Origin of the sequence: Variovorax sp. PCZ-1 (assembly GCF_018413605.1) — a bacterium.
Classification (GTDB): Bacteria; Pseudomonadota; Gammaproteobacteria; order Burkholderiales; family Burkholderiaceae_C; genus JANMDU01.
On record NZ_JAHCDN010000002.1, the window covers coordinates 568942 to 676460 of the forward strand.

A 107519-nucleotide genomic window follows, 5' to 3' on the forward strand; every position below is an offset into this window, starting at 1 on the left:
GTCCATCTTCATCACGAATCTGGCCTTCGCAGACAATCTGGCTTTGATCAACAGCTCCAAGATGGCGGTGTTGTTTGCATCTGCCACAGCCGGTGTGGCCGGTGTGCTTTGGCTGCTGGCAATTCGCCCTGCCAAGCCACAGTAGATCTCACTGCGAGCTCTGTGCAGCGAGACTCACCGAATGAGCCGGGCTGCTTGGCTTTGAAGCTGAGCGCTAGGCTTGCAGCGCAGCCCACATTTCCTTATCGCGAGCCGCCGTCCAAATGCGTGGATTTTTGATGCCACTGGCTTCGTCGTATGCGCGGCTCACATCGAAAGGCAGGCAATGCTCGTAGATGAAGACATGGCCGAAGATGGGGTCCATGCTTTTGCGGGTGTGCGCCATCGAGCCTTTGAGATCGAGCTTTTGCGCAACGGCTTCTTGGCCGCATTTGTAGAGGGTCTCTACCCAGCGCTTGGTGTAATCCAGCGCTTTGTTGACATCAGCTTTGCCTTTCATGGCTTCACCTCGACCGGGCACGATGTAGCTGGCTTCTAGTTTGCGCAGTGCTTCCAGCGTGGCAGGCCATTCTTCGAGCTGCGCATCGCCGGTGTAGACGCCGGCTTCGTATTCGACCAAATCGCCGCTGAAGAGCACGCCTTCACTCTCCACCCAAGCAATCGTGTCGCCTTTGGTATGCCCCATGCCGGGATGCCAGATTTCCACCACCACGCCGCCGAGGTTGATCGACAAACTGCCTTTGCGACCTGGTTTGCCATTGCCAATCACCATGCTCGGCCAAGTGAGGCCAGGAATGCTGTCTGCACCTTGGAAGAGGCGAGGGAAGCGCTCGATTTCGCTTTGCATGTCTTGCGCGCCGCGCTCGCGGATGAGCTCCAGCGTGCCACGGCTGGCGATGATCTCGGTTGCGCCCTCGGCCACATACGCGCTCGCGCCAAGCACGCGCACAGCGTGGTAGTGCGTGAGCAGCACGTATTTGATGGGTTTGCTGGAGACGGTGCGGATCTTCTTGATCAGGTCTTTCGCCATGGCGGGCGTGGCTGTGGCGTCGCTGACCATGATGTAGTCATCACCAATGATCACGCCAGAATTTGGGTCGCCTTCTGCGGTGTAGGCCCAGCAGTGTTTGCTGAGTTGTTCGAAGGTGATCTTTTTAGCGGAGAGGTCAGACTGGCTGGCGAAGGCTTTGGACATGGAATTTCCTGTGCTTGAAGGAGCTGAATTGGATGGATTTTAGTTTACCTAATCGTAATTCATTTCGTTTAGGTGAATTTCTGGGATGAATCCAGAGGGCTCTTGCTGATTAGCACAACCAGCTGAAGAAGCGTGCCAATGCACAGAGCAAACTCAAAGTTCAAATTGCTATAAATTAGATAGCATTTCGCGCAGTATCTACGCCGGCAAAACAGCGATTTGGTCTAAAAATTAATCGCGGAAATTGTTGAACGACAGCGGAATCTCCGCCATGTCTTTCTTGATCATGGCCATCGCGGCTTGCAGGTCATCACGCTTCGCGCCTGTCACGCGCACGGATTCGCCTTGGATACTGGCTTGCACTTTGATCTTGCTGTCTTTGATCAATCGCTGGATTTTTTTCGCATCTTCTGAAGCAATGCCTTCGCGCACTTTGATGACTTGCTTGACCTTATCGCCACCGATTTTTTGCACATCGCCCACGTCGAGAAAGCGCACATCGACGCTGCGTTTGGTGAGCTTGGCGCGCAGGATGTCGTCGATTTGTACGAGCTGGAAATCTGCATCGCCAGTGAGCGTGATTTCCTTGTCTTTGAGCTCAATCGCTGCGCCCGTGCCCTTGAAATCAAAGCGCGTGCCGATCTCTTTGGCGGCGTTTTCGACCGCGTTTTTCACTTCGACGAGGTTGGGTTCGCAAACGGTGTCAAAACTAGGCATAACTCTCTCGCAAATGTTGTGTTTTCAGGTGCGACAATTGTGGCATGTTTGTTGAGAAAAATGTCCCGCTCCAGCCCTATAACAGCTTTGGCATCGTTGCCAAGGCGCAGCAGTTGGTGCGTATTTCTAGTACGGAAGCGCTGCAAGCGGCTTGCAAGGAAGGCAACTTTGCCGCCGAGCCGCCCTTTGTCTTGGGCGGCGGCTGCAATATCGTGCTCACGGGCGATGTGAAGCCGCTGGTGCTCAAGATGGAAATCATGGGTAAGCGGCTGGTGGAAGAGACGGCGAGGCATTTCGTTGTGGAGGCAGGTGCGGGAGAGAATTGGCATGAGTTTGTGGCCTGGAGCGTGGCGCAGGGCTGGCCGGGGCTGGAGAATCTGGCGCTGATTCCGGGGAGCGTGGGCGCAGCGCCAGTGCAAAACATTGGGGCTTACGGCGTGGAGCTGCAAGATCGCTTTCACAGCTTGGATGCGGTGAATTTGCATACGGGCGAGCTTTTCACGTTGGAAGCTTCTCAGTGCGCGTTTGGTTATCGTGATTCGGTGTTTAAGCACGCCACGCAGACGGGTCTGCTTGGCAAAGCCGTGATCACCGCTGTGCGCTTTGCTCTGCCCAAGGCTTGGCGGCCTGAAGTGTCGTATGCGGATTTAAGCCGCAAATATGCTGATTTTTTAAGCCAAATTGGCACTTCGCCTGCGCAGAATCTGCGCGAAGTGCTATTAAAACAAGAGCAATTATCGCGCCGTTCTTGGGCTGAAATGCTCCCAGAGCTCATCCCCAGCGCTAGCCAAATCCTCGACTGGGTGGTACAAATCCGTCGCGCCAAACTGCCTGATCCTGCCGTGATCGGCAATGCTGGCAGTTTCTTCAAAAACCCGTTTGTCACCCCCGAGCAGCGGGCAGACATCATCGCCAGAGAGCCCAAAGTCGTGAGCTACAACATGCCTGATGGCAGCATCAAACTTGCTGCAGGCTGGCTCATAGACGCCTGCGGCTGGAAGGGCAAGGGCGTGGGCAATGCAGGCGTGTACGAGAAGCAGGCGCTGGTCTTGGTGAACAAAGGCACAGGCACAGCCACGCCAGCCACCGGCGGCGAAGTAATGACGCTGGCCAAAGCCATCCAAACCAGTGTGTATGAGCGCTTCGGCATCTTGCTGGAGCCGGAGCCGGTGGTCGTTTGATTTGCCAATTGGCTTATCCGTTTGGATTTGTCAGTTTTGTCAGAATTAACCCAAGAAGTGATACAGTCTCGGAAAAATAGCTAAAGAATTTTTCAGGGAGTGTTTATGTTAAATGTATCAAATGTGCTGAAAAAAGCACTAATCCTAGTGCCTGCCTTCGTGTTGGCGGCATGTGGCGGAGGAGGAGGGGGAGGAGGAGCCACTGACTCTCAGCTTGAAACCAGGCTTACGGGGCAAGTCATCAGCGAATCATCTGCACCCATCAGCGGTGTTTCTTTGCAAGCAGGCGGCCAAACGGTTGTAACCGGAGCAGACGGGAAATTCTCGATCACGATGCCCAACGCCGACACCGAGACTGTGGTGCTGGCCAAGAAAAGCGAATTCGCCACCAATGCCAAGCAGGTGTTCATCGTGTCGGGCAAAACCTCCGATCTGACGCTAAAAATGTTTGCGCACCAAGTCAATACCTCCTTCGCTGTAGGTTCAGGCATTGACACTGCTGTGAGCGGTGCTCGCGTGCAGATCCCTGCTAACGCGATCAAAACCTCCTCAGGCGCAGCCTACACGGGCACAGTCACGATTCGCTCTAGCTATTTCAGCCCAGAGTCACTCGCTGGCGAGCAGGCTTTTCAGCAGCCTTATGCGGGTATCACTGCACCAGGCGGCACCCAAGTTGGTTTGATCAGTGTTGGTGTGATTGAAGTCAAGCTCACCGATGCCAACGGCAATCTGCTGCAGCTTGATGCCAGCAAGCCAGCGACTTTGACTTACCCTGCCACTTCTGTGGCTGGTGGCACAGATACCGTGCCGCTGTGGTACTACGACGAAAGCGCGAAAATTTGGGTACGCGAAGGCCAAGTCAGCAAGCAAGCTAACGGTACTTATCAAGGCACTGTGACTCATTTCACCGTTTGGAATGCAGACATTCAAGTGACCAATCCAGCCACTATCAAAGGCTGCTTCCGAGATACCCAGGGCAATGCAGTCCGAAATGGTTATGCCCGAGTCCGCGGCGCTGGATGGGCTGTTGGGGGCTCAACTGGGGCAGACGGTAACTTCGAAGTGCGTAATGCGCCCCCTGGCCGGGCACTGGAGGTTTTTGGCGTGTACCCGCAAACACCGGCAGTTGCCATAGCGCCTTTGACGGCTGGCGAAGTACGCCAGCTCGCTTGCGTCGTGGTCACGGCACCCACGGGCACATTATCAGTCACGCCATCAACGAGCACGTTTACGACAACGTTCACATCGACAACGAATCCCACAACCTCGACAACAGCGAGCTTTGCGGGTACGTACACAGGAAACTACTCTGGTGCAGAGCAAGGCACATTCAGCGTTGTCATCAGCGCTTCGGGCAGTGTGACAGGGCAAGCCTTCTCTCAGACTTTCCAGCAAACTTTCCCAGTGACTGGCAGCGTAGGCAGCAACGGCCAAGTCTTACTCACTGCAAGCGGGCAAGCGGGTTCGTCCAATTTCAGTGGCAGCATCTCCGCGAACGGAGTCGTCTCTGGAAATTGGAATTACGTGGGCACAAACACAGGGGGTACTTTCAGTGGCCAACGGCAGATGTCCGCTGGAAATACCACATTACTGTCACAGTATGTAGGAACATGGCGCACCACTTGCGAGGCGTTGAGTCAAGGCTCAACTGATGAGTTGTTCACCATAGCTACGCCTTCGAGCACAGGATCAGAATTAAGGGACACCATACGCTACTACAGCTCCACAAATTGCACTGGAAACCCTGTAGCCACGATTGCAGGGAGTGCAGTCATTGCCTCAAATGGGACCAAAGTAGTTGCTGCGCAAACAGTTGTCAAAGTTGACATTACGTTTGCTGCAGGTGCACCTGCCTTTACTGGTTCTGCATCACTTAACACTGCACAATCTAGTATTGACATCACAATTAATGGTGTGCTGGTCGAGTCTTTGTCGGTTTCGCAAAATGCAGAAACTCAGAAAGATATTTATTCGCAACCTGGTACTGGAAGCACTTTTATTGTGGGTGCAAGAGGTGGACCGGCTACTCTGGACGCAGAGCTCTATCCAATATCGCTTGATACTGCGAGTATCGCTACCAGACAATAACATTTGACTGTGGCTGCAAGGTTTCAGCGCTAGCAATTGGCAAGCCCATGCTTGGCGAGCGCTGGTTTTGTTGATAAAGACTTTGTTGCGGTTCTTTTGATAGAAATGTATGAGGCTGCAGTGGTGGTCGGATCAAAAAGCTAGCGGAGAGAATCAAGAGTGAACTAAGAGTCTTGCGAGCACCAATCTGGGCTAAAATCGTAGGCTTTGCTGAAATTCGGGTTATCCCGCGGTTTCACCCACGTTTTCCTCAAAAACTTTGACTCACTGAAAGAACATCATGGCTATCGAACGCACTCTCTCCATCATCAAGCCCGACGCAGTTGCCAAGAACGTGATCGGCCAGATCTACGCTCGTTTTGAAGCCGCTGGCCTCAAAGTGATCGCAGCCAAGATGGTGCACCTGTCTCGCGGTGAAGCCGAGCAGTTTTATGGCGTGCACAAAGCTCGCCCATTCTTCAACGACCTCGTGAACTTCATGATCTCCGGCCCCGTGATGATCCAAGCTCTCGAAGGCGAAGGCGCAATTTTGAAAAACCGTGACCTGATGGGCGCAACTGACCCAAAGAAAGCCGCTCCTGGCACGATCCGCGCTGACTTCGCTGACAGCATCGACGCCAACGCTGTGCACGGCTCTGATGCGCCTGAGACGGCAGCGGTGGAAATCGCTTTCTTCTTCCCCAGCATGAATGTTTACTCACGCTAAGCCTTCAGGCTTCATAAACTGCGTCACTATTAATTCAATAGCACTCTGCGCAGTTTCCTAGCCAGCAAAACACTGAAAAGACCTCAAAAATGACGGTCAACCTGCTTGATTACGATCTTGACGGGTTGACCGTTTTCTGCGAAGGCTTGGGCGAAAAAGCTTTTCGCGCGAAGCAGCTTTACCGCTGGATTCATCAAAAAGGCGCGAGTGATTTTGCGCAGATGAGTGATTTGGCGAAATCCTTGCGCGAGAAGCTCACCGGCATTGCGCATGTCTCGCCTCTGAAAGTGCTCACGGAGCAAAAATCTTCTGACGGCACGATCAAATGGCTCTTCGATGTGGGCAACGGCGATGCGGTGGAGGCTGTGTTTATCCCCGAAGATGATCGCAACACGCTTTGCATCTCTTCGCAAGCGGGTTGCGCTGTAGGCTGCCGCTTTTGCTCCACGGGGCATCAAGGTTTTTCCCGTAATCTCACCACTGGCGAAATCATCGCCCAGCTTTGGTTTGCCGAGCACACGATTCGAAAAGTGAAGGGCACTGAAGATCGCGTGATTTCCAACGTCGTGATGATGGGCATGGGCGAGCCGCTGCAAAACTACGCCGCACTCGTGCCCGCGCTGCGCACGATGCTCTCGGATCATGGTTATGGCCTTTCGCGTCGCCGCGTCACGGTATCTACTTCCGGCGTTGTGCCCATGATCGACAAGCTCGCGCAAGATTGCCCCGTGGCTTTGGCGGTGTCGCTTCATGCGCCCACGGATGTGCTGCGCGATGATCTCGTGCCTCTAAATCGCAAATATCCTTTGAAGGAATTGCTGGAAGCCTGCGAACGCTATCTGCAAGCCGCGCCACGCGATTTCATCACCATGGAATATTGCATGCTCCAAGGCGTGAATGATTCTCCAGAGCAGGCCAAGCAGCTCGCACAGTTGGTGAAAAACGTCAAATTACCGGTCAAATTCAATCTGATTCCCTTCAATCCCTTCCCGCAGAGCGGTTTGCTGTGTTCCGCTCCGAAAGTTGTAGCAGAATTTGCGAAAATCCTGCAAGATGCGGGGATTGTCACCACCGTGCGCAAAACGCGCGGCGATGATATCGACGCCGCTTGCGGCCAGCTCGCAGGGGATGTGCAAGACCGCACAGCGGCCTCAGAGCGCATGGCCAAGCGGCGTGTGGTGATGATGCAAAAGCAAAGCGCTTGAGGCCTTAGGCCAAAAGCGGGAGACAAATGGAGTACAGATTGATGAACACGAGTCCGATGTCATGGCGATTCATAGGCTTGTTGGCTCTGCTGGCCAGCGGCTTGCTGGCAGGCTGCGCCAACACGGGCGAGGGCGCCAGAAGCGGTGGCAATCCGGTCGACAACGTTGTGACCAGCTCCGATGAGCCCGAAGGCCGCAAGCGCGCCCGCACGCGGCTTGAGCTGGCGGCAGGCTATTTCAGTGAAGGCAAAACCACAGTGGCTCTGGATGAGATCAAGCTGTCTTTGCAAGCCGATCCGAATTACGGCGAAGCCTTCAATATGCGTGGCTTGATCTATCAGCGCTTGGGTGATAACCGCCAGGCCGAAGACAGCTACCGCCGCGCCTTGCAGCTCAATCCGCGCGATGCCGACACCATGCACAACTACGCATGGATGATGTGCCAAATGCGTCGTTACGACGAATCGATTGCGATGTTCACCCAGGCCAATGCCGTGCCTTTGTATGGCGGCCAATCCAAAACCTACATGACACGCGGCATCTGCGAGCTGTCTTCAGGTAAACCAGATTTGGCTGAGCGCAGTTTTGCGCGCTCCTATGAGCTCGATGCGACGAATCCAATTTCTGGCTACAACTTGGCCAATCTGCTTTTCCTGCGCAATGAGTTGCAGCGCGCTCAGTTTTATGCGCGTCGCCTCAACAACAGCGATTTATCCAATGCCGAAACGCTTTGGTTGGGTATCAAGATTGAGCGCAAAATGAACAATACGGATGTGGTGCAACAGCTGTCTACTCAGCTGCGTCGCCGCTATCCGCAGTCAAAAGAATTATCGTCGTTGGACCGAGGGGCATTTGATGAGTGAAGAGGAGTTGCCGATCCGTTTTGCGGATACGGCGCAGGCAGCTTTGGATGCCAATAAAACCGCGGGGCAATTGCTGCGCGAGGCGCGTGAAGCGCATGGTTTGCATGTGGCAGCGCTAGCGGTCTCGCTCAAAGTGCCTGTGAAAAAACTCGAGGCGCTGGAAGCAGATCGCTTGGAAGAATTGCCCGATGCGGTGTTTGTGCGCGCTCTGGCCTCCAGTGTGTGCCGTGCGCTCAAGATCAATCCTACGCCGGTGCTAGAGAAGTTGCCACAGCTCAACACCAAAGTGCTGGATCAAACGGGTAGCGGTGTGAATGTAGCCTTTCGTACCCGTGCTGATGGACCAGCGCCTTCGATGCTGGCCAATCTGAATAAGCCGGTGATGTTTGGCGTGTTAGCCATTTTGCTGGCAGCCATCGTGATCATGCTGTTGCCAGATTTCACATCTCGCACCGCAACGAAGGCCAATGCGAGCGCTTCTTCAGCCCAGACCAATGGCTCAGGTGTGTCGATGGGCAACACTGTGAATGTGCCCTCAGTACCCGTCGGTACGACCAGTGATGCCACCACCAATATCATCAGCCCAAGTGCAGAGGTGGCGACACCAACGCTTAGCGCGACGCCTGCGCTCTCCACCCCCAGTGTGAGCAGCCCGACCTTGACCCTCACTGCCCCTACAGCCAGTGCTGTGCCCGTGCCATCTGATAGTGTGGTGGTCTTCACGGCCACTGGTGAGAGCTGGGTTGAGGTGAAAGATTCTGGAGGCAAGATCATCTTGCAGCGAACTTTGCAAAACGGCGAGAAAGCTGGGGCCGGGCCATCTTTAGGCAAGCTACCTTACTCTGTGATCGTGGGGCGCGCCAATCTCACGCAAGTCACTGTGCGCGACAAGGCTTTTGACCTTGCGCCTGTCTCCAGCAAAGATGCTGTGGCACGATTCCAAGTGAAATAAATTCTGGGTGGTTTGATGACTGAGCCTTGCCTGATTCCTGAAGCAGTTCCTGCCCCCCGCCGCAGCTTGCAAGCGCGCATCGTGTGGGGCAAGCGCGTCGTCACCGTCGGCGGCGATGCGCCTGTGCGCGTGCAGAGCATGACGAACACCGACACCGAAGACGCGATTGCCACGGCGATTCAGGTGAAGGAATTGGCCTTGGCAGGCAGCGAAGTCGTGCGCATCACGGTCAACACGCCTGAAGCCGCGAAGCAAGTGCCCTACATCCGCGAGCAGCTCGATCGCATGGGCATTGATGTCCCCTTGGTTGGTGATTTTCATTACAACGGCCATCGCTTGCTGACTGACGAGCCAGCCTGCGCAGAAGCCTTGAGCAAATACCGCATCAACCCCGGCAACGTGGGCAAAGGCGATAAAAAAGACCGCCAATTCGGCCAAATGATCGAAGCCGCATTGAAGTGGAACAAGCCCGTTCGCATCGGCGTGAACTGGGGCAGCCTCGATCAAGATTTGCTCGCCAATTTGATGGACATCAACAGCCAGCGCCCCACGCCGTGGGATGCGAAGCAGGTGATGTATGAAGCGCTGATCACATCGGCCACCGAATCTGCCGATCTCGCCGTGAAAATGGGCATGGCTGCGAACCAAGTGCTGCTCAGCTGCAAAGTCTCGGGTGTGCAAGATTTGATCTCGGTCTACCGCGAGCTTGCCAAACGCTGCAATTACCCGCTGCACCTTGGTTTGACGGAAGCTGGCATGGGCACCAAAGGCACAGTCGCCTCCGCAGTCGCCATGGGCATCTTGCTGCAAGAAGGCATTGGCGACACCATCCGCGTCAGCCTCACGCCGCAACCGGGCGAGAGCCGCACGCAAGAAGTCGTTATCGCGTCTGAAATTTTGCAATCGCTGGGCCTCAGAAGATTCGTCCCCAGCGTCACCGCCTGCCCAGGTTGCGGCCGCACCACCAGCACCACCTTCCAAGAGCTCGCTAAGCAGATCGATGATTATTTGCGCATGCAAATGCCGATTTGGAAAACCAAATACCCCGGCGTGGAACATCTCAAAGTAGCGGTCATGGGCTGCATCGTCAATGGCCCTGGCGAGAGCAAACACGCCGACATCGGCATCAGCCTGCCCGGCACCGGCGAGTCACCCGCTGCACCTGTTTTCATCGACGGCCAAAAAGCTTTGACCTTGCGCGGCGATAACATCGTGCAAGAGTTTCATAAGCTGGTCGATGACTATATTGAGAAGCGATTTGGACGCGTTGCCGAAACGGTCTAGAATTTAAGCCAAATCGGCTGATCGCCGGCATAGAACCTGCGCGAAGCGCTATCAAAATATGAGTGAAAAACTGGTTGCCATCAAAGGCATGAACGATATTCTCCCGCCGGATTCGGCGCGTTGGGAATGGTTGGAAGACAAGGTGCGCAGCCTGATGGCGCGTTATGCCTATCGCAATATCCGCACGCCGATTGTGGAGCCGACGCCGCTGTTTGTGCGGGGCTTAGGCGAGGTGACGGATATTGTTGAGAAGGAGATGTATTCCTTCGAAGACAAACTGAATGGCGACAAGCTCACCTTGCGGCCTGAAAACACTGCGGGCGTGGTGCGCGCGGTGGCTGAGCATTCGATGCTGTATGAGGGCGGCAAGCGCCTGTATTACATGGGACCGATGTTTCGCCACGAGCGGCCTCAGCGTGGGCGTTATCGGCAGTTTCACCAGATTGGCGCGGAGGCTTTGGGCTTTTCGGGCGCGGAGGTGGATGCGGAGCTGATTTTGCTGGCGGATCAGTTGTGGAAAGAATTGGGCATCAAGGATGTGCGGCTGGAGCTCAATAGCCTCGGTCAGCCTGAAGAGCGAAAAGCGCATCGGGCGGCTTTGATCGCTTATCTGGAGCAGCATACGGACGTGATGGACGAAGAGGCCAAGCGCCGCTTGCACAGCAATCCGCTGCGGATTTTGGACACGAAAAATCCTGCGATGCAGGCGATGGTGAATGCAGCGCCGAATCTGATGGATTACTTGGGCGAAGCATCTTTAGCGCATTTCCGCCAAGTTAAAGCTATTTTGACGGCAAATAACGTCAATTTCACGATCAATTCGCGTTTGGTGCGTGGGATGGATTATTACAACCTCACGGTTTTTGAGTTCGCCTCGGCTGGGCCAGGAGGTTTGGCGATCTGTGGCGGTGGGCGCTACGACTATTTGATCGAGATGATTGGCGGTAAGGCGGCGCCTGCTGTGGGTTGGGGAATCGGTATGGAGCGGGTGCTGGCGCTCTTGGAAGAGCAGGGTGTGACTGTGCCTCAGCCTGTGCCGGATGCGTATGCCGTGATTCCTGATGCGGCGGCGTTGCCAGTGGCTTATTCATGCATACAAGCCTTGCGTGCGAGCGGCGCGAGTGTGCAAATGCATGCGCCAGCGAACTCGGCTGAGGGCATGGGCAGTTTCAAGAGCCAATTCAAGAAGGCCGATGGCTCGGGCGCGAAGTTTGCCCTGATCTTTGGCGGCGATGAGCTGGCTGCGGGCAAAGTGGCTGTGAAGCCGCTGCGCGAGGGCGGTGGTGAGCAGCAATTGATTGCTCTGTCAGATATCGGAGCACTTGTTACGGCTCTTCGCTGATGGGCGCTCCTGCGGCCGTTCTACCCAAGAAGAAACCTCAAAAAAGCATCAAAATCAGCCAATAGCCGGCATAAAACCTGCGCAGACAGCTATAAAAAATATAGCGTCAGTAAAGCCCAGAAGACATGCCGCGACCCTCTACAATCTAGGGTTGGTTAAAACTGTACTTAGCAATGAAACATCTCGATCTCGAAGAACAAGAGCAGCTTGACAGGCTCAAGGCATTTTGGAAGCAATTTGGCAACGTCATCAGTGGCGTGCTGATCCTTGTGTTTGGTTCGATTGCGGCTTACAACGGCTACCAGTGGTGGCAGCGCGATAAAGCCGCGCAGGCTTCCGCCATGTATGACGAAGTCGAGCGCTCGGTGCAAGGCGGTGATCCAGCCAAGATCAGCCGTGCGTTCACCGACATGAAAGAACGTTTCGCGGGTACCACTTATGCCGCTCAGGCCGGTTTGCTCACCGCGAAAGCGCTGTATGACAAAGGCCAAGCAACTGAAGCCAAAGCGCCACTCGAGTGGGTCGCGACCAGTGCAGCCGATGAAAGCTACCGCGCGATTGCCAAGCTTCGCCTCTCTTCCCTTTTGTTTGAAAGCAAAGCCTACGACGATGCACTCAAGCAGCTCGATGGTTTGCCCAAAGAATTTGAAGCACTTGCCGCTGACCGGCGTGGCGATATCTTGTTGGCGCAAGGCAAGCGCGATGAAGCCAAAGCAGCTTTTGAAAAGGCGCACAAAGCGATGGACGAGCGCAGCGAATACCGTCGCTTGATCGAAGTCAAACTCAATGCACTGGGCGTTGATGTCAGCACGAAAACTGCTGCCAACACACCTGCCACACCAGATGCTGCGCCGGTGGCCACGCCCGTTGCTGCGCCTGCTTCTGCTGCATCTAAGTAAAGCTCTCGCTCGCCCGCTCAACGAAAGCTCAAAAATGTCATTGTCCATCTCAATTTTGAAGCCTTTTAAGCCGTTCGCCGGCATAGAATCTGCGCGTAGTGCTATACTATTAGTAGCGTCTGCCGTGCTGCTTTCAGCCTGTTCAGGTGGTAGCAAACGCCCTGAACCAGCGCCTTTGGCGGCGAATGTGCCCTTGATCGGTGTGAAGCAAGCTTGGGCAAACCGCATTGGTGAAGTGCCCGCTGGTGCTTCGCCCTTTGTTGCTGGCAATACCATCGTTGTCGCCTCAGCAGATGGCACGGTGGCTGCGATTGATGCAAGCAATGGGCGTGATATCTGGCGTGCTAGTGCGGGTGCAGCTGCGGTCACCGGTGCAGGGACAGATGGCAAGCTGGCGGCCGTTGTGACGCGAGACAATGAAGTGGTGGCTCTAGAAGCAGGCAAGCAGCTGTGGAAAGCCAAGCTGCCAGCGCAGGCCTTCACAGCGCCTTTTGTTGCCGGCGCGCGCGTTTTTGTGCTCTTGGCTGACCGCTCTGTGCATGCCTTTGATGGCGCAAGCGGTAAAAAACTCTGGGCTAATCAGCGCAGCAACACCGAGCCTCTGGTGCTGTCCAAAGCTGGCACGATACTCGCCGTGGGCGATACCTTGGTCGTTGGCCAAGGCGGGCGATTGGTCGGCATCAATCCTGGGAATGGAAGTGTCCGCTGGGAAGCGCCGATTGCTTCGCCGCGTGGCACCAACGATATTGAGCGTTTGGTGGATCTCGTGGGGTCGACCTCTCGCATCGGTGACGTCGTCTGCGCGCGCGCTTATCAAGCTGCGGTTGGCTGTGTGAATGCCTCGCGCGGCACACTCCTGTGGAATAAGCCTGCCAATGGCGCAGAGGGCATTCACGGCGATAGCAGCTTGGTCGTGGGCTCAGAAGCCGACGGTAAGCTGATCGCGTGGCGCAGAGCTGATGGCCAGCAAGCATGGCAAACCGAGCGCTTGGCGTTTCGTACTTTGAGCGCTCCCTTGATGGTTGGCCGCTCCGTGGTGGTGGGTGATAACAATGGCAATCTTCACATGCTCTCGCGTGAAGACGGCTCGCCGCTGAACCGCCTCACCACGGATGGCAGTGCCATCATCGGCAACCCCGTTTTGGCGGGTGATTCTCTCGTCGCTGTCACCAAATCTGGCGGAGTCTTTGGCTTCCGTCCGGAATAAGAACTTTTTAAGGCGCGCCTATGAAACCCGTGGTGGCCTTGGTTGGCAGACCCAACGTCGGTAAATCGACCCTCTTCAATCGCTTCACCAAGAGCCGTGATGCCATCGTGGCTGATTACGCGGGCTTAACGCGTGATCGGCATTACGGCAATGCAAAATTAGGCAAACGCGAATACATCGTGATCGACACCGGCGGCTTTGAGCCGACCGCTGAGACCGGCATCATCAAAGAGATGGCCAAGCAAACCCGCCAAGCTGTGGCGGAGTGCGATGTGGTGATTTTTGTGGTGGATGCGCGCGCGGGCGTTTCCGCGCAAGACCACGATATTGCGAAGTATTTGCGCAAATTAGGTAAGCCCACCATCCTCGCAGCCAACAAAGCCGAGGGTATGACGGAAGGCGTGCAGCTTGCCGAATTCTTCGAGCTGGGCCTGGGCGAAGTGCGCGCTGTCTCTGCGGCGCATGGCCAAAACGTACGCTCGCTGATTGAAGAAGCGCTGGATAAGCTCAATCTTCCTGAAGAGGAAGAAGTTGAAGAAACCGATCCCGATGTGGTGAAGCTTGCCGTTGCAGGTCGACCCAACGTTGGCAAATCGACGCTGATCAATACCTGGCTGGGCGAAGAGCGCTTGGTCGCTTTCGATATGCCCGGTACCACGCGCGATGCGATTTCTGTGCCTTTTGAAAAAGGTGGGCAGAAGTTTGAGCTGATCGATACAGCAGGTCTTCGCCGCAAAGGCAAAGTGTTTGAAGCGATTGAAAAATTCTCAGTCGTCAAAACCTTGCAAGCGATTGAAAGCGCGCATGTGGTCTTGCTGTTGATTGATGCCAAAGAAGGTATCAGCGATCAAGATGCACACATCGCTGGCTATTGCGTGGAAGCGGGCAGGGCGCTCGTTCTCGCGGTCAACAAATGGGATGCGATTGACAGCTATGAGCGTGAGCTGCTCACCCGCTCCATTGAAACCCGCCTCGCATTTTTGAAATTTGCTGAGATTCATATGATCTCGGCTATCAAGCGCCAAGGCCTCGCGCCAGTGTGGAAATCGATTGCGCATGCTTTCCAATCGAGCTTTCGCAAAATGCCTACGCCGCAGCTCACGCGGATCTTGTTGCAAGCCATCGAAGAGCAGGCGCCGCGCCGAGATGGTCATCGTCGCCCCAAGCCACGCTATGCGCATCAAGGCGGACAAAACCCTCCTATTGTCGTGGTGCATGGCAATATGCTGGAGCACATCACCGATGCATGGCGTCGCTACTTGGAAGGCCGTATTCGCAAAGCCTTTGATCTCGTGGGCACCCCACTTCGCATTGAATTCCGTTCGCAAGACAATCCGTTTGATGAGAAGAAGTAAGTCTATTTCCGTATAGACACTATTCTTAAAAATGAATGTCAAGAAAAATTTAGGTTTTTAACCTGTGGTGACATTGAACTTTTGCTTTTAGGCCACACTCTGTGTTATCGTCACAGTTCCAATAACAACTGGAACACGGAGAATATCGTGAGCAATAACAAAGGCCAACTCTTGCAAGACCCGTTCTTGAACCAACTTCGTCGCGAGCATGTGCCCGTGTCGATTTATCTGGTCAACGGCATCAAACTGCAAGGCCAAATCGAATCTTTTGACCAATACGTCGTGTTGCTTCGCAACACAGTGACGCAGATGGTCTACAAACATGCCATTTCTACGATCGTGCCAGGTCGTGCAGTGCATTTCAGCACGGGTGAAGATGGCGAGTCAGCGCCCGCTGCGCCTGCGCAATAAAACTCCCCAGCTTGGGATTTCAGAGCGAAAGTATTGAGCCCCCAACAAGCAGCAATAAAGTGCTGCTTGTTGGCGTGGACTTTCACGCTCCGCATTTCGATGTGGAGTTGGAAGAGCTTGGGCTTCTTGCTGAGACAGCAGGCTTAAACCCTGTTGCACGCCTGACCTGCAAGCGTCAGGCGCCCGATGCTGCTTTGTTTGTAGGCACGGGCAAGGCTGATGAAATCAAAGAGTTAGCCGAGCAGCATGGCGCGAGCGAAGTCTTGTTTGACCAAGCCATCAGCCCAGCGCAGCAGCGGAATCTGGAGCGCCGTATTGGCATGCCAGTCAATGACCGCACGCTCTTGATTTTGGAAATCTTCGCCCAGCGTGCTCGCTCGCATGAAGGCAAGCTGCAAGTGGAACTGGCCAAACTGCAATACCAATCCACCCGCCTCGTGCGCCGCTGGAGCCACCTCGAGCGCCAACGCGGTGGTATCGGCGGCCGTGGTGGCCCTGGCGAGACGCAGATGGAGCTGGATAAGCGCATGATCAACGATGCCATCAAGCGCACCAAAGCGCGGTTGGAGACGGTGAAAAAGCAGCGCAATACGCAGCGCAGACAGAGAGCGAATGCGCAGCATTTTGGCATCGCCTTGGTGGGCTACACCAATGCTGGTAAATCCACGCTGTTTAACAAACTCACTAAAGCGCGTGTTTATGCCGCTGATCAACTCTTCGCCACGCTTGATCCCACCACGCGCAGCGTGTATCTCGGAGATGCTCAGCAATCGGTGAGCCTGTCAGACACGGTAGGCTTCATCCGCGATTTACCACATGGCTTGATTGATGCTTTTGAGGCCACTTTGCAGGAAGCAGCCAATGCTCAACTGTTGATGCATGTGATCGATAGCGCAAACCCGAACTTCATCGAGCAAATCAAGGAAGTGCAGCATGTGCTGGGCGAAATTGATGCCCTAGAGATTCCGCAGCTGTTGGTTTTCAACAAGCTGGATGCCCTCGCGCCCGAGCAGCGCCCGCAAAAACTACATGACCATTACGAAGTGGATGGCCAAAGCATTGAGCGTGTCTTTGTTAGCGCTCAAAGTGGCGAAGGCATGGAAATTTTGCGGTCAATTTTGGCGCAACGTACCGCTGCCGCTTGACAGTCTATGATTACACCCCATATGTTGCCCATGCCTACCCTCTCTCTACGAGCCATCTCGCTCAATCTAGCCCGCATGTTTTCCCGTATGTTCAATTTGAACGACGGGAAATGGGGGCGTTCGGACTCCCCTTCACCAGCGCCTACCGATGGCAATGAGTCACCACCACCTAGCGCGCCAGCGCCTGCACCAGCACCGTCTCCGGCGCCTGGTCAAGGCGGTGGCTCAGGTGGTGGAAACAGTGGCGGCCCCAATCAAGGCCCGCCTGATTTAGACGAACTCTGGCGCGATTTCAATCGAAAGCTCGGCGGCCTCTTCGGTGGTAACAAACAAGCCCCTCGCGGCGGCGAGCCCAATTGGAACCGCCACAACAACAATGGTGGCGGAAACAACAACGGCAACGGCGGGGGTGGTAACTACCAGCCGGACATGAAATCCGCCGGCATCGGCGCTGGCTTGATCGGCATCATTGCCTTGCTGATCTGGTTGGGCACAGGCTTCTTCATCGTGCAAGAGGGGCAGCAAGCCGTGATCACGCGCTTCGGCGCTTTGAATCGCACGGTGGACGCAGGCTTTAATTGGCGCGCACCTTATCCGTTTGAGCGGCATGAAACCGTGTCGTTCACCCAAGTGCGTTCCGTGGAAGTTGGGCGAAACAGTGTTGGTGCGGCTACTGGCATCAAAGAATCTTCTATGCTCACCAAAGATGAAAACATCGTTGATGTGCGCTTCACGATTCAATACAACCTGAAAAGCTCTTCGCAATTCCTCTTCGAAAACCGTGGTCCTGATGATGCTGTGATCAAGGCGGCTGAGTCTGCTGTGCGTGAAGTGGTGGGCCGCTTTAACTTGGATGACATCCTAGGCCGTAACAGTGAAGTGCTGCAACAAGACGTGCTGCGCTCCGTTCAGCAGCAGATGGATCGCCTGCAAACGGGTATCAGCGTGCAAAACGTGAATATTCAAAACGTGCAAGCGCCAGAGCAAGTGCAGGCTGCATTTGATGATGCCCTCAAAGCTGGTCAAGACCGTGATCGTCTGAAAAACGAAGGCCAAGCCTATGCTAACAACGTGATCCCCAGCGCGCGCGGTACAGCTTCGCGCCTGAAGGAAGAATCAGAAGGTTACAAAGCGCGTGTGATCGCGCAGGCCGATGGTGATGCACAGCGTTTCCGCGCCGTGTACAACGAATACGCCAAAGCGCCGCAAGTCACGCGTGATCGCATGTATCTGGATACCATGCAGCAGATCTACAGCAACACCACCAAGATTTTGGTGGATTCTCGCCAAGGCAACAACTTGCTTTATTTGCCTTTGGACAAAATCATGCAAATGAGTAATTCTTCTAGCGAGATTACTGTGCTACCCGGCGCGAATGCTGCGCCAGCTGCTCCTAATACTGTAGCACCTAATCCATCCTCCGCCACACCCGCAGCGCCAGCAAACGCGCGCACCGGCCGCGAGCGCGACAGCCGCTGATCAGGGAGAAAATAATCATGAACAAAATTGGATTTGTAATCTCTGGCTTCTTGGTGGTGCTGGCTATTTTGGCCTCCACGCTATTTGTTGTCGATCAGCGCCAGTTTGGCGTGCTCTACTCATTTGGTCAGATCAAAGAAGTGATCACCGAGCCTGGCCTGCGCTGGAAGCTGCCTCAGCCTTTTCAAAATGTGGTCTTCCTTGATCGCCGTATCTTGACTTTGGATAGCCCCGAAACTGGTGCTCTGCAAACGGCTGAGAAGAAGAATCTGGTGGTCGATTGGCTGCTGAAATGGCGTATTTCTGACCCACGCCAGTTCATCCGCACCTTTTCCACTGCTACCAGCCTCACAGCTGCAGAAAACCGTCTGACATCAGTGGTTCAGGACGCGCTCAAAAACGAGATCAACTCTCGCACCGTACGCGATATCCTGTCCACAGAGCGCGACAAGGTGATGTCGGGTGTGCAAAAACGCTTGATTGAGGATGCTAAAAATTTCGGCATTGAGATCGTGGATGTACGTATCAAGCGTGTGGACTTCCCAGGATCAGTGACAGAATCCGTCTTCCAACGTATGCAATCTGAGCGCCGCCAAGTGGCCAACGAACTGCGCTCGACCGGCGCTGCTGAAGCCGAAAAAATTCGTGCTGATGCAGATCGCCAGCGCGAAGTGATCGTGGCTGAAGCCTACCGTGATGCGCAAAAGATCAAAGGTGAAGGCGATGCCAAAGCAGCAGCGCTCTACAGTGATGCTTTCGGCCGTGATGCGCAATTTGCGCAGTTCTATCGCAGCTTGGAAGCCTACAAAGCCAGTTTTGCGAAGAAGAGTGATGTGATGGTGCTCGATCCATCCAATGATTTCTTCCGCACGATGCGCAATGGTGGATCTGGTGGGCAGGGCGGTAGCGCTGCGCCTGCGAAGAAATAAATCAGCCCTGATGCAGAGCCGGGCATGGACAGTTTTTTCACCGCCCTGGCTCTGGTCTTAATCATCGAAGGCTTGTTACCTTTCCTCTCACCCAAAGGCTGGCGTGGTGTTTTTGAGAAGGTGCTTCAGCTCTCAGATGGGCAGATCCGCTTTTATGGTCTTGCCAGCATGGCGGTGGGTTTGGTGTTGTTACTGATACTAGGCTGAAATCGGGTGGTTTTGCGAATCCCTGCAGCCGGTGTAACATTGACGGTCTAATAACTCAGTAGTATCCCGTGAACGCAGCTACCAGCACTTTGCCCGCTAACCAAGTTTCTTTCATAGATCAATTCGATTCGCATGGCGCATGGCGAAGAGAGTTTGCTGCTCGTTTGAAGCAATTGGCCGACTGGCTGGGTAATTATGAGCTGATGGATGCTTCGATTGCAGAGCGCATGCAGCAGCTGGAAGCGCAGATGCGCTCCGATAAAGTGATGGTGGCCTTCGTGGCTGAATTCTCGCGCGGCAAATCTGAGCTGATCAATGCCATCTTCTTTGCCACTTATGGCCGCCGCATCATGCCCGCCAGTGCTGGCCGCACAACCATGTGCCCCACCGAGCTGGGCTGGGACGGCGATGTACCGCCATGTCTGCGCTTATTGCCTATTGAGACGCGTCTGCAATCGCAATCGCTGATGGAGTGGCGGCATGCGCCTGAGAAATGGACGCGTATCGATCTGGATGTGAACGATCCTGATCAGTTGGCAACAGCCTTTGAAAAAGTTTCTGAGGTCGTCAAGGTCAGTAAAGATGAAGCGAAAGCACTGGGCTTTTGGCATGATGAAACACCCGACGACAACCCACGCCAAGATACCCAGGGCAATGTGGAAGTACCGCGCTGGCGCCATGCGCTGATCAATATCGCGCATCCTCTGCTCAAGCAAGGCTTGGTGATTCTTGATACTCCTGGCTTGAATGCGATTGGTGCAGAGCCCGAGCTGACTGTGAGCTTGATTCCGCAAGCGCATGCCGTGGTGTTTATCTTGGCCGCTGACACGGGCGTCACCAAATCTGATCTCTCCATCTGGAAAGAGCATCTGATCACGGAAGACACGGATTACTCTTCTCGCCTCGTTGTGCTCAACAAGATTGATACGCTTTGGGATGCGCTTTCCACGCCTGAGCAAATCCGTGCTGCAGTAGATCGCCAACGGCGCACCTCTGCCGATATTCTTGGTCTGCCAGAGAATCAGGTGATCCCCGTGTCCGCGCAAAAAGGCTTGGTGGCCAAGGTGATGGCCGATGATGCGTTGTTGCGCGCCAGCCAATTGCCACAGCTTGAAGTGGCCTTGTCTGAAGGCATGATGGGGCAGCGTAAGAAAATTTTGCAATCAGCGGTAGCGAGCAGCATTGGCGAGCTGCGCACAGAAATTTCGCGTGTCATTAGCATCCGTCGTCGCGATTTGCATGAACAGATGATGGAGTTGCGCGGCCTGCGTGGCAAGAATGCCAATGTGATCAAACATATGCGCAGCCGCATTGAGACGGAACAGGCTGAATTCGATGCCAGCGGGCAGCGTATTCATGCTGTGCGCTCAGTGCATTTGAAATTGCTGCGCGAAGTATTTACCGCTTTGGGTACATCCACGTTGCGCGCTGAGTTACGCCAACTCAACGATGCCTTGCGTCAGCCCGGTATCAAATTGGGTGCGCGCAAGGCCTATGCGCAAACCTTCGACCGCCTGCGTGATATTTTTGTTCATACCAAGCAGCTCAACGGTGAAATCCACAATATGCTGGCCACCAGTTTCCGCCAGCTCAATGCGGAGTTCGGTTTTTCCTTGCAAACACCGCGCGAGCCAGAACTCGCTCGGTATCAAAACGATTTGGAAGCCGTGGAGCGCAGCCATGCGCAGTATCTTGGTTTAGGCAATGCTTTTCGCTTGGCTCAGCCAGAATTTGCAGACCGCCTCGTACGCGCTTTGGCGACGCGCCTGCGCGTGATTTTTGAGTCTGCTCTAGGTGAGGTTGAGCTGTGGAATAAGTCTGCTGCCTCGCAACTTGATGCGCAATTGCGCGAGCGCCGCAAGAACTTTGCTAAGCGCTTGGAGGCGATTGAGCGGATCCAAAATGCTGCTGTCACCTTGGATGAGAGAATCATTGAGCTGGATTCGCAAGATGCCCAATCCGTGCAGCTGGATACCAAGCTGGTCAAAATCACTGATCTTCTGATGGAAGCACCAGACTTACCGGGAGACGGTAACGAGGACGCGATTTCACAGTTTCCCGATACGGCGGTGGCTGCTCTGTGATGGCTCGGGCCAGCGCAGACAAGACTTTTTCTGCACAACTTCTGGCTTGGCACAAAGTGCATGGCCGCACCGGCCTGCCTTGGCAAAATACACGTGATCCCTATCGCGTGTGGCTCAGCGAAATCATGCTGCAGCAAACACAGGTGATCACCGTCATAGACTATTACGCGCGCTTTCTACAGCGCTTTCCTACGGTCGCTGACTTGGCTGCGGCTCCATTAGATGATGTGCTCGCATTGTGGGCAGGCCTTGGATACTACTCTCGCGCTCGCAATTTACACGCCTGCGCACAAGCAGTGGTGAGCCAGCACGCAGGCGAATTTCCACGCAGTGCCCAGTTGCTTCAAACTCTGCCTGGTATTGGGCCTTCAACTGCGGCAGCAATCGCATCTTTTTGCTTTGCGCAACGCGTGGCCATTCTGGATGGCAATGTGAAACGGGTGCTGACGCGGTTGCTGGGCTTTGACAAAGATTTGGCCATTGCAAAGCACGAGCGCGAGCTGCTGGATATTGCTAACGATATGCTTCCCGAGCGAGATCTGGCCAATAAAATGCCACGCTACACCCAAGCCATCATGGATTTAGGTGCCACAGTGTGCACGCCGCGCCAGCCTGCCTGTGCTTCTTGCCCGATGAGCCAGGAATGTGTGGCATCAGTGCAGGGCAAAACCCAATATTTCCCAGTCAAAACCAAAAAACTCAAGCGCAGCAGTCAATCACTGTGGCTGCTTTGGGCGCAGCGTAAAGATGGCTCAGTGTTGCTGCAAAAACGCCCCACACCTGGCGTGTGGGCTGGCCTGCATTGCCTGCCTTTGTTTGATAGTTTGGAGACGCTGGAAGCGAGTCTATCGGCGAATCAGCGGCTTGAACTCAAGGCATTGCCTGCTTTTGTGCACGTACTCACCCATAAGGATTTGCATTTGCATGTGATGATTTTAGAGAAGGCTTCTTTGCTGCCAGAGTTGGGGCAGTGGGTGGCTGATTGGCGCGCTGTGGGATTACCCGCGCCAGTGAAAAAGCTATTGTCAGAATCGTTTGCTCAAGAAAATGGCTAGGCGTCGATTCAGTCGTGATAATTTTTAAACAAAAACACACTTAGCCGGCGTGTTGTCTGCGCAGAGTGCTATGAATTTAAGAGTATTTCAGAAATCTCTGCGTCTGTAAATCCAGCCAAACGGCGCGCCTCTTCGTTGATCGGCGCTCGTACGCGTGGGGCCGCATGCTGCTCGCATAGCTTACGAAAGTGAGCCACGGGCTCCAGCCCATCGCGCTCACACAACCAACGATACCAGTGGTTGCCAATCGCCACATGGCCGACCTCATCGCGCAAAATGAGGTCCAAAATTTCGATCAACTTCAGGGCGTCTGGTGTGCCCACTTTACGAAGCTTGGCTTGCATTGGTGGTGTGGCATCGAGCCCGCGCGCTTCCAGCGTGCGCGGCACGAGTGCCATACGAGCCACGATATCACCTTGCGTGCGCTCCACCATATCCCACAGGCCAGTATGCGCAGGGAAATCACCATAGTCATACCCCATGCTTCTGAGTTGAGCGCGCAGCAAGGCGAAATGATGCGCCTCTTCAGCAGCAACGCGTAGCCAGTCCACGTAATACTGCGCTGGCATGCTGGGAAAGCGCCACACGGCATCGAGGGCGAGATTGATGGCGTTGAATTCGATATGGCAGACGGAATGAGCGAGGCCCGCTAAACCGCGCGGCGTGTGAATGGAGCGCTGGGGCACATCCAGATGCTGCATCAAGACAGGTTTTTCTGGCTGACCAGGAAGCTCTCCATCAGGTTCAAGCGCTTCACTGAAATCTTCATTTGCTATCAAAAACGAAGCACTCTGCGCAGATAATTCGCCGGCGAGATGCACTTTTTGATCTAGGTGGCGACATTGCAATACACGTAGAGCATCTGCTCTCAAAGTATTGACCTTGAGCTTGGGATCGGTCATGTACTGATGCGAAACCAGCGAACTATCAATCAGGGCGGCTACCCGGAACGCTTGCGCTGGACCGTGGATCGGACAAATGCACAATCGCTTTCTTGGGATCGCGCGCCAAGCCATTCATTGCCTTGACCAAAGGCGCCAGCACATCGTTCACATCCAAACTGTCACTTAACTCTGGGATGGAGTCGTTGAATTGCAGCAGCGAAGCGACGACCTTCAAGCGAAGAGGTTTGTTGCTGCGGCTGTCGGCAGGCTCGGTTAAGCCTCGTGCAATGATTTTTTGTGCAAGATCGGTAGCGTTCGATAGGTTCATCGGGCTTTCGATCAAGGCCGCGAATTGCGTGTTATCAACGCGGCAAACGGTATCCATATCACTGAGTGCACCGACAATGCGTGAAGCGGCCACCACGAGCGCGCGATCACCCATGGTGCGTCCCTCTCTACTGACTATCTCGGCGTGGTTGGACAGTTCAATCAACAGCAGTGTGCGTGTTTGGCCGGGGCGGCGGCTGCGTCGCAGCGCATCCATCATTCGAAGAGCGAGCACGGGCGGCATGGCTAAGCCGGTCAAGGGATCGGTTTGATCGATGGCACGCATGCGGGCGCGGTTTTCGTTGAATTCTTTGGCACGCATGTGCAATATGTAGAGCAGCAGGGGAATCTCAATGGCTGAGCCAATCAATACTGCGTATTGGCTCAACCAGTTATCTGCAATCATGCCGGCACTTCTCAAGGCTGGGAAGGGATAACCGAGGTGCACAGGCAAAAAGCCCAAGAAAAGCCAACCACCATAGCGCTCACCGCGCCGCCAAGTCCACAGGCACAGCGTGATGCTCAGTATCACGGAAAGCAAGCCAAACAAATTCAGGATCAGCAAGGTGCTTGGGTTGGTGGAAGCCGTGTAAATCACCGTGAACAGCAAACCAAAACCTACCCAGGCCAAGACAGCTCTGTCGACCCACTTGCTATATCGCGCCAATACACAAGCTTCGCGAACGAACCAGATACCGATGGAAGTCAGCAGCAGCATGAAAATCGCTGGTGCAGCGTTGTTCCAGGCCGCATTGTGGGGCCAAAAATACAAGCCGCCGATGCCAGTGAAAGCCATCTGGAACAAGAGCATGAACGCGACGTAAGCGCTGTAGGCCACAAAAGCGCGGTCTCGATACAAGCCAGCATGCACCAAACCCAAAAACAAAACCAAAAGGCCAAAACCGAGATAGCCACCCAACAAGAGAAAGCTCCAGCGGCGCTGCGTATCCAAGCCATCCTGCGTGAGCAACAGAAGTCGGGGTGCGATGGCAGCAGGCTGGTTTTGTAAGCGAAGCCATACGGTGGCATCCGTTTGAAGATCAACCAAGAATACGGGTGTCTGCTCGGGAGAATCCCAGTTGGCTACAGGGATGTAATCGCCCGCGAGCTGCTCTTTCCACTGGCCAGACGCCGTGCGTTGATAAAGGCTTGCGCGGTTAAAAAATGCTGCAGAACTCAGCTGCAGATACCAACGCTTTTTGGTATCTGCTGCAGCCAGATCAATGCGCATCCAAAGCGCTGATTCAGCCGTTAAAGCAAAGCTGTGGCTCTGGCCAATGGGCTTCATGAGCTCAGGGTTGGCAGCAACCTGCTCAACAGTAGCGCGCCCGCTGTCATCGATCCAGATCTGTGCTTGCCGTGTCACTTCGCGCGAGTCCAGCGATGTGGATTTCGCTTGCGCATGGCTTAGCTGGACGACACCCAAGCACATCATGCATGCTAGGACGCTTAAAAGAGCGCGCAGCAAGCCAGCGAAATGGGTCGATGTGGTGTGTTGAAAACGATTCATGTTTTGTTCCGGGCCATACCGTGCGTCCAGCGAAGTTCCAGGGATTGAAGCCATGCGTGTGCCTTGGGGTCGTGCCTCCACAGAGCAACACTGGCATGTAAGTGCTCAAGCACCTCGCTGGGCAAGGCCAAGGGGCGTGTTTGACTCATAAGCAGCGTCGTCAAGAGATGGTATCCCATGATACGCGTGATCATTCGACTGAGGGAGAACTTGGCTGAGAACAGCCGCCCGAACGCATCGATACAAGTCACTAAGACACGCAAGGCGACAAACACAGTGCGGGTCAACCACGAAGCTTGCTCGGCCAAGCCGATCTCAGCTGCTGTTTGCATGCCGACCAGCCATTGCGTCATGGGCACTGGCAAATGGCGAATGACAGGGATGACGATGCTTTTGGCCATGGCTTGCATCAAAGCCTGCCCCAGCGCTGGGCGCACATCGGGATGAGGTGGCTTCATTCGTGCATAGGCTTGCATCTGCGCGAACGAGCTAGCGGCGGCATCCATGTCATGCGCCATGCGCTCAGATTGGATTCCCAGCACATGCCCCATCACATTCCAGGTATGCAAGTAAGCCTGCTCATCTTCTCGCTTGAGCGCTTGCCCTATCGTGCGCATACCCTGGAGAAACACATAACTGAACGTGAGCAAGGTGTAGGCCAGCTCGGTCTGGTTGCAGGGCAGGCCCTGGCGCTTGCTATTCCAGCCGTGGCGCATCAAGGCATCGTGCATGCTGCGCACGGGTGTGTTGATGTTGGCAGCGGGTGCTGCATGACTCACAGTCTGCGGATTGCCGCGCAAGATCAGATGCCGAATCGTGGCGTGAATCAATCGTACCTTGAGGATTTGCGCCAAGCCATTGCCATCATGTCCCATCAAGCCGCCGCGCATCATCACCGGAAAAATCATCGCGGCAGTGTGGCGGATGCGATGCTCGGTGTGTGCTTCGAGCTGGCCGGCGATATGCAAGACATCGGCCAAATTGGGCAGCACATAACATTCCGGCAAGCTCGCACAAAACAGCAGCGTGCAAGACAAAGGGCCTTCTTCCATGAAGATCGCCTCGGCGCGTTCGATTTTGGCGCGGTCAGCCCAATCAGGCAGTTTGCTGCCCATGCGCAGATAGGCTTGTAGTGTTTGCGCGATATGCGGATCGGTGTCAGCAGGTGGCTTCCAATTCGTCAAGCTGGCATTCTTGCCCCAGGTCATCATCAGGCGATTGACCAGGCCAATGCGAGCCAGTGCCTCTGCATCCAAGCATTCTGCGCCTGCCGGCCACGGGCCGATGATGGCTGCGATGGTGTCATCTGCCAAAGGATCTGCGACAAATGCGCCGCTGTCTGGCGCTGATGGCTTAGCACGCGTCATCGTGATGCTCCATCACGCCATTGCCACCATGCATAAGCTGCAGTAAGAACAGGAATACCCATCGCAAAGAAAGCGATGGCGCGCGTCTCGATCGGGTGCCCCAGCATCATTTGGAAGAGCATGCTCCCTGCATAAATTGCAATGGGGACGAAAGATGCGATCTGGATACGACGAGATGGTGCAGGTGCAGTCTCGCTGCGCATCAGCCATTGCACGAGCAGCACGATCACAAACGCAATCAGCATCCAGCCCGCAAAGCCTTGGAGCGTTTCACCAAACCAACCGCCATCCGTTTTCTGCATGATCCAAGCTTTGAGCACGAAGACGAAATAGGGATCGGCGCCCAAATCAAAAGCCGTGACCAGCATGGCGGCAAGCAGGGCAGCGATCAGGCGCCCAGGCCAAGTGTTGAAGGTGGCCATAGGATCTCTCCAAAGCATAAGCTTGGCCAGCGTTAAACCTACAAAGCAAAGCGCAAACCACATCAAGGGAATGACCAGCGGCACATCGCCCAAGCGGGGGCCGAGCACATCGGTATAGACGTAGCGGCCAAAAAACCAGCCTCGTGAGGAGCCCATCTGCTCGGCAAACCATCCCACAAGCAAACCGACCGCTGCAAAAATACGCGTGCTTCGCAAACCGAACAACTGCGAGCAAGCCCACCAAGCGATCAGGAACTGCGCAATGGAGGCGCCCACCAAAGCCAAACTCAAGCTTGAATAATTCAGAGCAGTGAACCCCAACAGCAGCGTCAGAGGCAGACCTAGCATGGAATAAGTAACCCAAGGACCCAACGACTTCATGATGTTTTACTGTCTCTTTGTGATTTTCGTCACAAGGCAATTGCCAAAAAAGTGGCAATGTAACCAAACGAACGAAATATCGAATTCTATGAGGGAAATATGACTACACCAAGCGAAGTCACCGGGTTTGCAGCGAAGCAAAAATGACTCTTTCCCGAAGTTATAATTAAAGTTATAACTATGACTGGAGTATGGGCATGCAAACCCTAAAAATCACCCAAATCGGTAACTCGCTGGGGGTGATCCTGCCCAAAGAAATCTTGGCGCGGCTCAAGCTAGAGAAGGGCGACCAGATTTTTATGACGGAAGCGCCGGATGGGTATCGTCTTGTGAATACCGATCCTAGCTTTTCCATTCAGATGAAGACGGCGCAAGAGATCATGCGCAAGCGCCGCAATGTGCTGCGCGAGTTGGCCGAATAAGGCGACGACGTGACTGACTGGATTGGTTTGGGTCTAGAGGTGATGCTCGCGCTGCATGATGCGCAATTGGCAGAGCATGGTGGCATCAGCGGTGTGCGAGATATGAGCTTGCTTGACTCAGCTATGGCTGAGCCGCTCAACATGGCAGCTTCTGGTGAGCCGAGCGTGGCCAAGCTGGCCGCTTCATATGCATATGGCATTGCGCGCAATCATCCGTTTTTAGAAGGCAACATACGCACAGCTTGTGTGGCAGCGGAATTGTTCCTCGTACTCAATAGTTTTCGCTTCACGGCGGATAATGTGCAATATGCACTCATCATGCGTGATGTCGCCTCTAAGCAGATCAGCGAAGACGCTTTCGCCGCTTGGATTGAGGCCAACATTGCGCCCAAGGATGAGCACTGATTTTTGAAAGACAACAAATATGGCAATTTACGAACTCGATGGCACAGCGCCCAAACTCGGCAAAGATGTGTGGATCGCAGATTCCGCAGATGTTCTTGGAGCGGTGGAGCTGGCCGATAACGCCAATGTGTGGTTTGGCGCAGTGATTCGCGGCGATACGGCGCATATCAAAATCGGCAAAAACACCAATGTGCAAGATGGCAGTGTGTTGCATGCGGATGAAGGCGTGCCGCTGGAGATTGGAGATGACGTGACGGTTGGCCATCAGGTGATGTTGCATGGCTGCACCATTGGCGATGGCTCGCTGATTGGTATTCAAGCCGTGGTGTTGAATAAAGCAAAAATCGGCAAAGGCTGCATCGTGGGCGCAGGCTCGCTGGTGACGGAAGGCAAAGAGTTTCCAGATTATTCGATGATCATGGGCTCGCCTGCGAAAGTGGTGCGGCAGTTGGATGAAGCCACGGTAGCCAAGCTGGCTTTGAGCGCCAAACATTACGTGATGAATGCTCAGCGCTTTGCCAAAGGACTCAAAAAATTGGCTTGAAGAAGCTGTGCTAAGCCCCAGCTGTAGAAGTTATGTCTGAACTCCACAAATTTATTTTCGATGGTCTGCCCGTGCGTGGCGCCTTGGTGCGCTTGACCGATTCTTGGCAAGAAGTTTTAAAGCGCCGCGCGGCCAACACGCAAACGGGTGCATACGCTACGCCCGTGCGCGAGCTGCTGGGCGAGATGCTAGCTGCTGGCGCGTTGATGCAAAGCAATATCAAGTTCAATGGCGCACTCGTGCTGCAAATCATGGGCGATGGCCCGGTGAAGGTGGCCGTGGCAGAAGTGCAGAGTGATTTGACTTTGCGCGCTACGGCGAGCGTGCAAGGTGAGGTGGGCGAGGGCGCAAGCTTGTCAGAGATGACGAATGTGCTCGGCCAAGGCCGCTGCGCGATCACGCTTGATCCGAAAGACAAGCAACCTGGCCAGCAGCCCTATCAAGGCGTGGTCCCCCTGTATGGCGACAAACGCGAGAAGCTGGAAAAACTGAGCGAAGTGTTGGAGCACTACATGCTGCAATCCGAGCAGCTCGACACCCGCCTCATTCTCGCTGCAGACGACAAAATCGCCGCTGGATTGCTGATTCAGCGCATGCCTTTGGAGGGCGCTGGTAACCTGGGTAAATCCAACGAAGACGATATTGGCCTGGACGAAGCCTTCAACCGCATCGCCATCTTCGCGCAAAGCTTGAAGCGCGAAGAGCTACTGGGCTTGGATGCAGACACCATCTTGCATCGTCTCTTCTGGGAAGAAAAGCTTTTGCGTTTCGAGCCACTTGCTCCGAAGTTCGCTTGCTCATGCTCCCGAGAAAAAGTCTCGAACATGCTGCGCGGCCTTGGTGTGGCTGAAGTGGAAAGCATCTTGACTGAACGCGAAAACATCGAGGTCGGCTGCGATTTCTGTGGTGCGCAATACCGCTTTGATGCGGTGGATGCGGCGCAGATTTTTACGCAGCCGCAGGATCATCCTCCGGGTACATCTAGTGTGCAGTGAGAGATCACTGGCGTGCTTTGTGCTGTATAAAAATCAAAATGACACACCCTATGACCATACAAGCAATCCCTAGCATAGGCTTGTAAGTAGCAAAAGCCAAACTGCCACAAATAAAGCCTGAGCCGCTGTACAAGGAGGTAGATGCTTTGTACTTTGAATGCACTGAAACTACCATAGCAAAGCAAGCGAGCATAAGTCCGAAAATCAATGAACGCTGGATTGCAATCTCGTCATTCATCGACCAAAAATTTATTGGATACACCTCCGTTATTCGCAACTGTGATGGCTTACGTACCAATCCAAGTTTATCCAGCGTATTGACCAGCCATGCTGACCATGAACCACGTATCGACTCAAAGTAAGTAGCAGCCAAGGTGATAACCAAAGCGCAAATGCCCGTCATGAAAGAAATCAGATCTTGCCTAGGATTTACCATAGTAATTATTGGTGCAATATCTAATGCATCAGCTTCAATGAACTAAACAACCGATGCTCGCAATCTGGATCGGAGCATTTCTCGCAGTTCCATTGCCATTTTTTGGAGTTTTTTTGGCTGTTTGCCGGCATAGAATCTGCGCAAAGTGCTATTGAATTTATAGTGTTTGGCAGCTTGCCAAGACGTGAGATGGCGTTTAAAGCGTTGGTTGTGCGTTGGCTGCCACTGCCATAGACCACTTCATAGGCGATGCCTGCGCTTTGCAGCATGCTGCGAATCAAAGCATCGACGGGGCCGCGCACGTGGGGGCCATCGCGTTGGATGCCGTCTGCTTCCCAGGGCATGTCCAGGCCGGTGAGAAGTGTGAGTTCGAAGCTGCGTTGGTAGGTGAGGGCGGCTTCGTGCAGTGAGGTGTCTGCGAAGATGAATTCGCTGTAGACGGCGGTCATGAGGGGGGTGGTGTCGGCGATGACCCAATCAGCTTGTGCGGCGGCGACCTCGATGCGCGATTGCTGGGTGTGGGCAATGTGGGCTTGTTCGTGCGGTAGCGGTGTGCGGCCTTCGCGCTCGCACCATTCGCGCAGGTATTCGCCCACGGCGATGGCGCGTTGCCCGCTAATGCTCAGGTGCGCGGCGAGCTCGCTAGCGAGTTGGCTCTTGCCTGTGCTTTCTGCGCCCAACAATGCAATTATCATGACGCGATCTTTATGCAGAGGCTTTCATGACCTGCAGCCATGCGCGCCAGCCCACTGCGGCCATGAGGGCGAAGAGGGCATAGAGGCCTACGGTGAGCCACAGGCCTTTGTAGGCGAAGAGGCCGATGCTGATGAGATTGACGACGATCCACAGCGGCCAGTTGGCGGTGTATTTTTTGCCGAGGAGATAGGTGGCCACCAAGCTGAGCACGGTGGGCACGGCATCCCACCAAGGCACATCGGAATTCGTGAATTTTGATAAAAATAGGGCGATAGCCGGCATGAATACTGCGCAAAATGCTATTAATTTAATAGTTATTGAATGGGGCAATGATTGAGGCCTCAAGGCCAGCCCGGTGTCGCTCACCCCGCGCAGCCATTGCCACCAGCCCCAGAGCGCGGTGATGGCGAAGAAGATTTGCAACGCGGCTTCTGCATAGAGCTTGGCATCGCCAAAAACGAAGACATACAAAACAGAGCTTAAGAATGCGAGCGGCCAAGCCCAATGGATTTGGCGGATGTTGCAAATCACCATGGCTACCCCGAGCACAGCACCGATCAGCTCAGCCCAACTAGCGGGTAGGCCATAGATAGAGAATGCTGCTGCGTTTAAAAAATCAACCATGCCCAGATTAGAACCGAGAAAAATACTCTCGCCGGATCCAATCGAGTTTGTCTTGCGCTGCATCGTGGCGCGCGATTTCTTGGCGCTTGATTTGCGCATACCAAGTGAGGACTTGTTCGCCGAAGCCTTCGCTCAGGGCGGTATCGGTTTGTAGTGCAGTGAGTGCGTCTTTCAAGCTGGCTGGCAAGGCGGTAGCTTGGTCATCCTCGGCGCGAGGTGGTTGCAATTTGCGTGCAACGCCATCGAGCCCAGCGTGGATTTGGGAAGCGAGGTAGAGGTAGGGGTTGGCAAGCGGTGAGCCGATGCGGTTTTCAATGCGGGTGGCCGAGCTTGCAGAATGTGAATCTGCGTTGATCACGCGAAGCATGGCGCTTCGGCTGTCGATGCCCCAATTGGCTCGTGTGGGGGCGAGGGCGTTGGGGCGGAAGCGTTCGTAGGCATCCAGCGTGGGGTTGGCGAGGGCGCAGATGCCTTGTGCGTGCGCGAGCAGGCCAGCGAGCCAGTGTTGGCCTACTTCAGAGAGTGTTTCGCCAGACGCAGTGAACGTATTACGGCCAGTTTCCAAATCAACGAGAGATTGATGCAAATGCCAGCCGCTGCTCATGATGCCCGGGAAAGGCGGGCGGCACATGAAGCTGGCGTGGTAGCCGGCGCGCTGCAAAGCTTGAGTGGCGGCACTACGAAAGAGCACCATGCTGTCTGCTGCGGCGAGCGCGTCTTGCACTTCGAATACGGCTTCCACTTGGGATGGACCGAATTCCACTTCGAGCGAGGTGAGCGGTAAGCCGAGGGCAGCGCAAGTCTTGCGCACGATCTGCAAGGGCTCGTCGGCGCGGTCTAGCCAACGCTCGGAAAGCAAGCGATAGCCGGGGTGAATCATGCTGACCGCTGGTGGCAAGCCCGGCCAAGCTGCGAGCTCGGGATCGGTCTGCGGGCGAGCGTTTTCAATTTTGTAGATGTGAAATTCGATCTCTAGGCCGCATCGCATGCCGTAGCTTTTTTCCTCAAGCAGTGACAAGGCCTTTTGCAAGATACTGCGCGAATCTACTGTGAGGGGATGTCCATCGCTGCCGATCATCTGGGCTTGCAGCCAACCAGTTTTCTCAGCCCATGGCAACTGGCGAAAGCTCTCAGGGATGGGCTTCACCATGAAGTTACTTGCTTGCGCGAATTCAGCCAACATGGGCAGATGCGCCAAGCCATCGGGCTCAAACACTTTGAAGGCGGTGCGATCACTCGTGTCTTTGAGCGCTTGTGTGCCGACCATGCCTATGCCGTCTTTCAAAGCGCTGGGTAAAGCTCGCGGCAAGATGCTTTTGGCTCGCAACTCGCCATGCGTGTCGCACCATGCGATACGCACTTGTTCGATGCCTGATTCAGAAACGAGGCGCTGGATTTGGTCGGCGTTCATTGCTTGATCCAACTGGCCTTTCTGCGCTTTTCTGCAACGCGTTCTTTCCACCAGTCTTCCCAAGAAGCAGTAGGCGCAAAACCATCAACTGTGCTGGGTGGCTCTTTCAAAGAGAGTGCAGCGGGCAGAGGCGGTGGCGCTTGCCCGGCTGCTGCTGCATCCTGCGCGCGCTGCAGCCAGCGACGATAGAGCACGATGATTTTGTCGCTTGTGGCCAGATGCTCGCGCGTGCGATCCTGCAAACCGCCCATGCTCTCCACAGCCCACTGATCATGCACATTGATATCTTCCTCGCCCATGCCGAGGAAGGTGCGCGTAGCCTGCTCCTCGGGCGAGAAGCCCCAAGCGTTGTGTGCCCCGGCTTTGGGGATGTAGTGCGGCAGGGTGGTGTAGGGCAGGCGCTGCGCGCGCATGGCGGCTTGATCAATCGGAGCATCAAAGCTGGTGAACACGCTAAACCAATAGGTGTGTCCATCGTCCACGGGCAAATGCCATTGCGTGATCGTGAGTGTCTCGGAGAGCGGGATCACGAAGATATGCGGAAAGATCGCTTGCGTCATGCGCACATGCGTCGTCTGCTCGCTCAATGCGCGCAGTGCGGTGATGCGAATGCCTTGAAGCGTGTCGCTTTGCACAGCTTGCGCAGCGAGCTTCGGCCGATGCAGCTCGCGCATCACCCGCGTCATCGGCCAGCGCTCGCCCGCCACATCGCCCGCAGCAGCGCTTCGAAACTGCTTACCGCCTGCATTGCTGCCCGTCTCTTGCAAATCAGCATCTTGCAAGAAGCGATGTAGGAAAGACGGGTGCGCTGGATCCATGCCCACCTCGAAGCACTGCAGCCAATTCGCATGCCAGAGGCCTTTGAAAGCGAAGCTGTGGGAGGCAGGCGCTGCAAAGCAATCGAGATCCGGCATGGGTTCAGGTTCTGCATCTCCGAACCACGCCCACACCACACCAGCCTTCTCCTGCACAGGGTAATTGCGCTGCTTGATGTGTTGGCACATCGTTGAGCCCTCAGGCTCGGCGGGCGTGTCGATACACTGGCCAGCTAGTTTCCCGCTGGTCTGAAACGCCCAGCCGTGGAAGGGGCAGCGAATCGCAGTGTGTACTGATCTCTCTTCTGATTTTTCAAGCAAAACTGGCACTTTGCCGGCATAGATACTGCGCAGAGTGCTATTATTTTGAGAGTAAATGCTTTCGTAGCGGGCAAAAGCTAAATTCGCTCCACGATGCGGGCAATCCCGATCCATGAGTGCCCAAGTGCCATCATGGTTTTTCACCAAGACGAAATCCTTCCCGAGTGCACGCACTGCCTTGATCAAACGCGGATGCTCTCTGCTGCCCATATCCGGTGCAAGCATTGGATCAAACTCTTCCACCAAAGCAATAGGCTGCCAAAAGCGCCGCTGTAGCTGTCCGCCTGGCGTGCCGGGGCCAACTTGGGTGAGGCGAAGATTCTGTTCGTGATTCATGGTTGCAATATTAGCAAGTGTGCAGATGAATGCTTGTTCGCGTTATCCTTGAGGTAGGCTTTAATTCCAACGCATCATGAAACTCTACAACTACTTCCGCTCCTCCGCTTCCTTTCGTGTGCGCATCGCGCTTGAGCTCAAAGGCTTGCCTTATGACTACATCAGTGTGCATCTGGCCAAAGGTGCTCATAAGCAGCCAGAATTCGCAGCGATTGCTGCTGCGGGTTTTGTACCTTTGTTGGAATTGGATGATGGCACGCGGCTCGATCAATCCCTAGCGATGATGGAATATCTGGACGAGTTGCGCCCCAGCCCTGCGCTCTTGCCCGCAGATGCACTGGGCCGCGCCCGTGTGCGAGCGCTGGCGCAAAGCATCGCCTGCGAGATTCATCCCCTGAACAATTTGCGCGTGCTGAAATATTTAGTGAAAGACATGGGGCAGAGCGACGAAGCGAAAAACGCTTGGTATGTACATTGGTGCAGAGTGGGGCTGGAGTCTTTTGAAAAGCAATTGAGCCAACTGCCGGCGAGCCAGTATTGCTATGGCGATACACCCACACTCGCAGATTGCTGCCTCGTGCCTCAAATCTTCAATGCACAGCGATTCAATACGCCCTTAAATGGCCTGCCGCGCACGATGGCCGCTTTTGACAATTGCATGAAGCTGCCAGCTTTCCAAAAAGCCTCGCCGGACAATTGTCCGGATTTTGAGGCTTGAGAACTCAAGCCGAGGCCATCAATTTCTTCACGTTGTCCATCGCCGCCATACCATTCGCGCGCAGATCCATGAGGATGGCGATTTTGTCGTGTTCGTCTTCTTCGATGCTGGCGGTCATCTTGCTGAAGCCGTCCAAGCGGCTGTCGGTCATCCACTGGCGAAGCTTTTTGTTTTGACTCCAGCTGACTTGGTTGACCATGTTGGCAATGCTGGCCGTCACGTAGCCTGAGAGATCGCGCGGGAAGGGGACGACGGCGCAGATCTTGTTTTTGAGGGCGTCATCGTCATAGTGCACTTCCACATAGGCGCAGACTGCGGCGCTGAAAGTGACCAGAGGGGCGCGCAGGAGCTGGGGCACGATGCGGCCGGGCTGAAACATCGGTTCGCTCGGACGCGGCTCCACGCCGGAGGCAGTGCAGTTGATGTAGAGCGTATTCGCGGGCATGGATTCGCGGCCTTCGGCTAGCACGAGGGCATCGCGCTCTATTACTTGCACGCGGCCTTTGCGGATGAATTGCTTGATTTGCCGCAAGAGCTGCACTTCGCCTTCCGACATGGTGGCGTAGTGAAACATGCGCGGCGTGTGCGTTGGATCGATGCGCAGCATTTGGCCAGAAGCTTCTAGGCGCTCAAAGAGATCGTCAATGCTCGTGGCCTCCGCAATCGCTTTCATTTGCTTGGCCACACCGCCAATCGAGTGCTCAAAAAACTCAATACCGGGCTGCGTGGTGATGCGATTGATGAGCCATGAATCACGCGGCATCACCCAATGAATACTCTCAGGAGATGCGCCACAGGTGAGCAACCAGACAGCGGCGTCCATCGCTGTTTTGCCTGCGCCCAAGATGCAAAAGTTCTTCGGGCGATCAACGCTCTGCCAAATTTGCGTGAGCTGCGTGGGTGTGACGAGGCGCACGCCATCGGCTACTTTGAATTTCGGCGGTGTGGTGGCGGGTACTTGAGGTGTGAAATACGTGGCATCGACCAGTTTTTTACGCACGGTGATTTGCGATTCCTGCCCTGAGAGGATGGATTGCACGCTGGCTTGCGCCTCTTGGATGCCCGAATAATTGCTCATCGGCAAATAGCGCACGCGGCCACTGGGCAGCAAGCTTTGGTGCATCACTTTATGAAAATAGCCAGTGACTTCCGCGCCACTGGCCAGCTCATACAAGCCAGCGTTATGCCCGACGGTGTCTTTGCGCCGCGAACCCAGTTCCAGTGAATTCACGCCGTAAAACGCCGAAGGCTGATGCAATGCCACGAAGGGATAAGCATCGTTCCAATGGCCGCCGGGCTGGGCATGTTTGTCCACAATGGTGATGTGCGCGTCGCTCTCTTTGAGCAGCGTGTCTGCAAACGAGAGGCCGGTGGCGCCTGCGCCGATGATGAGGTAATCTGTTTCGAAGCTGGCCATGGCGTTTCCTTGTGTTGATGATTCATGCTAGCAGACTCCATTCAGCTGCCTACAATGCGTTGTAACGATGACGACTACATCCACTCTTCAACCCAACTGGCCTGTGCCCGCCCATGTGCGCAGCGCTTGTAGCTTGCGCACGGGCGGTGTTTCGCTGCCTCCCTATGATTCTTTGAACCTAGGTGATCATGTGGGAGATGAGGCCAGCGCTGTGGCTCTCAACCGAGAGATTTATGCGAACACGCTGCAGGCCAAGCCAGTGTATTTGAAGCAGGTGCATGGCTTTGATGTGGTGAGGCTGGATGCTCATACGCCCGATGGTACGGTCGCGGATGCTTGCTTCACGACTGAGAAAAACGTGGCCTGCACGATCATGGTGGCAGATTGTTTGCCAGTGCTGTTTCGTAATCGTGAGGGCACGGTGGTGGGCGCGGCACATGCGGGCTGGCGCGGTTTGTGTGGCGAAGGCGGGCAGGGTGTTTTGGAGCAAGTTTTTAAGCATTTTGAGGCTCTAGCCGGCAAGGATACTGCGCAAAGTGCTACTAAATTTGTAGCAAACGATTGGCTGGTGTGGTTAGGCCCATGCATTGGACCTACAGCATTTGAAGTGGGCGCGGAGGTGCGTGAAGCTTTTGTTGCAGCTGATGCACAAGCTCAGACCTCTTTCAAATCGCATGGAGAAAAGTATCTGGCAGACTTGCCAGCGCTGGCTCGTCAGCGATTGACCCGTATGGGTATCACACAAATCTATGGCAACGACGGTAGCCTCACCTGGTGCACCGTCAGCAATTCGTCAAACTTCTTTTCGCACCGCCGAGACCGCGTCAGCGGGCGCTTCGCTGCCAGCGTCTGGTTGACCTGAAGCGGCTACTTGGGCGCGCAGTTGCTCAAGCTCTGCTTTCTCCTTCGCCCGAATCGCGCGCCTGCGCATCGGCGTGCCCATGAGGTACATCAAGATCACGCAGGGCAATACGCCGTAGAGAAAGAAAGTGACTATTGAGCCGAGCACCGTGCCATTGGGCGCGGTGGCTTCGGCCACACTCATCATGACGACGACATACATCCAAGCGATGGCGACTAAATACATATATTAGGTTTCTTGAGATTGACGAAGTTGCAGGCTTGAATATGCGCCGTTCTGCGGTTAGAGTGCATAAATGTCAGGCCGATAAATCAAAAAATGTTGCACTGCAGCAAAAATTTTGAGATACTCGGGTTTTCCCGAATAATTAAAGCAATCTGGAGACGAGTATGAATTTTGAGGCATTTGCGCCTTTTCAGTTGGATGCGCTCGCTTTACAGCAGCTGCAGCAAGGCTATTTGAAGGAAGTGCAAGCGTTGTGGGCAGGGGGCATGCAAGCGCAGCCAGTCAGTGACAGACGTTTCTCCAGCGAAGCTTGGGGTGCTAATCCGATTGCCAGCTTCACCACCGCGATGTATTTGCTCAATGCCCGCACGATGATGCAAATGGTGGATTGCGTGCAAGCCGATGAAAAAACCAAAGCCCGCCTGCGCTTTGCCACCGAGCAGCAAATCGCTGCCGCCTCGCCATCGAATTTTCTCGCGCTCAATCCTGATGCTTTGAAAAAAGCGCAAGAGACGCAAGGCCAGAGTATTGCGCAGGGCATGCAAAACATGCTCTCCGACATGCGACAAGGCCATATGTCGATGACGGATGAGAGCCAATTCGAAGTCGGCCGCAATGTGGGCACGACGGAGGGCGCTGTCGTTTTTGAGAATGAGCTGTTTCAACTCATTGAATACAAGCCGCTCACAAGCCAAGTGCATGAGAAACCTTTTCTCGTGATCCCGCCTTGCATCAACAAGTTTTATATTTTGGATTTGCAGCCTGCGAATTCCATGGTGCGTCATCTCGTGCAGGAGGGGCACCGCACCTTTGTGATCAGTTGGCGCAATCCGGATGAGAGTTTGCAGGACAAGACGTGGGATGATTACATCGAGCATGCCGCGATTTGCGCGATTGAGAAAGTGGCAGCACTCACGAAGCAAAAGCAAATCAACGCCTTGGGCTTTTGCGTTGGCGGCACGATTTTGGGCACGGCGCTCGCGGTGCTCGCGGCTCGTAAACAAAAGCCAGTGGCGAGCGCTACCTTCCTCACCACTTTCTTGGATTTCTCCGACACTGGCATCCTTGATATCTTCATCGACGAAGCCAGCGTGAAAATGCGCGAGCAGCAGTATGCAGCGGGCGGCTTGCTCAAAGGCCAAGAGCTGGCTTCGACCTTCAGCTTCCTTCGGCCCAATGATCTCGTGTGGAATTACGTGGTGGGCAATTATCTGAAAGGCGAAACACCACCGCCTTTTGATCTTCTGTATTGGAATTCCGATGCGACGAATTTGCCAGGCCCGTTTTACGCTTGGTATCTGCGAAATACGTATCTTGAAAACAATCTGCGCAAACCTGGCAAGCTCACGGTCTGCGGGCAAAAGCTGGATTTGAGCAAGATCGATATTCCCGCATACATCTACGGCTCGCGAGAAGACCATATCGTGCCGATTGGCGTGAACGGCGGCGGCGCGTATGCCAGCACGCAAATCCTAACTGGCAAAAAGCGCTTCGTGATGGGCGCAAGCGGCCACATTGCTGGCGTGATCAACGCGCCTGCTGCGAAGAAAAGATCACACTGGATCGGCAAAGAAAATCATTTCCCTGCTACACAAGCCGAATGGCTCAAGTCAGCGAAAGAACACCCCGGCAGCTGGTGGACCGATTGGTTCACATGGCTGAAACCTCAATCTGGCAAGCTTATTGCTGCACCTAAAACATATTCAGCCAAGGCCATCGAGCCTGCGCCGGGTAGGTACGTTAAGGCCAAGGCTTGATTGGCGAGGAAAAAAGATGAACGCAAAAGACGCAAAAAATACGCAAAAGGCGCAGAAAAGAAATGTGAAGAACTCGGTTTCTTCTTTTGCGCATTCTGCGTAACTTTTGCGCCTGTTGCGTTCTAACGCTTAGTTAACCGAAATCTATATTCAAAGGAAACAAACATGCAAGACATCGTCATCGTCTCCGCCGCACGCACCGCTGTCGGCAAATTCGGCGGCTCGCTCGCTAAGGTCAGCGCTCCAGAGCTGGGCGCCATCGCTATCAAAGAAGCCATTGCACGTGCGAAATTAACGCCTGAGCAAATTGGCGAAATCATCATGGGCCAAGTGCTCACCGCAGGCAGCGGGCAGAATCCTGCACGCCAAGCCATGATGAAGGCTGGCGTAGCGAAAGAAACGCCAGCGCTCACGATCAACGCCGTTTGCGGCTCAGGCCTCAAAGCCGTGATGCTTGCCGCACAAGCTGTGGCTTGGGGCGATAGCGAAATCGTCGTGGCGGGTGGTCAAGAAAACATGAGCGCTTCGCCTCACGTCGTGATGGGCTCGCGCGATGGTCAGCGCATGGGTGATTGGAAGATGATTGATTCCATGATCGTCGATGGCCTCTGGGATGTGTACAACCAATACCACATGGGCATCACGGCAGAGAACGTAGCAAAAGCCCACGGCATCACGCGTGACATGCAAGACGCGCTCGCTCTCGGCTCACAAACCAAGGCCGCTGCAGCGCAAGCAGCTGGCAAGTTTGCTGCCGAAATCGTCGATGTGGTGATTCCGCAGAAGAAGGGCGACGCAATCGTTTTCAATTCGGACGAATTCATCAACAAGAAAACCAATTTAGAAGCGCTCGCTGGCCTGCGCCCCGCGTTTGACAAAGCAGGCTCCGTCACAGCAGGAAATGCATCGGGTTTGAATGATGGCGCTGCAGCTGTCGTGGTGATGAGTGCTGCCAAAGCAGCAGCGCTTGGCCTCACGCCACTCGCACGCATTGTGAGCTTCGGCACCAGCGGCCTGGACCCTGCCACGATGGGCATGGGCCCTGTGCCTGCATCGCAGAAAGCTTTGCAGCGCGCAGGCTGGAAAGCGCAAGACGTGGATCTATTCGAACTCAACGAAGCCTTCGCCGCACAAGCCTGCGCTGTGAATAAAGCGCTTGATATCGATCCCGCCAAAGTCAACGTCAATGGCGGCGCCATTGCGATTGGTCACCCTATTGGCGCATCTGGCTGCCGCATCTTGGTCACGCTCTTGCACGAAATGCAGCGCAGCAATGCCAAGAAAGGCCTGGCCGCGCTGTGCATTGGCGGCGGCATGGGGGTTTCCCTGTGCGTTGAGCGTTGATCTTCCATTAGAGTGGACATCAAGGTTTTTAAGCATTATTGGCACTTTGCCGGCTACAAGTCTGCGCAGAGTGCTATTAAATTTATAGTGTCTGATTTCAAAGAGGAAACATCATGAGTCAAAAAGTAGCCTACGTCACGGGTGGTATGGGTGGCATCGGCACCTCGATTTGCCAAGCTCTGCACAAGCGTGGCTTCAAAGTCATCGCGGGTTGCGGCCCCACGCGCGACTTCAACAAATGGATTGCGGAGCAGGCTGCTCTTGGCTATACCTTCTACACCTCCGTGGGCAATGTGGCCGATTGGGAGTCCACCGTTGCTGCTTTCACCAAGGCCAAGGCCGAGCATGGCCCGATTGATGTGTTGGTGAATAACGCCGGTATCACGCGCGATCGCATGTTCCTCAAAATGACGCGCGATGATTGGGATGCTGTGATCGATACCAATCTCAACTCCATGTTCAACGTGACCAAGCAAGTCGTGCCCGATATGGTGGAAAAAGGCTGGGGTCGCATCATTCAGATCAGCTCGGTCAATGGCGAAAAAGGCCAAGCTGGCCAAACGAATTACTCGGCTGCCAAAGCGGGTATGCATGGCTTCACCATGGCGCTGGCGCAAGAGATGGCAGCCAAGGGCGTGACGGTGAACACCGTGAGCCCAGGCTACATTGGTACCGATATGGTCAAAGCCATCCGAGCCGATGTGCTGGAAAAAATCGTGGCGACGATTCCCGTGAAACGCCTTGGTACGCCAGAAGAAATTGGCGGTATTGTGGGCTGGCTCGCTGGCGATGAATCAGGCTTTACCACGGGTGCAGATTTTTCTTGCAACGGTGGTTTGCATATGGGTTGATTGCATCAATTGCAATCGCAAGCTCAAAGGCGGCCTTCGGGCCGTTTTTTTTTGAAGTAAAGTCAAGCTCTACTAATTTAACGAGACCTTGTTGAATCTAGGGTGGTTTACTTAAGAAAGAGGAGAAGTGCATGGCTGCAGTGATGTTTTATGAGAAGCCTGTTTTGCTGAATCGGGAGTCTCACAAGGCTAAGAAAATTGCTTCCAGTGGTAGCTTTGCGTTTGCAAGCAAAGCCAATTCTCTTTATATGGCGGGCGTGGAGTTTGTTGAGGCTTGCAAAGAATATCCGATTGTTTTTACTCAAGTGGGCAAAGGCAAGATCGTGCCCGTGGCTATGCTCGGTTTGCGCGAAGCGGAGAATCTCTTTGTGGACATGGATGGCCAATGGAAAGCGGGCTATGTGCCCGCTTTCGTGCGTCGCTACCCATTCGTGCTGGCAGAGCTGGAGGGCCAACAAATGGGGGTGTGCATCGATGAAGGTTACAGCGGTCTGAATGAAAAAGATGGTGAAGCGCTGTTTGACAGCAAGGGCAACAACACCCCTTTTCTTCAAAACGCATTGGATTTTCTGAATCGCTACCAAGTGGAGCATATGCGCACAGATCGCTTTTGCCAGCGCCTCAAGGAGATGGGCTTGCTGATGGAGATGAATGCCAAGGCAGATCTGTTTGATGGCACCAGCTTTACTGTCAATGGCCTGATGGTGGTGGATGAGCGAAAGCTGCTACAGCTGACCGATGCACAAGCATTGGAGGTGTTCCGCTCGGGAGAGTTGTCTTGGATTTATGCGCACCTGGTCTCACTGTCGAATTTGAACCGTTTGGTCGATAAGCTGGCGGATTCCAAGCGCACGACGGCTGCAGCGGCCATACCCGACGCGCCATTACCCACACAGCTATCCACCCCCGTTTGATCGGAGCGCCAGATGTCTGCCCTTCCTCCTGTAGCTACCAGCGTAGCCGTGCAAACTGGCACGCAGATCGGCGCGAATGCCGACAATCAAGCGATTGCCGATGCCTACGACAGTGTGCCCTACCAATCCAAGCCATTTGCGCAAAGTGCGCCTGAGCAACTGGCAGTGATGGCTACGCTGTTTGGTCTTACTCCCCCTGATTTTCGCAATGCGCGTGTGCTGGAGCTAGGTTGCTCTGCCGGCGGCAATTTGATTCCTTTGGCAGCGAAGTATCCCGGTGTGAAGGCCGTGGGTCTGGATATTTCCAAAGTGGAAATTGAGCATGGTCAAGAAGTGATCAAAAAGGCGGGCATCAACAATTGCGAGTTGAAAGCGCTGGATATCGTGAAGGCGCAAGCGGAAATCAAAGGGCAGTTTGATTACATCATTTGCCATGGTGTGTTCAGTTGGGTGCCCGAGCCTGTGCGCCATGCGATTCTTGATGTGATCCGGGATCATCTTTCGCCAACTGGCGTGGCGTATGTGAGCTACAACGTGTATCCCGGTTGGAAGACGCGAGAAGTGATCCGCGAGATGATGATGTTTCATGCCAATGGCCGCGCCACGCCCGCTGAAAAACTTCAACAAGCCAAAGCGATCTTGGAGTACACCAAAAACCTGAGTGCAGAGCAGTCCACCTATGGGAAGTTGCTGCGTGATGAGGCCGCACAAGTAGGACGTGCGGAAGACTATTACCTCTATCACGAGTATTTGGAGATTGAAAATAACCCCATGTATTTCCGTGATTTCATCAGTCTTGCAGGCGCACGCAAGCTGGCGTATCTCGGCGAAGCGGGGCTCTCGGATATGGCACCGCAGCGCTTAGGCAAGGAGGTGCATGACACGCTGGGCATGCTCTCTGGCGGCAACATCTTGGCCACCGAGCAATACATGGATTTCTTCACCAACCGTACGTTCCGCCAAACGCTGCTCGTGCATGAAGCGCAAACAGCCAAGATCAATCGTGGTTTGAGTCCGCAATCGATGCGCGCATTTGCAGTCAGCACCACACTGTTTCCAGATCCTGAATTCAAGCCAATGGCAGGGCAATTGCCCTTGGCGCAATACAAAGACAATTTTGGCCGCAGCTTGGGCGTTAACAGCGCTTTATCGCTTGCGCTGATCAAAGTCTTGGTGGAAGCCAAACCAGGCTCGATGGCCTTTGGCAAGATGGTCCAAAAGCTCAAGGCCACAGTTGCTGGCTTGGCGGCCAACTCAGATGAGGCCATCAACGATGCAATAGGCATGGAGCTGATGAATTTGTTGGTGCAAAACGTCATCAAACTCTCTCTGGAAGAGACCGTGACGCCTGCCATCAGTGCGCAGCCCAAGGCCTATAGGCTTGCGCTCGCACAAGCGGAGTTGGGACAGAACTGGGCCACCAATTTGCTGCATCAACCCGTCAGCATTTCGCCTGCGCATCGCAGCGTGCTGGCATTGCTGGATGGCACACGCGATCAGGCCGCTTTGCAAGCTGAGCTACTCGCCCAGCTCAAAGATGGCCGTTTAACCGCCAATCGCGGGCAAGAGCGCATCACAGCAGAGCCAGAATTGGCGCAACTCTCTCGCCAATTCTGCGCCCAAGCACTGCATGATTTGCAGCAAATGATGGTGCTTGTTGCTTGATTTGAGCGCAACAAAAGAAAAAGCCTGATTGCTAACCACTGAGGTTGTCAATCAGGCTTTCATTTTTGGTGCCGGAGAGATGAATCGAACACCCGACCTTCTCATTACGAATGAGCTGCTCTACCGACTGAGCTACACCGGCTTTTCAATCAAAAAAACGTGTCGTTTTCTGACAAGCCTCAGATTATAGCGCGCTTGATCACGGCCAAGGCATCCATGGAATCAACGGGATTCGGCCTGTCGCGATCTAAGCTGTCGAAAAAATGAATGGAGGCAATATTTGTTTGCAGCCAAGCCAATTCTTCGTTCTTGAGCACGGTTTGAATGGCTTGCGCAGTGCTCTCGTGCGCCAATCCTTTGAGCAGTTGGCGAGTTTTGGAGATGCCAGGTAACTCAATATCGCTGGGCTGGTAATGCAAATCTTCGATCACATATGCACCCGTAGGATGGAGATAGGGCAGGAGTGTGACCAAAGTGATTTGCTGATGCGCGGAGCTGTGGCTGCCGTCGTCGATGATCAAATCAAATGCTCCCCCAAAGCGCTGGCATGCTTGCTCTGCTGCGAGATTCAAGCTGGCACGGTCTGATTGATCTGCTCTCCAGGTTTGAATACGATCGTGTTGCAGGCTAGAAAAATCTTCAATATCAAAACCTGCGATCAATGCGCGCGGCAAGTAATGTGCCCACATCTGGAGTGATGGCGCAACACTGAAGCTGCCATGTTGCGATTTTGTGCTTTGGTGCAGAGCCGGATGCAGTAAGCCAATCTCGAGGATGCGCAGTGGCTGTTCCCGCACATTTCTCAGCAAACTTTCGTAGATACGCGTGTAGCCATGCGCATTGAGCGTGTTGAAACCTTTGTCTGTGCCGTAGTGATCAGCCAGTTGATGCAGAGTGGGCTGGTTCATGATGGGGGAGGCGTGGCCATTTTGGCGTTGCGATTCCAAAACTGGGTGCAAGCATTGATGGTTTCAAATTCCTGGCACAGCTCTAAGACCAGATTGCGCAAAAGTGCTTGGATAGACTCGATGCTGCATTGGTCATTGGCGCGGCTCATTTCAAAACGAAGCTCTCGTTGTGCGCATTCTAGCGCGCCATGTAAGGCATCAGACGCAGCAGATTCAGCCAAACTGAGATGGTCGTCAGACGTGGCTCTGATCTGAGCAAAGCCAGATTGTTTGCCTAAATTTATCCAATCAGCATCACACGTGCTGGCGTAGGATTCCTCACAAAACGCCTCAAGTGCATACATGCCAGCGATGGGGCTGTGACTGAAATCAACCAAGCTCTGCAGAGAAATGTTTGCAACGGAGCTGGCGCTGGGATAGCGAAGCAAATGACAGAGCTGAAACTCCATGGCAAAACCCGTGGTTCGTTGCAAATCTGCCCAAGATGCCCCCGAGCCCACTAAGTCTGCAACGAGCGTGTCTCGGGAAACGCAAGACTTGAGCATCGAGACCGCAGTATGGGGCGAGGTTTGCATCAAGCGCCGTGAAAGTGCCACGCGCGTGGTGGGCGTTTGACCGTCAATCGCCTGAAATACTGACTGCCAAACAGCACCATCACGCCCGACAAAAACCACGGATGTTTTGCCTTCTTGCTTCATGAGCGCATTCAAGAGCAAACAGCCTAGAGCCAAGATCGGCACGACATGGCTGCACATAACAGAAAGGATTTTCTCAAACGGTGCATTGAGCTGAGGAACGCACTGCAGCCGGGTGCTCCGACAGGCGCGTGCCACGCTGTGAAGGCCGATGGTGGCCAAGCTTTGCTCGGTGGCTTGCAAATGCGCCCAGTCGAAAATCGTGGCTTGATGGCCATGGGCTTGTGCTTGTGCAAAGTCGCTGTGAGCGTTGTCGCCAAGATGCTGAGCAACAAGGCCTTGGCTTGCCAGTGCTTGCCAGAAACTGCCGTTGTGTTTGTCTTGGTTACTGATGTGGATGCTAGGCATCCAACGCTTGGAAAAGGATCGTGCAGCACCTGAGTAAAGGCGTTCAATCACCCAAGCAGGATGATGCATATCAGAGACCACGATAGATGCTCGATCTAGTTGATCCATTGCGCGCAGCACGGGCAGGCATTCAGCATACTCGCGCTCGTATTCCAGTTGCGCCAGTTGAGCCGCATTCATCGGGCTCCCTGCCATATTGCTGAGCGCTAAACGGTAGATGTCTTGCGTGCTGTGCGGCGTTTGGCTCAGCCAGAGTTGATGGCCAGCACGGCTGCGCGATTCAGCCAAGCCTGGGATGCGGCTGATAGTTTCTACGGCTTCATACACGGACAGCGGTGAGATGCAGCGACGTGCGATCAACGTATCAAACAGATCGAACGTGCGCAGCATGATGGCGCTAGCTGTTGTGATACTGGGTGACGCGCTCGACCTCGTTTTTCGAGCCGAGGATCACGCTCACGCGTTCATGGAGCTTGGTAGGCTGAATGTCCATGATGCGCTGCTTGCCATTGGTGGCTGCGCCGCCGGCTTGCTCGACCAGCCAGCTCATGGGGTTGGCTTCGTACATGAGGCGCAGTTTGCCGGCTTTCTCGGGCTCACGCTTATCCCAGGGATACATGAAGATGCCGCCGCGTGTGAGGATGCGGTGCACATCAGCCACCATGGCGGCGATCCAGCGCATGTTGAAATCTTTGCCGCGCGGGCCGTCTTTGCCAGCCAAGCATTCGTCAATGTAGCGGCGCACGGGAGGAGCCCAGTGGCGCATATTGCTCATGTTGATAGCGAATTCTTTGGTGTCTTCGGGGATGCGTACATCGCTGTCGGTGAGCACGAAGCTGCCTTGCTCACGGTCGAGTGTGAACATCACCACGCCTGCGCCCACGGTGAGCACGAGGGTGGTTTGCGGGCCGTAGATGCAGTAGCCTGCGGCGACTTGTTTGGCGCCAGCTTGCAGGAAGTCTTGCTCAGTCACGGCATTCGAGCCCTCGGGCTTTTTGAGCACGCTGAAGATCGTGCCGATGCTCACGTTGATGTCGATGTTCGATGAGCCATCGAGCGGATCAAACAGCAGCAGGTATTCGCCTTGTGGGTAGCGATTGGGCACGACGTAGATGCTGTCCATCTCCTCGCTGGCCATGGCCGCCAGATGCCCACCCCATTCGTTGGCTTCGATCAGCACTTCGTTGGCGATGATGTCGAGTTTCTTCTGCATCTCGCCTTGCACGTTTTCCGTCTCCGCGCCACCGAGCACATCGCCCAAAGCGCCTTTATTGACGGCATGGCTGATGCGCTTGCAGGCGCGTGCGACGATTTCTAGGAGCAGGCGAAGTTTCGGGGGAATCTGGCCTTGTGGGACAGATTCGTTTTTACTTTCGCGTTGTTTTTCTAGGAGGTACCGGGAGAGGGAGATGGGTTTGTTCATAGGTTTTTTATTGGGTAGAGGAGAACGCAAAAGTCGCAGAAGTACGCAGAAGACGCAAAAGATAAATCAAAAAAACCTTTGGCGTCTTTTGCGTTGTTTTGCGAATTTTGCGTTCTATTGTTAAGCAAGTCCATTGACCGAATCAAACAGCTAAAGCCCGTGAGACGACCTCACGCACGTCGCTACTCAAATCGCTCTTGGCAGCGACTCGTTCAATCGCATGCTTGGCAGCATCTTGATAAGGCTGTGCGAGTTTCTTCCAACGATCCAGGGCGCGAGCCAAGCGGGCGGCTACTTGGGGGTTGAGGGCATCTAAGGCCAGCACTTGATCAGCCCAGAAGACATAGCCCGCTGCATCGGCGCGGTGGAATGCGGCAGGATTGGCGCTGCAGTAGCTGAAGATCAGGCTGCGGGCGCGGTTGGGGTTTTTGATATTGAAATCGGGGTGCTGCATGAGCGTGCGCACCTTAGGCAGGATATCGCCGCCTGCATCGGAGCTGCCGGCTTGCAAGGCGAACCATTTGTCGATCACCAAAGCTTCTTGCTGAAAGAGGCTGTGGAATTTGGCCAAGGCTGGCTCGGCATGCTGGCTGCGGCTTGCGACGAGGGCACTCAATGCGCCGAAGCGGTCTGTCATGTTGCCGGCATCTTTGAAGCGTTGGTAGGCTTTGCCGTGCCAGACTTCGCGTGCTTGGCCTTCAGATCCTAAGCAGAGCATGTGCAGGGCGAGATTGGCGAGTGAGCGACGACCCGCTTGAACAGCATCGGGTGTGTAGCTGCCGGTGTCTTTGTTGGCTTCATAGGTGGCTGCCCAATCGTCATGGAGAGCAACAGCCAATGCATGGCGCATGCCTTCACGCACTGCGTGAATGGCTTGTGGATCGACTGCCTCGAGCTGCTCAGCAATATACGTCTCGGAGGGCAGGGTGAGCACGAGCTCTTTGAAGGCGGCATCGAGCGATGCATCGCGCAGCACTTCGCGCAAAGCAGCTACGAACTTACTTTGAACAAAGTTTTTAGTGTCAAAATGGCCAATCGACGGCATAGAATCTGCGCGAGATGCTATCAAATGCATAGCGTTGAGCGCGGCTTGCATGGCCAATCGCTGCGCGGCCTCCCAGCGATTGAAGGGGTCGTTGTCTGCTCCAAGCAGAGCGAGGAGTTGATCTTCGCTGTAATCGAATTCCAAAATCACGGGCGCTGAGAAGCCGCGAAACAGCGAGGGCACGGGCTCAGTGGGCACGCCGATAAACTGCAAAACCTCCTGTGCTTGCGTGAGCACAATGGTGCGCTGGCCATGCACGGGCTGCGCTTCGTGAGCGAGCTGTAAAGCCATGTCTTGGCCAGTTGTGGGATTCAGCAGCCCGAGCGCGAGCGGGAGCACGAAAGGCTCTTTGTTCGGCTGACCTGGCGTGGGAGGACATGTTTGTGTGAGGCTTAGTGTGTAGGTCTGTGCGGCAGCGTCGTACACGCCCTTGGCCGCAACACGCGGCGTGCCTGCTTGGGCATACCAGCGCAGGAATTGCGGTAGTAGCTTCTGCAGCGCAGAACCTGGGTTGGCGGCGGCAATCGCATTGGCGAAATCATCACAAGTGACTGCTTGACCATCGTGGCGCTTGAAATACTCGGCCATACCTTTCGTAAAACCAGAGCGGCCAACCAAACTCTGCATCATACGAACGACTTCTGCGCCTTTTTCGTAGATCGTGACGGTGTAGAAATTATTGATTTCTTGGTATTGATCGGGGCGAACGGGGTGTGCCATCGGCCCTGCATCTTCTGGGAACTGGGCTTGACGCAGCACGCGCACATCTTCAATGCGCTTGACCGCTCTTGCGGATGGATTGGGGCAGAGGTCTTGTGAGAACTCCTGATCTCGGAAGACGGTGAGACCTTCCTTCAGAGAGAGCTGAAACCAATCGCGGCAGGTGATGCGGTTGCCCGTCCAGTTGTGGAAATACTCGTGGCCGACGACGCTTTCGATGTTGGCGTAATCCACATCAGTGGCCGTGGCTGGGTTGGCCAACACGTATTTGGTGTTGAAGATGTTGAGGCCTTTGTTTTCCATCGCGCCCATGTTGAAATCGCTGGTGGCGACGATCATGAAGCGCTCTAGATCGAGCGGGAGATTGAAGCGCGCTTCATCCCAAGCAACGGATGCCATCAGTGAATTCATGGCGTGCTCGGTTTTATCCAAATCACCGGGGCGCACGAAGACTTGCAACAAATGATCTTTGCCTGAGCGCGAGGTGATACGCTGCTCTCTAGCGACGAGTTTACCGGCGACGAGAGCGAAGAGGTAGCAGGGCTTTTTGTGCGGATCGATCCATTTGGCGAAATGCTTACCTTCTGGCAGATCGCCGCTTTCGACCAGATTGCCATTGGAGAGAAGCACAGGATAGAGCGCTTTATCAGCCCGCAGCGTCACGCTGTATGAAGCCATCACATCGGGGCGATCTAGGAAGTAAGTGATGCGTCGAAAGCCTTCTGCTTCGCATTGCGTGAAGAAGGTGTCTTGGCTCACATACAGGCCCGTGAGCGAGGTGTTTTTACTGGGATTGCAGGTGGTGAAGATCTCCAGATCGCACTCAAAGGGTAGCCCATCGAGCACTAGAGTCTCACCATCCATCTTGAACGAGCAGCCAGCGCCGTTGACCAGCACGCGAGCGAGATTGAGCTCGACACCTTCTAGGCGCAAAGCTGCATCTGCAGCAGCATCCGCATTGCGGCGAATATGCATTTTGCTGAGCACACGCGTTTTGGCGGGATCGAGATCAAACGTCAGGTCAACCGTGTCGATCCAAAACGGCGGCGGCGTGTAGTCTTCACGCTTAACGAGGGTGGGGGTGGCAGAGCCTTCCTTGAACATAAGTTTCTTTCTTGTTTAATCTGCGATGCGTAGGCTCTGCAAAAAGCCCTGCGCTATCAATTCTTCGTAATTTTTCACGGCAGCGATCACATGATCACCCGCCAGCTCAGCGGCAGAATGCGTGCTGCAAATCGCCACAGCGCGCATGCCCGCGCGCAGCGCTGCTTCAATTCCCAAAGGCGCATCTTCAAAGACAATTGCACCGTTTGGCCTCACAGATACTGCGCGAGCAGCTTCCAAAAAGATAGCGGGCTCGGGCTTGCCCGGCAACCCCATATCACCGCGAATCACGGCTTGCGGGGCTTGTGGCAGCTTCAAGTGAGATAGGGCGAATTCGACGTTATGGATGTCACCCGCCGTGCCTACAGCGATCTTCAGGCCTAAATCGCGAGCAGCCGCTTCAAACGCCTTGAAACCGCGCACCTCAGCAAACACAGGTGCAAACATATCGCGGTAAATCTGCTCTTTCTCCTGCACCAGCGGTAGCGCCTCGGCAACGCTCATCACGCGGCCAAAGAGCTCACCCATGCATTCCGTGCCCGTGCGTCCGGTGGTGCGGCGCATGAGCTCAGGCAAATCCATCTTCACACCATGCCGTTGCGCAAACACTTCCCACGAACGCGCGTGAAAAGGCATGGAGTCGATCATGGTGCCATCCATGTCGAAGATCAGGGCTTGGGTCAAGGGTGAATTAGTCACCCTTTGATTTTACGGGGTGAAATCGGGTGTCAAGATATCTTAAAACCTGCTCTCAAAAAGCCACGAAACCTGGCTCTGCCGCCGCGCACTGGCTGATCGGTGAGTTGGTAATCTGGAAAGCGCTGCAGGAAGCTGGAAACGGCGATACGGCCTTCCAGGCGTGCGAGGGACAGGCCTGCGCATTGGTGGATGCCGTAGCCAAAGGCGAGGTGTTTGTTAGGGCTTCTGTCCAGCTGGAGCGCATTGGCTTGAGTAAAGACGCTGGGATCACGGTTGGCTGCGCCAATGCACAAAGTCAGTAGCGTGCCAGCTGGATAAGTCTGGCCACCGAGCTCGAAATCATAGGTTGCGCGGCGGTTGCCAAGCTGGTTGCTGGATTCGAAACGCAGGAATTCGTCGATGGCGGTATCCCATCTTGCTTCAATACTCGAATTTCGATCAAAATCAGTGGTTTGCTGGCGTACTTCCTGCGCAGAGTGCTCATGAATTGATAGCAAATACGAAAGTGCTTGAGGATGCTCTTGCAGGGCGATGAGAGCATTGCCGATCAGATTGGTGGTGGTTTCGTGGCCGGCGTTGAGGATGAAGATGCAGTTTTGCAGCAGCTCGATCTCGGTCAGCTCAGCTTCGCTTTGGATGAGTCGCGTGAGCACATCATGCTCGGGGTCTCCGGGGTGTTGGCGGCGCTCTTTCACCAAGCCTTGCAGATAGGATTTGAATTCGCGCACACTGCTGTTTCCCAGCTCTTCTTGCTCTCGTGAAAGCTTGGGCTCGAGCGCGCCAAGGATGGCAAGACTCCAATCGCGCAGAGGTTCGCGGTCTGTATGTGGGATGCCCAGCAGATTGCCAATGATTTCCACCGGGATCGCCGAAGCAAAATCTTCGATCAGATCACCATCGCCTTGTTCTTCGATGCGATCCAGCAGGCCATTGACCAGCGCAATCAAGCCGGCTTCCATCTGAGCGATGGCGCGGCGTGAGAGTGCGCCCATGATGATTTTTCTCACTCGGGTGTGCAGCGGTGGATCGTTGAAGACGAGGCTGGTGGTGTGGTGCTCGTGCAAAGGCGAACCCGCACCGTACTTCGGCGTAAATTCCGCTTGCTTATCCGAGCTGAAAGTTTGCGCATCCTTGTAAACACTCACCAAATCCGCATGGCGGGTGAGAAACAAGCTGCCATCAGGCATGCGGCGAATCGGTTCATGCTCACGCAGCCAATCGTAGATGGGATAGGGGTTGGCGTAAAACTCTTGCGGCAGATTGCGCAGATCAAAGCTACGAGCGATTTCTTCGGCGCGTTGTGCAGAGAGCGAAGGCGTGATGCACGAGATAGACATTTTTTGATCAAAATTGGCTGATCGCCGGCATAGATACTGCGCGGATTGCTATTGAATTGATAGTCAATCAGCTTTCACGCGCCCCGATGTCATCACAGGTTTCCAGCGGGCGATTTCGCTCGTGATGAGTTGGCCGTAGGCTTCAGGCGTTGTGGGTGTGGCGATAGCGCCTTCTGAATTCAATCGGGCTCTAAGTGCATCGGAGCTCAGCGCTGAATTGATCTGCGCATTGAGCTTCATCACCACATCGCGTGGCGTGCCTGCAGGCGCGACGACGCCATACCATTGGTCTGCTTCAAAATCTTTGAGTCCCAGTGCTTCATTCACCGTGGGCAGATCTGGCAGAGCATCCAGCCGCTTGGGCGAAGAGACGGCGAGTGCGCGCAATGTGCCTGCCTTGATATGCGTCACGAGCGCGGGAGCGCCTGTGAACATCAGCTGTATTTGCCCGGAGATTAAATCGTTCACAGCTGGCGCCGTGCCGCGATAGGGAATATGCACGATGCTCGTGCCCGTCTGCATCTTGAAATACTCGGTGGCCAGGTTGGCCGCGCTGCCATTGCCACCTGAGCCATAGTTCAAACGGCCAGGGTTAGATTTCAAATAAGCCACGAGCTCACGCAGATTTTTCACGGGCACATTGGGATGCACCACCAACACATTGGGGACGCGCGCAACCCAAGCAACGGGCGCGTAATCTTTCACAGGGTCATATGGCAGCTTGGGGTAGAGGCTGGGGTTGACGGCGAGCGTGCCGATGTGTCCCATCATCAACGTGTAGCCATCGGCATTGGCCTTGGCCGCGCGATCTGCGCCAATGCTGCCGCCTGCGCCGGGCACGTTGTCCACAACGATGCTTTGATTCCACGCTTTGCCCAGCTCTAAGCTGATAGCCCGCGCCAAGATGTCCGTCGTGCCGCCCGGTGTGAAAGGCACGATCATGCGCACAGGCTTGTTGGGATAAGCCGGGGTGCTTGGGTTGGTTTGAGCCCAGATTTGGGAGAAAAACAGGGCCATTGCCGGCAAGGATATTGCGCAGCGTGCTATGGATTTGATAGTTATTGGCATTATGTCTGGGTCACGATCAGAGGTTTGGCCAAGCTGCTGATGAGATCCAACATGGCGCGTTGCGTGAGCGTGCTAGGGCGTTGGGCACTGGTGGCGATCGACAGGCGCGATAGCAAGCCATCGATCTGAGCGATCTCAAATCTTTGCATAGCCGCCGTGCCGCCCGAGGCCGACATCACCGCGCTTTGGGGCAATACCGCGCAACCCGCGCCATCAGCCACAAGCTCCAATATCGCAGACACGCCGTCAATTTCCAAAGCGATCGTGGGACGCAGCCCAAGATCGCCCAAGCGCGTTTCGACCAAATTGCGAATGGCATTCGGGCGTGTGGGAATCACCAGCGGCAAAGCCGCAATACCCTCCAAAGCAACTTTTTCAGTTTTCACTTTTTTGGTCGCACTCACGCCGCGCTGAGCCTTGACATTCACAGCGGTAGGTTTGACCAAATACAGCGCCTCTTCGAGCAGCGGCACCAGCTCGACATCGGAGGAAGGCATCGCGTTGTAAAGCAAGGCGATGTCCAGCCGGCCATTGATCAAGGCCTCTTGCATAGCCACGGAGAGGCCTTCACTGATGGCGATCGTCGCCTCAGGCAATTGCTTGCGAAATTCTCGTGTGAGCGGCACAGCCAGCACGCGCGCCACACTGGTGGGCATGCCCACGGCCACGCGGCCAGACAGCCCGCCACGCACGCGTCCCAAATCTTCCTTCGCTCGCTCGACCTGATGCAAGATGCCCCGCCCATGCTCGAGCATGAGCTTGCCCGCTTCTGTTGGCACGGCGCCTCGTCCATTGCGGGTGAGCAAGTTTTGCCGCAGCTCCACTTCGAGCAGACGCACTTGGCGCGAGAGCGCGGGCTGGGCAATGCGCAGCTGCTGAGCGGCTCGCGTGAAGCTACCTAATTCAGCAACGCGGACGAAATATTCGAGTTGGCGTAAGTCCATGCCCGCATATTGCGCGCTATTTAACATTTTAGGCATGGGAAAACTACTGATATTGAGCTTATTTATAACTGCTAGCGGCTATGCCCGTTTCTATGTTTACTTAAAACTGAAAAAATACGCACAAGAAACTCGCATCATGATCACTCTCAAAGGCATCTCCTCAATGGCCACCCGCACCCTGCTCGCTGAGCTTTGTGCAGCCTATGCCGCGCAAGCAGGTGTTCGCGTTGAGATGGAGTCTGTGGGCGGCGTGGATGCTGCCAAGCGGGTGGCTGCAGGAGAAGCTTTTGATGTGGTGATCCTTGGCTCAGATGCGATTGATAAGTTGATTGCAGGGGGTCATTTGATGGCTGGTAGCAGAGTTGATATCGTTCAATCTCCCATTGCAGTTGCTACTAAAAGCGGAGCGCTTCGCGCAATGATTTCGCCGTCCGCTGCGCTAAAAGCTTCATTAATTGCAGCCAGAAGCATCAGCTATTCCACTGGGCCCAGTGGCGTGTATCTCGCTGGGCTTTTTGAAAAAATGGGCATTGCCGAACAACTCAAAGCCAAGACCATCGTGCCTGCGCCAGGCGTTCCTGTGGGCAGCTTGGTGGCCAAGGGCGAGGTGGAGCTGGGCTTTCAGCAGCTCTCCGAACTGATCAATATCGAAGGTATTGATGTGCTGGGCACATTGCCCGACGAAGTGGCCTACATCACCACATTCAGCGCAGGTCTTCCCAGCAAGGCATCATCCGAGTCTGCAGCAGCGGCTCAGCAATTTCTAGCTTTCCTCAACTCTGCTCAAGCCATTCCCATCAAACAATCACAAGGCATGACCTCCATCCCCAATTAAATGGGGTCAGATCACATTTAATTTATTCCTTCTCGAACCATGAGCCTCATCATCGACTGCCACGGCCACTACACCACCGCTCCCAAAGCGCTGGAGACTTGGCGCAACGCGCAAATCGCCGGTATCAAAGACGCTTCCTTGATGCCTAAGGCTGCGGATTTAAAAATCTCTGATGACGACATCAAAGAGACCATCCTCGCCAACCAACTCAAGCTCATGAAAGAGCGCGGCAACGACATGACGCTCTTCTCGCCCCGTGCGAGCTTCATGGCTCATCACATTGGTGATTTCAATGTGTCCAGCACTTGGGCGGCGATTTGCAATGAGCTGTGCTATCGCGTAGCTACTTTGTTTCCAGACAACTTCGTGCCCGTGGCGATGTTGCCGCAGTCTCCGGGCGTTGACCCGAAAACTTGTATTCCAGAGCTAGAAAAATGCGTCAACGTTTACGGCGCAGTCGGCATCAATTTGAACCCTGACCCCAGCGGTGGGCACTGGACATCGCCGCCCCTCACCGATAAACACTGGTATCCGATCTACGAAAAAATGGTCGAATACGATTTGCCCGCGATGATTCATGTGAGCACGAGCTGCAATGCCTGTTTTCACACCACGGGCGCGCATTATTTGAATGCGGACACAACGGCTTTCATGCAGTGTCTCAGCGGCGATCTCTTCAAAGATTTCCCTACTTTGAAGTTCCTCATTCCTCATGGCGGCGGTGCAGTGCCCTACCACTGGGGGCGTTTCAGAGGCCTCGCGCAAGAGATGAAGAAGCCTTTGCTGGAAGAGCATTTGCTGAACAACATCTTCTTCGATACCTGCGTCTATCATCAGCCTGGTATTGACTTGCTCAACAAAGTCATCCCCGTGAAAAACGTGCTATTTGCCAGCGAGATGATTGGCGCAGTGCGCGGTATTGATCCGCAAACCGGGCATTACTACGACGACACCAAGCGCTATATCGACGCATCGACTCAGCTCAGCGCATCAGACAAAGCTGCGATTTTTGAAGGCAACACGCGCCGCGTGTTTTCTCGCCTGGATACGCGATTGAAGAAACAAGGGAAATAATCATGTTTGAACTCGGCGTTGTTTACCGCAACATCACCCGCGCAGATCGCGCAGCCACTGATGCACTCGCTGCTTTAGGAAGCGCAACCGTCCACGAAGCTATGGGGCGTGTTGGTCTCATGAAGCCCTACATGCGCCCGATTTACAGCGGCGCGCAAACCAGCGGCACGGCAGTCACCGTGCTCCTTCATCCCGGCGACAACTGGATGATGCATGTCGTCGCAGAGCAAATCCAGCTCGGCGATATCGTGGTGGCAGCCATCACTGCCGATTGCACCGATGGTTATTTCGGCGATTTGCTCGCCACCAGCTTCCAAGCGCGCGGCGCGAGAGGCCTCATCATCGATGCAGGCGTGCGCGACGTGAAAACGTTGAAAGAAATGAACTTCCCCGTCTGGAGCAAAGCCATCAGCAGCAAAGGTACGATCAAGGCGACTCTCGGCTCGGTGAATATCCCCGTCGTGTGCGCAGGCATGAGCGTGCAGCCGGGCGATGCCGTGGTGGCTGATGATGATGGCATCGTCGTCGTGCCCAAAGCCATGGTGCAAAAGACGCTTGAAGCAGCGCAAGCGCGCGAAGCCAATGAAGGCGAAAAGCGCAACAAACTGGCCAGCGGCATTCTCGGTTTGGACATGTACAACATGCGACCAGCGCTTGAAAAAGCCGGTTTGAAATATATTGATTGACCCTATGAGCAAAGTCACAACAGGTGATTTCACCAAAACTGCTGGCTGGCTCGATTGGTACGCGGGCCCAGCTAAACCGCGCTTCTCTTTGCCCGCAGGCGCAGTGGATGCGCATTGCCATGTGTTTGGCCCCGGCGCAGAATTTCCTTATGCGCCAGAGCGCAAGTACACGCCCTGCGATGCTTCCAAAGCTCAGCTCTTTGCTCTGCGCGACCACTTGGGTTTCAGCCGAAATGTGATCGTGCAAGCCACTTGCCACGGCGCAGACAATCGCGCTCTTGTCGATGCTTGCCGTGCATCTGGCGGCAAAGCACGCGGCGTGGCGACTGTCAAGCGCAGCATTTCAGATCAAGAGCTGCAGGACCTGCATGCAGCAGGCGTTCGCGGTGTGCGTTTCAATTTTGTGAAGCGCCTAGTCGATTTCACACCGAAAGACGAGCTTTTAGAAATCGCGAATCGCATCAAGCCGCTGGGTTGGCATGTGGTGATCTATTTTGAAGCAGTGGATTTGCCCGAGCTGTGGGATTTCTTCACTGCCTTGCCTACAACGGTGGTGGTCGATCACATGGGGCGACCCGATGTGAGCAAGCCCATCGACGGCGCAGAGTTCGCGCTCTTCATGAAATTCATGCGTGAGCATGAAAATGTGTGGAGCAAGGTGAGCTGCCCCGAGCGCTTGAGCTTGCTTGGCCCCAAAGCTTTGAATGGCGAACAGAATGCGTACCAAGATGTGATCCCGTTCGCTCGCCAAGTGGTGGAGACCTTTCCAGACCGCGTGCTTTGGGGCACCGATTGGCCGCACCCGAATTTGAAAGACCATATGCCAGATGACGGCCTCTTGGTCGATTTCATCCCGCACATCGCCCGCACGCCTGAACTGCAAAAAAAGCTTCTGGTGGACAATCCAATGCGCCTGTATTGGCCAGAGGAAAACTAACATGTCTTTGAATAAACCTTATACCGACATCCCCGGCACCACAATTTTTGATGCCGATCAGGCCCGCAAAGGCTATTGGCTCAATCAGTTTTGCATGTCGCTCATGAAGGCAGAAAACCGCGCTGAATTCAAAGCGAATGAACGTGCTTATCTCGATAAATACGCCATGACCGAAGAGCAAAAGCTGGCCACCTTGGCGCGCGACTTGAACCGCATGATTGCGCTGGGCGGCAACATCTATTTTCTGGCCAAGCTCGGGTTTACTGACCAGAGAAATTTCCAGCAGCTGGCTGGTTCGATGACTGGCATGACCGAAGACGAATACAAAGCCATGATGCTGGCCGGCGGGCGCAGCGTTCAAGGCAACCGCAAGCTAGGCGAGGGCGGAGACGCACAACCCGAGAGACAACCGCAAGGCAGTGGTAAAGGCAACTATTGGGGTAAAAAATAATGGCAAAAATCACCGCATCTGTTTATACCTCGCATGTGCCCGCGATTGGGGCAGCGATGGATTTGAAGAAAACTGGCGAAGCTTATTGGCAGCCGCTCTTCAAAGGCTACGAATTCTCTAAAGAATGGATCAAGGCCAACAAGCCCGATGTCGTGTTCTTGGTCTATAACGATCACGCCACAGCATTCAGCTTGGAGATGATTCCTACTTTTGCGATTGGCACGGGCGCGAGCTACCCGATTGCCGATGAAGGCTGGGGTCCACGCCCGGTGCCTGCTGTGCAGGGGCATCCAGAGCTGGCTTCGCATATTGCGCACAGCGTGATTCAAGATGATTTTGATCTCACCATCGTCAATGAAATGCCGGTGGATCACGGTCTCTCCGTGCCGCTGTCTTTGATGTTCGGAGAAAAAGATCCCGTCAAAGAAGCGTGGCCTTGCAAAGTGATTCCCTTTGCTGTCAACGTGGTGCATTACCCGATTCCTTCGGGCGAGCGCTGTTTCAAAATTGGCCAGGCGATTCGCAGAGCGATTGAGAGTTTTGATGAAGATTTGAACGTGCAAATTTGGGGCACAGGCGGCATGAGCCATCAACTCCAAGGGCCACGCGCAGGCTTGATCAACAAAGAATTCGATGCAGCCTTCATGGATGAGCTGATTGCCAACCCTGCAGCGCTCGCGAAGAAATCGCACATCGATTACGTGCGCGATGCAGGCAGCGAAGGCATTGAGCTCGTGATGTGGCTGATCGCTCGCGGTGCGATGGCTGATATCAATGGCGGCAAAGCCCCGCAAGTCAAACACCGCTTCTACCATGTGCCTGCTTCCAATACTGCTGTTGGCCATTTGATAATGGAAAACTGATATGACGATCAACGTAGCTCTCGCCGGCGCAGGCGCTTTTGGTATCAAGCATTTGGATGCTCTCAAACTGATTGACGATGTGAAAGTCATCTCCGTGATTGGCCGTGATTTTGCTAAGACGCAAGAGGTCGCCGACAAATACGGCATCGCGCATGTCACAGACGAGTTGGCGCAGACTTTGAAAATCAAAGAAGTCGATGCCGTGATCCTCTGCACGCCCACGCAAATGCACGCCTCGCAAACGCTGGCTTGCCTTGAAGGGGGTAAGCATGTGCAGGTGGAGATTCCGCTATGTGATGTGTATGCCGATGGCGAGAAAGTGGTGCAAGCGGCCAAAGCCTCCGGCAAGGTGGCGATGTGTGGTCACACGCGGCGCTTTAATCCTTCGCACCAGTATGTGAACCAAAAAATCAAAGCAGGCCAATTCAAAATCCAGCAAATGGATGTGCAAACCTATTTTTTCCGCCGCACGAATATGAATGCGCTCGGCCAAGCTCGCAGCTGGACGGATCATTTGCTCTGGCATCACGCTGCGCACACTGTCGATCTCTTCCAATACCAAACCGGCAGCCAAGTGGTGAAAGCCAACGCGATTCAAGGCCCGATTCACCCTGCTTTAGGCATCGCGATGGACATGAGTATTCAGCTGCAAGCTGCCAACGGCGCGATCTGTACGCTTTCCCTAAGCTTCAACAACGACGGGCCACTGGGCACCTTCTTCCGCTACATCGGCGACAGCGCCACCTACATCGCCCGCTACGATGACCTCTTCAACGGCAAAGAAGAAAAAATCGACGTGAGCAAAGTGGCGGTCAGCATGAACGGCATTGAGCTGCAAGACCGAGAATTTATCGCCGCCATCCGCGAAGGTCGTGAGCCCAATGGATCAGTTGCGCAGGTGTTGCCTTGCTATCAAGTGCTCCACAACTTAGAAAAGCAGTTGAGCTAATTACTATTAATTTAATAGCATATCACGCAGACTCTATGCCGGCAACAGGCTACTTTTGCCTATAATTGAGGCATGAAAAAGCGTCAAATTGGAATTTTCTCTGTGCAACCCATTGGCTTGGGTTGCATGAATTTGGATCATGCCTACGGGCCATCAGTCTCCGAAAGCCAAGGCGAGCGCGTGTTGCTCGGTGCGCTGGATGCGGGTTATGATTTTTTGGATACCGCCACGCTGTATGGCGGTGGCAAAAATGAAACGCGCATCGGTGAAGTATTAAAAAAGCATCGCCATCGCTACACGCTGGCCAGCAAATGCGTGATGGCGATTGTTCCCGTAGATGGCAAGCCAACCCGCGTGATCGATGGGCGACCCGAGACGATCAAACGCCAATGCGAAGACAGCCTGCGCCGTTTGCAAACCGATGTGATCGATTTGTACTACTTGCATCGCTGGGATAAAAAAGTGCCGATTGAAGACAGCGTGGGCGCTTTAAGCGACATGGTGCGCAAAGGCAATATCCGTGCGATTGGCCTGAGTGAAGTGGGCGCAACTACCTTGCGCAAAGCGCATGCAGTTCACCCCATTGCCGCCGTGCAAAGCGAATACAGCTTGTGGACGCGTGACCCCGAGATCGCGGTGCTACAAGCGTGCAAAGAACTCGGCGTGGGCTTTGTGGCTTTCAGCTCAGTGGCTCGCAAATTCTTCGGAGGTTTGACGGATGTCAATGCTCTGGATGCCAAAGACATCCGTCGCACCATGAGCCGCTTCCAAGGCGAGAACCTGCAAAAAAATCTCGCGTTGCTGCCCCCCATGCAAGCGATGGCAGATGAGCTGGGCGTGACGATGGCGCAGCTGGCGCTCGCGTGGGTGCTCGCGCAAGGCAACCACATCGTCTCCATTCCCGGCACCACGAACCCGCAGCACATGCGAGACAACTTCGCCGCGCAAAGCATCTCTCTCAGCACCGCTCAGCTAGAGCAACTCAATCAAATGATCAACCGCCATAACGTCAGCGGTGCACGCTACGACCCGCAGTCGCAATCCGAAGTGGATACCGAATGCTACTAATTGCGTAGCACTTTGCGCAATGAATACGCCGGCGAAAGGCTTAATTCGCTTTAAATTCTGAGGAGGAAATGGCTTTCTTGAGCCATTCATTGAAACTCAGCAGAGGCGCGAGCTGCGCTTTGGATTCGGGATAGCACAGGTAATAACCGCTATCGTCCATATAACCATCATCTAGCGGAGCAGACACCAAGCCGGTGGCCACATCGTCTTGCACCAAGCAGCGCGGCACGAGCGCTAAGCCCATACCCGCCATCACGGCGCGGATGAGGCTGTGGAATTGATCGAGCTGCGGGCCGGCGAGGGGATTGATACCTTTGACGCCATGCGCTTCGCACCAATGCACCCACGCCTGCGGCACGCTGGTGTGTTGAAGCAAGGCGAACTTGGTGATCTCGTGCGGCTTGCGCAGAAGTGGTTTGGATTTTGGCGAAGGTGGCGCGATGAGCACGACCTCTCGGCCAGTGAGGTAATGCGCCACGGCACCTGGCCAATGGCCTTGGCCAAAAAGAATCGAGCAATCAAGGTCTGGACGGTCAAAGGTGTAGCCCTGATTACTGGGCACGAAATGCAACGCGATTTGCGGATGCAGCTTTTGAAACTCTGGCAAGCGCGGGATCAGCCATTTGGCGGCAAATGTGGGCAAGCAAGAGATATGCAATGCACCACCACCATCGCCGCTGGTGATCACATCGAGTGTGGCTGCTTCAAGCTGCGCGAGCAGCGGGCGCACAGCCGCTTCGTAGCGCGCACCGGCAGGTGTGAGCACCAAGCGCTTGCGTACACGCTCAAAGAGTGCCACGCCTAGGCTGCCTTCCAGCTCCAAGATTTGCTTGCTCACTGCGCTCTGCGTGAGATGCAAAGCTTCGGCAGCGCGGGAGATACTGTCATGCCGTGCAGTCATGATGAAGGCTCGCAGGAGGTGCGTGGGTGGATGGAGTTTGCGAAGCGTCATCGCTCTATATTGCCCTCTGAAAGCAGAGATACGTTTCGGGTAAACCCGTAGAAAATCAGTCTACCTAGGAATGTTTTGCGGCGTATCTTTCGCTTTTCAAAACATCTTGTATTGGAAAGAATTCGCCCATCACATTTTTAAGAGGTGAATTTCATGAAGCGCAGGCATGTTTTGAATTTAGCAACGGGCTCGGTAGTGAGTCTAGGTGTGGGCTCTTTGATGGCGCAAGCCAAGCCTTTGCGTTTGGTTGTTCCATTCCCGCCTGGCGGCGCAACGGACATCACAGCACGCGCTTTGCAAGAGCCTTTGGGCAAAGCGCTTGGGCTTTCCGTGATCGTGGAAAACAAGGCGGGCGCAGGCGGCTCGGTTGGCATGAGTGAAGTGGCCAAGGCCACGCCAGATGGCATGACGCTGGGCGTGGCCACGCTCTCCACGCATGGTGTGAACCCGGCGGTGTATAAAAAATTGCCTTATGACCCGATCAAAGATTTCGCACCTGTGACTGAGCTGGTTAAAGCACCTGGCGTGCTCGTGGTCAACAGCAAATTACCAGTGAACAGCCTGGATGAATTCATCAAATACCTCAAAGCCAATCCAGGCAAAGTGAGCTATGCCTCGCCGGGCAATGGCACGATTGGCCATATGTGGGGCGAGCTGTTCAAGAGCACCACCAATACCTTCATGGTGCATATCCCCTATCGTGGCGCAGGCCCGGCGATTACTGATGTGATTGGCGGGCAAGTGCAGGTGTATTTTGATCAGGTGGCTTCTTCTTTGCCACATATCCAAGGTGGGCGTTTGAAGGCTCTCGCTGTGGCTTGGGGCTCTCGCTTGGATGTGCTCAAAGAGATTCCTACCTATGGCGAGAAGACACTGTTTGCGAATAACGATGCTTCCTGGTTTGGCTTGGTCGCACCTGCTGGCACACCATTGCCAATAGTGAGTCGCATTCAACAAGCAGTGAGCACAGCTTTGAAAGATACTGCCTTGGTCGAAAAGCTCAAAGGGCAAGGCCTCTTCGCTTCAGACTCTAAGCCCGAAGAATTTGCTGTGCAAATCAAGAAAGAAATCGACAAAATGCAGCGTATCGCCAAGTTTGCGAAAATAGCTCTCGACTGAACTTAGGAATTTATGCATTTTGTGACTACGCACGGGGGCAGCTCGCCTCTGGTGCTCGACTCGCCGCACAGCGGCACTTTCTATCCACCTGATTTCGGCTTCGCCTGCGATCTGGCTCGCCTGCGCTCTGCGGAAGACACGCATGTGGAAAAACTCTACAGCTTCGCTAGTGAGCTGGGTTGCGCTTGGATTGAAGCGCATTTTCCGCGCAGCTATTTGGATGCGAACCGCAATCTCACAGAAGTTGACCCAGATATGCTGGATGGCTCTTGGCCGCATGAGCTGGAGATGAGCGATCCGTATGTGCTCTCCAAGCGGCGTTTGGGCAAAGGCTTGATTTGGCGTGCGACCGATGAGGGCGAACCTTTGTATTCGCGGCAGCTCAGCGTCAAAGAAGTGGAGCAGCGCATTGATCTCTGCTGGAAGCCATATCACGCTGCTGTGAAAGCAGCGATTGATGCTGCACATCAGCGGCATGGCTATAGCTTGCATATCAATTGCCACAGCATGCCCGAAGTGGCAGGCAGCCATGCCACAGATTTTCCGGGGATCAAGCATCCGGATTTCGTGCTCGGCAATCGAGATCACAGCACATCGAGCGAAGCGGTGTTGCTCTTCATTCAGGCGCAACTCGTGAACATGGGCTATGGCGTGGCGCTCAATCACCCCTACAAAGGCGTGGAGCTGGTGCGCCGCTATGGTGAGCCAGCGAAGCATCGGCATAGTGTGCAAATTGAGATCAATCGCGGCCTCTACATGAACGAGAAGACGCTAGAGATCACCGAAGGCTTTGCGTCACTACGTGATCACTTGAAGCAGCTTGTACTCGCCTTGCAATCTTTCGATCCGAGATAAATGATGGATCAGGTTGATACCCTCGTCATCGGCGCAGGTGTGGTTGGCCTCGCGGTCGCGCGTGCGATTGCGCTCACAGGGCGCGAGGTGATGGTGATCGAGAAAGAAAAAGCGATTGGCCAAGGCGTCAGCTCACGTAACAGTGAAGTTGTGCATGGCGGCTTGTATTACCCTACAAGCTCGCTCAAAGCTAAGCTCTGCGTGCGTGGCAAAGAGATGCTCTATGCTTATTGCGCAGAGCGTGGTTTGCCGATGCAACAATGCGGCAAATTGATCGTGGCAACGAGTGCATTGCAATTGCCGAAGCTCGCGCAGATTGAAGCACAGGCCGTGGCCAATGGCGTTCCTGTTCAGCGCCTCACCCGCGAGCAAGCCAGAGCCTTGGAGCCCGAGCTTGAATGCATTGCAGCGCTGCACTCGCCCACCACAGGCATCGTGAGCAGCCACGATCTGATGACGGCTCTGCAGGGTGATCTGGAAAATGCAGGTGGCATGCTTGCGTTGGCTACGGAGGTGAATGGCATTCAGTTTTTTGATCAAAATTTAGATCAAAATCGGCCATTCGCCGGCGTACTATCTGCGCAGAGTGCTATTGAATCAGGAGTGAATGGAGAAAGCATTGAACTCGGCTTCAAGCAGCTCATCAATGCAGCAGGCCTTTACGCACCCCAACTCGCGCAGCGCATGCAAGGCTTGAATGCGGCGCATATTCCACAGGCGCACTATGCGAAGGGCAATTATTATTCACTCAGCGGCAAATCACCTTTCAGGCATTTGATCTACCCCATCCCGAGTGCGGCTGGTTTAGGTGTTCACATCACTGTCGATTTAGGAGGTCAAGCGAAATTTGGCCCAGATGTGGAGTGGCTCGATGGCATCACGAATCCGGAGGAAATAGATTACAGCGTTGACCCGCGCCGCGCAGATGCCTTTTATGCCGAGGTGCGCAAATACTGGCCTGGTCTGCGCGATGGGCAGCTCACACCGAGCTACAGCGGCGTGCGCCCGAAAATCGTCTCAAAGCAAGATCCAGCCGCAGATTTTTTGATTCAAGGCCAGAGCGTGCATGGCATCTCAGGCTTGGTGAATCTCTTTGGTATCGAATCGCCTGGCTTGACGAGCGCTTTGGCGATAGGTGAATATGTTGCGGAGATGCTACAAAAATAGTAGCTGCTTGCACAATTCGAATAAGAACCACAGGCCTACATGACTGTAAATTCGGTCAAAACTACCCATCCCATGGACAGCATGGGAATGATACTTAGCAAGCCAACCAGGACTCGCTCCTTCTGGCTGACTTTTGCGATGAATCGCAAGCCGCAGTAAACAGTCAAAACAGCGACGGACTGCAAAGCGATGAACTCCATTCCTGTGCCGCCGTGATAAAAATTGCCAAAATTCGTTCCAAAAGCAATCGCATGAAACGCCAAAACCAGCGGATAGAAAATCGCACGATAAATGAGTGGCTTTTCCGCGCTTGTTCTCTCGTTTTGAATCAGAAGAAATATAAAGTACAGCAGCATTCCAGCATACGACAGCGAGATCAAAGCATGATCGCGATCAAGCCAATCCAGTATGCCAATCAAAGGCAACCCCACGGCGAGGGTGCGTAATATTAGCAACAACGCGCCGATCCATCGATTCGTTTTGACATTAAGCGTTACGAACAGCAAGCCAATGAACATCAAAAGGGCAATTGCGCCAGTCTGAAATATGGTGATACTGATGGAATCAGCATCTACAGGATACAGTCCAGATCCTAGATTACTCGACAGCACAAATACCGTTAATACAACGTGGGTGAGCAGAATAATCACGCCGACGATGATCTTTTTGTAGAACGACATTTGCTATCAATTCAGTAGCTGTTCGCGCAAATAATCATTGGGCTAGGAACCGATTCCTCTTAAAAATTAGCCTCCTTTAGCCTTAAACCTCTCGGCGCAACGCAGGGAACAAGATCACATCACGGATGCTGGGGCTGTTGGTGAGCAGCATCATCAAGCGATCAATACCGATACCGCAGCCGCCAGTGGGTGGCATGCCGTATTCCAGGGCGCGCACGAAATCGTGGTCGTAATACATGGCTTCATCGTCACCTGCATCTTTCGCATTCACCTGCGCTTGGAAGCGCGCGGCTTGTTCTTCGGCATCATTGAGCTCAGAAAAACCGTTGCCGAATTCGCGGCCTGTGATGTAGAGCTCAAAGCGCTCGGTGATGGTCGGGTCGGTGTCGCTGGCTCTTGCAAGCGGCGAAATTTCGGTGGGGTGATTGCAGATAAAGGTGGGCTCGATCAGCTTTTCTTCGACGACTTCTTCAAAATACATCACTTGCAAGCTGGCGATGCTGCGGGTGGAGAGCTTGTCTTCAGCTTCTTTTTTGCCAAGCTTCTTGAGTGCATTGGTGAGCCAAGTGCGATCATCAGCACCGGCTTCGCCAGCTTCGGTGTGCTTGACGATAGCATCTCGGATGGACAGGCGTGCGAAAGGCTTGGCCAAGTCAATGCTGTGCATGGTTGTGCCAAGCTGGTAAGGCAAGGTGGTGCTGCCAGTAGCTTTCACAGCCACATCGCGAATCAGCTTTTCGGTGAAATCCATCAAATCATGATGATTCCAATACGCCGCATAAAACTCCATCATGGTGAATTCGGGGTTGTGGCGCACCGAGATGCCTTCGTTGCGGAAATTGCGGTTGATCTCAAACACGCGCTCAAAGCCGCCCACCACCAGGCGCTTTAAATACAGCTCGGGCGCGATACGAAGAAACATTTCTTGATCGAGCGCGTTGTGGTGCGTGGTGAATGGCTTGGCATTCGCACCGCCGGGGATGGGGTGGAGCATCGGCGTTTCGACTTCTAAAAAGCCATGCTCGATCATGAAATTGCGAATGCTGCTCACGCCCTTGCTGCGAGCACGGAAGCGCTCTCGGGCGACTTCGTCTGTAATTAGATCGACATAACGCTGGCGATACTTCACCTCTTGATCGGCCACGCCGTGGAATTTATCGGGCAGGGGGCGCAAGTTTTTGGTGAGCAGTTGGATTTTGGTCACCAGAACTGAGAGCTCGCCAGTTTTGGTTTTGAAGAGCTTGCCTTCAGCGCCTACGATATCGCCCAAATCCCAGTGTTTGAAGGCTTCGTAATCTGCTTCTGGCACGAAATCTTTACTCACATAGAGCTGAATGCGGCTGGGGTTATCTACGGCGATGCCTTCGCTCACGATGGAGCTTGAGCCATCTTGAATCGTGGCAAAGCTGGCTTTGCCCATCACGCGTTTGAGCATCATGCGGCCTGCAACGACCACAGCAATTGCCGCCTCAGCCATACCGGGCATTTCTTGCTTGTCGTACTGCGAATGCAGATCATGTGCCTTGTGCTGAGGCTTGAAATGATTCGGGAAGGCAATGCCTTGGCTTCGAATGGCTGCGAGCTTGCTGCGGCGCTCGGCGATGAGTTGGTTTTCGTCGAGTGGGGTATTGTTATCGCTCATGATTGCTAAAAAATAAAGCCGCTCGCTCAAATATGCGCGGCAAAGCCCTAGATTTTAAGGCCTGAGGAAATGATCCGCTGTGAGCTGCAAGCCTTGTTGCACGGTAAAAGGCGGCTTCCAGCCCAGCAATTGAGTGGCCGGGTTTGAATCCACCGTCAAATCCCCGCACAAACGCTGCGCCATGCCGCCTTTGCCCAGCGCCTTCAGACTCAGCTCTAAAAGGCTTTGAGGCACGGGAGTCAGCCGTGCAGGGCGCTTGAGCGCAGCGCCTAAGCCTTGCAGCAGCTCGGTGGTGCTCACATCTTGTTGATCGCTGATCAAAAACGTCTGGTTCGCGGCCTTAGGATGGGTGAGGCATAAGGCAATGAAGTCCACGAAATTCGGCAAGGCCACCAAACTGCGCCGATTGTTGATGGCGCCCAGAGGCAGCGGAATACCGCGATTGAGCCATTGCATCATCGTCAAGAAATTCGCTTTGACGCCAGGGCCATAAACCAAGGGCGGGCGAATGATCACGAATTGCATCCCCGTCTTGGCCGCTATCTCTTGCAAGCCTTGCTCTGCTTCCCATTTGCTGATGCCATACGGATCTTGCGGCTGGGCCTGATCAGCGCGAAAGGCTTGCCCAGGCAATGTGTATTCGCCATTGACCTTGACCGAGCTCAGAAAAACAAAACGGCGCACGCCAGCGCGGGCGGCTGCGTGGGCCAAATCCAGCGTGGCTTGCGTGTTGATCTCGCGATAAGCAGCCAGCGGATGGGGGTTGGCTTCGTTCACTTGATGTACACGTGCTGCGCAGTGAACAACAGCCTCTATGCCTTGCAGGTGTGATGTGTTCTCAATAATTTGAGCCAAATCGGCATGTAGACGGCATAAATACTGCGCAAGATGCTCATCTTTTGATAGTGAGCTCGCTTGACGCGATTGCGCCAGAACCTCATGTTGCAAGCCAGCCAAGTGCTGGCAGAGCGCTTGACCAACAAAGCCGCTCGCGCCAGTGACCAGCAGTTTCATCTTAGCGCTTACTCACAGCTTGGTCATACACGGCCAGGGTTTTGGTGCGCAATGCATCCAGCGAAAACTCCTGCTGGGCACGCTGCAAAGCCTGCGCACCCAAGCGCTGACGCAGGGCTGGATCGGCCAGCAAGCGATTCAGAGCTTGCGCCAAATCATCCACACTGCTGGGCGTCACGCTGTAGCCCGTGATCCCGTCTTGGTTCACAAAATCCACACCATTGTTCAAACGCGTGCTCACCACGGGCTTGGCGCAAGCAAAGGCCTCGACTTGCACAATGCCAAAAGCTTCTGCTTGATTGACTGCGGGTAAGCAAAATACATCGCAGGCTTGGAAATAGGCTGGTAAATCTTGATCGGAAATCTTGCCTACAAAGTGAATTCTGTCTTTGCTGGCGCTTTGTGTCGCCAAGGCTTTCCAAGCATCGCTCAAAGGCCCTTCGCCGCCTATGATCAGCTGAGTATCGTGCGGCAATTGCGCCATGGCCTTGATGAGCACATCGAAGCCTTTGTAATGCACATGACGCCCCAGAGCGAAGATGATATTGCCCGGATAAGTGTTGCGTATCCGCGTGCACTGTTCGAGCGGAAGTGCGTAATGTGCCAGATCAAAACCAAAAGGCACCACATGCAATTTTTGCTGTAGATGAGGCGCAGTCAGCTCGGAGGAGCTTTTGATGTGTGCGGGCGTGGCTGCAATGATGCCTTTGGCGTTGCGCAATGCTGCATTCTGAAACGGGCGATAGCCCAGAAGCATCAATTTCTGGCGAATGATGTCTGCATGCCATGTGATCACTCGTGGAATATTCTTTGGCACGGCCCATGATGCCAAATGCGACATTGGATCGGGAAAATGCAAATGGACCAGATCAAAAGGTTTTTGCTGGTGTAGTTGCCGTGCTGTGCTAATCAACCCTGGTGACAAACACAAGGAACCGTCAACATTCCAGCTGGGCGTACGAATCAGCGGGTAGCCATGCAGGCTTCCCTTGAAGGCTTGCGTGTCTCTGCTGGGCACCAAATGGACGTACTCCACATGATTTTTCATGGCGCGAAACAAATGATCCACATGCGTTTGCATGCCGCCGGGAATATCGTCAAAAAAACGACCAAAACAAAGTACGCGCAACATAAATTTGATTTTTAAACCTTGCTTATGGTAGCATCTGTTCAATACATGAACACATCCGCTCTAGAAACAGATTTGCGCGCCTTGCAATTGCTGGCGCGGCAGCCTAAGCTCAACCAACGCGAGTTGGCCAGCGAGCTCGGAGTGAGCCTGGGTAAAGTGAATTATTGTTTGAAGATGCTGTTAGCCAAAGGCTTTTTGAAGGCTCAAAACTTCAAGAACAGCAAAAACAAACTCGCTTACGCCTACGTGCTCACACCCGCAGGAATTGCTGCGCGTGCAGAGCTAACCATCGAGTTCCTGCAAGTCAAGCAACAGGAATACGAGCGCTTGAGTCATGAGATTGCTGCATTGAAAGCGCAAGCTGAGCAAGACAATTCCATATTACTTCCTGGGAATCAATCCTTATGATGCAAGTAATCATTGCGACCCTCTTCGAGGCATCTGGCATGCACAGCCTTTGTCAGTTGATTGGTCAGTTGCTACAGATTCTTTGGTTCGATGCGAGGTTGCTGGGATCGCATTTGAAATCAAGCTTTGGAGAGCCGGGTGCCATGCTTTGGTGTAGCGACGGTGGCTTACCTCAGGGGCGCAGAGTCAAAAGCGACCATATCAGGGCCAGTAAGGCCGGGAGGCAAAAGAAGCCTTCTAAAAGTTTGGAGTTAGCCCTTTCAAATTCTCTGAATTTATTCGGAAAGCAGGTGGCAGTATGAAGGCCGTCATTTTGGCTGGAGGTTTAGGCACGCGTATTTCCGAGGAAACGCATCTGAAACCGAAGCCGATGATAGAGATCGGCGGCAAGCCTGTTCTCTGGCACATCATGAAGATGTACTCACACCACGGCATTCACGATTTCATCATTTGCTGTGGCTACAAAGGCTACGTTATCAAAGAGTATTTCGCCAACTATTTTTTGCATATGTCAGACGTCACGTTTGATATGTCAGAAAACAAAATGGAAGTGCACCAAAGGCACGCTGAACCTTGGCGTGTGACGCTGGTAGACACAGGTGAGAATACGATGACAGGCGGACGCTTAAAGCGTGTGAGCAAATATCTGAAGGATTCGGAAGACTTCTGCTTTACATATGGTGATGGTGTATCAAGCGTCGACATCACAGCGCTACTCGCGTTTCATTCTAAGCACGGCAAGCAGGCGACGCTCACTGCTGTTTACCCTCCTGGTCGCTTTGGCGCCCTTGATATTGATGATGGTGCCATGGTCAAATCTTTTGAAGAAAAACCAAAAGGTGATGGCGCAATGATCAATGGCGGCTTTTTCGTCTTGTCGCCAAAAGTGCTTGAATTGATAGATGATGATAAAACCATCTGGGAAAGGCTTCCTTTAGAAAGACTGGCCCAAAGCGGGGAGCTTATGGCATATCAGCATTCAGGCTTCTGGCAGCCCATGGACACCTTACGAGACAAGACCTTGCTAGAAGAGCTCTGGTCTAGCAATCAGGCACCTTGGAAGGCTTGGTCATGATGCGCGATTTTTGGCGCGACAAGCGCGTGTTTATAACTGGGCATACAGGTTTCAAAGGCAGCTGGATGAGTCTATGGCTTCAGCAGCTTGGAGCGAAAGTCACAGGCTATGCGCTGAGTCCGCCGACGTCAATGAGTTTATTTGAGCAAGCTAATGTAGGCTCGGGTATGACTTCGGTCATTGGTGATGTGCGTGATGCTGTTTCGTTGATGCGAGCTCTGGAGCAGAGCCAAGCAGAAATTGTTTTCCACATGGCTGCGCAGCCTTTGGTGCGAGACTCTTACACAGATCCGGTGAACACCTATAGCACGAATGTCATGGGCACAGTGAATCTGCTGGAGGCTGTGCGCCTTCTACCGTTTGTGAAGGCGGTGGTTAACGTGACCACTGACAAGTGCTATGAAAATAAGGAGTGGGTATGGGGGTATCGAGAAAACGAACCTTTGGGTGGGCACGATCCCTACAGTAGCAGCAAAGCATGTTCTGAAATTGTGACGTCAAGTTATAGGCGTTCCTTTTTTTCTGATTCTGTGTCTGGTGGTCGCTCTGTTCGCTTGGCTTCTGCGAGAGCTGGAAATGTTATCGGCGGTGGAGATTGGTCCAAGGATCGCTTAATTCCAGACACGCTAGCAGCATTCGCAGCGAACAACCCAGTTGAAATCCGCTTTCCGAATGCCATTCGGCCCTGGCAACACGTCCTTGAGCCCTTGTCTGGCTATTTGATGCTTGCTGAAGCGTTGTATTCCGAAGAAGGCGAGAAGTTCGCTGAGGCTTGGAATTTTGGCCCGCGAGACGAAGACGCTCAAAGCGTGCAATGGATCGTTGAGAATATGGCTCGACTGTGGTCCGCAGATGCGAGTTGGACAAAGAATAGCGAAGTTCAACCCCATGAGGCCAAATACCTGAAGCTAGATATCTCTAAAGCCGCGCAATTATTACGATGGAAGCCACGCATGCATCTCTTGCAAGCTCTTGATTTGACGATTGTTTGGAGCAAAGCTTTCATGGCAGGGCAAGACTGTAAAGCGATGTGCCTGTCGCAAATTCAACAATTCAATGATTTGAGCTAATACTCTATGGAAACCACAAAATCAGCGCAGCTGCGCCAACAAATTTCGGCGTTGGTACAAGAATTCGCCAATGAGACGCTACGCAAGCCAGTCTTTATGCCTGGCATGAGCCTGATCCCGCCTTCGGGTAAAGTGATTGGTGCTAAAGAGTTGGAGTTGATGGTAGAGGCTTCTCTGGATGGTTGGTTGACCACCGGGCGCTTCAATGACGAGTTCGAAAAACGCCTTGCTGATTTCATCGGCGTTAAATATCTGATCACTGTCAATTCTGGATCATCAGCAAACTTGGTTGCATTTTCAACTCTCACATCTGACAAATTAGGGGATCGAGCAATCAAACCGGGGGATGAGGTCATCGGCGTAGCTGCTGGTTTCCCAACAACGGTTAATCCGATTATTCAGTTTGGTGCAGTGCCTGTATTCATTGACGTCGAGTTGGCCACTTACAACATTGATGCAACGAAGATCGAAGCTGCAATTACACCAAAAACCAAAGCGATTATGCTTGCACACACTTTGGGCAATCCTTTTAATCTCGAAGTCATCAGTGCCTTGTGTAAAAAGTATGGTTTGTGGCTGATTGAGGATTGTTGCGATGCTCTTGGTGCAACATACGCAGGTCAGAAGGTCGGTACTTTTGGTGATATTGGCACATTGAGTTTTTATCCTGCACACCATATTACGATGGGTGAGGGTGGGGCCGTGTTTACCAATCAACCTGAGCTCAAGGCTATTGCCGAGAGTTTTAGAGATTGGGGGCGTGATTGCTATTGCCCACCCGGTAAAGACAACACTTGTGGAAAACGTTTTTGCTGGCAACTCGGCACATTACCAGAGGGCTATGACCACAAGTACACCTATAGCCATCTCGGTTACAACCTCAAAATCACAGATATGCAGGCAGCTTGTGGTTTAGCACAGATGGATCGCTTATCCGATTTCATTGCACAGCGTCGTAAAAATTTCAGTTGGCTACGCGAGCGTTTAGCTGCATGCGAAGAGTTTTTGATCTTGCCCGAAGCGACGCATGGTAGCGATCCGTCTTGGTTCGGTTTCCCTTTAACTTTGCGCGATAACTCCCCAGTAAGCCGCGTCGATCTGCTGACCTATTTAGATCAACAAAAAATCGGTACTCGCTTGCTCTTTGCGGGAAATCTTACTCGCCAGCCCTATATGCTAGGGCGTAATTATCGTGTCAGTGGCGATTTGACCAATACCGACATTGTGATGAACAATACGTTTTGGATCGGTGTCTATCCAGGTTTATCGCAAGAGATGCTCGAGTATGCTGCACGGCACATTGAGTCGTACTTGGGCGTAAGTTTTTGAGCGCCAACGTGTTTAACTTTGACTGCAATCGGTTGCGCAAGACAGTGCTAGATATGGCATACGCTGGATCGACCGTGCACATCGGGTGTGCGTTCTCCATCATTGAAGTGCTCGCCGTTTTGCATCAACGATTTTTACGCTATCCAGAAAATCAACCTCAGCATCCAATGCGCGATTATTTGATACTCAGCAAAGGTCATGGTGTGATGGCGCAGTATGCCTGTATGCGCGAACGTGGCTGGTTGACAGACCAAGATATTGCGGGTTACTTTTCAGATGGGAGTCACCTCAAAGGTTTATCAGACTCGCGAATAGCTGGCCTTGAAGTTACATCAGGGTCACTGGGGCATGGATTTTCAGTTGGCTTGGGTATGGCACTTGGTGCCCATCGGAAAAAAACGGATCAGAAAACCTATGTGATCGTTGGCGATGGGGAAATCAACGAAGGCCCGATCTGGGAGGGTGCTTTGTTTGCTAGCCACCACGCGCTTAAAAATTTTGTTGTGATCGTAGACGAAAATGGTTTCCAAGCCATGGGCAAAACTGCTGAAGTCCTCAGGCTTGACAGTATTGCGGACAAGTTCAAGGCTTTTGGTTTTGAGGCTGTAGAGGCAGACGGCCATTCCATGACTGAGCTGAGTGTGGCCCTCACGGCACTACTTGAAAGCACTGATAGTCGTCCGAAAGCGCTGATTGCGCGCACCGTCAAAGGTAAGGGCGTTTCTTTCATGGAAAACGATAATCGCTGGCATTACTCACGCTTGGATGCTGCCAGCTATCAAAGAGCGATTCAAGAGATCGCTGGGAGCAGCACATGAGACAGGCGTTCTCTGATACGCTGATTAAGTTAGCCGCAGAAGATGAGCGTGTCGTATTACTCACCGGAGATCACGGCTATGCGTTGTTTGATGAGTTTCGCCGGCGTTTGCCTAACCAATATATCAATGCTGGAATCGCTGAGCAAAACATGGTGGGCATGGCCGCTGGATTGGCAAAAGTGGGTATGCGGCCTATCGTCTATGGCCTTAGTGCCTTTATTCCTGTTCGTGTAGTTGAGCAAATTAAAATCGATATTGCACATGACAGCCTGCCTGTCATCTTAATTGGAGATGGCGCTGGCTTGGTCTACAGTCATCTTGGTACAAGTCATCAATCGCTGGAAGACATTGCCGTTTTGCGTTCAGTGCCGAATATCAGCATTTGCTCGCCATCAGATCGATTTGAGTTGCAGGCAAGCATGCAATTTGCATACAACTCGTCATCAAGCTTTTATATCCGAATGGGAAAAGCGGATCGTGGCGATATACATGCTTCGCAGCTTATATCCGTGAGTGAACTCCAAAGAGTGAAGGCAGGAGAAAACACGTCGAGCAGACTTGTCTTTCTGGCGACTGGATCTATGGTGGCCTCAGCAAGCAAGCTCGCCGCTACGCACTTTCAAGATGCTGATGTTTACAGTGTGCCAATGATTCATCCGCTTGCTACACAGCAGTTGCTCGAGATAGTCGGCAAAGCTCAGTTAATCGTCACGTTCGAAGAGCATTGTGAGTCTGGAGGCTTGGGTTCGGCGGTATGCGAGGTTATGTCGATGCATCGACCTCTGCGAGTACTGCGTTTGGGAAGTCCGCACAGATTTTCCGCCCACTGCGGGACTTATGAGTATCTACTTACCGAACACAGTCTAGATATTGAAAGCCTGAAAAACAAGATCGATAGAGCGCTACTTTCGGATGGCTGAGATATGGTGAGTAAGCAAATTGCACTGCTAGGCGCAAACAGTCATATCGGTAAGGGCTTGATCTCGGAATTCATTCGCCATCGCCCAGATGAGTTTGCTACAACTGTCTTGTATGCACGTGATCCATGTGCGCTAAGCGCGTGGATTAAAGCTGAGTTTCAAATCGAAAAACTGGCTCATCATCCCAAGGTATTCGGGCAAAAACAATTCGATATCGTTATAAATGCGATCGGTGTTTCAGACATGGTCCGGATTGCGGAAATCGGTAGCCAAGTGTTTGATATCAATCGCCACTATGACGAACGAGTAATGAGCTACCTGGACTCGTTTCCCGCCACAAAATACATTTACTTGAGTAGTGGAGCAGTATACGGCGGAGCGTTTGAAGAGCCGACCACAAGTGATACGTGCGCGCACGTAAATTTGAATATGCCATCACAACTGGATTGGTATGGTTTGGCGAAGTTAAGCTCTGAGATCCGCCATCGTTCAAAAAGCGACTTGGCTATCGTAGATGTTCGAATTTTTGGCTATGTGAGTTCATGGTTGCCAACTGATAGACCCTTCTTTCTGGTGGATGTTGTGAAAGCTCTGATGGATCGAACACCTCTGTCAACTGATCGTAAAGATTTTTGGCGTGACTACATAGGGCCAACGGAGTTAGCGCAGGTCGTATATTCCATCATTGATTCTCCAGCATCCAACACTAGCATCGATGTCTATAGCGCAGCACCTATTCTAAAAACGTATTTGCTTGAAGTACTGATCCGTGATTTCTCTTTGCGCGTCGACTACAAAGAAGATGACCAATTTGAATCAAACGCGGCATATAAATTTAACTATTTCAGTACTGACAGAAGAGCTAAGTCATTTGGCTATATTCCCAAACGTACATCCGAGCAAGTCGTAGTGCAAGAGCTCTCAAGGTTTTTGCATATGTCAAGCTCAGCTCCGAGCAATTCAAAATGAAGATTGTATTAACGGGGGGCACAGGCTTTTTGGGTAGTCATTTGCTGATTGATTTGCTTGAAAATAACCATGAAGTTGTGATCGTTAAACGAACGAATTCGAAGCTGGATCGAATTGCAGAGCAAATAGATCGAGTTGAACTGATTGATATTGACCAGTTAGACCAAGTCAAGCTGGTTGCGACACTCAGAGGTGTCGATGCGATTATTCATACCGCCACCAACTACGGCCGAGGTGGCGAATCACCTAGTCAGGTCTTTGATGCAAATACTGCATTTCCGTTGCGGCTGTTGGATGCAGGTGTTGAAAACGGGGTGGAGATTTTTATCAATACAGATACAGTACTAGATAAATATTTGAATCTTTATTCCTTGTCGAAAAATCAATTTCTTCAATGGGGAACGTTTTTTTCCCGACAGCAGAAACTACGATTCATTAATCTTAAGCTAGAACATTTTTTCGGCGCGTTTGACGACAAAACAAAATTCACTGAATTTATTTTCAGATCCTGCTACGACAATGTGCAATCGATCTCCTTGACTCCTGGCGATCAACTTCGCGATTTCATCTATATTGACGATGTAGTCGCTGCATATCGCTGCGTGCTAAACGCAGCATTCAAAAATCAGCCAATGTTTGATGAGTTCGAGATCGGTAGTGGCAAACCAGTTCCCGTGCGCTCTTTTGTGGAGCTGGTTCACGCAGGGTTTGAAAGTTCTACAGCCTTAGATTTTGGTGCGCTGGCTTACAGAGATGGTGAAGTGATGCTTTCAAAAGCAGATACATCCAAACTCCGCAGCTTAGGCTGGCGTTGTGAACACTCGTTGGAATCTGGCGTCAGAGCTGTCATATTGCAATATAAAAACTTGGAACGAAAATGAACTATCTGATTACTGGTGGCTGCGGTTTCTTAGGTTCAAATCTAGCCGTTGATTGCCTTCGCCGAGGACACACTGTGACGGTGATGGACAACCTGAGCCGGTTGGGTTCGAGTGCTAATCTTCAGTGGATACGTTCGCAAGGAGCTTGTCGTTTTGTGCATGGTGATGTGCGCAATCAGTACGAAGTTGAATCTGTTGTTGTTTCTGCAGAGCCCGATGTCATTTTTCATCTGGCTGGTCAGGTCGCAATGACTACTTCTCTTGCGTCACCGATACTCGATTTTCAAACGAACGTCGCAGGAACTTTGTATGTGCTGGAAGCGATGCGAAAACATGCTCCAAAGTGTGCTTTTATATATTCATCAACGAATAAAGTCTACGGAGACTTAGAGCAATTCCATTATCTTGAGTCTCACACGCGTTATGATTGTGTAGAGCACCCTGATGGCTTCAACGAGGATGTCGGACTAGAGTTTCATTCACCGTATGGCTGTTCCAAAGGCGCCGCAGATCAATACGTTCTTGACTACCATAGGATGTATGGTTTAAAAACTTTGGTTTTTCGCCACTCTTCGATGTACGGTGGCCGTCAGTTTTCCACTACAGATCAAGGTTGGATTGGCTGGTTTTGTCAAAAAGCTATTGATCAAGCATCAGGTACTGATTCGGAGCCATTTTCTATTTCCGGGAATGGCAAACAGGTTCGTGATGTGCTCCATGTGAAGGACATGCTGCAGCTATATGATGCTGCCGTTTGTAGCATAGATAACGCGGCAGGACATGCATTCAACATAGGCGGCGGCATTAAAAATAGTCTGTCATTGCTTGAGTTGTTTACAGTATTGAATGAGCAGCTCGGCATCCAGCTTCGTTTTTTTAAAATTGATGCTAGAAAGAGCGATCAACGCTTTTTCGTGGCTGATATCTCTAAAGCTCAAGCCATGCTCAACTGGACGCCACAAGTAGATACAGTCAATGGTGTTGCTTCTATGCTCAAGTGGATCAAAGAGTTAAACGATGATTGAGAAACTTAGAGAGTTGAGCGAGTATTTGCCAAGAAGACGTAAGCGCCAATTCGTTGCTCTTACTCTATTGGGGCTTGTCGGTGGAGTGGCCGAGATTGCAAGCGTAGGAATGATCGTGCCGTTTTTGGCAGCACTTCTGGATCCTACTAGCTTTGCAAAATTCCAGTTTATGAATTTAGATTGGGAAATTTTTCGCTTAGCGAATCATGAATGGGTCGTATTGTTGACAACACTGTTTTGCATCTTGGTACTTGTATCAGGCATGCTACGTTTACTTGTGCTTTACGCTAACAATAAATTTTGCTTTGCAATTGGTCACGACTTAAGCTTGCTAGCATACAGCGGTACAGTTCGTGAAAACTATTCCGCACACACACAGCGGAACAGCTCTGAAGTCATCAATGTGTTGACGACAAGTATCAATGAAGTCATTTTCTATGTGATATTGTCATGCTTAACTATGATTAGTTCTGGCTTAATAATGGTCGCGATTGCTACTGTAATAGTTATCATAGTACCTGCTTACGCTACGATTTCTCTTGGCCTACTTGCAGCAGTCTATATTGCCCTGACACTATCTCTGAGGTCGAAGCTACAGCGCAACAGCGCGTTGATTACTATAAGTCAGGTACGGTCACAAAAACTCATTCAAGAGAGTTTGATGGGTATTCGAGAGATCGCAGTGGATGCCGCTCAAGGGACGTTCATATCTCTTTTTGATAATACTGACAAAGGAATGCGTACAGCACAGTATCAAAATCAGTTTATGGCACAAAGTCCGCGTTTCCTCCTAGAGATGATGGGAACTCTTGTCATCGCTGGTCTCGCTTTCGTGATGGTCAATAGCCAGCAAGCTGGTGTCGGAGCCGCGATTTCTATACTTGCAGTCATGGCTATCGGGCTTCAACGCTTGTTGCCAGTAGCGCAGTCCTTTTATCAGTCTTGGACAATGCTACAAGGCGCAAGATCATCACTCGATCAAACGCTTGATTTACTGCGTCAAGTATCAAAAAACAAGCCGATTCAGTCAGTGACTGAATTACCGAGCATGCAAACAAGTCTTTCCCTTGTTAACGTTAGTTTTAAGTACCCAGACCGTGAAGTAGAAACGCTCAGCAATATTAATTTAACCATTCCAAAAGGAGTCGCGATCGGCGTTATTGGTAAAACAGGAGCTGGAAAAAGCACATTAATCGATATCGTTCTAGGCTTGCAACTTCCTACCAGCGGTCACGTCACTATTGACGGTGTTGAACTAACACCAACGGTCATGGCGAGTTGGAGACGTCAAGTTGCGCATGTGCCGCAGAGTATTTTTCTACTTGATGCTAGTATTTCTGAGAATGTTGCTTTCGGTGTGGCGCCAGGGGCTATTGACCAAGCTCGCGTGATTGAAATGTGTCAGCAAGTAGGGCTTGACACATTTATCCAAGCTTTACCGGGTACATATAGTTGTGCAGTTGGTGAGCGTGGCGTACAAATGTCTGGTGGTCAACGGCAGCGCTTAGCGATTGCTCGTGCGCTGTACAAACGGGCAGCAGTGCTGGTATTTGATGAGGCGACGAGTGCACTCGATATCCAAACTGAGCAGGATATTGTCGAATTGTTGTATAGCTATCGACCGGAATTAACAATGATTTTTGTTGCCCATCGACTAGCGACAGTTGAGCGATGCGATATGCTGGTGGAGTTGGTAGATGGGCAGTTGGTTATAAATAAAAATAATTCAAAAACTGCCAATGCATAACAAATCTGCTGCTACCGCCGTAGCCCCTTTACTAAGCCTTTGTATTCCGACTTTCAATAGGTCTGCAAGCGTCAATAGGTTGGTACGCTCAATCCTAGCCTGTGACACAAGCGACATTGAGATCATCGTCTCAAACAATGCATCGCCAGATGATACGTTAGATGTTCTCAATGAACTTGCAGACGCACGATTAAAGATTTATAGCAGTAGCGAAAATCAAGGTGCGCTTTTTAATATGCTCCGAGCGCTTTCTTTGGGCACGGGCAAGTATGTGATCTACTGTACAGACCAAGATTACTTCTTGGCTAACCAGTTGACTGAATTTCTTGAGCTGCTGCGTCATGAATCACAAATCAGTTGTGGTTTTTGTTTGTTGCCCGTTGATGCTGACCGACCCACGAGAACAGTGCCTGCCGGCTACGATGCAATGCTTGCTGTTGCTTATCGTTCGCGTCATCCAACGGGTTATTTCTTTAGGTCAGAGGATTTAAAGGCCATTGGTTTTCCTGATAAGTTTAGTCGTTTTGACGAAGTTGAGCTTTTCCCACTAGAGTTCGTTTTCGCCGAGCTTGCGTTAAAAGGAGCAGCGCTGATTTATAGAAAAGGGTTGTTTCAACCAGAGGTCAGTAAGAGCGTGACTGAGCATAAGTCCTCAACGACCGACGGAAAGTCTAAAACTGCATTTTTTTCACCAGACAGCCGCCTTAGAATGTCTATTAAGTTTGCTAAACATTTAGACAGGTTGACCTTGTCTAGATTCAATGCCGTGAGAATTGAGTCGAGCGTTTTTTTGAGTGGTATTTGGGTTTCAACTGTTGGTTACCGCTCGATCATGGCTAACGAGCAGCTTTGTGCCCATTACCGTATGGGCGTTGAGAAGATTTCTGTATTCCAAGTGATCGCAATGGCGGCAAGATTTACTAAGCGTTATTTCGATAGACGAAGGAATGACAAGTCGCCGATTATTCTGCACGCTTTAGTGATCTGCTGTTTTGCTGTATCTCATTTAATATCTCGAGTAGCCCAAAAAATTGTTACTTGATTGAAGTGCAGATTCAAAAGTCAGTATGTTGTTAACCATTGTGATTCCTACCTACAAGCGTCAACCTGAGCTGTTGCGCTTGCTGCATTGGTTAGAAGCAGAGGTTGAAGCTGTGGCAGAGATGATCCGCGTTGTCATTTCTGACAATGCCTCGCCTGGCGGCGTATCTGCTGAAGTGATCAGCGTTATAGAAGCTCATCCATGGATGTCGCTGTTTCGGCAGCCGTGCAATGTTGGTCCTGACCGAAATTTCATGGATGCAGTAGACCTAGTCGTGACACCATACTTCTGGCTGTTGGGGGATGACGATTTGATGGTTAAAGGCCTGTTATCGCCATTATTGGCGCACTTACAGAATCATGAGCCTGATTTGATCTATCTACCAAGCCATTGGACAACGGGAGATCTTGCGCAATCTGCGTACAAGCTTGCTAATTTTAAACAACGATTTATCAGCGTTGATGCTGCGGTGCTGGCAACGCATTGCCATGTGAATTTGACGTTTATTTCTTCTTGGGTTGTCAAGCGAGTACATTGGAGATCACCTGGTGGTACGTTAAATGCGCCTAGTACATTGATTCAAACGAATCTTCTTCAGATGTCATGGATTTTGCAAGCACTATGTAGAGGGCGAAGGTTCTCTATGGTTGATCGTGCTTGTGTCATTGCCAGATCGGGCAATACTGGTGGCTATAAGCTATTAACTGTTTTTGGCAAGAATCTAAGAGAAATCCTTGTTGTGAGTCTAGAGGGCAGGCGCGAACTCCTAGAGCCGATCTTGAACAGACTAGGTTGGACCTACCTCCCGAGTCTCATTTGGTTCAGTCGCGAGCAGCAGTCAGAGAACTTTCTACCAGAGGATTACGAGTCTGCTTTGGCTCTTTGGAGTTCTGGTTGGGCTTACAAGACGGTGCATAAACCTATGCTATCGCTACCAAAGTGGCTCGCTTTTCTGTTTTTTGTATCGGTCAAAATTCTTGATCGAGTATGGACAATGACCAACTGGTTTCGGTACTTAGCAGCAAGGATCAAATCTTAACCCAAGAGTTGGATTCAGCATCAAAGCGCTTGATTGCACGAGCAGGCGAGCCTGCTACTAGAGTGCCTTCTGTGAAGTCTTGGTTTACTAAACTATTTGCAGCAATAATACAGCTGCGACCAATAGTTACTCCCCCTGTAATCACGACGTTGTTGGCAATCCAAGTGTTGTCACCAATGTCAATGCCTTGTGAAATACTTAGTGGGCGGAGTGCAGGGCAAATTTCAATATGTGACTGATTAGGGCCTGAATAGCAACCATGCTGATGATCGCCTACGAATATATTACTGCCAAATAATACGTTATTGCCGATGTTGACTTTGTTATTGCAGCTGATGTGTACCGCATCGCCCATACTCACGTTATCGCCGATAGTGATCGAAGGCGAAAATTTTTGAGTTTTGTATTCTGGAATGGCTTCTATCCATAAATTAGAATGGGCGTAAAAATTTTTACCAATATTTAGATGTTTCGTACCAAGGAGTAAAAACTTTGGACCGATATACAAGCCAGGGGCATCCAAGCTCCAGCGTAGAGGCAGGCTACGCACTAGATAAAAGCCGTAGCGGAAGATTTTGAGCAACGCGAAAAGTAGCGTTTCGCGCTCAAAACTGATCTTTATTTGCCGCAATAGACTTTTCATATTGACGTTTATCGTTGAATGGAGCGTCTTGCAAGCTGGTAGACCCAAGCACTGTGAGAGCCGAGGAGGGTATTCATAATATAAAGTGTTTTTGGCATCCAGTGATCAAATAAACCTAAGCGATTGAGCTCTTCCTTGAGCTGTCTCTGCTCAGCAGTGGATCTTCCGGCAAACATTTCAAACAGATGAAATGACATTCGTCCCGCTAGTTCGCTTCGCATAGACGCAATTAGTGCTACCTGATTTTTTTTCTCAACATCAGATGTTATTGTGAGGATAGATTCCCACATACGACCTCTTGCCTGTGCGCTGTATCTGCCGGGAGTGAAGTGACTTTTCTCTGACTTAGCGCTACCAAAGAGGGGGGCATTGTCAGCGCGTGCTGCAACAGTTGGCGTTGCCATATAGCCAATCGTGCCATGGCAATAGGCTTCAAGCAACAAATAGATTTGATAATAGAGAGTGCCATCGTATTGCTGAGTTGAGTGCTGTAGCGCCCAATTACGATCAAAAATTAGCCCACCAAAAAATCCTCCGATACGCATCACAATTCCAGCTGGATGTGATGCTTTGCTGATGGAGGTGTCTGTTGCGATCTGTCGGGAATATCCAATAGGTTTAAGCGGATCGTGGTCAAAGCGCGCGAAGCTGCGTGATGCGGCAAGAACTTGATTGTTCATCAAAAAACGCTGCGCAATCTGTATGCCGTCGGGCAGAATGAAATCGTCGTTGCCAATGAAGAAAACATGAGTTCCAGTGGCTAATTCGATCAAGCGGCGCAAATTCCCGTCATAGCCCAGATTAATCGGATTTTCGATAAAACGCACTACCAAGCCATGCACTCGCATGCGCGAGGCAAACTGTGTGGTTATATCTCGCAGAGCATCACGTTGTGGTGAACCGTCTTCGCATATCAATACTTCATGCGGAAACTGTGTCTGCGCTTCTATACTTTTCAATAAGAGTGCATACTCTTCTGGCCTTCCGTACGCAGGAATGCATACGCTTAAGCGAGGTGTATCAGTGATGTGTTCAGGGATTACCATCGACCTGTACTTTACGAGCGACGATCATCCAATTTTGGGTGACCCAAGGTAAGCACTTAGCGAGAACTTTGTCCACAAAATTGAATAAGCGGCAAAACCAAGAGTGATTAGCGATACTTTTTGGCAAACGGCGAAGCATGTTACGCGGGAGCACTGCATAGCGTTGTAGCTCGGAGATCAAGAAGATGCCGTCGTAGATTTTTTGTACTTGAGCATGATTGTAAGTATGTTGATGATGATAGCGGCCAAGCTTTGCTGCGAGCCACTCAATCCAACTACCGCTGCTGGGAAAATGGTAGCAAAGGAAAACACCATTTGGTTTGAGAATACGGTGAATTTCTGATAACGATGCCCGCTCGTCTCCACCGGTCTCTCGCACGTGCTCTAGCACCCCGATTGAAAAAACAGCATCAAAGAAGTTATCCGGATAGGGTAAGAGGACGGGCTGGTTTGGCTCAGCAATGCAACAATTAATTTGACCATTACTGATTTCTGTGCAAATAAACTGTGGCTCTGAGAATGTATAGATATTTGTATGAAAACCAGATCGATTCAGGAAGAATGAAAAATGACCGCTGCCGCCGCCCCAGTCAAGAACGTTCGCAGCCTCAGGTAGCAATCTGTTTGCGGTGGTATACGCGAGGTGATACTGATGAAGGCTAGCAAGTGCATCAAGTCCTTGGCTGCCATCTTTCGCTTGAATCTGTTCAGAACGCAGTAAAATTTCACGCGAAATTTGTTCTGGGGATGATCGATCAGTCATGGTTATGGAGTGTGCGTATAGCCAATATTGAAATCGGCAAGCTTAGCTGTGATGTTGTCGGCACTTCGAGGGTTTTCACAAAAGTCGATGATACTTCTTAGGCTGCTTTCAAATGCGATTTCTACGCTATCTTCTGCCGACAAGATTTGAGGGTGTCGAGTAGGCTTCGCATTGTCAGAAACCAATAATTCTTCGTAGAGTTTTTCTCCTGGTCGCAGGCCTGTAATTTCTACTGCGATGTCACCTTCTGGATGTTGATCATCTTTGATACTGAGACCGCTGAGTTGCACCATGGCAATAGCAAGATCCATGATTCGCACGCTCTCGCCCATATCTAGCAGGTAGACATGACGGGAGAGTGCGTGCTCTGCGTTCAGACCAGCAGCTTGTAGAACCAACTGTGCAGCCTCGGGTATGGTCATGAAATAGCGTGTGATGTCTGGGTGGGTTAATGTAATCGGGCCACCTTGCTTGATTTGTTGTCTGAATAACGGAACTACAGACCCAGAGGAGCCTAAGACGTTTCCAAATCTAACGATACAAAAGCGCGTTTTCTGAGGCGAGTCGGATGGGATCTGTGCAATTGCATGCAGAGCAATTTCTGCCAGTCGCTTGCTAGCTCCCATGACATTCGTTGGGCGAACAGCTTTGTCAGTGCTTATCATGACCATATCACACACAGCCGCCTGCTGAGCTGTCTCAGCGAGCGTCACAGTTCCTAGGACATTGTTTCGCAAACCGGCTGCTGAATTTGCCTCGACGAGTGGAACGTGTTTATAAGCTGCCGCGTGAAAGATGGTCGCGGGTTTATGTTGTGCAAAAAGTGCCTGCAAAAATGCTCTATCTAGGATGTTGCCGAGAACGGGGGTGATAGTCAGTTTGCGAAATGCTTTTGCCTCGGATAATTCTTGAGTTATGTTGTATAGGGCGAGCTCATTGAGCTCAAGTAGCAAGAGTTGCTTTGGAGAGAACTTGACAATTTGCCTGCACAGTTCGCTGCCAATGGAGCCCCCTGCGCCTGTAACAACAACGACCTTTCCCCGGATCGTGTTTTCCATAAGATCAGTCATCGGGGCCACTGGATCACGCCCCAATAAATCTTCGATGGCAATCTCTCGTAAATCACTCTCCTGAACTTTACCTTGCGCTAAGTCAGTCAAACTAGGTACAGTACGGATAGCGACGCGTTCTTGCCTAAAGTGTTTGATGATTTGTGTGCGTCTACTACGCGATAGGCTAGGAATAGCCAGGATCACATCATGAATTTGATACTTCTCACTGAGTTTGAGGAATTCATTGGGCCCATAGACTGGGATGCCAGAAATACGAGCTTTGTGTAAATTGACGTTATCGTCCAAGAAGCCAATCACCTGCCTCTCCCCGTTCGCTAGGAGAGATGCCGCGAGTTGTTGGCCAGAGTTGCCAGCGCCGTAGATGAGTACGTTGGGCAAATGTTCGCTGCGATTTACCGATACGGATTGCTCGGTTAAGAGCTGATTAGCCATCAGGCGAAGAAGTGCAAGGCCGATGAGGAGAAGTAACGGCTGTAACACCCCGATAGTGCGCGGAACAAGCGGGAAGCCGTAGACTGTAAAAATAGCGCTGTAAATCACTGCATAGACGGCAATTGCACGCAAAGCGGCTGTGATGGTCTGTCGGCCAACATAGCGGATCACCGTATGGTAAAAACCAAACGCAGTGAGCAGGGGTATCGCTAACACTATCGACGCTACAACTGCGAGCCATTGATAGCCAGACAAGCTGACCCAGCTTTCAAAGCGAAAGCAGATAGCGAGCCAAACTGTAAGAACGCAAAGCGAGGAATCGGCTAAAACGGCGATGGTTTTTTTTGCATTGCGGGGCAGTGCAAGCAGACTACTGATGCGGCGAGTGTTGCTGAGCTGCATTAATGTGACACGCCCTTAGATTGAATTGCGTGGTGGAAAGTGCGCCAGATGATTTGTATGTCCAAGGCAAGACTGCGCGTGTTGAGGTATGTGGTATCGAAGTTGACTTTGTCGGGGATGGAGAGTTCGTCGCGGCCATTGATTTGCGCCCAACCTGTCAGGCCGGGGACGAGCTTGTGCACGCCTTGCGCGGTTCGCAATTCGATCAAATCATGTTGATTAAAAAGTGCAGGGCGAGGACCGACGAAACTCATGTCGCCTTTTAGTATGCACCACAGCTGAGGCAACTCATCTAAGCTGGTTTTACGAATGAAGGAGCCGATAGGCGTGAGCCATGCTTCTGGTTTGTCAAGCAAATGCGTAGCGACGGCCGGGGTATCGATCCGCATGCTACGGAATTTAGGCATCTTGAAGATTGTGTTGTCTTTGCCTACTCGATCTGACCAGTACAAAGCCGGCCCAGGAGAAGTGAGGCGTACGGCGATAGCGATGAATACCATTGGCCAGATGAGCAAGGCCAAAGCAAGCAGGGCTAGGATGAGATCAAAGCAGCGTTTCACAGTACTATTTTAAGCAAAAATGCTCAATCGCCGGCATAGAATCTGCGCAGAATGCTATTGAATTCATAGTAATTAGGTTGCACTCTGAGAGTTGATACCCAGCTTGTCTAGCAAATCGCTCACGAGCTCTAAGCGAATCAGTGGGCTGTCTAGTTCCAATAGACGCTGTTTCATTTCCATGGGTAGCGGTAGCAGCTGGCACCAGCGGTTGGCTAGCCAGCTGCAATCGGAGAGTTGGGCCTCAGTGGCTGGGCCTGGGAAAAGATCGACTTGTGTGGTTTCCGGCATGCGCGCGAGCACACTTTCAAAAAGTCGGCGGCAGCTGCTCAATTCTTCTGGGACAGGAATGGAGTTGTCTTCTGCAAGGTAGCTGACATCTGCCACCCATAAACCGTGCTTGAGTCGTTCAATGCGCGAGGTGCGAAAACGTTGTTGACCGAGGCAGCGAATCACTCGCAGGCCAGGCTGAGGAGATTCATGGTGTGTGATTGTGGCGAGCGTGCCCACTTGTGCAAAGGCCTCGCTTTGACCGGGCTGTACGACTTCGTGGCCTTTGGTGAGGCTGACGATGCCAAAGGGTGCGCCATTTTCGATGCAACGGCGAATCATGTCGAGATAGCGGACTTCAAAAATTCGAAGCGGCAATACCGACCCCGGGAAAAGCACCGAGCCCAAGGGGAAGAGGGGCAGGTTGTTGAGAACCACAGACCAAGGCTTAGGAAACAGCTTCTGCGGGCTGGCGCTGCAGCATAGCCAAAACGGAAGCGATTTTCGCGCGCAGCTCGCGGCGATCGCAGATGAAGTCGACAGCGCCCTTCTCCACAAGGAATTCAGCGCGCTGGAAGCCCTCCGGCAAGGTCTGGCGTACAGTGTTTTCAATCACTCGGGGACCGGCAAAGCCGATCAGAGCTTTAGGCTCAGCAATCACCACATCGCCTACAAAGGCAAAACCAGCACTGACACCACCCATGGTTGGGTCGGTGAGCACGCTGATGTAGGGCAGCCCTTTTTTGGCCAAGCGCGTCAGTGCAGAGTTGGTTTTGGCCATCTGCATAAGTGAGAGAAGGCCTTCTTGCATACGCGCGCCACCCGTAGCCGTAAAGCAAATAAAGGGCACTTTTTGCTCGATAGCGGTTTCCACGCCGCGCACAAAACGCTCACCGACCACTGAGCCCATGGAGCCACCCATGAAATCAAATTCGAAGCAAGCCACGACGACTTCTAAGCTATGGATTGCGCCACCCTTGACGATCAGCGCATCGGTTTCGCCGGTTTCTTCCATGGCTGCTTTTAAACGCTCCGGGTACTTACGGCTGTCTTTGAATTTGAGCGCATCCACGGGGATGACTTCTTGACCAATATCGTATCGACCCTCTGGATCGAGCAGGCCATCCAGGCGGGCGCGTGCTGAGATACGGTGATGGTGGCTGCATTTGGGACAGACCATCAGGCTGTGCTCTAAATCGGTTTTGAAAAGCACAGTTTCGCAGCTTGGGCATTTCGTCCACAGACCTTCAGGAATGCTGCGGCGTTCGTTGGGATCAGTTTGCTCGATCTTAGGGGGCAGGAGTTTTTCTAGCCAAGACATATCAGTCTCCAAAGGTGTTTCAAGAGTCTAGCGCACTACGGATATCGCGTAAAAATTGAGCAGCTGCGGATGCCACTTTTTCATGCGGCTGATCCTCGATCAGCTGAATCAAGCGGCTGCCGATCACCACCGCATCGCTCACGGCGGCGACTGCTTTCGCCGATGCTGCATCTCGGATGCCAAAGCCTACGCCAACGGGCACATTCACGAACTGCTTGATGCGTGGCACGGCTTGCGCTACCGCGTCAGTATCCAAGGCGCCAGAACCCGTCACACCTTTGAGCGAGACGTAATACACATAGCCGCTGGCGAGCTCGCCGACGAGCTTCATGCGCTTTTCGGTGGAGGTAGGGGCGAGGAGGAAGATTAAATCCAAGCCATTGGCTTTGAGCTTGCTGGCAAACTCGGTGCATTCTTCCGGGGGGTAGTCGACGATTAGCACGCCATCCACGCCCGCTGCCGACGCGTCGCGGATGAAGGCGTCTTCGCCGTGTTTGAGGTCATAGCGCTCCACCGGATTGGCATAGCCCATGAGCACAACGGGTGTACTCGCATCCTTGGCGCGGAAGGTCTTGACCATATCCAGCACTTGCGTCATACCGATGCCCAGTGCCAACGCGCGATCGCCAGCTTTTTGGATCACGGGGCCGTCTGCGGATGGATCAGAGAAGGGCACACCCAGCTCAATGATGTCGGCTCCTGCACCGACCATGGCATGCATCAAATCAGGCGTGATATCGCGATAGGGAAAGCCGGCTGTGACGTAGGGAATCAGCGCCTGGCGGTTTTGCGCTTTCAAAGCGGCCATACATGAGGAAATTCTGCTCATCGCTTGAACTCCACAACCTGACCGCCTTTGACGGATTCACCTCGGCAGGATGGGCGGCAATAAAAGTCTGCACCTGAGAGATCAGCCACCGTGCCAATGTCTTTGTCACCTCGACCAGAGAGGTTCACGAGAATGGATTGATCCGGGCGCATGGTTTTCGCCATCTTCATCGCTTGTGCCACTGCATGACTGGATTCCAGCGCAGGAATGATGCCTTCGGTGCGGCAGAGGTAATGAAAAGCGTCCAGAGCCTCTTTGTCTGTGATGCCGACATATTCTGCGCGCTTCGTGTCAGATAACCATGCATGCTCAGGCCCCACGCCGGGGTAGTCCAAACCAGCGCTCACGGAATGCGTTTCAATGATTTGGCCGTTATCGTCTTGTAGCACATAGGTGCGGTTGCCGTGCAACACGCCTGGCTGGCCGCGCTGGATTGAAGCGCTGTGTTTGCCGCTGTCCAAGCCTTCGCCGGCCGCCTCCACGCCAATCAGGCGTGTGTTTTCAAACGGAATATAGGGATGAAAAATCCCCATCGCATTGCTGCCGCCGCCCACGCAAGCGATCACGGCATCAGGCTGTTTGTCACTACCTAAATGCTTAGGCATTTGCTCAATGCATTCCTTGCCAATGATGCTCTGGAAATCGCGCACCATCATGGGATAAGGATGCGGGCCGGCCACCGTGCCGATGATGTAGAAGGTATTGTCCACGTTCGCCACCCAGTCGCGCATCGCTTCATTCAAAGCGTCTTTGAGGGTTTTGCTGCCTGATTCGACTGGGATCACAGTTGCGCCCAAGAGCTTCATGCGGTAGACGTTGGGTGATTGGCGCTTCACATCCACAGAGCCCATGTAGACCACGCATTCTAGGCCGTAACGTGCGCAGATCGTGGCTGTGGCCACGCCGTGCTGGCCAGCGCCTGTCTCAGCGATCACACGAGGCTTGCCCATGCGCTTGGCGAGCAGGGCTTGGCCAATCGTGTTGTTGACCTTGTGTGCGCCAGTGTGATTCAAATCCTCACGCTTCAAGTAGATTTGTGCACCACCCATTTCACGGCTCATGCGAGCTGCATGATAAATCGGGGAAGGGCGGCCAACGAAATGCGCCAGCTCGTAGTTGAATTCACGAATGAATTCAGGGTCGTTTTGATAATGCGCGTAGGCCTCTTTCAGCTCTTCAATCGCATGGGACAAAGTTTCGGAGACGAAATTGCCGCCGTATTTGCCGAAGTGACCATTTTGGTCGGGGTATGCATAAGGTTTCACAGCTTTAACTCTTGGAAAGGATCTCATCGGCGCGGCGCACGGCGGCAATGAAATCGATGATCTTTTTCGGGTCTTTGAGACCTTTCTGAGTGCCCCCATTTGGAGCATCCAACTCAACACCCGAGCTCACGTCCACGGCCCAAGGCCGCACCAGCGTGATGCCGTCAATCACGTTTTGTGCGGTGAGCCCACCAGACAAAACGATCCGAGAGCTTGCGTTTATTTGTGGATGTGACCACGGTTGAGCTTTCCAATCAAAAGACTTGCCGCTACCTCCGAACCCTTCAGAATCAGCATCGACCAAAATGGCTTGCGCAGCGGCGTAGTCTGCACAGAATTTTACCAAGTCAAACGAAGCGGCGCTAGCCACGGGGATTCGTGCTGCGCGCATGAAGGCCTGACCCGCTGCTAAACATTGCTGAGGACTTTCATCACCATGAAATTGTAATAAAAATCGAGGTCTAGCCGGCATAGAATCTGCGCGAAGTGCTATCAAATTAGTAGTATCTTCATTCACGTACAACAGCACAGGCGTGACGAACGCAGGCAGCCGTTGAGCGAGCTCGCACGCCCGCGCGTAGCTCACCGCACGTGGGCTCTTGGCATACAACACAAAACCAATCGCATCCGCGCCTGCGTGGACAGCTGCATCCACATCTGCCTCACGCGTGAGACCACAAATTTTGATCCGCGTGCGATGAACGGGGCTGGAGGGGGCTTTCAAGGCATCAGCCATGAGATTTCTCAAACTCCGCCAAATAGCTTACCAGCGCCTGCACACCCTCAAGCGGCATAGCGTTATAGATGCTCGCCCGCAATCCACCGACGCTGCGGTGACCTTTGAGTTGGAGGAGGCCGCGCTCATCTGCTCCCTTCAAGAAAGGTACGTAGAGCTTCTCATCGGGCAAAAAGAAGGGCACATTCATGCGCGAGCGGAATGCCTTTTGCACTTTGGTTTTGTAGAAGTCTGAAGCATCGAGTGCGTCATAGAGTAGGGAGGCTTTCGTCGCGTTGTGAGCTTGCATCGCAGCCAAGCCACCACGTTTTTTCAACCACTGAAACACCAGGCCAGCAATATAAATCGCATAAGTCGGCGGTGTGTTGTACATCGAATCGGCCTTGCCTTGCACCGCGTAATTGAATACGTCTGGCGTGTAAGCCAGCGCACCTCCCAGCAAATCTTCGCGCACGATCACAATGGTGAGGCCTGCAGGCCCAATATTTTTCTGAGCACCACCGAAAATGAGGCCGTATTTGCTCACGTCCATCGGGCGCGAGAGGATCATCGACGACACATCGCTCACCAAAATTTGGTTGCCGATGTCAGGTGTGCCTTGAAATTCAACGCCATCTATCGTTTCGTTCTGGCAGATGTGCAAGTAGGCTGCGTTTGCGCTTTGCTTCCAGCTGGAAACGGCCGGAATATGTGTGAAACCATCCGCTTTAGCTGAGGCGGCAATATTCACCTTGGCAAACTTCGCTGCTTCCTGCGCTGATTTTTCACTCCAGGTGCCCGTAACGACGAAATCAATTTCGCTTTTCCCGCGCAACATGTTCATCGGCACAATCGCGTTCTCCCCCAAGCCGCCGCCTTGCAGAAAGATCACTTTGTAATTTTCAGGAATTGCCAACAAAGAGCGTAAATCCGCCACGGCCCGCTCATAAATTCCAATGAATTCCGGCCCCCGGTGACTCATCTCCATCACGCTCATGCCACTGCCTTGCCAATCCAGCATTTCTTCTGAGGCTATTTGCAAGACTTCTTGCGGCAACATGGCCGGGCCGGCACTGAAATTATGAACACGAGGCATCGAAAATTCCTTATCTTTATCTACATTTGACATTATCGCCGTGCATTACAATACAGTCTGAACAAATCGCACCGGCTTCAGGAGAGGTGGATGAGCGGTTTAAGTCACACGCCTGGAAAGCGTGCGTAGGGTCAAACTTACCGCGGGTTCGAATCCCGCCCTCTCCGCCACTGAATTTTCGTAACTCGTTGATTCAGTTAAAAAAATCCACCGCTCGGTGGATTTTTTGTTTCCAATATGCATTTCGTTATGCATTTCTCATTGCGATAGCAAGAGATGAAATGCGAGAACATGCGAGCATTACGCCTGCACAGCGTAGCGAAAGTGACTCAAGGCCATGAGCGAAAATAATGTGTGGCAGTGTGTGCTGTCAAGGAGACCAAATGACAAAAGTCAGTGCAGCAAAAACCACCTACAAGTATCTTGGACAGAATGGCGAGGGCTTGCTGCGTTTGCGCAGTGACAAAGAGGCGCTGCTCGTTAGTGGCACGTTGTATGCGGCATCAACACCGAAGAAGCCAACTGTTGGTAAAACCAAAGTGGCATTGGTTGCCCTCAAAACTTCACCAAACTACACCAAGGCAGAGTCCGACCAGCGATTCACCGTCATCACCAGTACAGACGAACGATTGCGCGTCGTTGGGCAAGTAGTAGCTCGGGAATTGGTCACCAATGTCACGCGACAGCTTGGTTGGCCAGCGGCTCGAAAGGCTGAGGCTAGCGAAGCTACGGCTGCGACGCCTGCCAAGAAGATCAGAGGCGGCAAGAAGCCCAGCGGCGATGTGTTGCTTAAAGATGAGATTGTTCGCGTTAATGCCCTACTGAAACTTGAACACGATCCAGAGGTGCGGATGAAATACGTCTCGTACTTCATCGGCCAATCCGAGGGCAATCTGTACAAGAAGATCAAAGCCGGAACATTTCCAGCACCCTACACAAAGCCCGGTGGTGGTGCGTATTGGAAGCATTCGACATTGCTTGAGTACCAAGCCAAGACTGCTGAACCCAAACCAAAAACAAAACGCAGCAAAAAGAAGGACTAGGCGCAGGGAACATGAGTGCAGTTGTTTGCTGATCACTAATCTAATTTCATCACATGTTCCACCAAACATCGGAGAAGCATGTGAAAACAACGAACGTCAAAGCCACCAAAAACCGCCATCACAGCGCTGTGACAGCCATGCCGTTGCAGTCACAGCAATCGCTTCAAAAATCGCAGCCCGCAGTAGCCTCAACAGAACAAAAAGCAATTGCTGCTACTCGGCGGCATAGACCCTCAAAAACAAGTGCCACTATGAGGATACCGCACGAGTTACGCACACAGGTCGCGGCTCTAATTACCGCTTACCGCGAGCAGTACCGTAGTGATCCTGATTGTTGGTGAAGTCGTGTGCATCACCCGGCAAACTGAACGCTGGGTATTAAATCCCTACAAATGAAGGCGTTTAGGCATCGCAAGTCATCTTACAAATGGCTATCGCATAGAATTACTGCATGAGAAAAATGTGGCGCACCCTTCTGCTAATTGCACTATGCGTGCAAATGGCTTCGGTTGCGCTTGCTTCGTATGCGCAGTACACACCGCATGAGCACCATCATTCTCATTCAGAGGGTGTTGCATCATATGATGCGCACTTGGCTCATTCATCCGATCATAAAGCCAGCGTTGAACAGGCCGAATGCGGTGCTGAGCATCATCATTGCGCTGCATCTCACCTCACCCCCTTACTGCAAACACGTGTGTCAGCGTCTGTAGACTCCCCGAGCCAAGTTTTTCACTTGAGTGCAGTGGCTGTTGACCCTACTGATTTAATCGCAAGTATTGAACGCCCCAAGTGGGCAACCGTCTGATTTCAAAGCGTCTTTGACGATTTTTGCTGCGAAGAGCAGCTTCGTCATTTTTTCTTCACGCATGGGCTTTGTGCCCCTGATCAGATGAACTCAATACTCCATTTCAAAGCATGGGGTTGTTTACTTGGCTTAGCAGTTATCAGCATATCTATAGCAGCTCAGGCAAGCGCAACCTCTCCCTCTAATACCGCTACTCAAAACATAAGCTTTAGCGAAGCACTTGAATCGGCTTGGCAACGTCATCCTTGGCTTCAAAGCGAGGCTAACCGACGCGCTGAGCTGGCCGGGCGCAAGCTGCAAACTCAAGGTTTAACATCGGCTGCGCCCACCATCGGTTTGGCACACAGCACAGATCGCATAGGCAGCAATAATGGCTTGCGTGGCCTAGAAGTGGAAATCAGCGCGCCGCTGTGGAATGCTGGCCTGCGCTCCGCCACACAAAGCCAAATCGAGCGCGATGAGCAGCGCTTTTTGCTTTCGGGGCAAGCGGCCAAGCTCAAGCTCGCCGGCGAGCTACGCGAGCTGTCCGCGCGCTTTGCTTTGGCACAATCGGATCAGCAGCTTGCCAAGCGCAAAGTCTCAGAGGCGAAGAGCCTAGCCGACGATGTAGCCAAGCGTGTGCGCGTTGGCGATGTGGCGCGTGTTGACAACCTCATGGCGCAAAGTGCTGTAACGCTCGCGCAAGGGCAGCTTGAAGCGGCACAAACGGAGCTGGTTGCGCTGCAAAGCCAATGGCAGACCTTGACGGGTTTGACAACAACACCAGTACCATTGCCTAACGCATTCTCTGCGCAAACCAGCGACCTAAGCAACCACCCGCAATTGCAGGAAGCGCAAGCCACGGTGAATGCAGTGCAGGCCAAGCTCGCCACCACGCTGGCAGATTCGCGCGACCCGATGGAAGTGGGCATCACCGCTACGCGCGAGCGATCCGCGAGAGGGAACCCGAATGAAACCAGCATGCAATTCGCAGTGCGCATCCCTTTGGGTAGTGCCAGCCGCAATACAGCCAAAGCAGCCGCAGCGCGCGCTGAATTGGATGAAGCGCAAAATGCTCTTCAAGTCACAGAGCGCCAATTGCAAGCTGAGCAAAGTACAGCGCGCGCGCAAGTGGCTTCTGCTCAACGCGCCCTAGCTCTTGCCGAGCAGCGCGCCAAGCTCGCTACCGAAGCGCAAAGCTTGTACGCCAAAGCCTTCCGTTTGGGTGAGAGTGATCTGGTCACTCGCCTGCGCGCAGACAACGAAAAATTCGATGCTGATTTGGCACTGAGCCGTGCTCAGCTTCAACTCCAACGTGCTCAATCGCAACTGCAACACAGCTTAGGGCTTCTGCCATGAAACGCTTCTCCTCTCTCACCAACACACTGCGCATCTGCGCAATAACATTCTTGGCAGCTCTCAGCCTATCTACGCAAGCTGGCCCCGGTCATGACCACGGCGATGAAGCGCCCACTGCTACTGGCGCGGCCTCTCCGCGCGTGAGTACGCATTCTGATTTGTTTGAGCTTGTTGGGATCGTTGATCACAACAAGATGACGATCTATCTGGATCGTTTCAGCACCAACGAGCCGATCACACAAGCTCAAATCGAGTTAGAAATTACACAGGATAAATCTCCGATCAAGCTCATTGCTAAAGCCGAGGCAGACGGAACATTCAGCGTGACCAACGACTTACTGGAAAAGCCGGGTGCGTATGCTTTGAGCTTTACAGTGACAGCAGGTAAAGACACGGATTTGCTCGCTGGCGAGCTGAAAATTGGCGCAACTGTCTCAGACGCTGGACAGGCTCACGATCATGCTCACACAACCTCATGGTTGGCCTATGCAGGTTATGCCGCTGCTGCCATTGGTGCAGTATTCGTCGCTCTGCTTGCTTGGCGCTGGCAGCGGCGCAGGAAAATCGTCACCTTATCGGCCATTGCAACGGGTGCGATGTTCATCGCGATGATACAAGTACCCCAGAGCGCCATCGCCGGTCCCGGCCATGACCACGGCGATGCTGCGCCAGCGGCCAGCAGCAATGCGCCCAAGCGCTTGCCTGATGGCAGCGTATTTCTACCCAAGCCCAGCCAGCGCCAATTGTTGGTGCGCACCATACCAGTTAAGCAAGAATCTGCGCCGCAAACCGTTGAGCTGCTAGGCCGTGTGGTGGCTGATCCGAATGCTGGCGGCAAAGTGCAGCCCACACAAGCTGGCCGGGTTGAGGCTGGAGCACGTGGCTTGCCCACGCTGGGTCAAGCCGTGCGTAAAGGCGAGGTTTTGGCTATCGTGCGCCCTACTGTGAGTGCGATTGAGCGTGCTAACCAAGGTGCGCAAAGCGCTGAGCTGCGTAGCAGTCTAGAGCTTGCTCGCAAGCGCTTGGCTCGCCTTGAGCAGCTAGAAGGCACAGTACCGCAAAAAGACATTGAAGCAGCGCGCGCTGAAGTGCAAAGCCTCTCTCAACGCGCTGCGCTTGTTGCGCCGAGCGTATCGACGGTGGAAAGCTTGGTTGCGCCCGTCTCTGGCGTGATCGCGGCCAGCAATGTGGTGGCCGGACAAGTGGTTGACGCGCGTGAAGTATTGTTTGAAATCATTGACCCTGCGCGGTTGATGGTGGAAGCCACGGCCTTTGATGCCAGCATCTTGAGCAATATCGCATCAGCGAATTTGGCCTTGCCACAAAACCAAAATGCTGCGCTGCGCTTCAGTGGTGCGGGGCGTATGTTGCGTGAGGGTGCGATTCCCTTGCAATTTCGCACCACAGGCGCAACGGCCTTGCCATTGGCCGTGGGGCAACCCGTCAAAGTGATCGTGCATACCAAATCACAAACTCAGGGTTTCATCGTGCCCAATGCGGCAGTCGTGAAAAACCCCAGCAACCAAGACATCGTGTGGGTGCATACCGGCGAAGAGCAGTTTGCGGCTCGCACCGTGCGCTGGCAGGCGCTTGATGGTGGCCGCGTCACGGTGGTCGATGGCCTCAAAGCAGATGAACGTGTAGTCACGCAAGGCGCAGCCTTGCTCAATCAAGTGCGTTGAACAGAGAAAGCCATCTATGTTTGACAAACTTGTGCATTCCGCCATGGGCAATCGGCTCATGGTGATGATTCTGGCCGCTGTGCTTTTGATTTTTGGGGCGCTGTCGCTCGTCAAAATGCCAGTGGATGTGTTCCCTGACCTCAACAAACCCACCGTCACGCTGCAAGCCGAAGCCGGCGGCATGGCTCCCGAAGAAGTGGAGCAACGCATTACTTTGCCGCTGGAAACCGCCATGAGCGGTATGCCCGGTGTGGAGAGTGTTCGCTCTGTCTCCAGCGTGGGCTTGGCCTTTGTATATGTGACGTTTGACTGGAAGACGGATATTTTCCGCGCTCGTCAAATGGTCGGCGAGCGGCTATCTTCTGTGCGCGAGCAATTACCCAGCGATGTGGAGCATGTGGGCATGGGCCCGATCAGTTCCATCATGGGCGAAATCATGCTCGTGGCAATGCCTGTGGACACCAGCAAGACCACGCCGATGGCTGTGCGCGAGTTTGCTGATTTTTTGATGAGGCCTCGCTTGCTCACGATTCCCGGCATCGCGCAGGTGATTCCTATCGGCGGCGAAGTGCGCCAATACCAAGTGCAGCCTGATACAGCACGGATGGCCGCCTTGGGCATCACACTGGAGCAGATAGAAGCCGCTGTGCGCGGCTTTTCTAGCAATTCTAGCGGTGGCTTTTTGGAGCTGAATGGCCGTGAATACTTGATTCGGAACATCGCGCAAACCACACGCTTGGAAGATTTGCAAAAGCTACCTGTGGCCTTCCGCAATTCACAAGCCATCCAGCTCGCGCAAGTCGCGCAGGTCACGTTCGCGCCAGCGATCAAGCGCGGCGATGCTGGCTTGAACAGCAAACCTGCGGTGATCATGGGCATCCAAAAGCAGCCAGATGCAGACACCGTGAAGCTCACCAAGCAGGTGGAGGTGGCTTTGGCCGAGCTGAGCAAAGGCCTGCCCGCTGGCATGGGACAGCCGCAGGTGACGATGCGCCAAGCCACCTTCATCGAAACCTCGATCAGTACGCTGCAAGGCAAGCTGATGGCCGCTGGCGTGATCGTGGCGCTGATCCTGTATCTGTTTTTGCAGAACGCCCGCACCACCATCATCTCGCTCACAGCCATTCCCATTTCTATGGCGATCACGCTGCTGATCTTCAATTACTTCGGCCTCGGCATCAACACCATGACGCTGGGTGGCTTGACAATTGCCATTGGCGAGCTGGTCGATGATGCGGTGGTGGGTGTGGAGAATGTACTACGCCGCCTCAAGATGCAGCGCGAATCAACAGACAAGCCCCACATCGGCCCTTTGGAGCTGATTGCTAAAGCCACGCTGGAGGTGCGCTCTGGCATTGTGATCGCCACAGTGATCATCGTGCTGGTGCTGATTCCTTTGTTTTTCTTGCCCGGCATTGAAGGCCGCTTGATGCAGCCGTTGGCGGTGGCGTATATCGTCTCGCTGCTGGCTTCGATGATCGTCTCAGTGACGCTCACGCCAGTGATGGCTTTTTATCTTCTGCCGAAGATGAAAAATCTGGATCATGGCGACACGCGGGTGCAAGCTTGGGTCAAAGGCCGCTACAAAGCTGCGCTGGCTTTTGTGCTGCGTGCGCCGCGCGTATGGCTAGCCGCAGGCGCAACAGCGGCTGCTCTCTCCGCAGTTGCTGTGCCGTTTTTTGCCACCACATTTTTGCCACCTTTTAACGAAGGCGTAGCACTGGTAGGCATCCGCCTCAACCCCGGAACTACTCTTAGCGAATCGGTGCGCATCGGTGCGATTGCAGAAAAGGCGATTGCGGGTGTGCCTGAGGTAGAAAATGTGGGTCGCCGATCTGGCCGTGCTGAGTTGGATGAGCATGCCGAAGGTGTACATGTGTCTGAGCTAGATGTAAAGCTCAAACGCAGTGAGCGAAGTATTGAAACTATCTATGCCGATATTCGCTCGCGACTAGCTAGCCTGCCGGCAGCGATTGGCTTGGGGCAGCCCATCAGCCACCGCATTGATCACATGCTCTCTGGCGTGCGCACGCAAATCGCTATCAAGATTTTTGGTGATGATCTGGATACGCTGCGTGCGCAAGCGGAAAGCCTGCGAGTCAAGCTCTCCACCGTGCCCGGCGTGGTGGATTTGGAAGTGGAAAAGCAGGTGCTCACGCCGCAAATCAAGATCAATGTGCATTACGACAAAGCGCTTGCCGTGGGTTTGCCGCCTGCCAAGCTGCTCAAAGAGCTACAAATGATGGTCGATGGTGAGCGCATCACACAAGTGGTAGAAGGTAATCGACGCTTCAATCTGGTGATTCGCCTGCCCGATACGGCGCGCGGTATGGACGGCCTGCGCGGCTTGATGATTGATACACCAGCGGGGCGCGTACCACTGGCAACACTCGCCACAGTTGAGGAGTCGGACGGGCCCAATCAGATCAGCCGCGATGATGGCCGCCGCCGCATCGTGATTGCAGCCAATACCCAAGGCCGCGCCATGAGCGATGTAGTGGCTGATTTGCGCACGATTTTGGCTGACACCAAAATGCCAGAGGGGTATTTCACCACCATTGGCGGCCAATTCCAAGCGCAAGAAGATGCCTCGCGTTTGATTGGTTTGCTCTCCATCATTTCTGTGGCGGTGATCTTTCTGATTTTGTATTCCCGCTATCGCTCTGCTGTGCTCTCAGCCATCATCATGGCCAATATTCCGCTGGCTTTGGTGGGCGCGGTGATTGGCTTGTGGCTTTCAGGCCAGCCTTTATCAGTCGCGGCTTTGGTGGGCTTCATCACGCTCTCAGGTATTGCCATTCGCAACGGTATTCTCAAAGTTTCTCATTACGTGAATCTTTGCGCTTTTGAAAATGAGAAATTCAACGATGCAATGTTGATGCGCGGCTCTATGGAGCGGCTAACGCCTGTTCTCATGACGGCTTTGGTGGCAGCTTTAGCGCTTGCGCCTTTGCTTTTTGAAGCCGATATGCCGGGCACAGAAATTTTGCACCCCGTGGCCGTAGTGATTTTCTCTGGCCTGATTACCTCAACATTGCTCGATTCATTCCTCACGCCAGCGATGGTCAAAGTGTTTGGTCAAAAGGCTGTGGAAGCTCTGGCCAATTCGTCTAACGATGAGGCTTTCTGATCAGGAGTACGCCATGTATCTGGTTCTCAAATTTGCAATCAGCGCAGCATTGATCGTTGCGATATCTGAGCTGGCCAAACGCAGCCTGTGGCTGGCAGCGCTGTTGGCGGCTTTGCCGCTCACATCGCTGCTGGCTTTTGCCTGGATGCATCACGAGGGAGCCAGTTTGCAAAGCATCAGCCAGCTCTCGCGAGATATTTTCTGGCTGGTCTTGCCATCCCTCGCTTTGTTTCTACTTTTACCTTTTCTGATTGGCAAAGGATGGTCGTTTTGGTCATCCCTGTCAGCCTCATGTGCTGTGACCGCGTTGCTCTATGGCGCGACAGCCGCATTACTCCGTTTTTTCTCAACCTCCCCCAACCCTTAAAAGGAACACACCATGAAAACATCTCTCATCCTCGCTGCTGCACTGGCACTGTCTGGCATCGCCTATGCCGCTGGTGACAAGCACGATCACAGCGCCAAACACGGCGGCATTGTTGTCGAAGTCAAAGACATGGATTATGAAATCGTGGCTAAGACTGATCTGATGCAGATTTACGTGAGCGATCACGGAAAATCTGCCAAGCTCGATGGCGCGAAAGCTAAAGTGACTCTGCTCAACGGCAGTGAAAAGAGCGAAGTTGAGCTGCAACCCGCTGGCGATAAATTCGAGGCCAAGGGCGCATTCAAGGTGGCTAAAGGCACCAAAGGAATTGCTTTGATCACGCTCGCAGGAAAGAGCGCAACTACCGTGCGCTTTGAAGTGAAGTAAGCATTCAGCAATAGACGACAGACGTAAAAAAAGCGGCATACTTGCCGCTTTTTTGTTGCGTTACTGAGCGATCAGTTTGCGCCGTTGTATTGAAATGCAGCTGCCTTATCAGTTGCACTCATGCCAAGCAGTTCTTGACGAACTTGCTCGCGGGTTTTTGCAGGCTCTGTCGCCTTTGTAGGCACAGCCATGCCCAGATTCAAGAAGCGGATTGAGCCATCTTTGCGAGCAGCATCCAGTTCAGCCAGCACTTGAGCGCGGGTTTTGGTGCTCTGGAAGTGATCCCAGTGTGTGGTGAAACCTGCATCAGTATTAGCTGGATGGTAAACACCAGAGGCCATGCTGACGGCTGGCAAAGCCATGGCAAAACCGACGATGGCGAGGGACAAAGTAGAACGAACTTTCATGAAAAACTCCATTTGATGAAATGTCTTCTGGCTTTTGCTGAAGACCCGTGCAACATCGCACTGGTATGAACTTTATGCTTCTCACGCCGTCAAACAGCCGTCTGAAAAATGACAATTTCGTTATTTTTCGGTTGAACAAAAAGACTTTGAAATTCCCATGAAAATTTTGATTGTTGAAGATGAGAAAAAGCTGGCTAATTATCTGCGCCAAGGCTTGATACAAGAAGGCTACCAAGCCGATGCTGTACACAATGGTATCGATGGCCTGCATGAAGTGACGACCAATCATTACGACTTAATGGTGCTGGATGGCAACCTTCCCGGCATTGACGGTATGGGCGTATTGGCAGCGCTTCGGCAAACCCATCAATTGCCGGTGTTGATGCTGACTGCGCGCAGCAGTGTGGAAGATCGCGTCAAAGGGCTCACGATGGGCGCGGATGATTACTTGGTCAAGCCCTTCGTGTTCTCTGAGCTTCTGGCGCGCATCCAAGCCCTGCTTCGCCGCAGCGATCCGGCTCGCCAGCAAACCACCAGCAACGAATATGTGGTGGCAGATTTGCGTTTGGATTTTGTCAAGCGCAAGGTTTTTCGAGGCGAGAAGCGTTTGGATCTCACGTCCAAAGAATTTTTACTGCTCACAGTATTAATGCAGCGAAGTGGTGAAGTGATCTCGCGTACAGAGCTGGCGCAGCAAGTCTGGGATATGAATTTTGACAGTGATACCAATGTGGTGGAGGTTGCCGTGAGGCGGCTGCGGCTGAAAGTAGAAGATGGCTTTGACTCACCCTTGATTCACAATGTGCGCGGCATGGGATACGTGCTTGAGCCTCGCGACAACAAAGCCGAATCGAGTAAAAAGTAATGCCAGATTTTCGCAGCCTCAGCAAACGCTTGCTCGTTTGGCAAATTATTCTGTCAGTCACCACGCTGACTGCGCTATGCAGTGTGGTGTACATTTTTTTGGCTGTCTCGCTGGAAAACAAGCAAGAGAACGTGCTTCAACAAAACATGGCGGTAGTGCAGCACTTGGTGATGGAAGCCAACAAACACAAATCCACTGATGAATTGGTTCACAAGCTTGATGATTTGCTGTTTTCCAACGATGAACTCAGCGTGAGCTTGCGAGCTGCACAAGGCACTCAACTCTACGAGAAAGAGCGCGTCTATCAGCAAAATGCAGTGCTCAAACGAGGCCAGTCTTTTATTACGACTGAGAGCTGGGGCAGCGTGGAAGTGAATCTACAGCTTGACATCAAAGCAGATCGTGAGTTGAAAGAGAAGTTTGCTTGGCTGCTAATTGCAGTTGCAGTGATCGGCTCCACACTCGTGGCATCGCTGGGCTATTGGATCAGCCGCGCTGGACTGAAACCTCTGCGCTTGCTCACACAGCAAACTCAGCGAATATCCGCATCTGATCTGGATGCGCGCCTGGACAGCTCGGTGCAGCCCTTGGAGATTCAAGGCTTGGTAGCGCAATTCAACGCCTTGCTCACTCGTCTGCAACAATCCTACGTGCAAATGGAAGACTTCAATGCCAATGTGGCGCATGAGCTGAAAAACCCAATTGCCACCCTGATTGCCTCTCACGAGCTGGCGCTTCGCTCCGGTACGCGTGATGATGCGCAGACAGAATATCTGGCTTCCAATTTAGAAGAATTGCAACGCATCTCCGCTATCGTGAACGACATGCTTTTCATGTCGCGCGCAGACAGCGGATCGCTGGCACGCACGGTCTGGGTTGAAAATTTGGCGGTTCTGGCGCAATCTGTGGTCGATTATTACGAAGCAAGCGCCGCAGAAGCTGATGTAACTTTGCTGGTGCAAGGTGATGGCGGTGCGCATGTGGATACTGGTTTGTTCAAACGTGCGCTTTCCAATCTTGTGTCTAACGCTATACGCCATGCAGACAAGCACTCCACGATTCTGATCAAGGTAGACAAGCATGCCGAACTGCCGACTTGGATGCGTGTTCGCGTGACCAATGTTGGCTCAGATGTCAGCGAGGCTGATTTACCTAAAATCTTTGAAAGATTTTTTCGAGCAACCACAACCATGGATAGTCCACGAGATCATCATGGATTGGGCTTGGCGATAGTCAGCGCCGTGGCAAAAATGCATGCGGGTAAAACATTCGTATCGCATCAAAATGGTGTGTTTGAAATCGGCTTTGAATTTCCAATAGGTTAATGAGTGCTGATTCGCACAAGCCACTATTTAGGGCGTAAAAAAAGCGGCTGGTGTGCCGCTTTTTTACTGGTTTCGGAAGATCAGCCCAAAATCATTTTCTAGATCAACCGCCCGTGAAGAGCTTCTTGTATTCAGCTTCTTCTTTTGGGGTCATTTTGGGGCTGGGCTTTGCAGTCGTTTTGTCAATACCGTCCACATGAACCCATTTGCCATCGCGGTACTCGATTTTGTGGCCTTCATTGATCCAGCCGCGCTCACCGCCAACATAACGCCAGCCATCGGGCGACACTTTGCCAGCACCGAAATCACGCGCCAGCTTGGCTTCAGCTTGTACTTGGGCGCGCGTTTTGTCGGATTTGAAATGCTCGGGTACAAACACGTAACCGGCATCGCCACCTTTTGAGTGCCAAACGGTGTCTGCAACGGCAGCGCCAGAGAATGCCAACGTAGCCAGTGAAACAGCTGCTGTCGTTGCCAAGAGTTTACGAATCGTCATGATGATGTCCTTTAACAAATAACCACTAATCACACACTGAGAATCAGTTTTGTGATGACACAAGGTTTGTGTCATGAGTGTTAATGTAGAGAACGTAGCGCGACAGTTAGATGGCACTTGAATGACAAGTTTGTTATTTTCAGCTCAATACGGCAATCAGTGCTGATGCCCCTGATGGCTATTGCTTTCTTCAGCTTTTTGGGGCGAAAAATTACAGCCATCCTCGCTGTGTTCGCAGGCCACCAACTCGCATTGAATCGTCGTGTGCAAAACATTGAAGAGCTCAGCAACAGTTTGTTGGATTTTTTCAATCAGTACAGCAGGCTGGGTATCTGCTGCGTGAACGACGTGCACTGTCATGCTGTTTTTTCCACTGGTCAGCACCCACACATGCAGATCATGCAAGCTGGTGATGCCAGGTATCGCTAGGATCGCCTTAGACACATCATCGAGCGACAAGCCCTCCGGCGTGCCTTCAAGCAGAATATTCAAACTTTCTTTGAGCAAGACCCATGTGCGTGGCAAGACCCACAGGCCAATAGCGGCAGCCACCAAGGAATCCACCCAAATCCAGCCGGTGAAATAGATCACGATGGCAGCAATGATCACGCCCAAAGAGCCCAGCATATCGCTCCACACTTCAAGGTATGCACCCTTGATGTTCAAGCTGCTGTCTTTGTCTGCGCTGAGCAAGCGCATGCTGATCAAATTGATAATTAAGCCGAGTGACGCAACCACCAACATGCCCACTGTCTGCACTTGCGCAGGATTTCTAAAGCGCTGGTAGGCTTCAAACAAAATATAAAAGGCAACAGCAAAAAGCAATATGGCATTGAACGCGGCTGCCAAAATCTCAAAGCGGTGATAGCCATAGGTGTGCTTCGCATCAGCAGGCCGCTTAGCAATCCTCACAGCCGCCAAAGCAATGGCCAGCGCGGCAGCGTCTGTGAACATATGCGCAGCATCGGCCAGCAAAGCCAAGCTGTTGAGCACGATGCCAGCAATGGCTTCAGCGATCAAAAAAGTGCTGGTTAATCCCAGCGCGATCCACAAAGTGGTCTCTTTTTTGTTTTCTGGAATGGCGTGCGTATGGTCTGAACCCATGATTTTTATGACCTCGTGTTTGAATGCTGAGCATACATTAAGAGCACCCAACGGACAGGTCGAGTTACGAAGCATCGGCTCCAAGGCTAAGCCGATGCCCCACATCTAGAGTTATGGTTTCAATTGTACCTACTGAAATTCGGTTTTTGACAAACACTTGACCTTCAAGTAGCTTTAAGGTTTTTACTTCATTATCTTCATTTTTAAAGCGATTTTTATGTCCGCCCATTGTCATTCCGATAGCTGTACCAGCAGCCAAGCCACCGATCCGCGCTACCGCAAGATTCTTTGGATCGCTCTTGCGCTCAATTTTGCGATGTTTGTCGTAGAACTTGCTGCTGGCTTGGCATCTGGTTCGGTCTCCTTGCTGGCCGATTCCATTGATTTCTTTGGGGATGCGGCGAACTACGGCGTATCTCTCGCAGTACTCACCATGGCGCTGGCTGTACGCGCCAAAGCGGCGCTTTTAAAAGCCGCTTGCATGCTGGGCTTTGGCCTCTTCGTCTTGGGCAAAGCGGCTTGGTCTGCTCGCACTGGCGTGCCGCCAGAGGCGCTCACCATGGGCATCGTAGGCTTTGCTGCACTGTGCGTGAACATCGGTGTTGCCGCAATGCTCTATGCCTACCGTAATGGCGATGCCAATATGCAATCCGTTTGGCTGTGTTCACGCAATGATGCCCTGTCAAATATGGCAGTTATCCTCGCTGCATTTGGCGTGTTTGGCACTGCCAGCGCATGGCCAGATTTGGTTGTAGCCAGTGTCATGGGCCTATTGGCCATCAGTTCCGCTTTCACTGTATTCAAATCAGCTCGCAAAGAGCTTGCTACTGGAGAGAAGCATGCTGCGCACAGTCACTGACCAACATATGAACAGGCCATCTGCCGCCAACAAACAAGTTGTCTGGCTTTTAGAGCAAGCCTTGAAAGAGCCACGGCACTCACCTGATGCATGGCCTTGGTTGGAAGCAGCACATATCGTCGGTCAAACGCGCTTTGTTCTCCATGGCCGTGTGCATCTACACATGCTCTCTCGCGCTTGGGCTGAGCGTGCATGGCACGAGGTGTTCGCGCAATTGCTACGTCTAGCCCTCGTTCCGTTGGGGCATCTGCTTCAACGCCTGCCACTTGGCAATCCGGGCAGCAGCAGAGTCGGCGCGTTAGTCCCGATGCCTGTACCCGTGCATTTGACTCTCTTGATTGAGCAAAGTCGTGCCATTCTCGTGAAAGAAAGCAAATGAAGATTCGCTTAACCAGTGTTTATGACTACCCACACCACGAATTTGTAGAACTGTTACGGGGCACAGAGAGTTTCCGTTTCATCACTTGGCCAATATTGAGCTTTCAGCCAGCGAGTGGTATTTGGCCTGAGCGCTGGGAAATCGGTCGTGATGTGTTTCGCTTTCGTCTTTTTGGAATCTTGCCAGTGGGCAGTCAGCAGATCAGTATTAGCAACCCGAGCAACGGCTTTGCGTCAGATGGCAGCGTCGTGCTGCGTGATGATGGAAGCGGTACATTGATGCAGCGCTGGGATCATTGGATAACTACAAAATCGCTGGGTGATAACCAAACGCTTTACGTCGATGAAGTTGAAGTGCATGCGCGTTATCTCCCCTTGGTCTTCACGCCGTTCTGCGCTCTTTTTGCTTTAGCGTTCTACGCACATCGGCAGCGGCGCTGGAAGAAGTACCTACTGCACAAAAAGCATCCACAATGCAACGCGGGCTCTTGAGCACTAATCAGCGACCATTTGTAGCGAGTGTTGCAATTATTGGGCACGGCTGCTCCTTTCCTGTGTGTTCGCATTCATGGATGAGATGCGTCAACGCCTTTTTCATGCGGTTCAAATCAGCCAACTTGACTTGTATTTCATCGAGCCGCCGACCTGCAATATGTCTAATTGAAACGCGATCAAGGCCATCCTCCAGCGACAGCAATTCAGACACCTCGTCCAAAGAAAACCCCAGCTCTTGGGCCCGCTTGATAAAGCGAATGCGGCTGACCAGTGATACCGGGTAGTACCGATAAGAACCGGAGGCTTCCGGCACTGGAAGCAGGCCACGCTGTTGGTAATAGCGAATGGTTTCAACACCCACGCCTGCCGATTTGGCTAACTTGCCGATGGTCATTGCTTCTGTAGGCATGAGATTCATAAATATTTGACCAA

106 protein-coding genes and 2 tRNA genes (1 of these 108 running past the window's edge) are annotated in these 107519 nt (G+C 52.9%); 65 read left to right on the forward strand and 43 right to left on the reverse strand.

What is annotated here, in order from left to right:
* A protein-coding gene (gene nhaA, locus KIH26_RS12845; protein WP_213445793.1) for a Na+/H+ antiporter NhaA crosses the window boundary here: on the forward strand, positions 1–145 show its final stretch. 1007 nt of this gene lie to the left of the window's left edge; only the last 145 of its 1152 coding nucleotides appear in the window; the start codon falls outside the window, past its left edge; it ends in the stop codon at positions 143–145.
* A gap of 69 nt (positions 146–214) precedes the next feature.
* Here the strand turns inward: nhaA and KIH26_RS12850 are convergent, their stop codons facing one another.
* Positions 215–1195, reverse strand: a complete 981-nt coding sequence (locus KIH26_RS12850) for an MBL fold metallo-hydrolase (RefSeq protein WP_213445795.1) — start codon at positions 1193–1195, stop codon at positions 215–217.
* A 231-nt stretch (positions 1196–1426) separates the two neighbouring features.
* Positions 1427–1912 (reverse strand): YajQ family cyclic di-GMP-binding protein, encoded by a 486-nt coding sequence (locus KIH26_RS12855; RefSeq protein WP_213445796.1) that lies wholly within the window; start codon positions 1910–1912, stop codon positions 1427–1429.
* A 44-nt stretch (positions 1913–1956) separates the two neighbouring features.
* Here KIH26_RS12855 and murB point away from each other — a divergent pair, with 44 nt between their 5' ends.
* The 18 genes from murB to mutY all read left to right on the forward strand — a co-directional run bounded on the left by murB (position 1957) and on the right by mutY (position 22304).
* Complete coding sequence (gene murB, locus KIH26_RS12860) at positions 1957–3093, forward strand: UDP-N-acetylmuramate dehydrogenase (RefSeq protein WP_213445798.1); 1137 nt, start codon at positions 1957–1959, stop codon at positions 3091–3093.
* A 147-nt stretch (positions 3094–3240) separates the two neighbouring features.
* Complete coding sequence (locus KIH26_RS12865; RefSeq protein WP_213445800.1) at positions 3241–5181, forward strand: astroprincin family protein; 1941 nt, start codon at positions 3241–3243, stop codon at positions 5179–5181.
* Between the two features lie 280 nt (positions 5182–5461).
* A complete protein-coding gene (gene ndk / locus KIH26_RS12870) occupies positions 5462–5887 on the forward strand; it encodes a nucleoside-diphosphate kinase (RefSeq protein ID WP_213445802.1) in 426 nt (141 codons plus the stop codon).
* Positions 5888–5976: 89 nt separating this feature from the next.
* Complete coding sequence (gene rlmN / locus KIH26_RS12875) at positions 5977–7092, forward strand: dual-specificity RNA methyltransferase RlmN (RefSeq protein WP_213445804.1); 1116 nt, start codon at positions 5977–5979, stop codon at positions 7090–7092.
* A 56-nt stretch (positions 7093–7148) separates the two neighbouring features.
* Complete coding sequence (pilW, locus tag KIH26_RS12880; protein ID WP_249661190.1) at positions 7149–7955, forward strand: type IV pilus biogenesis/stability protein PilW; 807 nt, start codon at positions 7149–7151, stop codon at positions 7953–7955.
* On the forward strand, positions 7948–8907 hold the full coding sequence (locus tag KIH26_RS12885) for a helix-turn-helix domain-containing protein (RefSeq protein ID WP_213445808.1): 960 nt from the start codon (positions 7948–7950) through the stop codon (positions 8905–8907). Before pilW ends, KIH26_RS12885 begins: the two co-directional genes overlap by 8 nt.
* Positions 8908–8922: 15 nt before the next feature.
* A complete protein-coding gene (ispG, locus tag KIH26_RS12890; protein WP_213445810.1) occupies positions 8923–10191 on the forward strand; it encodes a flavodoxin-dependent (E)-4-hydroxy-3-methylbut-2-enyl-diphosphate synthase in 1269 nt (422 codons plus the stop codon).
* Between the two features lie 58 nt (positions 10192–10249).
* Positions 10250–11533, forward strand: a complete 1284-nt coding sequence (gene hisS / locus KIH26_RS12895; RefSeq protein ID WP_213445812.1) for a histidine--tRNA ligase — start codon at positions 10250–10252, stop codon at positions 11531–11533.
* A 173-nt stretch (positions 11534–11706) separates the two neighbouring features.
* On the forward strand, positions 11707–12432 hold the full coding sequence (locus KIH26_RS12900) for a YfgM family protein (protein ID WP_213445814.1): 726 nt from the start codon (positions 11707–11709) through the stop codon (positions 12430–12432).
* A 34-nt stretch (positions 12433–12466) separates the two neighbouring features.
* A complete protein-coding gene (gene bamB / locus KIH26_RS12905; protein ID WP_213445816.1) occupies positions 12467–13639 on the forward strand; it encodes an outer membrane protein assembly factor BamB in 1173 nt (390 codons plus the stop codon).
* Between the two features lie 20 nt (positions 13640–13659).
* The gene (gene der / locus KIH26_RS12910) at positions 13660–14994 is read left to right on the forward strand and encodes a ribosome biogenesis GTPase Der (protein ID WP_213445817.1); all 1335 of its coding nucleotides are present in this window, start codon (positions 13660–13662) and stop codon (positions 14992–14994) included.
* 147 nt (positions 14995–15141) lie between these two features.
* A complete protein-coding gene (hfq, locus tag KIH26_RS12915) occupies positions 15142–15405 on the forward strand; it encodes an RNA chaperone Hfq (RefSeq protein WP_213445819.1) in 264 nt (87 codons plus the stop codon).
* Positions 15406–15464: 59 nt separating this feature from the next.
* Entirely contained in the window at positions 15465–16550 is a 1086-nt protein-coding gene (gene hflX, locus KIH26_RS12920; RefSeq protein WP_213445821.1) for a GTPase HflX, read from the forward strand.
* 87 nt (positions 16551–16637) lie between these two features.
* The gene (gene hflK, locus KIH26_RS12925) at positions 16638–18029 is read left to right on the forward strand and encodes an FtsH protease activity modulator HflK (protein ID WP_213446064.1); all 1392 of its coding nucleotides are present in this window, start codon (positions 16638–16640) and stop codon (positions 18027–18029) included.
* A gap of 17 nt (positions 18030–18046) precedes the next feature.
* Positions 18047–18958, forward strand: a complete 912-nt coding sequence (gene hflC / locus KIH26_RS12930) for a protease modulator HflC (RefSeq protein WP_213445822.1) — start codon at positions 18047–18049, stop codon at positions 18956–18958.
* Positions 18959–18982: 24 nt separating this feature from the next.
* Positions 18983–19165, forward strand: coding sequence for a DUF2065 domain-containing protein (locus tag KIH26_RS12935; protein ID WP_213445823.1), 183 nt, complete (start codon positions 18983–18985; stop codon positions 19163–19165).
* Between the two features lie 68 nt (positions 19166–19233).
* The gene (locus KIH26_RS12940; RefSeq protein WP_349627876.1) at positions 19234–21249 is read left to right on the forward strand and encodes a dynamin family protein; all 2016 of its coding nucleotides are present in this window, start codon (positions 19234–19236) and stop codon (positions 21247–21249) included.
* Positions 21249–22304, forward strand: coding sequence for an A/G-specific adenine glycosylase (gene mutY / locus KIH26_RS12945; RefSeq protein ID WP_213445824.1), 1056 nt, complete (start codon positions 21249–21251; stop codon positions 22302–22304). The genes KIH26_RS12940 and mutY overlap by 1 nt, the downstream gene beginning before the upstream one ends.
* Positions 22305–22372: 68 nt before the next feature.
* Here the strand turns inward: mutY and KIH26_RS12950 are convergent, their stop codons facing one another.
* From KIH26_RS12950 to KIH26_RS12965, 4 genes are read right to left on the reverse strand one after another with little or no spacing between them, the layout of a single operon-like run.
* Positions 22373–23206, reverse strand: coding sequence for a ferritin-like domain-containing protein (locus KIH26_RS12950; RefSeq protein WP_213445825.1), 834 nt, complete (start codon positions 23204–23206; stop codon positions 22373–22375).
* A 25-nt stretch (positions 23207–23231) separates the two neighbouring features.
* Positions 23232–25025, reverse strand: coding sequence for a sensor domain-containing diguanylate cyclase (locus KIH26_RS12955; RefSeq protein ID WP_213445826.1), 1794 nt, complete (start codon positions 25023–25025; stop codon positions 23232–23234).
* Positions 25022–26392 (reverse strand): oxygenase MpaB family protein, encoded by a 1371-nt coding sequence (locus tag KIH26_RS12960; protein ID WP_213445827.1) that lies wholly within the window; start codon positions 26390–26392, stop codon positions 25022–25024. The genes KIH26_RS12955 and KIH26_RS12960 overlap by 4 nt, the downstream gene beginning before the upstream one ends.
* A complete protein-coding gene (locus KIH26_RS12965) occupies positions 26389–27195 on the reverse strand; it encodes a carotenoid biosynthesis protein (protein ID WP_213445828.1) in 807 nt (268 codons plus the stop codon). The genes KIH26_RS12960 and KIH26_RS12965 overlap by 4 nt, the downstream gene beginning before the upstream one ends.
* A 197-nt stretch (positions 27196–27392) precedes the next feature.
* Here KIH26_RS12965 and KIH26_RS12970 point away from each other — a divergent pair, with 197 nt between their 5' ends.
* From KIH26_RS12970 to hslO, 4 genes are read left to right on the forward strand one after another with little or no spacing between them, the layout of a single operon-like run.
* Complete coding sequence (locus tag KIH26_RS12970) at positions 27393–27617, forward strand: AbrB/MazE/SpoVT family DNA-binding domain-containing protein (RefSeq protein ID WP_213445829.1); 225 nt, start codon at positions 27393–27395, stop codon at positions 27615–27617.
* A gap of 9 nt (positions 27618–27626) precedes the next feature.
* On the forward strand, positions 27627–28022 hold the full coding sequence (locus tag KIH26_RS12975) for a type II toxin-antitoxin system death-on-curing family toxin (protein WP_349627877.1): 396 nt from the start codon (positions 27627–27629) through the stop codon (positions 28020–28022).
* A 19-nt stretch (positions 28023–28041) separates the two neighbouring features.
* Complete coding sequence (locus tag KIH26_RS12980) at positions 28042–28566, forward strand: gamma carbonic anhydrase family protein (RefSeq protein ID WP_213445830.1); 525 nt, start codon at positions 28042–28044, stop codon at positions 28564–28566.
* Between the two features lie 32 nt (positions 28567–28598).
* Positions 28599–29561 (forward strand): Hsp33 family molecular chaperone HslO, encoded by a 963-nt coding sequence (hslO, locus tag KIH26_RS12985; RefSeq protein ID WP_213445831.1) that lies wholly within the window; start codon positions 28599–28601, stop codon positions 29559–29561.
* A 4-nt stretch (positions 29562–29565) separates the two neighbouring features.
* Here hslO and KIH26_RS12990 read toward each other — a convergent pair whose 3' ends face one another.
* Genes KIH26_RS12990 through KIH26_RS13010 form a run of 5 tightly spaced genes read right to left on the reverse strand, consistent with a single transcriptional unit; the run spans position 29566 to position 34200 of the window.
* A complete protein-coding gene (locus KIH26_RS12990; protein WP_213445832.1) occupies positions 29566–29964 on the reverse strand; it encodes a hypothetical protein in 399 nt (132 codons plus the stop codon).
* Between the two features lie 53 nt (positions 29965–30017).
* Positions 30018–30692 (reverse strand): AAA family ATPase, encoded by a 675-nt coding sequence (locus tag KIH26_RS12995; RefSeq protein WP_213445834.1) that lies wholly within the window; start codon positions 30690–30692, stop codon positions 30018–30020.
* Between the two features lie 10 nt (positions 30693–30702).
* A complete protein-coding gene (pnuC, locus tag KIH26_RS13000; RefSeq protein ID WP_213445836.1) occupies positions 30703–31317 on the reverse strand; it encodes a nicotinamide riboside transporter PnuC in 615 nt (204 codons plus the stop codon).
* A 7-nt stretch (positions 31318–31324) separates the two neighbouring features.
* Complete coding sequence (locus KIH26_RS13005) at positions 31325–32728, reverse strand: glutamine synthetase family protein (RefSeq protein ID WP_213445838.1); 1404 nt, start codon at positions 32726–32728, stop codon at positions 31325–31327.
* Entirely contained in the window at positions 32725–34200 is a 1476-nt protein-coding gene (locus KIH26_RS13010) for a Rieske 2Fe-2S domain-containing protein (RefSeq protein ID WP_213445840.1), read from the reverse strand. The genes KIH26_RS13005 and KIH26_RS13010 overlap by 4 nt, the downstream gene beginning before the upstream one ends.
* A 76-nt stretch (positions 34201–34276) precedes the next feature.
* Here KIH26_RS13010 and maiA point away from each other — a divergent pair, with 76 nt between their 5' ends.
* The gene (gene maiA / locus KIH26_RS13015; RefSeq protein WP_213445842.1) at positions 34277–34918 is read left to right on the forward strand and encodes a maleylacetoacetate isomerase; all 642 of its coding nucleotides are present in this window, start codon (positions 34277–34279) and stop codon (positions 34916–34918) included.
* A 4-nt stretch (positions 34919–34922) separates the two neighbouring features.
* On the opposite strand, the gene KIH26_RS13020 is transcribed toward maiA, so the two are convergent.
* Positions 34923–36335: an NAD(P)-binding protein gene (locus tag KIH26_RS13020; RefSeq protein WP_213445844.1), complete on the reverse strand. Its 1413-nt coding sequence runs from the start codon at positions 36333–36335 to the stop codon at positions 34923–34925.
* 67 nt (positions 36336–36402) lie between these two features.
* Between KIH26_RS13020 and pgeF the strand changes: the two genes are divergently transcribed.
* Positions 36403–37197, forward strand: a complete 795-nt coding sequence (pgeF, locus tag KIH26_RS13025) for a peptidoglycan editing factor PgeF (protein WP_213445845.1) — start codon at positions 36403–36405, stop codon at positions 37195–37197.
* Here the strand turns inward: pgeF and KIH26_RS13030 are convergent.
* Positions 37129–37422: a hypothetical protein gene (locus tag KIH26_RS13030; protein ID WP_213445847.1), complete on the reverse strand. Its 294-nt coding sequence runs from the start codon at positions 37420–37422 to the stop codon at positions 37129–37131. The genes pgeF and KIH26_RS13030 overlap by 69 nt on opposite strands.
* A gap of 164 nt (positions 37423–37586) precedes the next feature.
* Between KIH26_RS13030 and KIH26_RS13035 the strand changes: the two genes are divergently transcribed.
* From KIH26_RS13035 to KIH26_RS13055, 5 genes are all read left to right on the forward strand, one after another.
* Complete coding sequence (locus KIH26_RS13035; protein WP_213445849.1) at positions 37587–39179, forward strand: PHA/PHB synthase family protein; 1593 nt, start codon at positions 37587–37589, stop codon at positions 39177–39179.
* A gap of 165 nt (positions 39180–39344) precedes the next feature.
* Positions 39345–40523, forward strand: coding sequence for an acetyl-CoA C-acetyltransferase (locus tag KIH26_RS13040; protein WP_213445851.1), 1179 nt, complete (start codon positions 39345–39347; stop codon positions 40521–40523).
* Positions 40524–40636: 113 nt separating this feature from the next.
* Positions 40637–41374, forward strand: a complete 738-nt coding sequence (phbB, locus tag KIH26_RS13045) for an acetoacetyl-CoA reductase (RefSeq protein ID WP_213445853.1) — start codon at positions 40637–40639, stop codon at positions 41372–41374.
* A 131-nt stretch (positions 41375–41505) separates the two neighbouring features.
* Positions 41506–42288: a SapC family protein gene (locus tag KIH26_RS13050; RefSeq protein ID WP_213445855.1), complete on the forward strand. Its 783-nt coding sequence runs from the start codon at positions 41506–41508 to the stop codon at positions 42286–42288.
* A 12-nt stretch (positions 42289–42300) separates the two neighbouring features.
* Positions 42301–43953 carry a methyltransferase regulatory domain-containing protein gene (locus KIH26_RS13055; RefSeq protein WP_213445856.1) on the forward strand — a complete coding sequence of 551 codons (1653 nt, stop codon included), beginning with the start codon at positions 42301–42303 and terminating at the stop codon, positions 43951–43953.
* A 66-nt stretch (positions 43954–44019) separates the two neighbouring features.
* Here KIH26_RS13055 and KIH26_RS13060 read toward each other — a convergent pair.
* The 9 genes from KIH26_RS13060 to KIH26_RS13100 form a co-directional block, all read right to left on the reverse strand.
* A tRNA-Thr gene (locus KIH26_RS13060) sits at positions 44020–44095 on the reverse strand.
* A 37-nt stretch (positions 44096–44132) separates the two neighbouring features.
* Positions 44133–44861, reverse strand: a complete 729-nt coding sequence (locus tag KIH26_RS13065; protein ID WP_213445858.1) for a hypothetical protein — start codon at positions 44859–44861, stop codon at positions 44133–44135.
* Positions 44858–46294 (reverse strand): hypothetical protein, encoded by a 1437-nt coding sequence (locus KIH26_RS13070; protein ID WP_213445860.1) that lies wholly within the window; start codon positions 46292–46294, stop codon positions 44858–44860. Before KIH26_RS13070 ends, KIH26_RS13065 begins: the two co-directional genes overlap by 4 nt.
* Positions 46295–46301: 7 nt before the next feature.
* On the reverse strand, positions 46302–47327 hold the full coding sequence (locus tag KIH26_RS13075; protein WP_213445862.1) for a class 1 fructose-bisphosphatase: 1026 nt from the start codon (positions 47325–47327) through the stop codon (positions 46302–46304).
* A 142-nt stretch (positions 47328–47469) separates the two neighbouring features.
* Positions 47470–50196, reverse strand: coding sequence for an aminopeptidase N (pepN, locus tag KIH26_RS13080; protein WP_213445864.1), 2727 nt, complete (start codon positions 50194–50196; stop codon positions 47470–47472).
* Between the two features lie 15 nt (positions 50197–50211).
* On the reverse strand, positions 50212–50895 hold the full coding sequence (locus tag KIH26_RS13085) for an HAD family hydrolase (protein WP_349627878.1): 684 nt from the start codon (positions 50893–50895) through the stop codon (positions 50212–50214).
* Between the two features lie 29 nt (positions 50896–50924).
* Positions 50925–52232 carry a cytochrome P450 gene (locus KIH26_RS13090; protein WP_213445865.1) on the reverse strand — a complete coding sequence of 436 codons (1308 nt, stop codon included), beginning with the start codon at positions 52230–52232 and terminating at the stop codon, positions 50925–50927.
* A 63-nt stretch (positions 52233–52295) separates the two neighbouring features.
* Positions 52296–53300, reverse strand: coding sequence for a tripartite tricarboxylate transporter substrate binding protein (locus KIH26_RS13095; protein WP_213445867.1), 1005 nt, complete (start codon positions 53298–53300; stop codon positions 52296–52298).
* Positions 53300–54244: a LysR substrate-binding domain-containing protein gene (locus KIH26_RS13100; protein WP_213446071.1), complete on the reverse strand. Its 945-nt coding sequence runs from the start codon at positions 54242–54244 to the stop codon at positions 53300–53302. The genes KIH26_RS13095 and KIH26_RS13100 overlap by 1 nt, the downstream gene beginning before the upstream one ends.
* A gap of 136 nt (positions 54245–54380) precedes the next feature.
* Here KIH26_RS13100 and KIH26_RS13105 point away from each other — a divergent pair, with 136 nt between their 5' ends.
* From KIH26_RS13105 to KIH26_RS13140, 8 genes are all read left to right on the forward strand, one after another.
* Positions 54381–55079, forward strand: a complete 699-nt coding sequence (locus tag KIH26_RS13105; protein ID WP_249661194.1) for a substrate-binding domain-containing protein — start codon at positions 54381–54383, stop codon at positions 55077–55079.
* A gap of 39 nt (positions 55080–55118) precedes the next feature.
* Positions 55119–56153 (forward strand): amidohydrolase family protein, encoded by a 1035-nt coding sequence (locus KIH26_RS13110; protein ID WP_213445869.1) that lies wholly within the window; start codon positions 55119–55121, stop codon positions 56151–56153.
* A gap of 2 nt (positions 56154–56155) precedes the next feature.
* Entirely contained in the window at positions 56156–56839 is a 684-nt protein-coding gene (gene ligK / locus KIH26_RS13115) for a 4-carboxy-4-hydroxy-2-oxoadipate aldolase/oxaloacetate decarboxylase (RefSeq protein ID WP_213445871.1), read from the forward strand.
* 4 nt (positions 56840–56843) lie between these two features.
* Positions 56844–57776 (forward strand): amidohydrolase family protein, encoded by a 933-nt coding sequence (locus tag KIH26_RS13120; protein WP_213445873.1) that lies wholly within the window; start codon positions 56844–56846, stop codon positions 57774–57776.
* A 1-nt stretch (position 57777) separates the two neighbouring features.
* Positions 57778–58227, forward strand: coding sequence for a protocatechuate 4,5-dioxygenase subunit alpha (gene ligA, locus KIH26_RS13125; RefSeq protein WP_213445875.1), 450 nt, complete (start codon positions 57778–57780; stop codon positions 58225–58227).
* Positions 58227–59090 carry a class III extradiol dioxygenase subunit beta gene (locus tag KIH26_RS13130; RefSeq protein ID WP_213445877.1) on the forward strand — a complete coding sequence of 288 codons (864 nt, stop codon included), beginning with the start codon at positions 58227–58229 and terminating at the stop codon, positions 59088–59090. Before ligA ends, KIH26_RS13130 begins: the two co-directional genes overlap by 1 nt.
* A 1-nt stretch (position 59091) precedes the next feature.
* Complete coding sequence (locus tag KIH26_RS13135; RefSeq protein WP_213445879.1) at positions 59092–60039, forward strand: Gfo/Idh/MocA family oxidoreductase; 948 nt, start codon at positions 59092–59094, stop codon at positions 60037–60039.
* Positions 60040–60111: 72 nt separating this feature from the next.
* Positions 60112–61107, forward strand: a complete 996-nt coding sequence (locus tag KIH26_RS13140; RefSeq protein ID WP_213445881.1) for an aldo/keto reductase — start codon at positions 60112–60114, stop codon at positions 61105–61107.
* A gap of 40 nt (positions 61108–61147) precedes the next feature.
* On the opposite strand, the gene KIH26_RS13145 is transcribed toward KIH26_RS13140, so the two are convergent.
* Positions 61148–62059 carry a LysR substrate-binding domain-containing protein gene (locus KIH26_RS13145; protein ID WP_213445883.1) on the reverse strand — a complete coding sequence of 304 codons (912 nt, stop codon included), beginning with the start codon at positions 62057–62059 and terminating at the stop codon, positions 61148–61150.
* A 153-nt stretch (positions 62060–62212) separates the two neighbouring features.
* Here KIH26_RS13145 and KIH26_RS13150 point away from each other — a divergent pair, with 153 nt between their 5' ends.
* From KIH26_RS13150 to KIH26_RS13160, 3 genes are read left to right on the forward strand one after another with little or no spacing between them, the layout of a single operon-like run.
* Positions 62213–63178, forward strand: a complete 966-nt coding sequence (locus KIH26_RS13150; RefSeq protein WP_213445885.1) for a tripartite tricarboxylate transporter substrate binding protein BugE — start codon at positions 62213–62215, stop codon at positions 63176–63178.
* A 12-nt stretch (positions 63179–63190) separates the two neighbouring features.
* Positions 63191–64033: an N-formylglutamate amidohydrolase gene (locus tag KIH26_RS13155; protein ID WP_213445887.1), complete on the forward strand. Its 843-nt coding sequence runs from the start codon at positions 63191–63193 to the stop codon at positions 64031–64033.
* Positions 64034–65200 carry an NAD(P)/FAD-dependent oxidoreductase gene (locus tag KIH26_RS13160; protein WP_213445889.1) on the forward strand — a complete coding sequence of 389 codons (1167 nt, stop codon included), beginning with the start codon at positions 64034–64036 and terminating at the stop codon, positions 65198–65200. It begins immediately after the preceding gene.
* 35 nt (positions 65201–65235) lie between these two features.
* Here KIH26_RS13160 and KIH26_RS13165 read toward each other — a convergent pair whose 3' ends face one another.
* The 4 genes from KIH26_RS13165 to KIH26_RS13180 form a co-directional block, all read right to left on the reverse strand.
* Positions 65236–65880 carry a hypothetical protein gene (locus KIH26_RS13165; protein WP_213445891.1) on the reverse strand — a complete coding sequence of 215 codons (645 nt, stop codon included), beginning with the start codon at positions 65878–65880 and terminating at the stop codon, positions 65236–65238.
* Between the two features lie 82 nt (positions 65881–65962).
* Positions 65963–67522 (reverse strand): lysine--tRNA ligase, encoded by a 1560-nt coding sequence (lysS, locus tag KIH26_RS13170; RefSeq protein WP_213445893.1) that lies wholly within the window; start codon positions 67520–67522, stop codon positions 65963–65965.
* Between the two features lie 54 nt (positions 67523–67576).
* Positions 67577–68536 carry a UDP-glucose 4-epimerase family protein gene (locus KIH26_RS13175; protein ID WP_213445895.1) on the reverse strand — a complete coding sequence of 320 codons (960 nt, stop codon included), beginning with the start codon at positions 68534–68536 and terminating at the stop codon, positions 67577–67579.
* A 1-nt stretch (position 68537) separates the two neighbouring features.
* Positions 68538–69668: a glycosyltransferase gene (locus tag KIH26_RS13180; protein ID WP_249661196.1), complete on the reverse strand. Its 1131-nt coding sequence runs from the start codon at positions 69666–69668 to the stop codon at positions 68538–68540.
* A 45-nt stretch (positions 69669–69713) separates the two neighbouring features.
* Between KIH26_RS13180 and KIH26_RS13185 the strand changes: the two genes are divergently transcribed.
* The 12 genes from KIH26_RS13185 to KIH26_RS13240 all read left to right on the forward strand — a co-directional run bounded on the left by KIH26_RS13185 (position 69714) and on the right by KIH26_RS13240 (position 81991).
* On the forward strand, positions 69714–70076 hold the full coding sequence (locus KIH26_RS13185; RefSeq protein ID WP_213445897.1) for a MarR family EPS-associated transcriptional regulator: 363 nt from the start codon (positions 69714–69716) through the stop codon (positions 70074–70076).
* Between the two features lie 298 nt (positions 70077–70374).
* Complete coding sequence (rfbF, locus tag KIH26_RS13190) at positions 70375–71151, forward strand: glucose-1-phosphate cytidylyltransferase (RefSeq protein WP_213445898.1); 777 nt, start codon at positions 70375–70377, stop codon at positions 71149–71151.
* On the forward strand, positions 71148–72221 hold the full coding sequence (gene rfbG / locus KIH26_RS13195; protein ID WP_213445900.1) for a CDP-glucose 4,6-dehydratase: 1074 nt from the start codon (positions 71148–71150) through the stop codon (positions 72219–72221). The genes rfbF and rfbG overlap by 4 nt, the downstream gene beginning before the upstream one ends.
* Positions 72222–72227: 6 nt before the next feature.
* Positions 72228–73550 (forward strand): lipopolysaccharide biosynthesis protein RfbH, encoded by a 1323-nt coding sequence (gene rfbH / locus KIH26_RS13200; RefSeq protein WP_213445902.1) that lies wholly within the window; start codon positions 72228–72230, stop codon positions 73548–73550.
* On the forward strand, positions 73547–74368 hold the full coding sequence (locus tag KIH26_RS13205) for a transketolase (protein ID WP_249661197.1): 822 nt from the start codon (positions 73547–73549) through the stop codon (positions 74366–74368). The genes rfbH and KIH26_RS13205 overlap by 4 nt, the downstream gene beginning before the upstream one ends.
* On the forward strand, positions 74365–75288 hold the full coding sequence (locus KIH26_RS13210; RefSeq protein WP_213445904.1) for a transketolase family protein: 924 nt from the start codon (positions 74365–74367) through the stop codon (positions 75286–75288). Before KIH26_RS13205 ends, KIH26_RS13210 begins: the two co-directional genes overlap by 4 nt.
* 3 nt (positions 75289–75291) lie before the next feature.
* The gene (locus tag KIH26_RS13215; RefSeq protein WP_213445906.1) at positions 75292–76257 is read left to right on the forward strand and encodes an NAD-dependent epimerase/dehydratase family protein; all 966 of its coding nucleotides are present in this window, start codon (positions 75292–75294) and stop codon (positions 76255–76257) included.
* The gene (locus KIH26_RS13220) at positions 76254–77138 is read left to right on the forward strand and encodes an NAD-dependent epimerase/dehydratase family protein (protein ID WP_213445908.1); all 885 of its coding nucleotides are present in this window, start codon (positions 76254–76256) and stop codon (positions 77136–77138) included. Before KIH26_RS13215 ends, KIH26_RS13220 begins: the two co-directional genes overlap by 4 nt.
* The gene (locus KIH26_RS13225; protein WP_213445910.1) at positions 77135–78163 is read left to right on the forward strand and encodes a GDP-mannose 4,6-dehydratase; all 1029 of its coding nucleotides are present in this window, start codon (positions 77135–77137) and stop codon (positions 78161–78163) included. Before KIH26_RS13220 ends, KIH26_RS13225 begins: the two co-directional genes overlap by 4 nt.
* Positions 78156–79910, forward strand: coding sequence for an ABC transporter ATP-binding protein (locus KIH26_RS13230; RefSeq protein WP_213445912.1), 1755 nt, complete (start codon positions 78156–78158; stop codon positions 79908–79910). The genes KIH26_RS13225 and KIH26_RS13230 overlap by 8 nt, the downstream gene beginning before the upstream one ends.
* Complete coding sequence (locus tag KIH26_RS13235) at positions 79903–80952, forward strand: glycosyltransferase family 2 protein (protein ID WP_213445914.1); 1050 nt, start codon at positions 79903–79905, stop codon at positions 80950–80952. The genes KIH26_RS13230 and KIH26_RS13235 overlap by 8 nt, the downstream gene beginning before the upstream one ends.
* 25 nt (positions 80953–80977) lie before the next feature.
* A complete protein-coding gene (locus KIH26_RS13240) occupies positions 80978–81991 on the forward strand; it encodes a glycosyltransferase family 2 protein (RefSeq protein ID WP_213445916.1) in 1014 nt (337 codons plus the stop codon).
* On the opposite strand, the gene KIH26_RS13245 is transcribed toward KIH26_RS13240, so the two are convergent.
* The 11 genes from KIH26_RS13245 to serC all read right to left on the reverse strand — a co-directional run bounded on the left by KIH26_RS13245 (position 81981) and on the right by serC (position 92403).
* Positions 81981–82634, reverse strand: a complete 654-nt coding sequence (locus KIH26_RS13245) for a DapH/DapD/GlmU-related protein (protein WP_213445918.1) — start codon at positions 82632–82634, stop codon at positions 81981–81983. The two genes, KIH26_RS13240 and KIH26_RS13245, sit on opposite strands and share 11 nt — an antisense overlap.
* Positions 82635–82642: 8 nt before the next feature.
* Positions 82643–83680 (reverse strand): glycosyltransferase family 2 protein, encoded by a 1038-nt coding sequence (locus KIH26_RS13250; protein WP_213445919.1) that lies wholly within the window; start codon positions 83678–83680, stop codon positions 82643–82645.
* The gene (locus tag KIH26_RS13255; protein ID WP_213445921.1) at positions 83667–84443 is read right to left on the reverse strand and encodes a class I SAM-dependent methyltransferase; all 777 of its coding nucleotides are present in this window, start codon (positions 84441–84443) and stop codon (positions 83667–83669) included. Before KIH26_RS13255 ends, KIH26_RS13250 begins: the two co-directional genes overlap by 14 nt.
* A gap of 2 nt (positions 84444–84445) precedes the next feature.
* Positions 84446–86350 carry a polysaccharide biosynthesis protein gene (locus KIH26_RS13260; RefSeq protein WP_213445923.1) on the reverse strand — a complete coding sequence of 635 codons (1905 nt, stop codon included), beginning with the start codon at positions 86348–86350 and terminating at the stop codon, positions 84446–84448.
* Positions 86350–86910, reverse strand: a complete 561-nt coding sequence (locus tag KIH26_RS13265) for a sugar transferase (RefSeq protein WP_213445925.1) — start codon at positions 86908–86910, stop codon at positions 86350–86352. The genes KIH26_RS13260 and KIH26_RS13265 overlap by 1 nt, the downstream gene beginning before the upstream one ends.
* Before the next feature lie 72 nt (positions 86911–86982).
* Positions 86983–87615, reverse strand: coding sequence for an LON peptidase substrate-binding domain-containing protein (locus KIH26_RS13270; RefSeq protein ID WP_349627879.1), 633 nt, complete (start codon positions 87613–87615; stop codon positions 86983–86985).
* Positions 87616–87625: 10 nt separating this feature from the next.
* On the reverse strand, positions 87626–88498 hold the full coding sequence (gene accD, locus KIH26_RS13275) for an acetyl-CoA carboxylase, carboxyltransferase subunit beta (protein WP_213445927.1): 873 nt from the start codon (positions 88496–88498) through the stop codon (positions 87626–87628).
* A gap of 19 nt (positions 88499–88517) precedes the next feature.
* On the reverse strand, positions 88518–89327 hold the full coding sequence (trpA, locus tag KIH26_RS13280; RefSeq protein WP_213445930.1) for a tryptophan synthase subunit alpha: 810 nt from the start codon (positions 89325–89327) through the stop codon (positions 88518–88520).
* A complete protein-coding gene (gene trpB, locus KIH26_RS13285; RefSeq protein WP_349627880.1) occupies positions 89324–90592 on the reverse strand; it encodes a tryptophan synthase subunit beta in 1269 nt (422 codons plus the stop codon). The genes trpA and trpB overlap by 4 nt, the downstream gene beginning before the upstream one ends.
* Positions 90593–90596: 4 nt before the next feature.
* The gene (locus KIH26_RS13290) at positions 90597–91328 is read right to left on the reverse strand and encodes a phosphoribosylanthranilate isomerase (protein ID WP_213445934.1); all 732 of its coding nucleotides are present in this window, start codon (positions 91326–91328) and stop codon (positions 90597–90599) included.
* Positions 91321–92403 carry a 3-phosphoserine/phosphohydroxythreonine transaminase gene (gene serC / locus KIH26_RS13295; protein ID WP_213445936.1) on the reverse strand — a complete coding sequence of 361 codons (1083 nt, stop codon included), beginning with the start codon at positions 92401–92403 and terminating at the stop codon, positions 91321–91323. Before serC ends, KIH26_RS13290 begins: the two co-directional genes overlap by 8 nt.
* Before the next feature lie 80 nt (positions 92404–92483).
* Between serC and KIH26_RS13300 the strand changes: the two genes are divergently transcribed.
* The 7 genes from KIH26_RS13300 to KIH26_RS13330 all read left to right on the forward strand — a co-directional run bounded on the left by KIH26_RS13300 (position 92484) and on the right by KIH26_RS13330 (position 101158).
* Positions 92484–92573, forward strand: a tRNA-Ser gene (locus tag KIH26_RS13300).
* A 213-nt stretch (positions 92574–92786) separates the two neighbouring features.
* On the forward strand, positions 92787–93446 hold the full coding sequence (locus KIH26_RS13305) for a helix-turn-helix transcriptional regulator (RefSeq protein ID WP_213445938.1): 660 nt from the start codon (positions 92787–92789) through the stop codon (positions 93444–93446).
* Positions 93447–94338: 892 nt separating this feature from the next.
* On the forward strand, positions 94339–95592 hold the full coding sequence (locus tag KIH26_RS13310) for a TolC family protein (RefSeq protein ID WP_213445940.1): 1254 nt from the start codon (positions 94339–94341) through the stop codon (positions 95590–95592).
* Positions 95589–97274, forward strand: a complete 1686-nt coding sequence (locus tag KIH26_RS17020; protein ID WP_249661198.1) for an efflux RND transporter periplasmic adaptor subunit — start codon at positions 95589–95591, stop codon at positions 97272–97274. The genes KIH26_RS13310 and KIH26_RS17020 overlap by 4 nt, the downstream gene beginning before the upstream one ends.
* Before the next feature lie 16 nt (positions 97275–97290).
* On the forward strand, positions 97291–100404 hold the full coding sequence (locus KIH26_RS13320; RefSeq protein ID WP_213445942.1) for an efflux RND transporter permease subunit: 3114 nt from the start codon (positions 97291–97293) through the stop codon (positions 100402–100404).
* Positions 100405–100417: 13 nt separating this feature from the next.
* Positions 100418–100771 (forward strand): DUF3147 family protein, encoded by a 354-nt coding sequence (locus tag KIH26_RS13325; protein ID WP_213445944.1) that lies wholly within the window; start codon positions 100418–100420, stop codon positions 100769–100771.
* A gap of 12 nt (positions 100772–100783) precedes the next feature.
* Positions 100784–101158: a hypothetical protein gene (locus KIH26_RS13330; RefSeq protein ID WP_213445946.1), complete on the forward strand. Its 375-nt coding sequence runs from the start codon at positions 100784–100786 to the stop codon at positions 101156–101158.
* A gap of 71 nt (positions 101159–101229) precedes the next feature.
* Here KIH26_RS13330 and KIH26_RS13335 read toward each other — a convergent pair whose 3' ends face one another.
* On the reverse strand, positions 101230–101565 hold the full coding sequence (locus KIH26_RS13335) for a DUF4148 domain-containing protein (protein ID WP_213445948.1): 336 nt from the start codon (positions 101563–101565) through the stop codon (positions 101230–101232).
* A 157-nt stretch (positions 101566–101722) separates the two neighbouring features.
* On the opposite strand from KIH26_RS13335, the gene KIH26_RS13340 reads away from it, so the two are divergent.
* Together KIH26_RS13340 and KIH26_RS13345 are read left to right on the forward strand one after the other, a co-directional pair.
* A complete protein-coding gene (locus KIH26_RS13340) occupies positions 101723–102430 on the forward strand; it encodes a heavy metal response regulator transcription factor (RefSeq protein ID WP_213445950.1) in 708 nt (235 codons plus the stop codon).
* A complete protein-coding gene (locus KIH26_RS13345) occupies positions 102430–103755 on the forward strand; it encodes a heavy metal sensor histidine kinase (protein ID WP_213445952.1) in 1326 nt (441 codons plus the stop codon). Before KIH26_RS13340 ends, KIH26_RS13345 begins: the two co-directional genes overlap by 1 nt.
* A 103-nt stretch (positions 103756–103858) precedes the next feature.
* Here the strand turns inward: KIH26_RS13345 and KIH26_RS13350 are convergent, their stop codons facing one another.
* The 3 genes from KIH26_RS13350 to KIH26_RS13360 form a co-directional block, all read right to left on the reverse strand.
* On the reverse strand, positions 103859–104251 hold the full coding sequence (locus KIH26_RS13350) for a DUF4148 domain-containing protein (RefSeq protein WP_213445954.1): 393 nt from the start codon (positions 104249–104251) through the stop codon (positions 103859–103861).
* A gap of 156 nt (positions 104252–104407) precedes the next feature.
* Positions 104408–105355, reverse strand: a complete 948-nt coding sequence (locus KIH26_RS13355; protein ID WP_213445956.1) for a cation diffusion facilitator family transporter — start codon at positions 105353–105355, stop codon at positions 104408–104410.
* Between the two features lie 64 nt (positions 105356–105419).
* Positions 105420–105584 (reverse strand): hypothetical protein, encoded by a 165-nt coding sequence (locus tag KIH26_RS13360; protein WP_213445958.1) that lies wholly within the window; start codon positions 105582–105584, stop codon positions 105420–105422.
* On the opposite strand from KIH26_RS13360, the gene KIH26_RS13365 reads away from it, so the two are divergent.
* From KIH26_RS13365 to KIH26_RS13375, 3 genes are read left to right on the forward strand one after another with little or no spacing between them, the layout of a single operon-like run.
* Complete coding sequence (locus tag KIH26_RS13365; RefSeq protein WP_213445960.1) at positions 105573–106214, forward strand: cation efflux transmembrane domain-containing protein; 642 nt, start codon at positions 105573–105575, stop codon at positions 106212–106214. The genes KIH26_RS13360 and KIH26_RS13365 overlap by 12 nt on opposite strands.
* Entirely contained in the window at positions 106195–106593 is a 399-nt protein-coding gene (locus KIH26_RS13370; protein WP_213445962.1) for a DUF3703 domain-containing protein, read from the forward strand. Before KIH26_RS13365 ends, KIH26_RS13370 begins: the two co-directional genes overlap by 20 nt.
* Positions 106590–107084, forward strand: coding sequence for an Rv1443c family protein (locus tag KIH26_RS13375; RefSeq protein WP_213445964.1), 495 nt, complete (start codon positions 106590–106592; stop codon positions 107082–107084). The genes KIH26_RS13370 and KIH26_RS13375 overlap by 4 nt, the downstream gene beginning before the upstream one ends.
* Before the next feature lie 7 nt (positions 107085–107091).
* Here KIH26_RS13375 and KIH26_RS13380 read toward each other — a convergent pair whose 3' ends face one another.
* Entirely contained in the window at positions 107092–107505 is a 414-nt protein-coding gene (locus tag KIH26_RS13380; protein ID WP_213446082.1) for a MerR family transcriptional regulator, read from the reverse strand.
* Positions 107506–107519: the final 14 nt, after the last annotated feature.

Bases quoted from the DNA above. Each gene is read 5' to 3' on its own strand.
- KIH26_RS12850 (WP_213445795.1), bottom strand. From the start codon at position 1,195: ATGTCCAAAGCCTTCGCCAGCCAGTCTGACCTCTCCGCTAAAAAGATC.
- KIH26_RS12855 (WP_213445796.1), bottom strand. From the start codon at position 1,912: ATGCCTAGTTTTGACACCGTTTGCGAACCCAACCTCGTCGAAGTGAAA.
- murB (WP_213445798.1), top strand. From the start codon at position 1,957: ATGTTTGTTGAGAAAAATGTCCCGCTCCAGCCCTATAACAGCTTTGGC.
- ndk (WP_213445802.1), top strand. From the start codon at position 5,462: ATGGCTATCGAACGCACTCTCTCCATCATCAAGCCCGACGCAGTTGCC.
- rlmN (WP_213445804.1), top strand. From the start codon at position 5,977: ATGACGGTCAACCTGCTTGATTACGATCTTGACGGGTTGACCGTTTTC.
- pilW (WP_249661190.1), top strand. From the start codon at position 7,149: ATGTCATGGCGATTCATAGGCTTGTTGGCTCTGCTGGCCAGCGGCTTG.
- KIH26_RS12885 (WP_213445808.1), top strand. From the start codon at position 7,948: ATGAGTGAAGAGGAGTTGCCGATCCGTTTTGCGGATACGGCGCAGGCA.
- ispG (WP_213445810.1), top strand. From the start codon at position 8,923: ATGACTGAGCCTTGCCTGATTCCTGAAGCAGTTCCTGCCCCCCGCCGC.
- hisS (WP_213445812.1), top strand. From the start codon at position 10,250: ATGAGTGAAAAACTGGTTGCCATCAAAGGCATGAACGATATTCTCCCG.
- KIH26_RS12900 (WP_213445814.1), top strand. From the start codon at position 11,707: ATGAAACATCTCGATCTCGAAGAACAAGAGCAGCTTGACAGGCTCAAG.
- bamB (WP_213445816.1), top strand. From the start codon at position 12,467: ATGTCATTGTCCATCTCAATTTTGAAGCCTTTTAAGCCGTTCGCCGGC.
- der (WP_213445817.1), top strand. From the start codon at position 13,660: ATGAAACCCGTGGTGGCCTTGGTTGGCAGACCCAACGTCGGTAAATCG.
- hflK (WP_213446064.1), top strand. From the start codon at position 16,638: ATGTTCAATTTGAACGACGGGAAATGGGGGCGTTCGGACTCCCCTTCA.
- hflC (WP_213445822.1), top strand. From the start codon at position 18,047: ATGAACAAAATTGGATTTGTAATCTCTGGCTTCTTGGTGGTGCTGGCT.
- KIH26_RS12935 (WP_213445823.1), top strand. From the start codon at position 18,983: ATGGACAGTTTTTTCACCGCCCTGGCTCTGGTCTTAATCATCGAAGGC.
- mutY (WP_213445824.1), top strand. From the start codon at position 21,249: ATGGCTCGGGCCAGCGCAGACAAGACTTTTTCTGCACAACTTCTGGCT.
- KIH26_RS12950 (WP_213445825.1), bottom strand. From the start codon at position 23,206: ATGACCGATCCCAAGCTCAAGGTCAATACTTTGAGAGCAGATGCTCTA.
- KIH26_RS12955 (WP_213445826.1), bottom strand. From the start codon at position 25,025: ATGAATCGTTTTCAACACACCACATCGACCCATTTCGCTGGCTTGCTG.
- KIH26_RS12960 (WP_213445827.1), bottom strand. From the start codon at position 26,392: ATGACGCGTGCTAAGCCATCAGCGCCAGACAGCGGCGCATTTGTCGCA.
- KIH26_RS12965 (WP_213445828.1), bottom strand. From the start codon at position 27,195: ATGAAGTCGTTGGGTCCTTGGGTTACTTATTCCATGCTAGGTCTGCCT.
- KIH26_RS12970 (WP_213445829.1), top strand. From the start codon at position 27,393: ATGCAAACCCTAAAAATCACCCAAATCGGTAACTCGCTGGGGGTGATC.
- KIH26_RS12980 (WP_213445830.1), top strand. From the start codon at position 28,042: ATGGCAATTTACGAACTCGATGGCACAGCGCCCAAACTCGGCAAAGAT.
- hslO (WP_213445831.1), top strand. From the start codon at position 28,599: ATGTCTGAACTCCACAAATTTATTTTCGATGGTCTGCCCGTGCGTGGC.
- KIH26_RS12990 (WP_213445832.1), bottom strand. From the start codon at position 29,964: ATGACGGGCATTTGCGCTTTGGTTATCACCTTGGCTGCTACTTACTTT.
- KIH26_RS12995 (WP_213445834.1), bottom strand. From the start codon at position 30,692: ATGATAATTGCATTGTTGGGCGCAGAAAGCACAGGCAAGAGCCAACTC.
- pnuC (WP_213445836.1), bottom strand. From the start codon at position 31,317: ATGGTTGATTTTTTAAACGCAGCAGCATTCTCTATCTATGGCCTACCC.
- KIH26_RS13005 (WP_213445838.1), bottom strand. From the start codon at position 32,728: ATGAACGCCGACCAAATCCAGCGCCTCGTTTCTGAATCAGGCATCGAA.
- KIH26_RS13010 (WP_213445840.1), bottom strand. From the start codon at position 34,200: ATGAATCACGAACAGAATCTTCGCCTCACCCAAGTTGGCCCCGGCACG.
- maiA (WP_213445842.1), top strand. From the start codon at position 34,277: ATGAAACTCTACAACTACTTCCGCTCCTCCGCTTCCTTTCGTGTGCGC.
- KIH26_RS13020 (WP_213445844.1), bottom strand. From the start codon at position 36,335: ATGGCCAGCTTCGAAACAGATTACCTCATCATCGGCGCAGGCGCCACC.
- pgeF (WP_213445845.1), top strand. From the start codon at position 36,403: ATGACGACTACATCCACTCTTCAACCCAACTGGCCTGTGCCCGCCCAT.
- KIH26_RS13030 (WP_213445847.1), bottom strand. From the start codon at position 37,422: ATGTATTTAGTCGCCATCGCTTGGATGTATGTCGTCGTCATGATGAGT.
- KIH26_RS13035 (WP_213445849.1), top strand. From the start codon at position 37,587: ATGAATTTTGAGGCATTTGCGCCTTTTCAGTTGGATGCGCTCGCTTTA.
- KIH26_RS13040 (WP_213445851.1), top strand. From the start codon at position 39,345: ATGCAAGACATCGTCATCGTCTCCGCCGCACGCACCGCTGTCGGCAAA.
- phbB (WP_213445853.1), top strand. From the start codon at position 40,637: ATGAGTCAAAAAGTAGCCTACGTCACGGGTGGTATGGGTGGCATCGGC.
- KIH26_RS13050 (WP_213445855.1), top strand. From the start codon at position 41,506: ATGGCTGCAGTGATGTTTTATGAGAAGCCTGTTTTGCTGAATCGGGAG.
- KIH26_RS13055 (WP_213445856.1), top strand. From the start codon at position 42,301: ATGTCTGCCCTTCCTCCTGTAGCTACCAGCGTAGCCGTGCAAACTGGC.
- KIH26_RS13065 (WP_213445858.1), bottom strand. From the start codon at position 44,861: ATGAACCAGCCCACTCTGCATCAACTGGCTGATCACTACGGCACAGAC.
- KIH26_RS13070 (WP_213445860.1), bottom strand. From the start codon at position 46,294: ATGCTGCGCACGTTCGATCTGTTTGATACGTTGATCGCACGTCGCTGC.
- KIH26_RS13075 (WP_213445862.1), bottom strand. From the start codon at position 47,327: ATGAACAAACCCATCTCCCTCTCCCGGTACCTCCTAGAAAAACAACGC.
- pepN (WP_213445864.1), bottom strand. From the start codon at position 50,196: ATGTTCAAGGAAGGCTCTGCCACCCCCACCCTCGTTAAGCGTGAAGAC.
- KIH26_RS13090 (WP_213445865.1), bottom strand. From the start codon at position 52,232: ATGTCTATCTCGTGCATCACGCCTTCGCTCTCTGCACAACGCGCCGAA.
- KIH26_RS13095 (WP_213445867.1), bottom strand. From the start codon at position 53,300: ATGCCAATAACTATCAAATCCATAGCACGCTGCGCAATATCCTTGCCG.
- KIH26_RS13100 (WP_213446071.1), bottom strand. From the start codon at position 54,244: ATGGACTTACGCCAACTCGAATATTTCGTCCGCGTTGCTGAATTAGGT.
- KIH26_RS13105 (WP_249661194.1), top strand. From the start codon at position 54,381: ATGATCACTCTCAAAGGCATCTCCTCAATGGCCACCCGCACCCTGCTC.
- KIH26_RS13110 (WP_213445869.1), top strand. From the start codon at position 55,119: ATGAGCCTCATCATCGACTGCCACGGCCACTACACCACCGCTCCCAAA.
- ligK (WP_213445871.1), top strand. From the start codon at position 56,156: ATGTTTGAACTCGGCGTTGTTTACCGCAACATCACCCGCGCAGATCGC.
- KIH26_RS13120 (WP_213445873.1), top strand. From the start codon at position 56,844: ATGAGCAAAGTCACAACAGGTGATTTCACCAAAACTGCTGGCTGGCTC.
- ligA (WP_213445875.1), top strand. From the start codon at position 57,778: ATGTCTTTGAATAAACCTTATACCGACATCCCCGGCACCACAATTTTT.
- KIH26_RS13130 (WP_213445877.1), top strand. From the start codon at position 58,227: ATGGCAAAAATCACCGCATCTGTTTATACCTCGCATGTGCCCGCGATT.
- KIH26_RS13135 (WP_213445879.1), top strand. From the start codon at position 59,092: ATGACGATCAACGTAGCTCTCGCCGGCGCAGGCGCTTTTGGTATCAAG.
- KIH26_RS13140 (WP_213445881.1), top strand. From the start codon at position 60,112: ATGAAAAAGCGTCAAATTGGAATTTTCTCTGTGCAACCCATTGGCTTG.
- KIH26_RS13145 (WP_213445883.1), bottom strand. From the start codon at position 62,059: ATGACGCTTCGCAAACTCCATCCACCCACGCACCTCCTGCGAGCCTTC.
- KIH26_RS13150 (WP_213445885.1), top strand. From the start codon at position 62,213: ATGAAGCGCAGGCATGTTTTGAATTTAGCAACGGGCTCGGTAGTGAGT.
- KIH26_RS13155 (WP_213445887.1), top strand. From the start codon at position 63,191: ATGCATTTTGTGACTACGCACGGGGGCAGCTCGCCTCTGGTGCTCGAC.
- KIH26_RS13160 (WP_213445889.1), top strand. From the start codon at position 64,034: ATGATGGATCAGGTTGATACCCTCGTCATCGGCGCAGGTGTGGTTGGC.
- KIH26_RS13165 (WP_213445891.1), bottom strand. From the start codon at position 65,880: ATGTCGTTCTACAAAAAGATCATCGTCGGCGTGATTATTCTGCTCACC.
- lysS (WP_213445893.1), bottom strand. From the start codon at position 67,522: ATGAGCGATAACAATACCCCACTCGACGAAAACCAACTCATCGCCGAG.
- KIH26_RS13175 (WP_213445895.1), bottom strand. From the start codon at position 68,536: ATGAAACTGCTGGTCACTGGCGCGAGCGGCTTTGTTGGTCAAGCGCTC.
- KIH26_RS13180 (WP_249661196.1), bottom strand. From the start codon at position 69,668: ATGTTGCGCGTACTTTGTTTTGGTCGTTTTTTTGACGATATTCCCGGC.
- KIH26_RS13185 (WP_213445897.1), top strand. From the start codon at position 69,714: ATGAACACATCCGCTCTAGAAACAGATTTGCGCGCCTTGCAATTGCTG.
- rfbF (WP_213445898.1), top strand. From the start codon at position 70,375: ATGAAGGCCGTCATTTTGGCTGGAGGTTTAGGCACGCGTATTTCCGAG.
- rfbG (WP_213445900.1), top strand. From the start codon at position 71,148: ATGATGCGCGATTTTTGGCGCGACAAGCGCGTGTTTATAACTGGGCAT.
- rfbH (WP_213445902.1), top strand. From the start codon at position 72,228: ATGGAAACCACAAAATCAGCGCAGCTGCGCCAACAAATTTCGGCGTTG.
- KIH26_RS13210 (WP_213445904.1), top strand. From the start codon at position 74,365: ATGAGACAGGCGTTCTCTGATACGCTGATTAAGTTAGCCGCAGAAGAT.
- KIH26_RS13215 (WP_213445906.1), top strand. From the start codon at position 75,292: ATGGTGAGTAAGCAAATTGCACTGCTAGGCGCAAACAGTCATATCGGT.
- KIH26_RS13220 (WP_213445908.1), top strand. From the start codon at position 76,254: ATGAAGATTGTATTAACGGGGGGCACAGGCTTTTTGGGTAGTCATTTG.
- KIH26_RS13225 (WP_213445910.1), top strand. From the start codon at position 77,135: ATGAACTATCTGATTACTGGTGGCTGCGGTTTCTTAGGTTCAAATCTA.
- KIH26_RS13230 (WP_213445912.1), top strand. From the start codon at position 78,156: ATGATTGAGAAACTTAGAGAGTTGAGCGAGTATTTGCCAAGAAGACGT.
- KIH26_RS13235 (WP_213445914.1), top strand. From the start codon at position 79,903: ATGCATAACAAATCTGCTGCTACCGCCGTAGCCCCTTTACTAAGCCTT.
- KIH26_RS13240 (WP_213445916.1), top strand. From the start codon at position 80,978: ATGTTGTTAACCATTGTGATTCCTACCTACAAGCGTCAACCTGAGCTG.
- KIH26_RS13245 (WP_213445918.1), bottom strand. From the start codon at position 82,634: ATGAAAAGTCTATTGCGGCAAATAAAGATCAGTTTTGAGCGCGAAACG.
- KIH26_RS13250 (WP_213445919.1), bottom strand. From the start codon at position 83,680: ATGGTAATCCCTGAACACATCACTGATACACCTCGCTTAAGCGTATGC.
- KIH26_RS13255 (WP_213445921.1), bottom strand. From the start codon at position 84,443: ATGACTGATCGATCATCCCCAGAACAAATTTCGCGTGAAATTTTACTG.
- KIH26_RS13260 (WP_213445923.1), bottom strand. From the start codon at position 86,350: ATGCAGCTCAGCAACACTCGCCGCATCAGTAGTCTGCTTGCACTGCCC.
- accD (WP_213445927.1), bottom strand. From the start codon at position 88,498: ATGTCTTGGCTAGAAAAACTCCTGCCCCCTAAGATCGAGCAAACTGAT.
- trpA (WP_213445930.1), bottom strand. From the start codon at position 89,327: ATGAGCAGAATTTCCTCATGTATGGCCGCTTTGAAAGCGCAAAACCGC.
- KIH26_RS13290 (WP_213445934.1), bottom strand. From the start codon at position 91,328: ATGGCTGATGCCTTGAAAGCCCCCTCCAGCCCCGTTCATCGCACGCGG.
- serC (WP_213445936.1), bottom strand. From the start codon at position 92,403: ATGCCTCGTGTTCATAATTTCAGTGCCGGCCCGGCCATGTTGCCGCAA.
- KIH26_RS13305 (WP_213445938.1), top strand. From the start codon at position 92,787: ATGACAAAAGTCAGTGCAGCAAAAACCACCTACAAGTATCTTGGACAG.
- KIH26_RS13310 (WP_213445940.1), top strand. From the start codon at position 94,339: ATGAACTCAATACTCCATTTCAAAGCATGGGGTTGTTTACTTGGCTTA.
- KIH26_RS17020 (WP_249661198.1), top strand. From the start codon at position 95,589: ATGAAACGCTTCTCCTCTCTCACCAACACACTGCGCATCTGCGCAATA.
- KIH26_RS13320 (WP_213445942.1), top strand. From the start codon at position 97,291: ATGTTTGACAAACTTGTGCATTCCGCCATGGGCAATCGGCTCATGGTG.
- KIH26_RS13325 (WP_213445944.1), top strand. From the start codon at position 100,418: ATGTATCTGGTTCTCAAATTTGCAATCAGCGCAGCATTGATCGTTGCG.
- KIH26_RS13330 (WP_213445946.1), top strand. From the start codon at position 100,784: ATGAAAACATCTCTCATCCTCGCTGCTGCACTGGCACTGTCTGGCATC.
- KIH26_RS13335 (WP_213445948.1), bottom strand. From the start codon at position 101,565: ATGAAAGTTCGTTCTACTTTGTCCCTCGCCATCGTCGGTTTTGCCATG.
- KIH26_RS13340 (WP_213445950.1), top strand. From the start codon at position 101,723: ATGAAAATTTTGATTGTTGAAGATGAGAAAAAGCTGGCTAATTATCTG.
- KIH26_RS13345 (WP_213445952.1), top strand. From the start codon at position 102,430: ATGCCAGATTTTCGCAGCCTCAGCAAACGCTTGCTCGTTTGGCAAATT.
- KIH26_RS13350 (WP_213445954.1), bottom strand. From the start codon at position 104,251: ATGACGATTCGTAAACTCTTGGCAACGACAGCAGCTGTTTCACTGGCT.
- KIH26_RS13355 (WP_213445956.1), bottom strand. From the start codon at position 105,355: ATGGGTTCAGACCATACGCACGCCATTCCAGAAAACAAAAAAGAGACC.
- KIH26_RS13365 (WP_213445960.1), top strand. From the start codon at position 105,573: ATGTCCGCCCATTGTCATTCCGATAGCTGTACCAGCAGCCAAGCCACC.
- KIH26_RS13360 (WP_213445958.1), bottom strand. From the start codon at position 105,584: ATGGGCGGACATAAAAATCGCTTTAAAAATGAAGATAATGAAGTAAAA.
- KIH26_RS13370 (WP_213445962.1), top strand. From the start codon at position 106,195: ATGCTGCGCACAGTCACTGACCAACATATGAACAGGCCATCTGCCGCC.
- KIH26_RS13375 (WP_213445964.1), top strand. From the start codon at position 106,590: ATGAAGATTCGCTTAACCAGTGTTTATGACTACCCACACCACGAATTT.
- KIH26_RS13380 (WP_213446082.1), bottom strand. From the start codon at position 107,505: ATGAATCTCATGCCTACAGAAGCAATGACCATCGGCAAGTTAGCCAAA.